This window comes from Pseudomonas mohnii (genome assembly GCF_900105115.1).
In the GTDB taxonomy this organism is placed as follows: domain Bacteria; phylum Pseudomonadota; class Gammaproteobacteria; order Pseudomonadales; family Pseudomonadaceae; genus Aquipseudomonas; species Aquipseudomonas mohnii.
The window spans coordinates 3,046,545-3,161,239 of the sequence record NZ_FNRV01000001.1 but is presented as its reverse complement, the minus strand read 5'-3'; the positions used below and the strand labels follow the sequence as shown (position 1 = coordinate 3,161,239).

At 60.1% G+C, this 114,695-nt stretch carries 97 protein-coding genes, 1 tRNA gene and 5 pseudogenes (2 of these 103 cut by a window edge); 52 read left to right on the top strand and 51 right to left on the bottom strand.

Translation table 11 applies throughout. The features are described 5' to 3' along the window. The 9 genes in view from bcsC to bcsE are tightly spaced (at most 38 nt apart) and all read right to left on the bottom strand, a layout consistent with a single transcriptional unit that may run on beyond the window. Positions 1-3,445 carry the 5' portion of a cellulose synthase complex outer membrane protein BcsC gene (bcsC, locus tag BLV61_RS14575; protein ID WP_341865086.1) on the bottom strand. 107 nt of this gene lie to the left of the window's left edge, so the window shows 3,445 of its 3,552 coding nt (coding positions 1-3,445); it begins with the start codon at positions 3,443-3,445; its stop codon lies off the left edge, out of view. A 38-nt stretch (positions 3,446-3,483) separates the two neighbouring features. After that, positions 3,484-4,617 (bottom strand): cellulose synthase complex periplasmic endoglucanase BcsZ, encoded by a 1,134-nt coding sequence (gene bcsZ / locus BLV61_RS14570; protein WP_090466017.1) that lies wholly within the window; start codon positions 4,615-4,617, stop codon positions 3,484-3,486. After that, entirely contained in the window at positions 4,607-6,913 is a 2,307-nt protein-coding gene (bcsB, locus tag BLV61_RS14565; protein WP_090466014.1) for a cellulose biosynthesis cyclic di-GMP-binding regulatory protein BcsB, read from the bottom strand. Before bcsB ends, bcsZ begins: the two co-directional genes overlap by 11 nt. Next, positions 6,910-9,504, bottom strand: a complete 2,595-nt coding sequence (bcsA, locus tag BLV61_RS14560) for a UDP-forming cellulose synthase catalytic subunit (protein WP_090466010.1) — start codon at positions 9,502-9,504, stop codon at positions 6,910-6,912. Before bcsA ends, bcsB begins: the two co-directional genes overlap by 4 nt. Further along, positions 9,501-10,220: a cellulose biosynthesis protein BcsQ gene (gene bcsQ, locus BLV61_RS14555; protein ID WP_047535984.1), complete on the bottom strand. Its 720-nt coding sequence runs from the start codon at positions 10,218-10,220 to the stop codon at positions 9,501-9,503. The genes bcsA and bcsQ overlap by 4 nt, the downstream gene beginning before the upstream one ends. Further along, a complete protein-coding gene (gene bcsR, locus BLV61_RS14550; protein WP_090466007.1) occupies positions 10,217-10,471 on the bottom strand; it encodes a cellulose biosynthesis protein BcsR in 255 nt (84 codons plus the stop codon). Before bcsR ends, bcsQ begins: the two co-directional genes overlap by 4 nt. Next, entirely contained in the window at positions 10,441-12,084 is a 1,644-nt protein-coding gene (gene bcsG / locus BLV61_RS14545; RefSeq protein ID WP_047535989.1) for a cellulose biosynthesis protein BcsG, read from the bottom strand. Before bcsG ends, bcsR begins: the two co-directional genes overlap by 31 nt. Further along, entirely contained in the window at positions 12,077-12,271 is a 195-nt protein-coding gene (gene bcsF / locus BLV61_RS14540) for a cellulose biosynthesis protein BcsF (RefSeq protein WP_047535991.1), read from the bottom strand. The genes bcsG and bcsF overlap by 8 nt, the downstream gene beginning before the upstream one ends. Then, positions 12,268-13,767, bottom strand: a complete 1,500-nt coding sequence (gene bcsE, locus BLV61_RS14535; RefSeq protein ID WP_244159888.1) for a cellulose biosynthesis protein BcsE — start codon at positions 13,765-13,767, stop codon at positions 12,268-12,270. Before bcsE ends, bcsF begins: the two co-directional genes overlap by 4 nt. Before the next feature lie 424 nt (positions 13,768-14,191). On the opposite strand from bcsE, the pseudogene BLV61_RS30925 reads away from it, so the two are divergent. Beyond that, positions 14,192-14,284: pseudogene (locus tag BLV61_RS30925) on the top strand (ABC transporter permease); the annotation flags it as partial. Between the two features lie 43 nt (positions 14,285-14,327). Here the strand turns inward: BLV61_RS30925 and BLV61_RS14530 are convergent. Then, on the bottom strand, positions 14,328-14,684 hold the full coding sequence (locus tag BLV61_RS14530; protein WP_047535994.1) for a helix-turn-helix domain-containing protein: 357 nt from the start codon (positions 14,682-14,684) through the stop codon (positions 14,328-14,330). 206 nt (positions 14,685-14,890) lie between these two features. Here BLV61_RS14530 and BLV61_RS14525 point away from each other — a divergent pair, with 206 nt between their 5' ends. The 7 genes and pseudogenes from BLV61_RS14525 to BLV61_RS14495 all read left to right on the top strand — a co-directional run. After that, complete coding sequence (locus BLV61_RS14525) at positions 14,891-16,519, top strand: methyl-accepting chemotaxis protein (RefSeq protein WP_090466000.1); 1,629 nt, start codon at positions 14,891-14,893, stop codon at positions 16,517-16,519. A gap of 95 nt (positions 16,520-16,614) precedes the next feature. Beyond that, the gene (locus tag BLV61_RS14520; protein WP_047535998.1) at positions 16,615-19,164 is read left to right on the top strand and encodes an EAL domain-containing protein; all 2,550 of its coding nucleotides are present in this window, start codon (positions 16,615-16,617) and stop codon (positions 19,162-19,164) included. Between the two features lie 73 nt (positions 19,165-19,237). Further along, positions 19,238-20,158, top strand: a complete 921-nt coding sequence (locus BLV61_RS14515) for a LysR family transcriptional regulator (RefSeq protein WP_090465997.1) — start codon at positions 19,238-19,240, stop codon at positions 20,156-20,158. 125 nt (positions 20,159-20,283) lie between these two features. Continuing rightward, a pseudogene (locus BLV61_RS14510) lies at positions 20,284-21,819 on the top strand (MFS transporter). Positions 21,820-21,845: 26 nt separating this feature from the next. After that, on the top strand, positions 21,846-22,910 hold the full coding sequence (locus BLV61_RS14505; protein WP_047536006.1) for an HlyD family secretion protein: 1,065 nt from the start codon (positions 21,846-21,848) through the stop codon (positions 22,908-22,910). After that, positions 22,907-24,469 (top strand): efflux transporter outer membrane subunit, encoded by a 1,563-nt coding sequence (locus BLV61_RS14500; RefSeq protein ID WP_090465994.1) that lies wholly within the window; start codon positions 22,907-22,909, stop codon positions 24,467-24,469. Before BLV61_RS14505 ends, BLV61_RS14500 begins: the two co-directional genes overlap by 4 nt. 140 nt (positions 24,470-24,609) lie before the next feature. Next, positions 24,610-25,008: pseudogene (locus BLV61_RS14495) on the top strand (ABC transporter permease); the annotation flags it as partial. Positions 25,009-25,077: 69 nt separating this feature from the next. Here the strand turns inward: BLV61_RS14495 and BLV61_RS14490 are convergent. Next, positions 25,078-26,094 carry an RHS repeat-associated core domain-containing protein gene (locus BLV61_RS14490; RefSeq protein ID WP_090465991.1) on the bottom strand — a complete coding sequence of 339 codons (1,017 nt, stop codon included), beginning with the start codon at positions 26,092-26,094 and terminating at the stop codon, positions 25,078-25,080. An 87-nt stretch (positions 26,095-26,181) separates the two neighbouring features. Then, positions 26,182-27,171, bottom strand: a complete 990-nt coding sequence (locus BLV61_RS31435) for an RHS repeat-associated core domain-containing protein (RefSeq protein WP_090465988.1) — start codon at positions 27,169-27,171, stop codon at positions 26,182-26,184. A gap of 378 nt (positions 27,172-27,549) precedes the next feature. Here BLV61_RS31435 and BLV61_RS14480 point away from each other — a divergent pair, with 378 nt between their 5' ends. Then, the gene (locus tag BLV61_RS14480) at positions 27,550-29,046 is read left to right on the top strand and encodes a glycosyltransferase family 39 protein (protein WP_090465985.1); all 1,497 of its coding nucleotides are present in this window, start codon (positions 27,550-27,552) and stop codon (positions 29,044-29,046) included. A gap of 6 nt (positions 29,047-29,052) precedes the next feature. Here the strand turns inward: BLV61_RS14480 and BLV61_RS14475 are convergent, their stop codons facing one another. Together BLV61_RS14475 and BLV61_RS14470 are read right to left on the bottom strand one after the other, a co-directional pair. Further along, the gene (locus BLV61_RS14475; RefSeq protein WP_047536013.1) at positions 29,053-29,811 is read right to left on the bottom strand and encodes a slipin family protein; all 759 of its coding nucleotides are present in this window, start codon (positions 29,809-29,811) and stop codon (positions 29,053-29,055) included. Between the two features lie 2 nt (positions 29,812-29,813). Further along, entirely contained in the window at positions 29,814-30,347 is a 534-nt protein-coding gene (locus BLV61_RS14470) for an NfeD family protein (protein ID WP_208604210.1), read from the bottom strand. A 196-nt stretch (positions 30,348-30,543) separates the two neighbouring features. On the opposite strand from BLV61_RS14470, the gene BLV61_RS14465 reads away from it, so the two are divergent. Continuing rightward, the gene (locus BLV61_RS14465) at positions 30,544-31,005 is read left to right on the top strand and encodes an aminoacyl-tRNA deacylase (RefSeq protein WP_047536019.1); all 462 of its coding nucleotides are present in this window, start codon (positions 30,544-30,546) and stop codon (positions 31,003-31,005) included. Between the two features lie 159 nt (positions 31,006-31,164). Beyond that, a complete protein-coding gene (locus tag BLV61_RS14460) occupies positions 31,165-31,410 on the top strand; it encodes a DUF2789 domain-containing protein (protein ID WP_047536022.1) in 246 nt (81 codons plus the stop codon). Between the two features lie 4 nt (positions 31,411-31,414). Here the strand turns inward: BLV61_RS14460 and BLV61_RS14455 are convergent. Both BLV61_RS14455 and BLV61_RS14450 read right to left on the bottom strand, forming a co-directional pair. Continuing rightward, positions 31,415-31,696, bottom strand: a pseudogene (locus BLV61_RS14455) (type II toxin-antitoxin system RelE/ParE family toxin). Next, a complete protein-coding gene (locus tag BLV61_RS14450) occupies positions 31,693-31,971 on the bottom strand; it encodes a hypothetical protein (protein WP_047536028.1) in 279 nt (92 codons plus the stop codon). Before BLV61_RS14450 ends, BLV61_RS14455 begins: the two are co-directional and overlap by 4 nt. Before the next feature lie 197 nt (positions 31,972-32,168). Here BLV61_RS14450 and BLV61_RS14445 point away from each other — a divergent pair, with 197 nt between their 5' ends. The 9 genes from BLV61_RS14445 to BLV61_RS14405 all read left to right on the top strand — a co-directional run bounded on the left by BLV61_RS14445 (position 32,169) and on the right by BLV61_RS14405 (position 40,861). Then, on the top strand, positions 32,169-32,597 hold the full coding sequence (locus BLV61_RS14445) for a MarR family winged helix-turn-helix transcriptional regulator (RefSeq protein WP_090465979.1): 429 nt from the start codon (positions 32,169-32,171) through the stop codon (positions 32,595-32,597). Continuing rightward, positions 32,594-34,666 carry an FUSC family protein gene (locus tag BLV61_RS14440; RefSeq protein ID WP_090465977.1) on the top strand — a complete coding sequence of 691 codons (2,073 nt, stop codon included), beginning with the start codon at positions 32,594-32,596 and terminating at the stop codon, positions 34,664-34,666. The genes BLV61_RS14445 and BLV61_RS14440 overlap by 4 nt, the downstream gene beginning before the upstream one ends. Next, a complete protein-coding gene (locus BLV61_RS14435; RefSeq protein WP_047536034.1) occupies positions 34,663-34,872 on the top strand; it encodes a DUF1656 domain-containing protein in 210 nt (69 codons plus the stop codon). The genes BLV61_RS14440 and BLV61_RS14435 overlap by 4 nt, the downstream gene beginning before the upstream one ends. After that, complete coding sequence (locus tag BLV61_RS14430; RefSeq protein ID WP_047536037.1) at positions 34,869-35,756, top strand: efflux RND transporter periplasmic adaptor subunit; 888 nt, start codon at positions 34,869-34,871, stop codon at positions 35,754-35,756. Before BLV61_RS14435 ends, BLV61_RS14430 begins: the two co-directional genes overlap by 4 nt. After that, positions 35,753-37,201 carry an efflux transporter outer membrane subunit gene (locus BLV61_RS14425; RefSeq protein ID WP_090465974.1) on the top strand — a complete coding sequence of 483 codons (1,449 nt, stop codon included), beginning with the start codon at positions 35,753-35,755 and terminating at the stop codon, positions 37,199-37,201. The genes BLV61_RS14430 and BLV61_RS14425 overlap by 4 nt, the downstream gene beginning before the upstream one ends. Positions 37,202-37,291: 90 nt before the next feature. After that, positions 37,292-37,927, top strand: coding sequence for an NADH:ubiquinone oxidoreductase subunit N (locus BLV61_RS14420; RefSeq protein ID WP_090465971.1), 636 nt, complete (start codon positions 37,292-37,294; stop codon positions 37,925-37,927). A gap of 259 nt (positions 37,928-38,186) precedes the next feature. Then, positions 38,187-39,692, top strand: a complete 1,506-nt coding sequence (locus BLV61_RS14415) for a YdgA family protein (protein ID WP_090465961.1) — start codon at positions 38,187-38,189, stop codon at positions 39,690-39,692. Positions 39,693-39,951: 259 nt separating this feature from the next. After that, positions 39,952-40,533, top strand: coding sequence for a YbhB/YbcL family Raf kinase inhibitor-like protein (locus BLV61_RS14410; RefSeq protein WP_090465957.1), 582 nt, complete (start codon positions 39,952-39,954; stop codon positions 40,531-40,533). 58 nt (positions 40,534-40,591) lie between these two features. Then, a complete protein-coding gene (locus BLV61_RS14405) occupies positions 40,592-40,861 on the top strand; it encodes a hypothetical protein (protein ID WP_244159879.1) in 270 nt (89 codons plus the stop codon). 82 nt (positions 40,862-40,943) lie between these two features. Here BLV61_RS14405 and BLV61_RS14400 read toward each other — a convergent pair. Further along, a tRNA-Arg gene (locus tag BLV61_RS14400) sits at positions 40,944-41,020 on the bottom strand. Between the two features lie 350 nt (positions 41,021-41,370). Between BLV61_RS14400 and gabD the strand changes: the two genes are divergently transcribed. The 3 genes from gabD to BLV61_RS14380 all read left to right on the top strand — a co-directional run bounded on the left by gabD (position 41,371) and on the right by BLV61_RS14380 (position 45,641). Then, a complete protein-coding gene (gene gabD, locus BLV61_RS14390; RefSeq protein WP_047536058.1) occupies positions 41,371-42,813 on the top strand; it encodes an NADP-dependent succinate-semialdehyde dehydrogenase in 1,443 nt (480 codons plus the stop codon). 197 nt (positions 42,814-43,010) lie between these two features. Then, positions 43,011-44,291 carry a 4-aminobutyrate--2-oxoglutarate transaminase gene (gabT, locus tag BLV61_RS14385; protein ID WP_047536061.1) on the top strand — a complete coding sequence of 427 codons (1,281 nt, stop codon included), beginning with the start codon at positions 43,011-43,013 and terminating at the stop codon, positions 44,289-44,291. A gap of 135 nt (positions 44,292-44,426) precedes the next feature. Then, on the top strand, positions 44,427-45,641 hold the full coding sequence (locus tag BLV61_RS14380; protein WP_090465949.1) for a response regulator: 1,215 nt from the start codon (positions 44,427-44,429) through the stop codon (positions 45,639-45,641). 51 nt (positions 45,642-45,692) lie between these two features. Here BLV61_RS14380 and BLV61_RS14375 read toward each other — a convergent pair whose 3' ends face one another. Both BLV61_RS14375 and desA read right to left on the bottom strand, forming a co-directional pair. After that, positions 45,693-46,682, bottom strand: coding sequence for a GGDEF domain-containing protein (locus BLV61_RS14375; RefSeq protein ID WP_090465946.1), 990 nt, complete (start codon positions 46,680-46,682; stop codon positions 45,693-45,695). 219 nt (positions 46,683-46,901) lie between these two features. Further along, positions 46,902-48,086 carry a delta-9 fatty acid desaturase DesA gene (gene desA, locus BLV61_RS14370; RefSeq protein WP_047536069.1) on the bottom strand — a complete coding sequence of 395 codons (1,185 nt, stop codon included), beginning with the start codon at positions 48,084-48,086 and terminating at the stop codon, positions 46,902-46,904. A 145-nt stretch (positions 48,087-48,231) separates the two neighbouring features. On the opposite strand from desA, the gene dibA reads away from it, so the two are divergent. From dibA to BLV61_RS14340, 6 genes are all read left to right on the top strand, one after another. After that, positions 48,232-50,151, top strand: a complete 1,920-nt coding sequence (dibA, locus tag BLV61_RS14365) for a phosphodiesterase DibA (RefSeq protein WP_090465941.1) — start codon at positions 48,232-48,234, stop codon at positions 50,149-50,151. Between the two features lie 285 nt (positions 50,152-50,436). Next, entirely contained in the window at positions 50,437-50,619 is a 183-nt protein-coding gene (gene oscA / locus BLV61_RS14360) for a sulfur starvation response protein OscA (RefSeq protein WP_028943833.1), read from the top strand. 141 nt (positions 50,620-50,760) lie between these two features. After that, entirely contained in the window at positions 50,761-51,774 is a 1,014-nt protein-coding gene (locus BLV61_RS14355) for a sulfate ABC transporter substrate-binding protein (RefSeq protein WP_090465938.1), read from the top strand. Between the two features lie 155 nt (positions 51,775-51,929). Further along, positions 51,930-52,748, top strand: coding sequence for a sulfate ABC transporter permease subunit CysT (gene cysT, locus BLV61_RS14350; protein WP_047536080.1), 819 nt, complete (start codon positions 51,930-51,932; stop codon positions 52,746-52,748). Between the two features lie 12 nt (positions 52,749-52,760). Beyond that, positions 52,761-53,630 carry a sulfate ABC transporter permease subunit CysW gene (gene cysW / locus BLV61_RS14345; RefSeq protein ID WP_047536084.1) on the top strand — a complete coding sequence of 290 codons (870 nt, stop codon included), beginning with the start codon at positions 52,761-52,763 and terminating at the stop codon, positions 53,628-53,630. Between the two features lie 3 nt (positions 53,631-53,633). After that, the gene (locus BLV61_RS14340) at positions 53,634-54,623 is read left to right on the top strand and encodes a sulfate/molybdate ABC transporter ATP-binding protein (protein ID WP_047536087.1); all 990 of its coding nucleotides are present in this window, start codon (positions 53,634-53,636) and stop codon (positions 54,621-54,623) included. 90 nt (positions 54,624-54,713) lie between these two features. Here BLV61_RS14340 and BLV61_RS14335 read toward each other — a convergent pair whose 3' ends face one another. Then, positions 54,714-55,232, bottom strand: coding sequence for an Mpo1 family 2-hydroxy fatty acid dioxygenase (locus BLV61_RS14335; protein ID WP_090465934.1), 519 nt, complete (start codon positions 55,230-55,232; stop codon positions 54,714-54,716). 84 nt (positions 55,233-55,316) lie between these two features. Between BLV61_RS14335 and BLV61_RS14330 the strand changes: the two genes are divergently transcribed. Next, a complete protein-coding gene (locus tag BLV61_RS14330; RefSeq protein WP_090465933.1) occupies positions 55,317-56,003 on the top strand; it encodes a Crp/Fnr family transcriptional regulator in 687 nt (228 codons plus the stop codon). A gap of 57 nt (positions 56,004-56,060) precedes the next feature. Then, positions 56,061-56,426 (top strand): response regulator, encoded by a 366-nt coding sequence (locus tag BLV61_RS14325; protein ID WP_047536094.1) that lies wholly within the window; start codon positions 56,061-56,063, stop codon positions 56,424-56,426. Between the two features lie 143 nt (positions 56,427-56,569). On the opposite strand, the gene BLV61_RS14320 is transcribed toward BLV61_RS14325, so the two are convergent. Then, positions 56,570-57,574 carry an AraC family transcriptional regulator gene (locus BLV61_RS14320; protein ID WP_090465930.1) on the bottom strand — a complete coding sequence of 335 codons (1,005 nt, stop codon included), beginning with the start codon at positions 57,572-57,574 and terminating at the stop codon, positions 56,570-56,572. 100 nt (positions 57,575-57,674) lie between these two features. Here BLV61_RS14320 and BLV61_RS14315 point away from each other — a divergent pair, with 100 nt between their 5' ends. Then, the gene (locus tag BLV61_RS14315) at positions 57,675-58,748 is read left to right on the top strand and encodes a fatty acid desaturase (protein WP_090465926.1); all 1,074 of its coding nucleotides are present in this window, start codon (positions 57,675-57,677) and stop codon (positions 58,746-58,748) included. Positions 58,749-58,865: 117 nt separating this feature from the next. On the opposite strand, the gene BLV61_RS14310 is transcribed toward BLV61_RS14315, so the two are convergent. Genes BLV61_RS14310 through BLV61_RS14300 form a run of 3 tightly spaced genes read right to left on the bottom strand, consistent with a single transcriptional unit; the run spans position 58,866 to position 62,901 of the window. Beyond that, positions 58,866-60,476, bottom strand: coding sequence for an arylsulfatase (locus BLV61_RS14310; protein ID WP_047536102.1), 1,611 nt, complete (start codon positions 60,474-60,476; stop codon positions 58,866-58,868). A 14-nt stretch (positions 60,477-60,490) separates the two neighbouring features. Then, on the bottom strand, positions 60,491-61,306 hold the full coding sequence (locus tag BLV61_RS14305) for an ABC transporter ATP-binding protein (RefSeq protein ID WP_090465922.1): 816 nt from the start codon (positions 61,304-61,306) through the stop codon (positions 60,491-60,493). Further along, a complete protein-coding gene (locus BLV61_RS14300) occupies positions 61,303-62,901 on the bottom strand; it encodes an ABC transporter permease (protein ID WP_090465918.1) in 1,599 nt (532 codons plus the stop codon). Before BLV61_RS14300 ends, BLV61_RS14305 begins: the two co-directional genes overlap by 4 nt. Positions 62,902-63,238: 337 nt before the next feature. On the opposite strand from BLV61_RS14300, the gene BLV61_RS14295 reads away from it, so the two are divergent. Continuing rightward, positions 63,239-64,252, top strand: coding sequence for an ABC transporter substrate-binding protein (locus BLV61_RS14295; RefSeq protein WP_047536111.1), 1,014 nt, complete (start codon positions 63,239-63,241; stop codon positions 64,250-64,252). 120 nt (positions 64,253-64,372) lie between these two features. Here the strand turns inward: BLV61_RS14295 and BLV61_RS14290 are convergent, their stop codons facing one another. Then, positions 64,373-65,293, bottom strand: a complete 921-nt coding sequence (locus BLV61_RS14290) for a LysR family transcriptional regulator (protein ID WP_047536114.1) — start codon at positions 65,291-65,293, stop codon at positions 64,373-64,375. 183 nt (positions 65,294-65,476) lie between these two features. On the opposite strand from BLV61_RS14290, the gene BLV61_RS14285 reads away from it, so the two are divergent. After that, on the top strand, positions 65,477-66,397 hold the full coding sequence (locus BLV61_RS14285) for a TauD/TfdA dioxygenase family protein (RefSeq protein WP_090465915.1): 921 nt from the start codon (positions 65,477-65,479) through the stop codon (positions 66,395-66,397). 106 nt (positions 66,398-66,503) lie between these two features. Here the strand turns inward: BLV61_RS14285 and BLV61_RS14280 are convergent, their stop codons facing one another. Together BLV61_RS14280 and BLV61_RS14275 are read right to left on the bottom strand one after the other, a co-directional pair. Continuing rightward, entirely contained in the window at positions 66,504-68,120 is a 1,617-nt protein-coding gene (locus tag BLV61_RS14280; protein WP_090465912.1) for a sulfatase-like hydrolase/transferase, read from the bottom strand. A gap of 204 nt (positions 68,121-68,324) precedes the next feature. Next, on the bottom strand, positions 68,325-69,269 hold the full coding sequence (locus tag BLV61_RS14275; protein WP_090465909.1) for a LysR family transcriptional regulator: 945 nt from the start codon (positions 69,267-69,269) through the stop codon (positions 68,325-68,327). A gap of 166 nt (positions 69,270-69,435) precedes the next feature. On the opposite strand from BLV61_RS14275, the gene BLV61_RS14270 reads away from it, so the two are divergent. From BLV61_RS14270 to BLV61_RS14225, 9 genes and pseudogenes are all read left to right on the top strand, one after another. Then, positions 69,436-71,808 (top strand): TonB-dependent receptor, encoded by a 2,373-nt coding sequence (locus BLV61_RS14270; RefSeq protein WP_090465905.1) that lies wholly within the window; start codon positions 69,436-69,438, stop codon positions 71,806-71,808. A 259-nt stretch (positions 71,809-72,067) separates the two neighbouring features. Further along, the gene (locus BLV61_RS14265; protein WP_090465901.1) at positions 72,068-72,880 is read left to right on the top strand and encodes an energy transducer TonB; all 813 of its coding nucleotides are present in this window, start codon (positions 72,068-72,070) and stop codon (positions 72,878-72,880) included. A 44-nt stretch (positions 72,881-72,924) separates the two neighbouring features. Continuing rightward, positions 72,925-73,650 (top strand): MotA/TolQ/ExbB proton channel family protein, encoded by a 726-nt coding sequence (locus BLV61_RS14260; RefSeq protein WP_090465898.1) that lies wholly within the window; start codon positions 72,925-72,927, stop codon positions 73,648-73,650. A 1-nt stretch (position 73,651) separates the two neighbouring features. Next, complete coding sequence (locus BLV61_RS14255; RefSeq protein WP_047536143.1) at positions 73,652-74,053, top strand: ExbD/TolR family protein; 402 nt, start codon at positions 73,652-73,654, stop codon at positions 74,051-74,053. 195 nt (positions 74,054-74,248) lie between these two features. Then, positions 74,249-74,830, top strand: coding sequence for an alpha/beta hydrolase (locus BLV61_RS14250; RefSeq protein ID WP_047536146.1), 582 nt, complete (start codon positions 74,249-74,251; stop codon positions 74,828-74,830). A 65-nt stretch (positions 74,831-74,895) separates the two neighbouring features. After that, on the top strand, positions 74,896-75,825 hold the full coding sequence (locus BLV61_RS14245; RefSeq protein WP_047536148.1) for a sigma 54-interacting transcriptional regulator: 930 nt from the start codon (positions 74,896-74,898) through the stop codon (positions 75,823-75,825). Between the two features lie 273 nt (positions 75,826-76,098). Further along, entirely contained in the window at positions 76,099-76,881 is a 783-nt protein-coding gene (locus BLV61_RS14240; RefSeq protein WP_090465895.1) for a MetQ/NlpA family ABC transporter substrate-binding protein, read from the top strand. A 429-nt stretch (positions 76,882-77,310) separates the two neighbouring features. Further along, positions 77,311-78,453 (top strand): RHS repeat-associated core domain-containing protein, encoded by a 1,143-nt coding sequence (locus BLV61_RS14230; protein WP_090465889.1) that lies wholly within the window; start codon positions 77,311-77,313, stop codon positions 78,451-78,453. Between the two features lie 121 nt (positions 78,454-78,574). After that, positions 78,575-78,786: pseudogene (locus BLV61_RS14225) on the top strand (efflux RND transporter periplasmic adaptor subunit); the annotation flags it as partial. 169 nt (positions 78,787-78,955) lie between these two features. Here BLV61_RS14225 and BLV61_RS14220 read toward each other — a convergent pair. The 13 genes from BLV61_RS14220 to BLV61_RS14155 all read right to left on the bottom strand — a co-directional run bounded on the left by BLV61_RS14220 (position 78,956) and on the right by BLV61_RS14155 (position 92,261). After that, complete coding sequence (locus BLV61_RS14220; protein ID WP_090469903.1) at positions 78,956-79,585, bottom strand: class I SAM-dependent methyltransferase; 630 nt, start codon at positions 79,583-79,585, stop codon at positions 78,956-78,958. Positions 79,586-79,729: 144 nt separating this feature from the next. After that, complete coding sequence (locus tag BLV61_RS14215; RefSeq protein ID WP_047536160.1) at positions 79,730-80,086, bottom strand: DUF6124 family protein; 357 nt, start codon at positions 80,084-80,086, stop codon at positions 79,730-79,732. Positions 80,087-80,587: 501 nt separating this feature from the next. Further along, on the bottom strand, positions 80,588-81,232 hold the full coding sequence (locus tag BLV61_RS14205; RefSeq protein ID WP_090465887.1) for a methionine ABC transporter permease: 645 nt from the start codon (positions 81,230-81,232) through the stop codon (positions 80,588-80,590). Next, the gene (locus tag BLV61_RS14200) at positions 81,222-82,355 is read right to left on the bottom strand and encodes a methionine ABC transporter ATP-binding protein (RefSeq protein WP_090465884.1); all 1,134 of its coding nucleotides are present in this window, start codon (positions 82,353-82,355) and stop codon (positions 81,222-81,224) included. The genes BLV61_RS14205 and BLV61_RS14200 overlap by 11 nt, the downstream gene beginning before the upstream one ends. Before the next feature lie 2 nt (positions 82,356-82,357). Next, on the bottom strand, positions 82,358-83,167 hold the full coding sequence (locus BLV61_RS14195) for a MetQ/NlpA family ABC transporter substrate-binding protein (protein WP_047536168.1): 810 nt from the start codon (positions 83,165-83,167) through the stop codon (positions 82,358-82,360). Between the two features lie 118 nt (positions 83,168-83,285). Beyond that, the gene (locus BLV61_RS14190) at positions 83,286-84,638 is read right to left on the bottom strand and encodes an LLM class flavin-dependent oxidoreductase (RefSeq protein WP_090465881.1); all 1,353 of its coding nucleotides are present in this window, start codon (positions 84,636-84,638) and stop codon (positions 83,286-83,288) included. After that, positions 84,638-85,843, bottom strand: coding sequence for an SfnB family sulfur acquisition oxidoreductase (locus BLV61_RS14185; protein WP_090465878.1), 1,206 nt, complete (start codon positions 85,841-85,843; stop codon positions 84,638-84,640). Before BLV61_RS14185 ends, BLV61_RS14190 begins: the two co-directional genes overlap by 1 nt. Before the next feature lie 23 nt (positions 85,844-85,866). Continuing rightward, complete coding sequence (locus BLV61_RS14180) at positions 85,867-87,108, bottom strand: SfnB family sulfur acquisition oxidoreductase (protein WP_090465875.1); 1,242 nt, start codon at positions 87,106-87,108, stop codon at positions 85,867-85,869. Between the two features lie 367 nt (positions 87,109-87,475). Beyond that, positions 87,476-88,240 (bottom strand): hypothetical protein, encoded by a 765-nt coding sequence (locus BLV61_RS14175; protein WP_090465870.1) that lies wholly within the window; start codon positions 88,238-88,240, stop codon positions 87,476-87,478. A 482-nt stretch (positions 88,241-88,722) separates the two neighbouring features. Continuing rightward, on the bottom strand, positions 88,723-89,478 hold the full coding sequence (gene tcyN / locus BLV61_RS14170) for an L-cystine ABC transporter ATP-binding protein TcyN (protein WP_047536178.1): 756 nt from the start codon (positions 89,476-89,478) through the stop codon (positions 88,723-88,725). 4 nt (positions 89,479-89,482) lie between these two features. Next, entirely contained in the window at positions 89,483-90,148 is a 666-nt protein-coding gene (tcyL, locus tag BLV61_RS14165) for a cystine ABC transporter permease (RefSeq protein ID WP_047536181.1), read from the bottom strand. Beyond that, a complete protein-coding gene (gene tcyJ / locus BLV61_RS14160) occupies positions 90,148-90,942 on the bottom strand; it encodes a cystine ABC transporter substrate-binding protein (RefSeq protein ID WP_047536184.1) in 795 nt (264 codons plus the stop codon). Before tcyJ ends, tcyL begins: the two co-directional genes overlap by 1 nt. Positions 90,943-91,232: 290 nt before the next feature. Then, positions 91,233-92,261 (bottom strand): D-cysteine desulfhydrase, encoded by a 1,029-nt coding sequence (locus BLV61_RS14155; protein WP_047536186.1) that lies wholly within the window; start codon positions 92,259-92,261, stop codon positions 91,233-91,235. Between the two features lie 197 nt (positions 92,262-92,458). Between BLV61_RS14155 and epsC the strand changes: the two genes are divergently transcribed. Both epsC and betT read left to right on the top strand, forming a co-directional pair. Next, entirely contained in the window at positions 92,459-93,385 is a 927-nt protein-coding gene (gene epsC / locus BLV61_RS14150) for a serine O-acetyltransferase EpsC (protein ID WP_090465867.1), read from the top strand. A gap of 388 nt (positions 93,386-93,773) precedes the next feature. Next, positions 93,774-95,729 (top strand): choline transporter BetT, encoded by a 1,956-nt coding sequence (gene betT, locus BLV61_RS14145; protein WP_167361840.1) that lies wholly within the window; start codon positions 93,774-93,776, stop codon positions 95,727-95,729. Positions 95,730-95,737: 8 nt separating this feature from the next. Here betT and BLV61_RS14140 read toward each other — a convergent pair whose 3' ends face one another. After that, positions 95,738-95,998 carry a hypothetical protein gene (locus tag BLV61_RS14140; protein WP_090465864.1) on the bottom strand — a complete coding sequence of 87 codons (261 nt, stop codon included), beginning with the start codon at positions 95,996-95,998 and terminating at the stop codon, positions 95,738-95,740. An 86-nt stretch (positions 95,999-96,084) separates the two neighbouring features. After that, on the bottom strand, positions 96,085-96,825 hold the full coding sequence (locus BLV61_RS14135; RefSeq protein ID WP_090465861.1) for an SDR family oxidoreductase: 741 nt from the start codon (positions 96,823-96,825) through the stop codon (positions 96,085-96,087). A 122-nt stretch (positions 96,826-96,947) separates the two neighbouring features. Here BLV61_RS14135 and BLV61_RS14130 point away from each other — a divergent pair, with 122 nt between their 5' ends. Beyond that, positions 96,948-97,838, top strand: a complete 891-nt coding sequence (locus BLV61_RS14130) for a LysR family transcriptional regulator (protein WP_090465858.1) — start codon at positions 96,948-96,950, stop codon at positions 97,836-97,838. A gap of 168 nt (positions 97,839-98,006) precedes the next feature. Then, on the top strand, positions 98,007-99,044 hold the full coding sequence (gene mgrA, locus BLV61_RS14125) for an L-glyceraldehyde 3-phosphate reductase (protein WP_090465855.1): 1,038 nt from the start codon (positions 98,007-98,009) through the stop codon (positions 99,042-99,044). A gap of 59 nt (positions 99,045-99,103) precedes the next feature. Here the strand turns inward: mgrA and tauD are convergent, their stop codons facing one another. From tauD to BLV61_RS14090, 7 genes are all read right to left on the bottom strand, one after another. Then, complete coding sequence (gene tauD, locus BLV61_RS14120; RefSeq protein WP_090465851.1) at positions 99,104-99,946, bottom strand: taurine dioxygenase; 843 nt, start codon at positions 99,944-99,946, stop codon at positions 99,104-99,106. A gap of 79 nt (positions 99,947-100,025) precedes the next feature. Beyond that, positions 100,026-100,859, bottom strand: a complete 834-nt coding sequence (gene tauC, locus BLV61_RS14115; protein ID WP_090465848.1) for a taurine ABC transporter permease TauC — start codon at positions 100,857-100,859, stop codon at positions 100,026-100,028. Continuing rightward, complete coding sequence (tauB, locus tag BLV61_RS14110) at positions 100,856-101,650, bottom strand: taurine ABC transporter ATP-binding subunit (RefSeq protein ID WP_090465846.1); 795 nt, start codon at positions 101,648-101,650, stop codon at positions 100,856-100,858. The genes tauC and tauB overlap by 4 nt, the downstream gene beginning before the upstream one ends. Before the next feature lie 16 nt (positions 101,651-101,666). Then, positions 101,667-102,644, bottom strand: a complete 978-nt coding sequence (tauA, locus tag BLV61_RS14105) for a taurine ABC transporter substrate-binding protein (RefSeq protein WP_090465841.1) — start codon at positions 102,642-102,644, stop codon at positions 101,667-101,669. 247 nt (positions 102,645-102,891) lie between these two features. Then, a complete protein-coding gene (gshA, locus tag BLV61_RS14100) occupies positions 102,892-104,475 on the bottom strand; it encodes a glutamate--cysteine ligase (protein ID WP_090465838.1) in 1,584 nt (527 codons plus the stop codon). A 211-nt stretch (positions 104,476-104,686) separates the two neighbouring features. Beyond that, entirely contained in the window at positions 104,687-105,070 is a 384-nt protein-coding gene (locus BLV61_RS14095; protein ID WP_052193636.1) for a PaaI family thioesterase, read from the bottom strand. Continuing rightward, entirely contained in the window at positions 105,070-107,394 is a 2,325-nt protein-coding gene (locus BLV61_RS14090) for a Tex family protein (RefSeq protein WP_090465834.1), read from the bottom strand. Before BLV61_RS14090 ends, BLV61_RS14095 begins: the two co-directional genes overlap by 1 nt. A 361-nt stretch (positions 107,395-107,755) precedes the next feature. Between BLV61_RS14090 and ompR the strand changes: the two genes are divergently transcribed. Together ompR and BLV61_RS14080 are read left to right on the top strand one after the other, a co-directional pair. Continuing rightward, positions 107,756-108,496 carry an osmolarity response regulator transcription factor OmpR gene (ompR, locus tag BLV61_RS14085; RefSeq protein WP_047536233.1) on the top strand — a complete coding sequence of 247 codons (741 nt, stop codon included), beginning with the start codon at positions 107,756-107,758 and terminating at the stop codon, positions 108,494-108,496. A 115-nt stretch (positions 108,497-108,611) separates the two neighbouring features. Next, a complete protein-coding gene (locus BLV61_RS14080) occupies positions 108,612-109,925 on the top strand; it encodes an ATP-binding protein (protein WP_047536235.1) in 1,314 nt (437 codons plus the stop codon). 125 nt (positions 109,926-110,050) lie between these two features. On the opposite strand, the gene rimK is transcribed toward BLV61_RS14080, so the two are convergent. Both rimK and rimB read right to left on the bottom strand, forming a co-directional pair. Further along, positions 110,051-110,956, bottom strand: coding sequence for a 30S ribosomal protein S6--L-glutamate ligase (gene rimK, locus BLV61_RS14075; RefSeq protein ID WP_034148478.1), 906 nt, complete (start codon positions 110,954-110,956; stop codon positions 110,051-110,053). Then, on the bottom strand, positions 110,953-111,432 hold the full coding sequence (gene rimB / locus BLV61_RS14070) for a retropepsin-like aspartic endopeptidase RimB (protein WP_047536237.1): 480 nt from the start codon (positions 111,430-111,432) through the stop codon (positions 110,953-110,955). The genes rimK and rimB overlap by 4 nt, the downstream gene beginning before the upstream one ends. A 215-nt stretch (positions 111,433-111,647) precedes the next feature. Here rimB and BLV61_RS14065 point away from each other — a divergent pair, with 215 nt between their 5' ends. The 3 genes from BLV61_RS14065 to BLV61_RS14050 all read left to right on the top strand — a co-directional run. Then, positions 111,648-112,052 (top strand): RNA-binding S4 domain-containing protein, encoded by a 405-nt coding sequence (locus BLV61_RS14065; RefSeq protein ID WP_047536239.1) that lies wholly within the window; start codon positions 111,648-111,650, stop codon positions 112,050-112,052. Positions 112,053-112,262: 210 nt separating this feature from the next. Further along, on the top strand, positions 112,263-113,165 hold the full coding sequence (gene hslO, locus BLV61_RS14060) for an Hsp33 family molecular chaperone HslO (protein ID WP_047536240.1): 903 nt from the start codon (positions 112,263-112,265) through the stop codon (positions 113,163-113,165). A gap of 179 nt (positions 113,166-113,344) precedes the next feature. Then, positions 113,345-114,695, top strand: the 5' portion of a protein-coding gene (locus tag BLV61_RS14050) for a phosphoenolpyruvate carboxykinase (protein WP_090465831.1). Its footprint extends 191 nt past the window's final position; 1,351 of the gene's 1,542 nt are visible here — the first part of the coding sequence; its start codon is at positions 113,345-113,347; the stop codon falls past the right edge of the window.

The window sequence follows — 114,695 nt, the reverse complement described above, 5'->3', positions numbered from 1 at the left end:
AGCCTTCGCTGTGTTGCAAGGAGATCCCCGAGCCCAAGACCATGTGATCGGTCAGGCGGCGTTCGACCAAACCTTGCACACGGATACTCACGCCGCTGCTGCTGCTTCCGGCCTTGGTCATGGTCGTGTCTGGATCGATTTCCAATCCAGCGGCGGCGGCCTGGCTGAATACCTTGCCCGCCGGACCGTCCAGTGGATACAAATCGCTTCCATCGGTTTTTGAGATGGACCAGCCCACCGAACTTTCCAGCAGAGTCGACCAGTTGGCATTACGCCAGGCATAGCTGAAGGGTATGCCGATGGAGTAATACTGTTGTGGACTGTAATAGCCGCCCTGACCCAGGGTGTACTCGCTCAAGTCTTTGTCGTAACCCCAATACATAAGGGTCAAACCCGTACGCATGCGCTCGTCGGCACGGTCGACCAGTCGGTAATAGTATCCGGTCATGGCTGAAAGACGCTGATTGTCGACCACGTTCTTGCCGCGCAGCCAATGGCTGCCGAAACTGGCCCAAACACCGTCAACACCCCCTTCATCATGGCTCAGACTCAAGGTCACACCATTGCTGGTCACGCCACCCCAGCGCGTACCGGTCACCGGATCGACGGCTCCGGCGTAGGACACCACCGAGTTGCTCATGGGCCGGCGCGAGGCGGTCAACGTCCAGCCAATGGACCTCCAGTCACTGCTGTACGCGACACCACCCAGCCAGTTGCCCACTTCGAAACCTTGCGGCGAATGGCCAAGATCGAGCGCCCATTGATCGTTTTTCCAGCCCGCAGCGAGGCTTGGCCCGCTGGTGCTGAGTGAAGTGCTGGGGCAGCCATTGGGCACCGGCGTACCCGTCGCCTTAACCCGGTACTGCACGGCGCAGGTGCCGAACTGTTCCCGGTGTAAACCATCGGCGTCGGTGTCGAAGGCGCTGGCGTCAAGGTCCACCTGTTCAGCCTGGACGAATCCCTTCCCTTGGGCGAACGGCGAATCGATACGCAAAATGGTTATCTGCGTCGTCAGGTCGGAGATGCCCGGTGCAGTGTTGTCGGTGCGCCAAGCGAAGTCATGGTAAAGATTGACGGTCGGGTTCTGCTGTTTGTAAAGCTCGTCGACATCACTGCGCAGGCTTCGCGCCAGCCACTCATCGCTGTCCTTGGCGCGACTGGCCTCGGTCATGGCTATGTTGTCGCGGGGGCTGGCTTGGGCAGGTGAAATCAAACCTGCTGCTGCCATGCTGCGGGCGTAATTATCCAGTGCCTGTTGCGGCTGATCCTTGGCCATCAGACGCGCCGCATCGCGGTAGATCAGCGGATCGGTCTGTGGTGTTTTCAGCAGATTGGCGAACATCGCGGCGGCTTTGTCCTTTTCACCCACCGCGGACCAGGCGTTGGATAGACGTCGTTGCCAGGGCGCAGGTGCCGACGGCGGCACGACGATTTTTTCCAGGCCGGCACGCGCTTGCTGGATGTGCCCGGTGGCAATCTGCGTTTCGATCAAGCCCAACTGCGCCTCGTCATTTTGCGGCTGGAGCTTGAGCACTTTGCGGTAGTAACGTTCGGCTTCGGCGTAGTCTTCACGCTGTGCCGCCCAGTCGGCGAGGGTGCCAAGATCATCCACGGTCGGGTCACGCAACAATAATGCAATGGCCTGAGGCTCATGCCCGGCGTTGCGTAGCTGCTCGACCTGAGCCATCAACATCCGACGTTTGATCCGGGTTTCCAGTTCACGCATGTTATCGGTCCATGCGGCGGCCGGGATTTGCCTGAGGGTGGCCAGCACTTCGCTGTCGCGGCTCTCGTTGGCCAGGTACAGACCGTGGGCGTAACGAGCCTCAGGATTGCGGCTTTGGAGCGCCAGTAATTCACTGAACGCTTTATCAGCCTCTCGCGGTTGCCCCATGGCAATCTCGGCGGCGGCCAGGCGATAGGTCGTCCAGGGATTGTCAGGCTCCAGCACGCGGATTTTCTTCAGCAGGGACGCCAACTGAGCCCAGTCCGAATGCTGACTGGCGAGGTCAGCTTGCAAATTCAGCCGCTCAAGTTCAATGCTCCGACGCAGGCTGGAAAACTCACGCTGGTCGCTGGCGGGCAAGGTGTTGAGGAAGGCTTCGGCCCGCTCGTTTGACTGGCCACGATACAGTCGGACCAGAGCACGCACGACGCTGCCATTGCCCGGTTCGATCTTGCGCGCCTGTAACAGTAACGCTTCGGCTTCGATTTCATTGGACTCGGCCATAGCCACATTGGCGAGGCCGATCAATGGGTCGGCGGAATCAGCCTTGAGGCTTCGCGATTGTTGATACGCGCTACGCGCCGCCGCATAGTCCTTGCGTTGCAGGGCGTCGTCGCCTTTCTGCAGGATCATCCAGTTGCGCGTGACAGTCTGTAGATCCTGCCATTTGCTGATGTAATCGGTGTCCTGCTCCTTGCTCAGCGCCGTGGAGAACGCCTCGTGTGCCGCCGGATATTTGCTTTGGCGCATCAACGCGATACCCAGTGCGCCATAAAGGCTTGAGTCTTGCGGATACGCCTTCAAGGCACGGCGTAACAGTCCTTCGGCTGCCGCCGCCTTGGCCGCAGCGTCTGGGGCGTTGTCTTGCTCAAGCAAGCTCTTGGCTTTGACGCCGGCCTGCCAGGCAGGATCGGCCAACAAGCCTTGTTGCTGCGCCAGCTGCTTCTTGGCGTCTTTAGCGAACGATGAGTCCGGGTAATAGTGAATGAATGCCTGCCATGCCTGCGCCGTTTGCGGGCCAACCGGCAATTTGATCAGGTAGTTGTATTCCCGTTCGGCCGCATTGGCGCTGGCCTTGGGATCAGCTGCCAATTGATGCAACACGGCCAGGGCATCGTCGTTGCGACCCTCGGCGAACAATAGCCCGACGAGCATCTGTCGTACGGCGGTATTGCCTGGGTATTCCCGGTCCAGCGCCTGCACATGACCGATCACGGCCGCACGCTCGCCGCTGATGCGGCTGCGTGCGCTCCAGTATTCAAGCGCCGATGCGAGGTCCGGCGGCTCCTTTGCGAACAGCTGCTCAAAGGCCTGGCTGGCTTCTTCGAAGCGCCCGGCAGCCGCCAATAGCCGAGCCTGCTGCAGCTGGCGCAGACCGTCCTGGCTCTGCAGTTTGATCAGTGCTTGAGCCTGGCGCAGTTGCGCGGAGTCCGGGGCCAGCTGGCGCAGGCGAGCCAATCGCTGCTCGATCCAGGCGCTGTTCGGCGTTTGAGACTTGTCAGCCAACGCCTGGCGTATTTCGCCCACCAGAACCTGAAGATTGTCCGGGGCAATCAATTTCAACCGCGCCAAAGAGTCGCGAACCAAGTCTTCGCGCTGCAACGCATCACCGATACGCATCTGTTGAAGCAGCCATTGCTGTTGCTCTTGTTGCGTAACAGGAGCCGTCGCTGCCAGCGCGGCACCGCTCAAACAGGGCAGCAACAGTGTGCAGCGCAAGATTAAAACCTTAAGTGCGCTGGTTCGGGGGGCGCTGTTCACTGCGTGCATGTACTCGTCCAGTTCGGTTGAAGTCGCCCATCCTTGTCGAACCGATAGCGCTGTTCGTCCCAGCCCTGGCCAAACATCAGCAGCGACTGGTTGTAATAGGCATCGGCCAATGGCGGCGATTGGCGCAGGCGTTCACGCTGGGCAGACAGTGCTGCCGCCGACGATGCATCGGTGGCCAACAACGGTAAAAGTGCCGCCGAAAACCCGACCGGCCCGGAGCCCTTGTTCTTGCCGGAGCCGGAGTCGACGTGTTCTGGCACATACCCCAGGCGGGCAGTGGCCTCAAGCATGGGTTTGAAGTGATCGAGCAAGTCGGTGCGCCCGGGGGCATCGGCCGCTAACATGCCGAGCCACAGATAGACACGAATCGCGTCGTAGCTACCCTGTGCGCCTTTCCCATCGACTGAAACAACTTTTCCGGCCTGCCACACCAACCAGTCCGGTGCGAAGCCCTTGGGGGCGCCTTCGATCAACAGGCGCCGGGAGTTTTGCGCCACTTCGGCCCAAACCGGTGCAATGAGCGCGAATCGGGACAACAATTGTGGCGGCAGATAGCTGGGGTTCAGGCGCCAGCCCTTGCTGGATTCGAAACCGACGTCCCCTGGCAGCAACATAAGGCCAAGCCCCGGCAGCTTGCGCAGGGTTTGTGCGGCGCTTCGCCACAGCATGTGATTACCCAACGTCAGATAATCAGGCCTGCGCCACAGGCGACCGGCTTCCAGCAAGCTGTAGGCAATCCACAGATCAGCGTCGCTGGCGTTGTTGTTGTCGAGCACGCCCCATCGACCGTCCTTGTTGAGTCCCCATTCCCAGGCAGGAAGATGACGGCTGAGATCGCCGTCCGCCAGGTTGTTGCGGGTCCAGGTCAACAGCCGGTCAAAGCTTTCCCCATCGTTGGCCACCAACGCAAAAAACAGCCCGTAGCTCTGCCCTTCAGACGTGGTGATTTGCTGCGCAGAGGACGTGTCTATAACCCGCCCATCAGCGCTGATCATGTGCTGCTTGAAGTTTTCCCAGGCCGGCCAAACACATTGGCTCGCACCCTGCGCGGGCCATGCCAGGATGGGGAGAACCGCCGCAAGAAGTCGCGACCGGGCATTTCTCACCGACTTACTCTTCATAAGCCAGACGACGACGAGCGGCCCATTTCAGGATACGCCAGGTCATGAATGCGCTGAGCAGTACGCCAGACACCGCGAGAAATGCGATCAGGATCGGGTGCTCGGACAACTTGAACCAGAGCATCAGCCACCAGGGCAGACTGCCGACGTAATAGTGGTCGCCGACCATCTGGCCCTGAACGCCACTGCTACGGATCAACACCACCGAGCCCGCGACCGCGTCCATCTTGCCGCTGTCATTGAGCGTCTCGCGCAATAACTGGAAGCCCGCATCTTCATTGGCCAACAGGGCCACAATGCTGCGTTGTTCGTGGGACGGTGACTGCATGCCGACGATTGCAGCAATCGGGCCTTTGGCTGAGACCTCGACGCGACTGGCAACAGGACTGCCTGCGTTAGTGGTTTGCGACGAACCCGGTCCCTGGTGGTTTGCTTTCAGCAGCCAGTCCCGGGAGCGGTCCAGCAAAACATTCATGTCCTGGTTATCGCGAAGGTCAGGAGGGAGAGAACCGAGGATCAGCACGTCTGCATCGCGCTTCGACGCCTCTTCCCAGTTATCGCTCAACGTCAGATTGATCGCGGGCAGGCCCGAGCGTGCCGAAATTCCGGCGATTGCTTCCAGGTACGTGCTCAACTGCACAGCGCTGGACTGCGGCGGCACCATCACCACGGTTTCGGAAAGATCCGCCATGCGGCTGAAGGGGAAGCCACTGCGGGCAAACGCTGCCAGATCAGGCATGGCGATGTAATGGTGATAACCCGACAAATCGATCGTCGACTGATCGTCGATGACCGCTTGAGTGTCCACCGGTAACGAGGTCTGGCAACGATCACGCTGGGAACTGCTGGTCGTCGTGGCGAAGCTGAAATTGAACCGCAGGTTGTTGCGGTCGCCGATTTTCAGTGCCGGGACCGACAGTTTTTCATTGATGTTCGCTGACTCGCTGGATAACACGGCAAGGCGCAACTCTTCGAGCCGGTCCTTACTGCTGGCCACTAACGGCAGGCTGGTGATGAACTGATTATTGAGGCTGATGTTCAGACGCGAACCGTCATTGGACGCTGGTGGCGTATAGCGGTATTTCGTTTGCAGCGGAATGCCCTGGTTGCGCCACACAAACAGATCCGGCGGCAGGTTAATGTCCAGGCTGATAGGCAATGGCTGCAGGCCGCTGGCCCGCAATTGTTCGGGGTACTTGATCAGCTCGGCAAAACGAACGGCCCGGTCGGTACGCATCCAGTTCGGAGCGTCATAGGGTTGGCGTGGCTGGATCTGCTGCACCTTGTCGATAACAACCCGATCACCCCGAAACAGATCGCCACCCAGCACCAGCGCTTGCGCGGCCACGGCCAGGTCGGCCTCGTCACGGCCCAGCACCAGCAACACTTTGCCGTAGCGGTCGTTCGGGTTGTCGATCATCTGCACCACCGGCGCCTCGACCGGCGGGAACTGCTTCAGGTCACTCAGGAATGCGGGACGGTGAGTGTTGGTGGCAAATACGATGGACGCGGTTATCGGCTTGGCGGGTGTCGCTGCGGGCAGTTGATCGAACAACACCGGGAGTTTCGTGCCGCGCCACGCGGCCTGGCTGCCGAAGTACGAGGCAAGAATGCCTGCCGCACGTTGCTCGCCAAGCGTCGGCGAAGCCGCGAATACCATATTCAGGACAGGCTTGTCATAGTCGCGAGCATCGAAAAATGGCATCGGAAAATAAGCCAGATCGTTCTGGACGATCAACGCCTGCTCTTTCAGGGAAACCAGGCTGGCCCGGCTGATGTTGACCCACAGCGCGCTATTGGAAGGCTCTTCGCAAATGTCGGTGTAATGGCCGACAAACTCCAGCCTCACCCGGTTGAAGTCGCTGATCAGGCGCGGATCGAGATCGACTTGGCGGACGGTCTTTTTCCCCAATTGCTCCTTGTCGATGGTGATGACGCTCATCAACTCGTCATTGAGGTAGACCCGCAGATGCGACAGCGTTGGCAGCAGTCCCGGTGAGGGTGTGTATTCAAGCTGCAGCTTCGCATCGCTGGCGATGCGGTCGCGACGCATGGTGAATTCAAACTGATCGGTGTTATGCGTGCCCAGCAACAGACTGTCCGTCAATCGCCCCAGCTCTTCGAAACTACGCGAAACGTCCCAGCCAGGCACGTTGCTCACAGCAGCCGAATCTGACGCTGGCGTCGTAACCGGTGGCTGCACCTTGGCGGTTTGCTCCTTGATGGGCTGCGCCTGGGCACAACTCATTGCCAGCGACAGCAGGCTTACCAGCGTGAAATTGAAATAGCGACTCATGGGGCGCATACCGATCGAGATGTAGAAGAAAAGGGGGCGGCTTTGGCGAAGCGCGGTACATAGCTGATCAGCCAAGCGAGCAGACGCATGACCGGGCGGGCCAGGGACCGTGTCCAGGCAGGCAAATATTGATACAGGCGGTAGTAGCCACTGGCACCCAGACGCAGGACGTCGATGAAACTATGCAGCGGCCGGTCTGGTTCGAAGTTTTCGTTCCAGTTCAACCAGGCATCGGCACGGGAAAACGTGCATTGCACGTAATCGATTTTCTGTTGCGACGACAGCTCGTTCAGGGCGATGGCAATGAAGTTCTTGTGACTGCGGCTGATGATGCCGGAGAACAGAAACTCGCGTTCGCCGCGCTGCATCATCAGGAAAACCCGCTCACCGATTGGCAGGGAAAGCTCAACGTCCAGCTCGACGCCGGTACCACTTTCGGAGTAATCCACCAGCATGCAGGGATAGAATCGCCCGTTTTGCAGACGCACCGCCGCCGGCAATTTGGCCTGCACACGATGGGACTTGCGCACCTGGTGAACCTCTGCGGCAACGGCCACCGCAGCGCCCACGATCAGCAAGTTGTAAATGACCCACAGACTGCTGACCAGCGTGGTCCCGATTTCAGTGGCCGGCCCGTAAATCAGACGCCATACCGCAAAACCCAGGCCAACGATATTCAGCAGCGCCAACACCAGATACGGCTTGGCGATCCCCCAATCGAACTGGTCCTCAGCCATCAAGCCGCCTTTGGCGGTCACGTTGAACTTGCCTTTCTTGGGGTTAAACAGCGCAACGGTGGTCGGCCGAGCGATGTACCAGGCGAGCACGGTTTCATAGACCTCTCCCCAGAACGTCAAACGGTATTCTCCCTGCATGCGTGAGTTGGTCAGGCTCGCATGAACCATGTGCGGGATCACATACAGAATGATCATCAAGGCCGGCGCATAGATGATGTAGGCGTGCAACAGCAGGAACGCCAAAGGCGCGGTCAGGAACACCAGGCGCGGCAGGCCCGCGAGGAAGTGCAGCATGGCGTTGGCGTAGCAAATGCGTTGAAAGAACGTCAGGCCTTTGCCCAGCAACGGGTTGTCCGTGCGGAAAATCTGCGCCATGCCCCGAGCCCAGCGAATCCGCTGACCGATATGTGCGGACAGACTTTCAGTGGCCAGCCCCGCCGCCTGGGGAATGCGCACATAAGCCGAGTTCCAGCCCTTTCGGTGCAGGCGCAGTGCGGTATGGGCATCTTCGGTAACGGTTTCCACGGCAAAGCCACCGATGTCATCGAGCGCCGAACGTCGGAGCACGGCACAGGAGCCACAGAAAAATGCGGCGTTCCACATGTCGTTGCCGTCCTGTACCAGGCCGTAAAACAGCTCGCCTTCATTGGGCTGGTGCCGAAAGGTATCGAGGTTGCGCTCGAAAGGGTCTGGCGACAGGAAGTGATGCGGCGTCTGCACCAACGCCAGCTTGGGGTCGCGCAGGAACCAGCCCACCGTAAGTTGCAGGAATGAACGCACTGGCACGTGATCGCAGTCGAAAATGGCCACCAGCTCTCCATCGAGCTGCTTCAAGGCTTGATTGAGGTTGCCCGCTTTGGCATGCCTGTTGTCGCTACGAGTGATGTAATTCACCCCGGCCTGTTCAGCGAACAAGCGGAATTCTTCGCGGTTGCCATCGTCGAGTATCGAAATACGCAGCTTTTCGCGGGGCCAGTCGATACCGAGGGCGGCATACACGGTGCCGCGTACGATGGACAGGTCTTCGTTGTACGTCGCGATCAACAGATCGACCGTAGGCCATAGCTCTGTATCACGAGGCAGTTGTGCCGGTGGGCGGTTTAACGGCCAGCAGGTCTGTATGTAACCGAACACCAGTACCAGCCAGGAGTACGTTTCGGCAATCAGCAACAACACGCCGCAGGCCAGATCCAGCGGACTGTCCCAGTTCAGGGTCGCGGTGTAGCGCCACCACAGGTAACGACAAGAGACGATGAGCGACAGCATGATCAGCAGCAGCGTCGGAAACCGGCCCGGCACGCGACGGATCACCATGGCGACCACCCACAGCAAAATCACGAAAACCGATTGCGATAAGTAGTTGAAGGGCTCGGTGATGCACACCACCAAGAGGATCAACGCGACCGCGGCGCAGCTGTAATTCAGCCAATGTTGCTGGCGAGGACGAAGGTTGCGCCACCACTGGGCGCCATCCTGTACGGCTTTGCTCTCCCTGGCGTGCTCCGGCAGGCCACTGAGAAAAACACCGATACGACTCCAGAGGCGGTGGTTGGAATCGCCAACGCGATGCATCCATTGCGGTGCAGCACGCCGCCGGGCTTGCGGCCAGGGACGGAACACCAGTAACCACAGGCTTTGCAGGGCAATGCGCAAAGGGTCACCGACACTTGGGACTTTGCTGGCCAGGTGCGGATACCAGCGCTGGCGCTGCTCGATCAGACGCTGCCAGTCCGGCGACTCCAGGCGCAGGAACAGCCAGGCCAACGCGGTGCACGACGCCAGCAGCAAAGCCGTCAACGGGTGGCAGTCGTAGCGCCGGCGCAGGTACAGGTAAGGAAACCAATGCGTGATCATGTCATCTCTCGGCGTCTTGCCAGACACCAGGTCGCCAGGCTCAGCGCATCTAGCGCAGCAAGGCTTTCCGGTGCGTATCGCCCCACTGGCTGCTTGAACGCGAGCGCTTCACGCATGGCTTCATCTGCATGCACGGTCAGGGGCAAGAGACGAGCTGCATAGAATTTACGCCAGATGAGTAACAGATCGCGTTGCAGCTGGCTGCCCGGATCAAAGCGGTTCACCAGTACGGGATTGCTGCCCGCCTGCTGCAACAGCAGCACATGGCAGGCGGCATCGGCCTCGGCTATCTGGATCGGGAGCAGGCAGGGGCCGATGGTGCCGTGCCCTGGCAAGCGTTGCGGTATGTCGAATAGCAGCCAGTCAAAGTGGGCCGCCAGACTCGCCTGGCGCCGGGACCAGATCTGCGGGTCATGGATCAGTTGCTGCTCAATGCTCATGGACTCATCGGCACTCAGGCGACCATAAGGCAAAAGCTGCAGGGTCGGCGTCAGGCTCCAGGCCTGCTTGTGCCATTGCTGACCATCGAGCATCGCCCGCGCCCAACCCGACTCTCCGCTATCCAGCAGATTGAAATGCAGTCGCAGCAGGTTTTCCGGGCACATGTCGATCATCAGTACCCGCTCACCGAGGCTTTCCAGGGCATAACCGAGTGCGGCTACCAACGAAGTGGTACCGACGCCTCCACGTACCCCGCAGATACTCAGTGCTGTCACTTAAGCGCTCCGACCTTGCCCGGTTGTACGGGCTGGGCAACCGGTGATGGCGGCTGATTGCCAGTGATCGCGAAATCAGCCAGCAACGGCCAGCGCTTGAGCGCGCGGCTTAATTCCAGCAATGCCGAGACATCGACGTATTCCAGGCTCGGCAAGTGCAGCTCGGCTTTAAGCCGGGCAATATCATCGGCTCGCTCGTAGCGCGAGAGCGTTTGGTTCTTTACTTGAGATTTTGCGGGTAAGGAAGCCAAGCTCCATTCTCCTTGATCCGAACGTAAGGCTTGCCCGCGTAGTCGAGGACAACGGTACCAGCGTTTTCCGAGACCACCGGGGTTTGCGGCAGATCGGCCAGCAATGCCTGCCAGTCCGGGCCCAGGCCATCGCCTTGGGGAGGCGCGGCGTACAGGCGCGAGATAATTTCCGACAGCGCCAGATAACTGCTCGGTGCGGTGACGAGAATCGGCTCCGATCGCGTGTTCTTGCCCATGCCGACTAACTTGATGCCGACCGGCACGTGGGTAATCGACGAGCTCGGGATTTCCCGCATTCCGGATATCTGCATGCGGTCACCGTGCAAGGCCGCACCATGCTCAGGCACGATCACCACCGCCACCCGGCGTCCGCTTTTCTCCAGGTCTTTAAGGAAAGTGCTCAGGTCATCGATCAATGCTTGGGCGCGGGGCTTGTACTCGGCGCTTTTCGTGCCGCCATCGAGGGTCAGGCTGCGGTTGCCGTCATGCAGCGTCGTGGTGTTATAGAAGAGCGCCACCCTGGAATCACTCTGCCCCTCTCGGTGCTGCCACCATTTGTTCAGTACGTCACGATCACGCCAGATTGACGAACCATCGAAACCCACCAGGGCACGTTGCAGACTGGAGACACTGACTTCCGGCGCTGGCAATGAGCCTTGGGCACGCACTTCGTCGATAAAACCTTCGAACTGGCCGGTGTGGTTGAGCATGACTTCGCTGTTGAAGCCCAGCTTGCGCAGGTCATCCATCAACAGGCATTGCTCGGGTGCCACGTCATAAAGCTTGCTGTGCGGCTGCTGGCCGCAACTGGCGCGCAGCAGCCGAATGGCGGCCGGCCCGCTGTAGGAAGTGGCCGAGTTGAAGTTCTCGAACACAATGTCCATCTGCTGCAGCAAGCTGTTGTTACGCAAACCTACAGCGTCCAGATCATCCCAGGCCATTGAACATATATTGATGAGCAGCAGATCGAATGGCTGAGCAGCCGACTGTGACGGCTGGAATACAACCTGCCGGCCGGCCTCGGTGTTGTAGAAATTTTGCAAATAAGTGTCGAGTGTCGCGTTGTCCGGCTCGGCGCTGACAATCGGTGCGCCACCGGTACTCGGCGCTTGCGTAGTGCTCTGCTGTACCGGCGCATGCATTGCCATCAACCCTGCTCCGCCCAGCCAGGCGAAACCGGCCAGGGTCAAGGTGGTCAGGCGCAGCCACTGACGCACGAAGAAATATGCCACCACCAACAGCAGCAATGCGCCGCACAGGTTCGGGTCAATGAAACGGCCGGCCAGGTCGAGCAGATAATCGCCGCTGAAATTCAGCACGCCTGGCTGGTCCAGTAACCTGCTGAAGGGTGGCAGCCAGGTGTCCTGATAGAACAACGCTACAGCGGGGGGTATGGCAATCAACGTGCGCAGCAGCGCCAGGTATCGATTGCGCAGCGGCACCAGCAATACAGCGGCGAAGACCAGGTTCGGCAGGATCTGCAGGTTCAGGTAGCCGCCCCAGAACATCGCCAGCTTAATCAGAAAATACAGGTTCCACAGCCCCAGGCCCGGCCAGGTCCAGTCGCTTTGTACGGCTGTCTTGTCCACTTCGAATCGCTCGGGACTATTCATGTGCGTCACGCTCAACGGGCGACACGGACTTGCGCCGACGCACCCCGCGCGGCTGCAGATAACGCGGTGACAAATACTGCTGAAGCAAGCGATTGAAGCGTTGCAAAAGACTGCGTAGCGCCAGCATAAACGCGACGGTCATCAGGCAGCTTGCCGCGATAACCTGGAGCAGTTGGGCGTAATTCATGGGCACGGCTCCGACAACGGCAGCGTAATGCGTTGCGGCGCGTAACCGCTCTGGGTGATGGCGTGAGTCAAATCAGTGGTGACCTGTCCGGTGGCCAGGCGTGATGCTTCAGGCATCTTGGGAGCATCGACAAAATCCTGACGCGGCAACGCGTCCACGCCGGACAGTACCTTGCACTCGCTGAAAATGTCCCTCCATGGCAGGCGGCAGATATTGCCCAGTGCCGGCTCCAGTCCGTCGCCACGGCAAGCGAACAGAAACAGATAAAACATTCCGTCGAGTGAGCAGGCGACATCGCCGAAGCGGCGCAAGGTGATCTGACTCAAGTATTGGTCGATGTTCAGGTCGCCTCTGGGGCGCAACCGCAGCAATTGATGAGCAAGCTCGCCCGAAGTGCCACCGTAGACCTCATCCAGCAGGTCGATAAATTCACGTGGTGGCAACAATCCGCGTCGCGCCGGAGGACGCAGTCGTGCAAACAGTGACTGGATATCGGCGGTCTGACGATAACGCCAGATCTGTCCCTGGGCGCTTTCCACCATACTAAGGAAGTTCGCCAGTGTGGTTTTGGCGGGCACGATCAGGTTAGCCCCGCAAGTCAGCAATAGACGCTCGTCGCGGTAGCGCAGGCAAGACTCCATTTCCCGCACGATGATCTTCAGCGCGGCACCACATTGCTCGCGTAATCCGTGTAATTGCCGAGCCAGCGGTTCCACATCCTGGTTGCTTTCCAGCGTCACGATCACGCAGGCGGCGCGCGCGCGGGCAGCCTGCTGCAGGAGATCGGCGCGATGTTCAAAAAGGCGCCATTGCTCAGACAACGGGGCCGATCCCTCAAGGGCGGATCGCTGGGTCAGGTAGATACGCTGGTCGTCGGTACGGATTTTCGAGGGGCTGGATAGCTGCGAATCGCTCAAGGAAAAACCGCTGTCGGTCACTTCCAGGTCAAATGTTTGCGCGGCGCAAACACCTAAGTCACTGTGCCAAAAGTTCAGTTGGTAGTGAATTGCACCATCTTGGCGATACAGTTGCGCCAAACCGGAAAGTTGTTCGTTAAGACGAGACAAGCATTCATGCAATAAGGGCGCTTGACCGCTGCAAAGAACTAAAAGTGTGCAGTTAATACTTAACAACCATTGTCGGGTATTTTCACACCAATGCTGTAACTGTTGAGTGCCGAGATTATCCAGATAGTCCGAATTGACCATCAACAGCAGATAACTGCCGCGTGCGATCTTGATTCGTTTCAAGTCCGAGGTCAGGGTCGTGAAGGCTTTGCGAGCAGAGGCATCGTGAGGCATGGAAAACATGCGCAGCGCAGATGGGCCGCTGTCTGCAGCCAAGGTCTTGACGATTGTCTGGGGGTCGGTGCCGCTGCATATCAGCGTGGCGATATGTTCTTCGGATAAGGCTGATAGAAACTGTTGAGCAAGAATTTCCGCATCGCTCGTACGGTCCAGGGCGATCCAATATAACCCGCCCTTGCGAAGCAACATCTCCTCATCCTGTAGATGCCGGATGGCTAACGTGACATGACCCACAGCCTTCTACTCCAATCATCCGAAATGCACGAAAAACACTCAACTCGAGTGGTTAAGTATCGGGAAAATTTGACGGCTGCTAACGAAGAGACAAAGAGTATCCAGGCATCGCTGTTGGTGGCGATGCTCGTCTTAATAAGATCATGAAAAAACGCTCATCAATCAACTAAGCCAGAGAAATCTACCACCGTGCCATGCACATATAGCCGTTTTGAAGCGGGCGAATAATGTGATATCAAACTGACGGTGTCAATATTTCGTAACAGACTGCTTGAGTTTCAGATGGGAGGTGATGCTAAGTCATTTTATTGGCGCCTTTAAACGGTTGGTGAAAATGGGTGGCTGGCGGCAAGCGACATCCATGAGCCAATTGCCATAGGCGGTGGTGATTCTGATCGGGTCACGGGTGGAGAGCCTGGTGTTTGATTCGCTTGAGCGTGTGACAGAGAAGCGGTGGGGGGTGCAGCGGTGAAGTCACAACCTCGGGCGAGGTTTTGTCATCAGTCGGGGGGCAATCACAGCTGTTGAACGGACCCTCTGGCTTTCAAAACTTTGACGATTTCAGCCACGAAATTGACAACCATCACTCGCTCACCGACCGGCAAGCTTGCAATCAGCTCATTGATGTTCTGGGAGTGGCTATGGGCGTCCGTGGCATTTGTGCGCACCAGATCGCTGAGCGAGCAATCAAGCACCTCGGACATTTGCTGCAGTCGTTGCAGGGTCAGTGAGATCACGCCATTTTCCATCCGGCTGACGGTCTCCTTTTCCACGCCTATGGCTTCGGCGATTTGGGCTTGAGTCAGACCCTTCGCCTTGCGGCGCGCGGCGATAGCGGCACCCACTTGGCCTGCGACTTTACGTTCCTTCATGTTCTTAACCTCTTGCGTCAACACCCTCGTCGTTATGCGACATTTTCCGGCGTTACTACGTTCAAGCGAATGATGTTATAAGACTAAGGTATTGATGGATTACGTCATTGTTTGTTTGATTCAGGTCAAAATCGGCCGATAGCATGGGAGTAATCTAATCGTCGGCTTTGGCCGGTTACTGCTGATGCAACTGGGAACTGTCCAAGATGCTGACTCATTTGAAGATCCGAACAGGAATGTTCTGGGTGCTTGCGCTTTTCGTCTGTGCACTGCTGATTTCGTCGTTGACGAGCTGGCGCAGTGCATCGAGTAGTGATGAACAGATCCAGACTTTGAATGAGGTGGGGGTGACCCAGAACAGCCGGGTTCACCTGGCTTATCTGCGCCTGTTGCGTGCACGGGTCGGGATGGCGGGCGCTTTCCTTGAAGCGCGCATGGGCGACACGGTCAAAGCCCAAACCAGCCTGCAACGGTCTACGATCCTGTTCAAGGAGGCCATTGATTTCTTCGAAGCGTTTGCGGCGCAAGAAAAAAGCAGCGGTTCGACCCTTCAGAGCGATGAGTTGCAGCAGGCTTTCGCAGCCTATCGCAGCACGCTGGAGGAGCAGACGCAGGCGCTGAATGAAGGAACAGAAGCTCGCTACGTTGAAGTCAATCTCAAGGCGAGAGCGGCCAACGACCGGTTTGACCAGGCTCTGCAAGGCTTCGAACAACAGCTCGACACTCAGATCGCTTCGATCATGGTCCAGGCACATTCACGCTACAACCTGGCCCAGGTTCAAGCGTTGATTCTGTTGATGATTGCCGCCTTGCTGGTGGCCGGTTGCTGGTGGTTTATCGCCAGCCGCTTGTTGCGTCCACTGCGCGAAGCCGGGGAGCATTTCGATGAAATCGCCTCCGGGGATCTGCGTCGTTCGATCACTGTGCAATCGAGCAACGAAATCGGTCAGTTGTTCTCGGGCTTGCAGAAAATGCAGGTCAGCCAGCGCCAGACCATTGAGCAGATCAGTCAATACGCCCATCAATTGGCCAGCTCCGCCGAGCAGTTGAGACAGGTGACGGTGGAAAGTAATCACGGCCTGCAACAACAACACAATGAGCTTGAGCAAGCGGCCACCGCCGTGACTGAAATGACTGCCGCGGTGGAAGAGGTTGCGAGAAACGCGGTGTCCACGTCAGAGGCTTCCAACGCCACCAACGAGTTGGCGGGCCAGAGTCGGCGCCAAGTGCAGGCGACCGTCGAGGAGGTGGACGCCATGAGTCGGGAGATCAGCACCAGTTCCGCGCTGGTCCAGGATCTGGCCACTCAGACTCGTGACATCGGCAAGGTGCTGGAGGTCATTCGCAGTATTTCCGACCAGACCAATCTGCTGGCGCTCAACGCGGCCATTGAAGCTGCGCGGGCCGGTGAAGCGGGGCGTGGATTTGCCGTGGTGGCAGACGAGGTTCGAACGCTGGCTTATCGCACCCAGGAGTCGACCCGGGAAATCGAACAGATGATTGCCGGAATCCAGACCGGCACGCACCAGGCGGTTGATGCCATGGGCACCAGCACGTTGAGAGCCACCAGCACGTTGCAGGCGACGGAAGCGGCGGGCAAGGCGCTGGAAGAGATTTTTGTTGCTGTCCACCAAATCACCGAGCGTAATCTGGTCATTGCCAGCGCGACTGAAGAGCAGGCCAAAGTCGCCCATGAAGTGGATCGCAATCTGTTGAATATTCGTGAGTTGTCTACACGTGCGGCCGACGGTGCGCATCAGACGAGTTCAGCCAGTGGCGAATTGTCCCGTCTGGCCTCCGAGCTGAGTGCGATGGTCCGCCACTTCAAGACCTGATGCCTGGGGGAATGGAAAAGCAGGCCGCGTCGAGCATTGTTAGTACAGCGAATTTAGCCTGGAATGTTAAATCGTAGTTAGCGGATCACTGCCATATGTCGGATGTTCAGGAATTTTCGCAGGTCTTTACCCAGGCACTTGAGCAAAGTATCGATAGCGTTGTGGTTATCGACAGCCAGAATCGGGTCATTGTGTTCAACGATGCCGCTGAAAGCCTATGGGGCTATACCCGCGATCAAGTCATGGGCAAGAACGTCAACTTCTTGGTGCCACAACTGATCCAGGCTAGTCACGATAGTTACATCGAAGCCAATCGTCGCAGCGGTATCAACAAAATTGTCGGCACCAGCCGTGACGTGCTGATCGAGCGCCAGGACGGCGACTACCGCTGGGGGGCCATGTCCATCTCCAGAGTCAGCGCTTCAGGGCAACAGTTTTATGCCGCGATCATCAGGGACATTACCCGACATCATAAGGAACACGAACGCCTGCAACTGTTGTCGCTCGTCGTCGACACTTCGGAAAATGCCATCATCATCACCGATGCCCAATGGCGCATTGTGTATACCAACGGTGGGTTTTCCCGCATGTTCGGGCACGCCACCGATGAGGTCTACGGACAACCACTCGACAGCGTGATTGCGCCGGACTTCGATCAGCAAGTCAAAGTCGCCATGCAAGAGCAGGTGATGTCGGGGGAGATTTATCATTCGCAGGCGGTCGCCTACCCCCTTGAAGGCCGCCGGGTGTGGTGCAATGTCACGATTTACCCGGTCTGTGATGCGCAGGGTCATTTGATCAATACCGTCAGCGTAATGATTGACGTGACCCACTCTCGGATGCCGGAGATTTTGCGCAATAAAATGCTCGAAGCCATGGTGCGGGAGGAGTCCATAGAGTCCTTGATGGCCCTTGTTTGTAAAGAGGTCCAAAGGATCGCGCCCGAGGTGGTTGCCTCGATCTTGAGCGTGGATGACGACGGATTGCTGCGCACCCTGGCGTCTCCTGATCTGCCAGAAAGCTACAGTGCGGCGCTGGATGCAGTGGCTATCGGGTCTGGGGTAGGTTCTTGCGGCGCGGCAGCGTTCAGCGGCCAAGCGGTGATGGTCCGCGATATTGCCTCTCATCCGTTCTGGGTCGGTTTTCGCGACCTCGCATTGCCTCTCGGGCTCAGGGCTTGCTGGTCGACGCCTATAAAGTCCAGTTCAGGCAGGGTTTTGGGTACCTTTGCGTTCTACTATCGCTCGCCCCGCGAGCCGTCACTGCTGCATGAGCATTTGGTCAATGCCAGTATTTACCTGTGTGCACTGGCGCTTGAGCGCGAGCAGTCCCGCGCTCACATCCAACAGCTGGCGTTTTATGACGACTTGACCGGTTTGCCAAATCGCAATCAGCTTCATGTCCGTGCCAATCAAGCCATTGCCGATGCCTCCCGCAACGGCACGTCGCTCACGGTCCTCTTTATCGATCTGGATCGCTTCAAGCAGGTCAATGATTCATTGGGGCATCCTGCGGGTGACGAGTTTCTTCGAGTGATCGCCCGGCGCCTGACCAAGTATCGTCGCAAAGTCGACATCGTCAGCAGGTTGTCGGGGGATGAGTTTGTCGTCGTGTTGCCCCAGTGCGCATTGAGTCAGGCACAGGTGGTGATCGAGTACTTGAGAGAAGAACTGAGCGCACCCTGCCAGATTTCGGGCGTGACGCTCAAACCGTCGGCCAGTATCGGTGTCAGCCTTTTTCCCGACGATGGCCGCTCCATGGAAACCCTGCTGCATCGCGCCGACATGGCCATGTATCAGGCAAAGACAAGTGGGCGGGGTTGTGTCAGCTTCTTCAGTCAAGGCCTGGACCAGTTGGCGCGCGGGCGATTGAGGCTTGAAACGGCGTTGCGCGAAGCCATTGATCAGCAACTGTTGCATCTGGTCTACCAACCCCAGATCAATCTGCAAGACAACGAACTTTATGGGGTAGAAGCGCTGGCGCGTTGGAAACATCCGCAGCTAGGCGACATCTCACCCGGGTGCTTTATACCGTTGGCCGAAGAGTGTGGGCTGATTGTTGAGTTCGGGCAGTGGGCACTGCGTGAAGCTTGCGGTCAATTGGCTGCCTGGCGGCGCGAAGGGCTGTGCGTGCCAGCCATTTCGGTCAATCTGTCGCCGACCAATTTTCATAATCGCCAATTGCCCGACATTCTGACCCGAATCCTTTCCGAACAGCGGTTGACGGTTAACGACCTGACGCTGGAAATAACCGAAAACGTCTTGATGGACAGCAATCCAGACACCTTGACCACGATCAACGAGGTCCATGCCCTGGGAATACGCTTGGCCATGGATGATTTCGGTACAGGTTATTCGAGCCTCAGTTACCTGCGTCGCATACCGCTCCAGGAGCTCAAGCTCGACCGTAGCTTCGTGCACGATCTGGAGAATGACACCACCAGCCAGGCGCTGAGCGAAGCGGTGATTCGCATTGGCGAGAGCCTCAAGCTGAGCGTGGTCGCCGAAGGTATCGAAACCTTGGGCCAGCAGCGCATTCTGAAGGAACAAGGTTATGAGGTCGCCCAGGGTTATCTGATTTCCAGGCCACTCTCGGCTCGTGGATTGGGGCTGTGGCTGGAAGATCGTTCGTATTGTGAGGCGTGATGAACGGCGCCGTCTGGTAGAGAACTGCTAGCATTGTGTTTGAGTCAGTTCTGACCAGACATGAGTGCTTGCCATGCAACTACCCGACATGAACCTGCTGGTCGCCCTTGACGCCCTGCTCGACGAGGGCAGTGTGGTCGGCGCGGCGCGGCGGATGAACCTCAGTCCCGCGGCCATGAGCCGCACATTGACCCGCGTGCGTGAAGCCATGGGCGACCCGATCCTGGTGCGCGCCGGTCGTGGTCTGGTGCCGACACCCAAGGCGCTGGAATTGCGCGGGCAGGTGCGTGACGTGGTGGACCAGGCGGCGTTGCTGTTTCGCTCGGCCGATGGGGTGGACCTGGGCTCTTTGCGGCGGCGTTTCAACATTCGCGCCAACGACTTCTTCGTGGGCGTTTACGGTGGCCGGTTATTCGACACGCTGGATCGTCAGGCACCCCACTGCGAATTGCGTTTCGTCCCCGAGGGCGATGGCGACGATGAAGCGCTGCGTGAAGGACGCATCGATCTGAACGTCAGCAATACCCGGCCGCTAACCCCGGAAGTGAAGGTGCAGAACCTGTTCTCCACTCACTTTGTCGGGTTGGTGCGTGAGGATCATCCGTTGTTCGACGCGGAAATCACCCCCGAGCGTTACGCCGGGTTCTCTCACATCAGCATGTCCCGTCGGGGGATCGCCCGCGGGCCTATCGACGCGGCGCTCAATGCCCTGGGGCTGGAACGGCGGGTGGCCGTGATTGCGCCGAGTTTTCATGCGGCGATGTTTGCGCTGCCGGATTCGGATCTCATTTTGCCCGTGCCCAAGGAAGCCTTGTTAAGCGTGCAGCGCCTGGGCTTGAAGCTGCGCTCGTTCACCTTGCCGATCCCGCTACCGACCTTGATGCTGACCCAGGCCTGGCATCCGCGATTCGACAAGGACCCGGCTCACCGCTGGCTGCGTGAAACCCTGAAAACCTGCTGCGAAGAAACGTGGCAGGCCGCAAACCAGGCCTGAGACGAGCCCGCTCCGCCCAGACGCATTGCTGCATAAAACGCACTTATAAGCTGCCAATAAGTCAATTTTCGTCAGGTCATGCGCTTCATAGAATGCTCCGCAGGTTAATTCCGGAGCTCGCAGTAATGACATCCCTCACGGCCACGGCACCTCTCGCTGCGACCCAACCCGCAATTGCCACGCCGCCAGTTTTCGGCCTGCGAATCATCATCGGCCTGGTGGGCGTGTTGCTGGCGGTGCTGGTGTCGGGCCTGAACGAGATGGTGACCAAGGTGGCCCTGGCGGATATTCGCGGTGCCTTGGCCATAGGCTACGACGAGGGCACCTGGCTGGTCGCCAGTTATGCCGCGACCTCGGTGGCCGCGGCGGCCTTCGCGCCGTGGTGCGCGGTCACGTACTCGCTGCGTCGCTTCACCCTCTGCGCCATTGGCGCGTTTACTCTGCTGGGCGTGCTCTGCCCACTGGCGCCGAACTACGAAAGCCTGCTGATCCTGCGCACCTTGCAAGGCCTGGCTGGTGGTGCATTGCCACCGATGTTGATGACCGTCGCGCTGCGATTTTTGCCCCCCAACGTCAAGCTGTATGGTCTGGCCGGTTATGCACTGACGGCGACCTTCGGCCCGGGGCTGGGTACACCGCTGGCCGGGCTCTGGACCGAGTATGTCGGCTGGCAATGGACCTTCTGGCAGGTCGTCGTGCCCTGCCTGATTGCCATGGCAGCCGTGGCCTATGGCATTCCCCAGGACCCGCTGCGGCTGGAGCGTTTCAAACAGTTCAACTGGCGTGGTTTGCTGCTGGGGTTTGCGGCGATCTGCATGCTGGTGGTCGGTATCCTGCAGGGCAATCGCCTGGACTGGTTCGAGTCGAACCTGATCAGCGGACTGCTCATGGGTGGGGCGCTGCTGTTGGTGGCGTTTCTGATCAACGAATGGTCGCAGCCGATTCCGTTTTTCAAGATGCAGATGCTCGGCATCCGCAACCTCTCATTCGCCCTGATGACCCTGGCGGGGGTGCTGGTCGTGCTGCTGGCGGTGATCATTATTCCTTCCAGCTACCTGGCTCAAGTCCAGGGTTATCGCCCGGTGCAGACGGCGCCGGTCACCTTGGTTGCGGCACTGCCGCAGTTGATCGCGCTGCCGTTGGTGGCGGCATTGTGCAACCTGCGCTGGGTCGATTGTCGCTGGGTGTTGGGGATCGGCCTGAGCATGCTGATGCTGTCCTGCCTCGGGGGCTCACAGCTGACGTCGGCGTGGATTCGCGACGATTTCTATGCGCTGTAATGGCTGCAAATCTTCGGTCAGCCGATGGCGGTGCTGCCGCTGCTGATGCTGGCGACCGGCAGTATCAATCCGATGGACGGACCGTTCGCGTCGTCCTGGTTCAACACCGTGAAAGGGCTGTCGGCGGTGATTGCCACCGGCGTGTTGGAAACCTTGACCACCGCGCGTCTGCACTTTCACTCGACGATGCTGGTGGATCACCTGGGCAATTCACCCCTGGTCGACGCTGACAGCGCAGGCCTTGCGCACCGGTTGCACGAGCAGGCCGTGGTGTTGACCGCCGCGGATCTGTACCTGTGCATGGCCGGTATCGCCGTGGCGCTGATCCTGCTGATTTTCTTGTTACCGACTCGGGTCTTTCCGCCACGGGCGGTGACTTGAACGCCTCACTGAAACAGAAGGTTTTTATGACGAATCAATCAAAGCAAAAAGTGGCCATGGGCGTTGCCGTTGTGATCGCGGTGGGCGTGCTGGTGTATCTGCTGGCGCCGGGGGCATTCGGCCAGCGCACACAACAAAGCACCAATGATGCGTTTGTCTCGGCGGACTACACCCTGGTGGTGCCGCGGGTGGCCGGGTTCATCAAGGAGGTGCTGGTCGAAGACAACCAGCAGGTCAAGGCCGGCCAGTTGCTGGCGCTGATCGATGACCGCGATCTGCGGGCCGCCGCCGAAGCGGCGTCCGCCGAAACCCTCGTGGCCCAGGCGCAATTGCAGAATGCCCGGGCGACCCTTGAACGCCAGGCTTCGATGATTGCTCAGGCACAGGCGACAGTCGTGTCGGCCAAGGCGGAAATGGCCTTCGCCGAACATGAACTGAACCGCTACGACCACCTCGCCGGCGTCGGCGCCGGCACGGTGCAGAACGCTCAACAAGCGCGCACCCGCATCGATCAGGCCAGCGCACGATTGGCCAACGTCACGGCAGTGCTGGCGGCGGAACGCAAGCAAGTGGACATCCTCACGGCGCAGCGCGACGCCGCCGAGGGTGGCCTGAAACGGGCGCAGGCGAAGTTGGAAATCGCCAGTTATGAGCTGTCTTACACACGCATCGTCGCGCCGCAGGACGGCATGGTCGGTGAGCGGGCGGTGCGGGTCGGTGCCTATGTCACGCCAGGCAGCAAACTGCTCGCGGTGGTGCCGCTGGCGCAGGCCTACGTGATGGCGAACTTTCAGGAAACCCAATTGACCCATGTGCATCCGGGGCAGGACGTGCAGGTACGTGTCGATACCTTTGACGGTGCGACGCTGAACGGGCGTGTCGAGAGCATCGCACCGGCCACCGGCGTGACCTTTGCCTCGGTGAAACCGGATAACGCGACCGGCAACTTCACCAAGGTCGTGCAGCGGATTCCGGTGAAGATCGTGCTGGAACCGGGTCAGCCACTGGCCGAACGATTGCGCGTGGGGATGTCGGTGGAAGCGAGGATCGATACGGCTGGCGTCGGTGACCATGGGGTTGCGCAACGATGAACTTCAGCAACTATTCATCCTTGTGGCAGGGGCGCTTGCTCCCGCGGGGCCGTGAAGCGTCCCCAAAATCGGCGAGTGCACGCAAGCGACCTCGCCTCAGGTTTTGCATGCAGTCGCTGGCCATTGGGTTAAGTCTTACTTCGTTGAGTGCCTGCACCGTCGGCCCGGACTTCCAAAGGCCCCAGGCCCTGCCCATCACCGAATGGTCAAAACCATCGAAGGCCGCCCCCAGCCAAGCCATTACCGAAACCCTGGGCGAGCGCTGGTGGGAAGTCTTCAACGATCCGGAGCTTTCGGCCCTGACCCAGCGTGCCCTGACCGACAACCTCGATCTGAAACTCGCCAGCAGCCGCTTGCAGCAAAGTCGTGCCGTGCGTCAGGTGATCACCGCCGACCGCTATCCCACCACCGCCGCCACGGCCAGCTATTCCCGTGAGCGCAACAGTGGCAATGGCCTGAGCGATCCGTCGGGGCACAACGGCCATTCGGCGTTCAACCTGTGGAATGCGGGTTTTTCCGCTGCTTGGGAGTTGGACTTGTGGGGGCGAGTGCGCCGCGAAACCGAAGCCGCCGACGCGACCCTGGAAGTCGCCGAAAACGACCGTCGCGCGGTGTTGTTGTCGGTACTCGCTGAAACCGCCCAGGACTACATTCAGCTGCGTGGCGTGCAAAACACCCGCGCGGTCACCGAGCAGAACCTTGAAGTCGCACGCAACAGTTTGAAACTGTCGCAGCTACGGCTGGCCGACGGTGTCGCGACGGATCTGGATGTCGCCGAAGCCGCCGCCCAAGTCGCGGCCATCGAATCGCGACTGCCCGCCCTGGCGCAACGTCAGACGCAACTGATCAACGCGCTGAGCCTGTTGATGGGCGAGCCGCCGCAGGCACTCATCGCCGAGTTATCCACAGATGCGCCGGTGCCGCAGACCCCACCTCAGATCGCCATCGGCTTGCCGTCGCAACTGGCCGAACGGCGTCCGGACATTCGCCAGGCCGAAGCGCGTTTGCATGCCGCTACCGCGAGCATTGGGGTGGCCAAGGGCGATTTTTATCCGCGCATCACCCTGTCGGGCAACGTCGGCTCGCAAGCCCTGCAGTTGAGCGATTTCGGTTCATGGGGCTCGCGCGCGTTCGGAATCGGCCCGCAATTGAGCCTGCCGCTGTTCGACGGTGGACGCTTGCGCGGCGTGCTGGATCTGCGCGAAGCCCAGCAACAGGAGGCCGCCATCGCCTATCAGCAAACGGTATTGCGCGCCTGGCATGAAATCGACGATCAACTGAGCGCCTATAACGCCAGTCAACTGCGCCGCGACAGCCTGGCCGAAGCCGTGCGTCAGAACCGGATCGCCCTGCGCACGGCGCAACAGCAGTACGTGCAAGGGGTCGTGGACTTCGTCAACGTGCTCACTGTACAGGGCGCCTTGCTGGCCACTCAGGAGCAGTGGGTGGAAAGTTCGACCGGTGTGTCGCTGGCAATGGTCGGGTTGTACAAAGCGCTGGGCGGGGGGTGGGAGTCGGTGTATCCGCTGGCCGTGGCGGCTGACATTGGCCTAAAGTGAGGGGAACGTTTCGGCAGCGCATGGCTTTGGCACGCTGGTCAATGGTGATGCGCCAAGGATCGACCTCGACCACCTCAGTCAATTGCCCAGGGGAACCGGTCGTGTATGGTTGATCAGCACGGCGGATCAACCCGACGAATTTGGTGCATTCGGTGCTCTGGGCCTTGGCGCTGAAAACCTACGCCGGGTTTCTCGGTGTGTCGGAAACCCTGCGCATGGCCGGGCGCAACTATGGCCTCAAGGGCATGCGCTTCGTGCTGTTCATCCTGATTCTGGCCGCACTGCCGTCGATCCTCGCCGGGCTGAAAATCGGCTGGGCGTTTGCCTGGCGTACGCTGATCGCCGCCGAACTGGTGTTTGGTGCCACCAGCGGCAAGGGCGGGTTGGACTGGTACATCTTTCAGAATCGCAATGAGCTGTACACCGACATGGTGTTTGCCGGCTTGGCGGTGGTGATTCTGATTGGACTGCTGATGGAGAACCTGGTGTTTGATTCGCTGGAAAGGGTGACGGTGAGGCGGTGGGGGATGGTGCGGTGAGACCATATCCACTTTCGCACGTACAGTCGAAGCGCTGCATAGATGGGTATCTGCAGCACCGCAGCAGTATTAAAGTATCCGACATCTGATGTTGGCGGCTCGATGTTGAATCATTTCCCGTTGCATAGCATTTAGCTCTGCAAACTGCTGCAAAAGCGGATCAATTTCCCTCACTAAAGGTGTCGGTGGGTGCGCCCTAGCAGGTATTTGGTAGGGGGCAGCCGCTGCCAAATTGTCCATACGGCCTACAGCCATTCTGTTTACCACATAGGTTCGAGGCTGCTGAGATGCCGCAAAAGTATCATTGTCCCAGAACCTCATCCCGGATGTTGCCTCCTGATACGTCGGGGGAGGCTCCGGTCTAGTCGGTCTTTCAGAAAAGCTTCCGCTCCTGCGATGCGCTCTCGGCGAATGAGATTGCTGCGCAGAAGGGCTCACTCTCCAAGACGTACCTTGGCCGGGAACTGGGCGCTCCCATCCTTTTACGCCTTGTGGTGCAAGATCACCGCCTGGCGACGGTGTGGGATTTCTAGGGCCAGGGGCTCCCATGATATAGCCGCCTATCACAGACACAGCGTCAGACTGGCGACTCGGATTCGAGGGTTCCACTGAACGGGAGCTTCGGCTAAGAATCGAGATGGCTTTTTGTCTTGCGCTTGCCTTGGCGTTGGCAATGGCCAGTTGTTGGGGCGTTCGGTATCTAATGTTCTCCCGAACAAAAAGCTTGAAGACATCCCCAATATGCCCCGTCGGATCCACCCGATTCACCGGATCCCCCACGCAATACATATACGCATTCAACCCACCCCCACCAAACGGACTCCAGCTGTCCGGGCTATGAAAGCGCATCAATCGCGTGTTGTAGGCGCGATAGCCGTTGCCTAGCAAGTACCAGCCGAGCCGGGCTTCGCGCAATTGGCCGTTGAACCCCAGCGCCGATGCGACTTCCTGCTGCGCTGACTGCTCGCCATAGGCGGAATAACCGATGTTGTTGATCGTGCCTTCGACGCTTTCGCCAATGATCGATTGGCTGCTGTTGGTCGCCAGCAGTATCACGCGTTGTTTCACATCGTTGGCTCTGGTCATCCAGAGAGCTCCACAGGGTTGAAGAGAATGCAGGCCATTCGAGCTTGTGACTGCATTCTCGTGTCGGTGGTGTGCGATGTAACGTCATTACACACCTTGCTCACGTCGTATCGCTGCTATACGCGCTCGTATTTGCTGAGCGTCTTGTGGATCTATCGCATTTCTGCGTGTACGGGGTTGCTGTTCCAGCGTGGCCGGAGGGTCTGTTCGATGCGCAGGATTCTGCCAGTAGTTAGGGCGAGGTGGAGCATCTGTGCCCAAAAGTTGCAGGTGTTCGATCCGTGGCTCCTTTGGGCCGGGGCCTGAATAAATCGTTCTAGGCTTATAAAAAGACGCAATGCTATGGCGAGAAGGTTGTGAGGTGGACGAAAAGCTTCCGCCCCCGCGACTCGCTCCCAGCGAATGAGATTGCTGCGCAGTAGGACTCACTCTCCAAGACGTACCTTGGGCGGGAACTGGGCGCTCCCATCCTTTTACGCGTTGTGGCGCGAGATCAACGCCTGGCGAAGGAGTGGGATTTCTAGCGCCAGGGGCTCCCATGATATAGCCGCCTATCACAGACACAGCGTCAGACTGGCGACTCGGATTCGAGGGTTCCACTGAACGGGAGCTTCGGCTAAGAATCGAGATGGCTTTTTGTCTTGCGCTTGCCTTGGCGTTGGCAATGGCCAGTTGTTGGGGCGTTCGGTATCTAATGTTCTCCCGAGCAAAAAGCTTGATGACATCCCAAATATGCCCCGTCGGATCCACCCGATTCACCGGATCCCCCACGCAATACATATACGCATTCAACCCACCCCCACCAAACGGACTCCAGCTGTCCGGGCTATGAAAGCGCATCAATCGCGTGTTGTAGGCGCGGTAGCCGTTGCCCAGCAAATACCAGCCGAGTTTGGCTTCGCGCAATTGACCGTTGAACCCCAGTGCCGATGCGACTTCCTGCTGCGCTGACTGCTCGCCATAGGCGGAATAACCGATGGTGTTGACCTTGCCTTCGACGCTTTCGCCAATGATCGATTGGCTGCTGTTGGTCGCCAGCAGTATCACGCGTTGTTTCACATCGTTGGCTCTGGTCATCCAGCGAACTCCGCGGGGCCGAAGAGAATGCAGGCCATCAGTTCTACTCGCCCGGCTCACAATTGAGAACTATCAGAACTGTTAGGTCTTTGCGGCTGACTCCCTGCTTGGCTGGAGCAAACCCGGTATCGACAGCCTGATCGAAGCCGTTCGTCAGAATCAGATCGCCCTGCAGATGGTGGAACAGCGGTACGTGGAAGGGAGGGCAGGTGGCGCCGGTGTATCCGCTGGCAGTGGCGACTGACATTAGCCTAAAGTGAGCGGAACGTTTCGGTAGTGCAGGTGAAAAGAGTGGTAGTGGAGGCGCAAAGAAAAGAGCGGTTGGCCAGATCCCGGCCAGTGCCCGCGAACTTGGCTGTGTCCGACTCAAGGCAGCGAATGCTTTGGTATGGCGGCGGGTTGCTTATTCTGGTGCTGGCCGTCATGACCCGGTTATACGGCCTGACCGCTGCCGCAATTTGGGGCGATGAAGGTTCCAGCCTGTTGATGAGTCGGTACACCCTGGATGGTATCTGGGCTCATGCGGCCCATGACGTCCATCCACCGATGTACTTCATGATGCTGCACGGCTGGATCGGGTTGTTTGGCGATGGCATTTCTTCGATACGCAGTTTGAGTGCGCTGCCGGGTGTCGCGTCGGTCATGCTGGGTATGTGGCTGGTCCGGCTGATCGCCAATCCGCGGGCGGCATTACTGGCCGGGTTGATGCTGGCGCTGTTGCCTACGGCGGTGCGCTACAGCCAGGAAGTGCGGATGTATTCGTGGCTGGGGTTGTGGTTGCTCGGCGCTACCATCGCACTGGTGTATTGGGTCAAACAGCCTCGCCACACCCATGCACTGGTGATCTACGCGCTACTGATGGCCACCGCGTTCTACACCCACTATTTCACTGCGCTCTGTGTGCTCGTCCATTGGGCGTACTTGCTGGTGTTGCGCCTGCAGCCGGACCCACCCTTGAAACACATCACTCGCCCGGCCTGGTGGCTGAGCAACGTGGCCATTGTGGTGCTGTTTGCTCCCTGGATCCCTGGCCTGGTCGATCTGACCCGGCACATGGGTGAGCTCAAGGCCAATGGCGATGTGGGTTGGGAATTGCCGGTCACGCTCAGTTCCCTGCCGTCGATGGTGTGGGACTTTCTGATCCAGGACGATGGGGATAAGTTGCCCCGGCTCTTGTTCGTTGCGCTGCCCATCCTATTGCTAGCCGTGATCGTGCTGACGGTTCTGCGTGATCGCAGCCCCTTTCGCTGGAGTGCATTGCTGGCACTCTACACCCTGCTGCCGTTGTTGCTGGTTTACGGGGTTTCGTTTATTTCACCCGTGTTTATCGAGCGCTACCTGAATGCCTATGCGATGGGCCTGCCGCTGATCATGGCACTGGCCATCGACCGCTTGCTGAGCGGCTTTCGGGTATTGGCGCTGGGGTTGTTGGTGCTGTTTGTCGGCACCGAGCTGGTCGGGCTGAAAAACAATGCCACCGTGGATGTGAATGACCAGATCAATGTGATGGTCGATTTCGTCAATCAGCACTACGTGGCGGGCGACCGAATCGTCATCAGTGACATGCTCTGGTACATGAGTTACGTCTATTACAACCGCACCGACACGGATCCGCTGCTGTACACCCCGCCCTTGGCCAACGGGGCATCCAGCCGTCCGAACGATTATGGCTTTGGCACGCTGGTCAATGGTGATGCGCCAAGGATCTACCTCGACCATCTGAGTCAATTGCCCAAGGCAACGGGGCGCGTTTGGTTGATCAGCACGGCGGATCAACCCGACGAATTTGCCCCGCTGCCCGGCGGTTGGCAGAAAGTCGCCGAAACCGCTGCGGGTAACACTCGGGCACGTTTGTTCGTCATGGGGGCTGAGTGACGGCGCTCAAGGTTTCGACGACAAGTCCGCCATGCCCTTGAGCAGTTCGATCGGCAGTGGGAAGACGATGGTCGAACTCTTGTCGCCGGCGATCGAGCTGAGCGTCTGCATGTAACGCAACTGCATGGCCCCGGGCTGGCGACCGAGCATTTCGGCGGCCTGCATGAGTTTTTCCGAGGCCTGCAGTTCGCCTTCGGCGTGGATCACCTTGGCCCGCCGCTCACGCTCCGCTTCAGCCTGTTTGGCAATGGCGCGAATCATCGATTCGTTGAGGTCCACGTGCTTGATCTCGACATTGGCCACCTTGATGCCCCATGCATCGGTCTGGGCGTCGAGCACTTGCTGGATATCGATGTTCAGCCGTTCGCGCTCAGCCAGCAGCTCATCGAGTTCGTGTTTGCCCAGCACCGCGCGCAAGGTGGTTTGCGCCAGCTGACTGGTGGCCATCAGGAAGTCCTCGACCTGGATAATCGCCTTCTGTGGATCGAGTACGCGGAAGTACAGCACGGCGTTGACCTTGACCGAGACGTTATCGCGGGTGATCACGTCTTGCGCCGGGACGTCGAGCACCACGGTGCGCAAGTCGACGCGAACCATTTGCTGAACCACCGGAATCAACAGAATCAGGCCCGGGCCCTTGACCTGCCAAAAGCGTCCGAGCTGGAACACCACCCCGCGTTCGTATTCACGCAGGATGCGGAAGGTCGAACCTGCCAGCGCGATCAGCAGTAACAGCAGCGCGACAAAACCCACTTGCAGGCCCATGACTATTCTCCCGCTGGCACCGCGTCAGTCGCGGCCACTTTCAGCATTAATCCCTTGCGCGACACCACGCGTACTTTCTGCCCGATCTGCAGGGGTTTGGCGCTCGACACTTGCCAGTATTCGCCCTGCAAATGCACCCAGCCGTGGCAGGCATCGTCGGCCAGCAATGACGTGACGGGGGTGATGCTGCCGACCAGCACGGCATCGCCGCTGACGGTATGGCGCGGGCGGGTCTTCAGGGCGCGGATCAGCAGGAACGCCAGCAGCAAAGCACTGATCAAGCCCAAAACGATCATTAACGGAGCAGGGAGTTCGGCATTGGTCAGGATCAGCGCGCCGATCACGAACATCACGATTCCGCCCAGGCCAATCACGCCGTAATTGGGCAGGGCCGCCTCGGCGATCAGGAACGCGAGGCCGAAGGTGATCAACCAGATTCCGGCGGGACTGGTCGCCGGTAGCCCGACAGTGTCTGCGGCGAAGGCTGACGCGCTCAACGCCATTAGCAGTGCAGCGGTACAACAGCGCGTATTCACGTCACCCTCCGGGAGCGTCGTGGACGGTTCTGTATACAGTTTAGTTGACCGTTCGGTTGTATGAATTTTGTTCAGGTGTCGACGTGTCCAATGGGCGGATTTCCCACCGGTTTGGCCCGGCGGGCCTAGACTTTCACTACGTGGAAAAGCGTCAACCATCGTCCGTCAGACGTTGTTGCGGACACCGAGGTGCATCATGCGTATGGCAAGAACCGTGCAGCGAAGCCTGGAAAAGGCTCAATGCGAATATGACATCGTCACCCACCCTCACTCGGCCAGTAGCCTGGAAACGGCGCGAGTCGCGGGCATTCCAGCCGAGCGGGTGGCCAAGTCAGTCATCCTCGACGACCACCATGGTCATTATCTGATGGCCGTGTTGCCCGCCAGTCGCCACCTGGACCTGAGCAAAGTGCGCAGCAGCGGCGAATGGCAAGTCTCGCGCGAAAGCAATCTGCCGCACCTGTTCGATGATTGCGAGCGCGGCGCCGTACCGGCCCTGGGTGAGGCCTATGGGCTGGACGTGGTCATCGACCCACTGCTGACCCGGCAAAAGGACATTTATCTGGAAGCCGGCAACCACATCAACCTGCTGCACATGGACATGCCACAGTTCCTGAAAATGGTGCCGCATGCCGAGGTGCGGGAGTTGAGTCATTGAGATTCGCGACGCCAGTACCGCCGCCATCGCGGGCAAGCCTCGCTCCCACAGTGATTGAGTTGAGCCGCAGATTTGTGATCAACACTGAACCTGTGGGAGCGGGCTTGCCCGCGATTGACCGCGCAGCGGTCCCTTCATTGATTCACAGGAGCTCCAGACATGGAAAACCCGACCCACAGCCTCCCATCGCTGTTCAAACAACTCGGCCTGCCCGACGACGCCGAAAGCATCGATAAATTCATTTCCACCCATTCACCGCTCAAACCGGAGCTGCACCTGGCGGATGCGTTCTTCTGGACCCAGAGCCAGGCGGATTTTCTGCGCGACGATATTCTGGAGGATGCCGATTGGGCGGAGGTGGTTGATCAGCTGGATGTGATGTTGAGGAAGGGGCGGGGGGTATAGACGTTCAATTCTCTGGCGGCCACTGACGGGACGTATGAACCAGAGCAAGTATCCAGATTGCGTTCACTGCCTGTTCATAAACAATTCGATAACTCTGATGGGGAATCAGCTCGCGAGTGCCGGCAATGATTCCGGCAGGGCCACTGTCAGGGTGTTGCGCAAGCCTGGATATCGCATCGCTGAAGCGATTGTCCATGTCGATGGCCGCTTTCGGGTTGATGGCATACAGGTAGTCCCAAATATCTGCACGATCCTGTGCGGCTTCTCACGTCCAGATTATCCTCATTGTTCTGTGGCTGCCTTCCCACGCCTGGCGGCGAACTCTGCTTCCACTTCCTCATTCGTCAGGCCGTTGCCGCTGTGCATTGAGGTGCGGGCGATGTCCACTTTGCGTTGCAGGAAGGCCTCGTATTCACGAGATTCTCGTTGCGTTTGGACAAACTGGCGCATCATTTCCCGGACGATTTGTGAGGCAGGGCGGTGAGCGGCTTCTGCTTCGGCCATGAATTGTTCGCGCAAATCTGATTCGAGTTTCATTGTAAAAACGGCTTGTTTTGACATGGTGAGTGTTCCTGGATCGGGTACCAATAAAGTATATACATCATCAGTACTCTGTCAGGTCCATCGCATTCTGCTTGCGACGGGTGGAAACCAATTTGTTTCAAAACTTGACGGAAAAACCTCTCCAATGCCATATTGATAGTTAGCAAACTAACAGTGTGTTTTCTCCCGTGCCGAATAATCTCGACGCTCTGCAGATGAACATCAGCAGCTCCATGGTGGTGGCCGCCAGGCATTGGCGGAAAATCTGCCAGAGCACGCTGCTCAATTACGGAATTTCCGAAGCCTGTGCCGTGCCGTTGTTGATGATCGGACGGTTGGGCGAGGGGGTGCGTCAGGTGACGGTGGCGCAGGCGGCGGGGATGGAGAGTCCTTCCCTGGTGCGGTTGCTCGATCAGTTGTGTCACGCCGGGTACGTCTGTCGCACCGAGGATGCGCAGGATCGCCGCGCCAAATGCCTGAGCCTCACCGACAGCGGTCGGACACTGGTGCAAGCCGTCGAAGTTGAGCTGGTGCGCTTGCGCAGTGAGGTGCTCGAAGGCATCGATGCGCTCGACCTCGAAGCCACCTTGCGTGTATTGAAGGCCTTCGAGTCGGCCGGACAAGCACCGGTGCTCTACCCTTGAGCGGCTTTTTTACCGGCGTGCCCCCGGCGCGGGACTGGTTCTTCGGTGTGCGCACGTTCGCCGCCTCGATGATTGCGCTCTACATCGCCTTGCTCATGCAAATGCCGCGGCCTTACTGGGCGATGGCCACGGTGTATATCGTTTCCAGCCCGTTTGTCGGCCCGACCAGTTCCAAGGCGCTGTACCGCGCAGTGGGCACCTTCCTCGGTGCTGCCGCGGCGGTGTTTTTCGTGCCGATGTTTGTCCAGAGCCCCTATGTGCTGGTGCTGGTGGTGGCACTGTGGACCGGGATTCTGCTGTTTCTGTCCCTGCACCTGCGCACCGCCAACAACTACGCGTTGATGCTCGCCGGTTACACCTTGCCGCTGATCGCGTTGCCGGTGATGAATAACCCGTTGTCGGTGTGGGACGTCGCCGAGGCACGCACGGAGGAGATCTTCCTCGGCATCGCCGTTGCGGCGGTCGTCGGCGCGATGTTCTGGCCTCGGCGGCTGGCCCCGGTGTTCAACGATTCGGTGAGCAAGTGGTTCGCCGATGCCTCGACCTATAGCCTGCAATTCCTCGGTCGCCATGTGCAACCGGCCGAAGCCAGTGCGTTGCGTGCGTCGATGGTGGCGACCTTCAATAGCCTGGAGCTGATGATCGGTCAGTTGCCCCACGAAGGCGCGCGGCCGCAAACGGTGCGCAACACCAAGGAACTGCGCGGAAGGATGATCCACCTGCTGACCGTGGTCGATGCCCTGGACGATGCGCTTTGCGCCCTGGAACGGCGCACGCCCGAACTTGTGGATAAGTTCGCGCCACTCCTCGACGCCGCCAGCGAATGGCTGCAACACAAGGACGCGGATGTCGATCGCTGGCAGGCGCTCAAAGACCAGGTCGAAGCCCTTCAACCCAATGTCGAAGCGCTGGAGGACCGCAAGCAGCTGTTGTTCTCCAACGCGCTGTACCGCCTCGGCGAATGGATCGATCTGTGGCAGGACTGCCGCAGTCTGCAAATCGCCATCCAATGCGAAAACCAAGACAGTTGGCACGCGGTGTATCGGCATTGGCGGCTCGGCCGACTGTCGCCATTTCTGGATCGCGGCCTGATGCTTTATTCAGCGGCGTCCACCGTCACGGCGATCATCGTTGCATCGGTGCTGTGGATTCTGCTGGGCTGGACCGACGGGGGCTCCGCCGTGATTCTGGCGGCCGTGGCGTGCAGCTTCTTCGCCTCGATGGACGACCCTGCACCACAGATTTACCGGTTCTTTTTCTGGACGGCGATGTCGGTGTTGTTCGCCAGTCTTTACCTGTTTCTGGTGCTGCCCAACCTGCACGATTTCCCGATGCTGGTGCTGGCGTTCGCCGTGCCGTTCATCATCGTCGGCACCTTGACCGTCAAGCCGCAGTTTTACCTGGGCATGTTGCTGACACTGGTCAACACCTCGTCCTTCATTAGCATTCAGGGGGCGTACGACGCGGACTTCCTCAGCTTTGCCAACGCCAACCTGGCCGGCCCCGTGGGCTTGCTGTTTGCGTTTGTCTGGACCCTGATCGCCCGGCCATTCGGCGCCGAACTGGCGGCCAAGCGTCTGACCCGATTCAGTTGGCGTGACATTGTCGGCCTGTCCGAGCCGGCCAGTCTGGCCGAGCACCGGCATCTTGGCGTGCAAATGCTTGACCGCCTGATGCAGCATTTGCCGCGTCTGGCCTTGACCGGGCAGGACACCGGGATCGCCCTGCGGGAAGCCCGCGTGGCGCTGAATATGCTCGATCTTCTCGCCTACGCGCCGCGTATTGACGGGGTGCCGAACGCGCTGTTGCGCCAAGTGGTGGCCGAGGTCGGCGAATACTTCAAGGCGTGCCTCAAGGCTGGCAGGCGCTTGCCCGCACCGAGCCCGCTGCTGATGACCATGGACCGAGCCCGTCGAGCGCTTGGCGGCGCGGGCGATGACGAGACCCGCCTGCAACTGTTGCACGCCTTGAGTGGCTTGCGCCTGGCGTTGTTGCCTGGCATCGAATTTGTCGGTTCCGCCGAGCTTGAAGAACCGCTTCCCCATGGCATCGATGGAGCGCCTTTATGATTGGTGACCTGGATCTCAGCGGGGTATTCCTGCCCACACTGCTGGTGCTGATGGGCATTACCTATGTGTTGTTCCTGTTGGTGCACGGGGTGCTCACGCGTCTGCACTTTTATCGTCTGGTCTGGCACCGGGCATTGTTTAACGTGGCTCTCTACGCCTTGCTGCTTGGCGTCGTGGACTCACTCAGTCGATACCTGATGACATGAAAAAGCCTTTATTGACCATCGGCCGCGTGGCCCTGACCCTGTTGATCGTGAGCTTCGCCGTGGTCGTGGTCTGGCGGATGGTGCTGTATTACATGTTTGCCCCCTGGACCCGCGACGGTCACATCCGTGCCGACATTGTGCAGATCGCCCCGGACGTTTCCGGGCTGATCCAGCAGGTGGACGTGCGCGACAACCAGCCGGTCAAGCGCGGTCAGGTGCTGTTCAGCATCGATCAGGACCGATTCAAGCTGGCCCTGCGCCAGGCGAAAGCCGCGGTCGCCGACCGTGAAGAAACCCTGGCCCAGGCCCAGCGCGAAGCCAAGCGCAACAAAGGCCTGGGCAATCTGGTGCCCGCCGAACAGCTGGAAGAAAGCCAGTCGAAGGTAGCCCGTGCCCAAGTGGCGTTGATGGAAGCCCAGGTGGCGGTGGACAGTGCTCAGCTCAACCTCGACCGCTCGGTGATTCGCAGCCCGGTGGACGGTTATGTCAACGACCGCGCACCGCGTGCCCAGGAATTCGTCAGTGCCGGGCGGCCGGTGCTGTCTATCGTCGACAGCAATTCGTTTCACATCGACGGCTATTTTGAAGAAACCAAGCTGGACGGCATCCATATCGGCCAGAGCGTCGACATCCGGGTGATTGGTGACCGCGCGCGCCTGCGTGGCCATGTGGTCAGCATCGTCGCCGGTATCGAAGACCGCGACCGCACCAGCGGCAACAACCTGTTGCCCAACGTCAACCCGGCGTTCAGCTGGGTACGCCTGGCCCAGCGGATTCCCGTGCGGATTGCTTTCGATGACGTACCGGCGGATTTCCGCATGATCGCCGGGCGCACCGCGACTGTGTCGATCATCGACGACCAGGTCCGGGAGCCTGCGCAATGAGCAAAGCCACGGGTTTGGCGGTTGCCGGATTAGGCTTGTTGCTGTCGGCGTGTCAGGTGGTCGGGCCGGACTATCACCTGCCGGACGAAGCGGCCATCCACCGTGAAGACTTGCAGGGCGAACTGGCGGTGGAAGGCAAGCCCGTGGTCTCGGCGCCGGTGCCTGCCGATTGGTGGCGCCTGTATCGGGACCCGCGTCTCGATCAACTGGTGCAGCAAGCCATGGCATCCAACACCGATCTGCGCGTGGCGGCGGCCAGTCTGTTGCGCGCTCGTGCGCAAGTCGACGAGGCCGAGGCGGCCGGTGGCTGGAGCGGCGGCGTGAAAATGGGCGCCGAGCGTTTGCAGGAGTCCGGCCAAGCCTTCCTGTTGCCGGAAAAGGTGCCGGTGGCCAACATCGGCGATATCGGTATTTCCGCGTCGTACCAGTTCGACCTGTTCGGTACGTTGCAGCGCGGCATCGAAGCGGCCAAGGCCAACGCCGATGCCACCCAGGCCGCCGCCGACACCGCGCGCATCACCCTGGTGGCCGATGTCGTGCGGGCCTACACCCAGGTCTGCGCGGCCAACGAAGAGCGGGAGATCGCCCAGCATTCCCTTGATCTGCAATCCCAGAGCACCACGCTGATCCAGCGCTTGCGCGACGCCGGACGTGGCGACGAGACCCAGGTCACGCGCTCGCAAACCCAATTCAAGTCGTTGCGTGCCGACATGCCCCGTTATGAGGCGGCGCGTCAGGCCGGGTTGTTCCGTTTGTCGATGCTGCTGGCCAAGCCTGTGGATCAATTGCCGGCCGGCACTGCGACTTGCGCTGAACTGCCGAAAATCGCGCAGTTGGTGCCTGTGGGCGATGGTGCCGCATTGCTCAAGCGTCGTCCCGACGTGCGGCAGGCCGAGCGCCGACTGGCGGCCGCGACGGCCGGTATCGGCATCGCTACGGGCGAGCTGTACCCGAAAATCAGCATCGGCGCGACCATCGGTACCGTCGGCATCCTGGGTGATCTCGGCGACCCATCCACCAACCGTTGGGGGTTCGGGCCGTCGCTGACCTGGACCGTACCGTCCAACGGCACCCGCGCCCGCATCCGTGAAGCCGAAGCCACGACCCAGGGTGTGTTGGCACACTTTGACGGCGTTGTGCTCAACGCCATTCGCGAAACCCAGACCGCCCTGGCCCAGTACTCCGCGCTGCTGCAACGCCGTGATGCCCTGGCGGATGCCGAGCAATCGGCGAAACTGGCGGCCGACCAGACGCACCGCTTCTTCCAGGCCGGCCGCGAGTCGTTCCTGGCGGACCTGCAAGCGACCCGCACTTACACCGACGTCACGGCGCAACTGGCCACGGCGAACACGCAAGTTGCCATGAGCCAGATCGATTTGTTCCTCGCCCTGGGCGGAGGGTGGGAAAGCGGACGAACGCAAGCGTCGAACTCCGGCAAACCCTGAGGCCGTTGCTATGCTTTGAAGTGTTGGAGGGGCGCTGGAGTCAGGCGCCCTTGCTTCGCAAAGCTCGCGCAGGTCATGGGGAAACCAATAATGAAAAACCCTTATGCTCTCGGCTTCTGGTGCGCCGTCGTAGCGTTAGTGCTGCTTTCGGCCACCTATTTCTACGGCGTCATGCTGACCCACCAGATCGACAAGGCTCTGGTGTTCCTCGACAGCGCCACGGCGCTGATTGCCGTGATGTCCATCGCGGTGGTGGCCTGGGCCTCGGTCCAGAACCAGCGAATCAAAAAAAGACAACTCGAACAAGGCAAGACCCTGGTGCTGATCTGGGACACCAAGGTCGCGCTGCGTCGTGTCGAAACGGTGTTCGACCGTTATTTCTGGGGCAGTTACTGGCAGCCAGGGCGCACGTTCCAGGAGGTCATGGGCGAACTCACCGGCACACCGCTGGAAAAGAGCCTGGAAACCCTGAAAAAACAATGCCTGGCGCTCGACAAGCAAGTGGCCGACGACGGCTGGCACTGGCTCAACAATGCGCGGGAACTGGCCGATGTCGCCGCCGCCATGGCCCGCGAACGCTATCAGCTGGATTTCTGCGACCCGCAGGGGGAAGTGACGGGCGGGGCGGTGATCAATCGCGACTTTGAAGTGCTGGTGTACACCTGGACCGCGCGGCTTAAAACCTTTGATCATCAGCTCGATGAGATCGAGGTTCAGTATTCCTGATGCTGCGTTGGCAGGTCTGACGCCTTCGCTGGCTAGCCAGCTACTACGGGGAATGTGCGCAACCTGTGGGAGCTGGCTTGCCAGCGAAGACAATCGCTCATACATGCGCCATAGACACTCTTTCACCTTTAATCCTTGGGCCGTCCACCGCGCCTGATGCTAATCTGCATCCCACTTTCAGCGCTGTCGCGACCGCAACCCGTCATGGGTTCAGGGAAGACGACTACACCTTCAACAACGGACATTGAACGGGTCATTCATGAATAAATCAGCAGGCGTGTTACTGGGAATTGTCGTGGCCATCGGTGCAATCAGCGCCGGCGGTGCCTGGTACACCGGCACCAAAATCGAAAGCGTGCTGAACACTTCCCTGGCTGACGCCAACCAGCAACTGCAAGCGGCGCTGGTCGGTCATAAAGGCACGGCATCGCTGGAACTGGTGTCGCTGGAGCGCCATGTGTTCAGCAGTACCGCGCACTATCGCCTCAAGGGCGAAGGTGAAATGTTCGGCGAGGAGCCGGTTGAGCTGCTGTTTGTCGATCACATCGAACACGGTCCGCTGCCGTTCTCGCGCCTGGTGTCGCTGAAGTGGCTGCCGGTCATGGCCACCAGTCATTACGAACTGGAAAAGACGCCGCTCACTGAAAAATGGTTTGCCGCCGCCAAGGATGTCTCCCCGCTCAAAGGCGTGGTCAATATCGGCTACGACAACTCCACCAACGGCACGCTGGAAATGCTGCCGCTGGAAACCGCGCTGGATGACAAGTCCAGCTTGAAGTTTTCCGGCCTGAAACTCGATGTTTCGGCCAGCGCCCAGGCGCAGAAGGTCAAGGCCGACGGCTACATGGACAGTCTGAAGCTGACCACCGTTTCCGAAGATCAGGCACCGGTGCAGGTCGAATTGAACGGCCTGACTCTGGCCAGCAACCTGAGCAAAAGTACCTACGGCTACTACACCGGCGAAAACACCGTTGTGCTGACCAACAGCCAAACCACGTTCGGTGCCAAACAGTCCGTGCTGGGCTTCAAGAATTTCGAGATGAAGAACCAGACCGAGGAATCGGGCACCAGCGCATCCGGGCGTGCCGACTACAAGGTGGGTGAAGTGTCCTTGAACGGCAAGGCGTTCGGTTCGGCACAGTTGGCGATGAGCCTGAAGAACCTCGACATACCGGCGACGATGTCGCTGATGCAGATTTACCAGAGCAAACTGCAGCCGTACGAGCAACTTGCCGCCGAGGCAGCCGAGGCGGGTCAACCGGTGCCGGAACTGAAGCTGACCGAAGCCGAAGAGGCGCAACTGAAAACCGGTCTGGAGCAATTGCTGGCGGCCGGCCCGCAGGTGGCCCTGGAAAACCTCTCGTTCAAAACCACCAACGGCGAAAGCCGCGCCAACCTGGTGCTGGACCTGACCAAGCCGCAATCGATCGAATTGCCGACCGACCAACTGATCAGGCAGTTGATTGCGCTGCTGGACATCAATTTGCAAGTGTCCAAGCCAATGCTCGTTGACGTGTTCACCGTGCAATCGCAAATCGACGGCCAGACCGACGCCAAGCTGATCGCCGATCAGGCCACCGCCACCGCCGACATGTTTGGCAGCATGGCCGTCGGCTCGCAGCTGGCGAAACTGGACGGAAACAACATCGTCAGCAAACTGCATTACGCCAACAATCAGGTCGAGTTCAACGGCCAGAAAATGACAGTCGAAGAATTTGTCGGCTTCGTCATGAGCAAATTTGCTGGCGCAGGCGAGGTTCAATAAAACCGCCACCCTCCAGACAACGCCCGGCCTCTGCGCAATGCAGGCGCCGGGCGTTTTGCTGTTCGGCGGTTGAAATGCGGTCGACCTATCCTCGTCACCGTCTTCAGTAACGGGTGTAGGACGGTTCTGAGGCGCGGTGCTTCGTTGAAAAAAACGGCGCAATTGTTGAAGGTTGCGCCAAATCCTGGTGCCACCAAATGAAAGCTCCAGCTATAGTTTGCACGCCGACGACGGCCCCACCCGCACAAGGTACTCCGGCATGACCCGATTGACCTCTCTGAACCCTTGGCTAGCGGCCATAGCGGTCGCCCTTTGCGTGCAATTGCCGGCGCATGCGGCGCAGGCGGCACAAGCGACCCAGGAGCGTTTCACCCTGAACATCCCAGGCGTGTCGGATGACCGGTTGTTCACTTCTGCCGCTGCCAGCGATGCGCCGGGCTGCGGCGGGCATAATGTTTCACCGGCGCTGAGCTGGAGCGCCGGCCCGGCCGGAACGCTCAGTTACGCCATCGTCATGCACGACCCTGACGGCCAGAAAGGACAGGGTGTCGATCACTGGGTGCATTACGGCATCAAAGCCAGCACCCACCAGATCGCGTCCGGTGTCGGCGCAAAGTCCACACTTGAAGGCGTGTCCGGCATCAACAGCAAAGGCACCGCCGGTTACGTCGGCCCCTGCCCGCCGGCTGGCGACAGTGCGCACCATTACATCATCCAGATCTACGCCCTGGACCTCGCACCGGATGCGTTGCCGGCAGGCCTGACCCGTGCGCAGCTGCTGGAACGAATCAACGGTCATGTGCTGAAAAACAGCAGCGTGGTCCGGCGTTACCACCGCTGAAGCCTGATCACTTCAGCGGCTTTGCAGAAAAAACTGAAGTGCGCGGCCTTCCGGGGATTTGGCATCCCTCCCCGAAAGCGCGCACTATCAGCCTGTAGTCGATGCGTTGGAGGATGCCGTGACAAAAAAAATCGACCGCATCGCCCAAATGCTCAACTGCCCGGAAAAGGGTGAGGAACTACGGCGAGCGATTACCGAAAGTCGTAAGGATTTTCTGCTGAATCAGCCGGACGAAGACATCGTTGAAGACGACGTGCTCGAAGATGAAGGCTTCGAGGATGACGAGGACGATGATGAATACGACGAGTTTGATTGGACGACGGAATGAAAAAAACCGCTCAGGCGGTTTTTTTGTGCGCCCACAAAAAAGCCCCAGACCTTACGGCCTGAGGCTTTCTCGTTTCTATAGATGGTGCACCAGGCGGGATTCGAACCCACGACCCCTGCCTTCGGAGGGCAGTACTCTATCCAGCTGAGCTACTGGTGCAGCGCGGGCGCCATGATACTCATATGCACTGCGGGCGTCCATGCTGCTGAATCGCCTGCGTTTTTCCAAAGCGTAACCTGCCTTTGTTACGTTGATCAGAAAATCACAGCAAAAAAGACGTTTTCGTTCTTTTTTTCGAACGCCCTATTGTCCTTTAACCCCTTTGATCCTAGGATTCGTTTGAGATTTCAAACGCTCTTGTCTGGGTGCTGAACCGCACGAATTCAATACGTGCGCTATTTATGTGCTTCAGCCCGGTGAATGATTTCCCTGACGGCAGCCTACTGAGGCGCCTTTCTACAATCATAATTTGCTCCGCGTATCGCGCGGTGCTGTTAAGGAAAGCCGACATGCAGCTTAAAGACACCCAGTTGTTCCGCCAGCAAGCCTTCATCGATGGCGCTTGGGTTGATGCGGACAATGGTCAGACGATCAAGGTCAACAACCCGGCAACGGGCGAAATTCTGGGTACTGTGCCGAAAATGGGCGCTGCCGAAACCCGCCGTGCAATCGAAGCTGCTGACAAAGCGCTGCCGGCCTGGCGTGCACTGACCGCCAAAGAGCGTGCGAACAAGCTGCGTCGCTGGTTCGAACTGATCATCGAGAACCAGGACGACCTGGCTCGCCTGATGACCCTGGAACAAGGCAAGCCACTGGCCGAAGCCAAGGGCGAAATCGTTTACGCCGCTTCCTTTATCGAGTGGTTCGCCGAAGAAGCCAAGCGCATCTACGGTGATGTGATTCCGGGCCACCAGCCAGACAAGCGCCTGATCGTGATCAAGCAGCCAATCGGCGTGACCGCTGCCATCACCCCGTGGAACTTCCCGGCCGCAATGATCACCCGTAAAGCCGGCCCGGCCCTGGCCGCCGGTTGCACTATGGTGCTCAAGCCTGCTTCGCAAACGCCGTTCTCCGCGTTCGCCCTGGCTGAATTGGCCCAGCGTGCCGGCATCCCTGCTGGTGTGTTCAGCGTGGTTTCCGGCAGCGCCGGCGACATCGGCACCGAGCTGACCAGCAACCCGATCGTGCGCAAACTGTCCTTCACCGGTTCGACCGAAATCGGTCGTCAACTGATGGCCGAATGCGCCAAGGACATCAAGAAAGTGTCCCTGGAACTGGGCGGCAACGCACCGTTCATCGTGTTCGACGACGCGGACCTGGATAAGGCCGTCGAAGGCGCGATCATTTCCAAGTACCGCAACAACGGTCAGACCTGCGTCTGCGCCAACCGCCTGTACATCCAGGATTCGGTCTACGACGCCTTCGCCGAGAAGCTGAAAGTGGCCGTGGCCAAGCTGAAGATCGGCAACGGTCTGGAAGCAGGCACCACCACTGGCCCGCTGATCGATGAAAAAGCCGTGGCCAAGGTGCAAGAGCACATCGCTGACGCCGTTGCCAAAGGCGCTACCGTGCTGTCCGGCGGCAAGTCTATCGAAGGCAACTTCTTCGAGCCGACCATCCTGACCAACGTGCCGAACAACGCGGCCGTGGCCAAGGAAGAAACCTTCGGTCCATTGGCGCCGCTGTTCCGTTTCAAAGACGAAGCCGACGTGATCGCGATGTCCAACGACACCGAGTTCGGTCTGGCCTCGTACTTCTATGCGCGTGACCTGGGTCGTGTGTTCCGTGTGGCTGAAGCCCTGGAATACGGCATGGTCGGCGTCAACACCGGGCTGATCTCCAACGAAGTCGCGCCATTCGGCGGTATCAAGGCCTCGGGCCTGGGCCGTGAAGGCTCCAAGTACGGCATCGAAGATTACCTGGAAATCAAATACCTCTGCCTGGGCATCTAAGCTCGAGGGCATAAGCCCGGCAAGGCATTGCTTCAAACGCAAAGGGCACGAGAGCGCTGTTCCTTTGCGTGCTTCAAACGGAATTTTCTCTGTGGCGGGGAAAGCTGTGGCAGTCGATCATCGCATGCTGCCGAAGTTGCCTCCTCGCTGCCTAATCCTTGAACCACGCCGACCGATGAGCGGCGAATGAGGAATGTATGAGCAAGACTAACGCTTCTTTGATGGCCCGCCGTACCGCTGCTGTTCCACGTGGCGTAGGCCAGATTCACCCGATCTTCGCCGAGTCCGCGAAGAACGCTACCGTGACCGACGTTGAAGGTCGCGAGTTCATCGACTTCGCCGGCGGTATCGCTGTGCTGAACACCGGTCACGTGCACCCGAAAGTCATCGCCGCCGTGACCGAGCAACTGAACAAGCTGACCCACACCTGCTTCCAGGTACTGGCCTACGAGCCGTACGTGGAAGTGTGCGAAAAAATCAACGCCAAGGTGCCAGGTGATTTCGCCAAGAAAACCCTGCTGGTCACCACCGGTTCCGAAGCCGTGGAAAACGCCGTGAAAATCGCTCGTGCCGCCACTGGCCGTGCCGGCGTGATCGCCTTCACCGGCGCCTACCACGGTCGCACCATGATGACCCTGGGCCTGACCGGTAAAGTCGTGCCTTACTCGGCCGGCATGGGTCTGATGCCAGGCGGTATCTTCCGCGCGCTGTACCCGAACGAACTGCATGGCGTGAGCATCGACGATTCGATCGCTTCCATCGAGCGCATCTTCAAGAACGACGCCGAGCCGAAAGACATCGCCGCGATCATCATCGAGCCTGTACAGGGTGAAGGTGGTTTCTACGTCGCGCCGAAAGAATTCATGAAGCGTCTGCGTGCCCTGTGCGACCAGCACGGCATCCTGATGATCGCTGACGAAGTACAGACCGGCGCGGGCCGTACCGGTACGTTCTTCGCCATGGAACAGATGGGCGTTGCTGCCGACCTGACCACTTTCGCCAAATCCATCGCTGGCGGCTTCCCGCTGGCCGGTGTGTGCGGCAAGGCCGAATACATGGACGCTATCGCTCCAGGCGGCCTGGGCGGCACCTACGCCGGTAGCCCGATCGCTTGCGCCGCGGCCCTGGCCGTGATGGAAGTGTTCGAAGAAGAGCACCTGCTGGACCGCTGCAAGTCCGTCGGCGAGCGTCTGGTCACTGGCCTCAAAGCCATCCAGGCCAAATACCCGTCGGTGATCGGTGAAGTCCGTGCCCTGGGCGCAATGATCGCTGTCGAGCTGTTCGAAAACGGCGACAGCCACAAGCCGAACGCTGCCGCTGTGGCATCCGTTGTGGCCAAGGCTCGCGACAAAGGCCTGATCCTGCTGTCCTGCGGCACCTACGGCAACGTTCTGCGCGTCCTGGTACCGCTGACTGCTCCGGACGAACAACTGGACAAAGGTCTGGCGATCATCGAAGAATGCTTCGCTGAGCTCTGATCGCCAAGTGTGACTTGATCGACAAAAAACCCGCTTCGGCGGGTTTTTTTATATCTGCCAGAACAGATACCACGTATTGATACTATTCGAAGGAGCGGCATTGGATAAGGTTCGAGCATTGTCAGGGAGCGCTGTATGACAGCTGTCATTTTACCCGCGGTTCCGAGAGTACTGATCGCTGAGGCCGACCCTTGGTCCCGTGATCTGCTCAAGGAAGTGTTGTTGAACGTTCGCTGTGACGCACGACTGGATCTGTGCGCCGACGGCCAGCAGGCGTTGGAGTTGCTGGCGGCCTACCCTTACGATCTGGTGATCGTCGACTGGGAATTGCCCGGTGTCGATGGCCTGAATGTGTTGCGCAGTGTTCGCCAGCGCAAACGCAACCCACCGTTGCCCTTCATCCTGATGAGCAGTCGCAACGACAGCGCCAGCGTACGCGAGGTCTTGCCGCTGGCGCCTGCCGCCTACCTGACCAAACCGTTGAACATGGAAAGCCTGACTCAGCGCTTGCACGGATTGCTGCTCGATGGGGGGGAAGAGGTGTCGTGCGAAGTGCCGGCGCTGGCGCCGGGCATGACCCTGTCTGTATTCCTGGAGCGTCGTCGTGAACTGTCCGAGGGCGCGCCGCTGATGACCGACGTGCAGTTGGCGGTCAAGCGTAGCCTCAATCCTGACGGTCTGGACTTGACGGCGCTGGAAGACGAGATCCGCACAGACCCGCAGGTCACGGCGGTTCTGATCGCCGCCGCCAACAGCGCGGCCCAGCATCACGGCGCACCTGTACAAACCCTGTCGCAGGCGCTGCACCGACTGGGTACCGGGCAAAGCATGAACCTGATTCTCGGCCTGGCCCTCAAGCGCAGTGCACGGCTCAGTGATCCGTCTCTGTCGGACTACGCCGAGCGCTATTGGGACTTGTCGCTGCACACCGCCGAATACGCGCGAACGCTGGCGCGCTTGCTCGATCTGGATCAGGCGCGATGCTATTGCGCGGGCATGTTGCATCGGCTCGGCGATCTGGCGTTGTTGCGTTGTTTGCAGGAATGGAAGCAGGCCGGTGGCGAGCTGGACGAGCAAGAGGCGGTTGGCGAGGCGTTGGCCGAATTCAGCGCGGCCTACGGTTCGGCGTTGCGTACCCGCTGGCGATTGCCGCTGGAGCTACGAGAGCTGATTGCGGCGACCTACCAGCTCGGTGGCGGGGTCTACTCCCGTGAAGCGCTGGTGATGAACATGGCGGCGCAGCTGGCGCGCTTGAGCGAGCATGAGGGGCTTGAGGACCTGGCCAAGAGCCGTACGGCGCGCCTGCTCAAGATCGGTTTGCCGGAGTTGGTGCGCCTGCGCAAAAAATAAGGCTTCACCCAAACCCTGCAGGAGCTGGCAAGGCCGTTCCTGGAAGGGCATTCAGGCCGTCACTATCCGGTTCTTGCCCTCACGCTTGGCCTGATACATCGCTGCGTCCGCGCGGGCAAACAGGCTATCCACATTTTCGTCCCCGGCGACAAGGCTGGTCAGCCCCTGACTGACGGTGATGCCAAACGTCTGGCCGTCATGCTTGAAGCTCAAACGCTGGATCTCCCTCTGCAGTCGTTCAGCCACTTGCAGAGCCATGTCCGGCGTGCAGCCCGGGAACACCGCCGCGAACTCCTCACCACCAATGCGCCCGAACAGATCGCCACGGCGCAACGCCGCTCGACCGCTCTCGGCGATACGCTGCAGGACGTTATCGCCTTCCTGGTGACCATAAGTGTCGTTGATGATTTTGAAGTCATCGATGTCCAGCATCAGGAAGGACAACGGCGTCTCTTGTTGACGTGCCATTTCGAATTCCTGATGAGCGCCTTCGAAGAAGTGGCGACGATTGCTGCTCTGGGTCAGGGCGTCGGTGGTGGCCAGGCGTTGCAGCTCGGTTTCCATTTGCTTCTTGTCGGTGATGTCTTCAGCGATGCCAACGATGATGACCGGCTGCCCTGGCTCGGCCTGGCGGTTCATGAAGCATTTGTCGCTGAGCCAGCGCACTTGGCCGTCGGCGGCAATGATCCGGTATTCGCGGTCTTCGATCGCGCCTTTTTCCAGCACATCCGCCAGGCTGCGCTCGGCATATTCCAGATCGTCGGGGTAGATGCTGTCCCGCCACTGGTTGTAGTCGGACAGCAGCAGGTCGGCGGAGCGCCCGAAAATCCGCTCATAGGCCGGGCTGACATACAGCACCTGGCGGGTTTCCCAGTTGAATGCCCAGAGCACGGCATTGACACTCACCAGCAGGGTGCTGAACAGCTGTTCGCGTTCGCTCAGTCGCGCCACTTCACCTTGGGCATGCATCAGCGCCAGCAGGGTTTGCGCGGCCTCGGGCCATTGCGAAGGGGATGGGTCTTCTTGGTTTTTAATGACCATGGGTACACATCTCAAAGGGCGTGCGCCGCTTTGGATTCGAAAGCGGCCACAACGAAGCCCGCCTGGGTGGCGAAGTGTCTTTGAGAGGGACGATTTGAAGCGAAGTTCCCACATTTTTGTGGCGAGGGAGCTTGCTCCCGCTGGGCGGTATTGGCGACGCTTTTTATTCGATTAAAACGCGTCGCCGATTTTGCGTCTGCTGCGCAGCCGCCGCCACCGTCAGGCAGCGGTCGGGCGCAGGGAGTAGGTTTTGAGTTGGCCGGCGAAGTCACGCAGGGATTGAATCCCGCTGGCTTCGGCTTCGTGTACCCAATCCTTGATGGCGGCCAGCATGTCGTGACCATTGGAGCTGGTCTTGACCCAGATCTGCTGCAAGGCCAGGCGTTTTTCGTAAATGACCTTCAGCGCCTGGCTGTGCTCGAGCATGTTCTGGATGCGGACATGGTGTTTGTCGTCCAGCAGGCTGGTTTCGCGCGAAAGCAAGCGCTTGGCGCGGTGGAACTGGTGGCGGACCGAGTGATCGACCTTTTCCAGCTCTTGCTTGACCAGCGGCCCGATCACCAATTTGCGGTACTGGGCCATGATCTGGAAGCGGTTGTTGAGGATCGCCATGGCGGTGTCCATGTCCAGGTGGCCTTTACCTTCGACACGATGGGCAATCGGCGCGACCCGCTGGACCTTGGCCAGACGCAGGAAGCTGAACACTTGAATCCAGGCCCAGCCCAGATCGAACTCCCACTTCTTCACCGACAGTTTTGCCGAGTTGGGGTAGGTGTGATGGTTGTTATGCAGTTCTTCACCGCCGATCAGGATGCCCCAGGGCACCAGATTGGTCGCCGCGTCACGGCATTCGAAGTTGCGGTAGCCGATGGCATGGCCCAGGCCATTGACCACGCCGGCGGCCCATACGGGGATCCACATCATCTGAACGGCCCAGATGGTGATGCCGATGGTGCCGAACAGCAGCAGGTCGATGACGGCCATGATCGCCACGCCCAGCAGCGGGAAGGGGGTATAGAGATTGCGCTCGATCCAGTCTTCGGGGCAGTTCTTGCCGTAGATGCGCAGGGTCTCGGGGTTTTCCGCTTCGGCGCGGTACAACTCGGCGCCTTTGCGCAGAACGGTGGACAGACCCTTGATGACCGGGCTGTGCGGGTCATCGACGGTTTCGCATTTAGCGTGATGCTTGCGATGGATAGCGGTCCACTCGCGGGTGTTCTGCGCCGTGGTCAACCACAGCCAGAAACGGAAAAAATGTTTCAGGCCGGCATTCAGCTCAAGCGAGCGATGGGCTGAGTAACGGTGCAGATAGACCGTGACGCCGACGATTGTCACGTGGGTCATCAGCAGGGTGACTGCCACCAATGACCAGGGCGACAAGCCGAGAAAACCTTCGTACCACATAGGCTATAGGGCCCTCGATAAAGAAAAAACAGCCGTTGCATTATCACTAAGCCCACGGAGAAAACCAGTCGCCCTTTCGGATATGAGTGGCTGGATGTGACTTTGGCCTATAATCCCGGTTTTTTGCAGGGATATGGAAAGCCTAATGTCTGCCAGCTATCGCTATGCCGTGCGTGCAGCGCTGCTTTACCTCTTGCTTTCTATGATCTGGCTGCAGTTCAGTAGCCATTTATTGAACAGCTTCTTCGATAATTCTGCCGAGCTTTCGCGATGGCAACTGATCAACGGTTATGCTTGGGTGGTGATCAGTGCCGGGTTTATCTTCATTGCCCGGGCGCGATTGCTTCGTTGTCTCGGCATCGGCGCCAAATTGCGTGAGCGCAGCGAAGACCGGGAGCGATTGCGTCAAGCCGCCGCTGTATTCGATTGCACCCGCGAAGGGGTATTGGTCACCAATCACGATGGATTGATTGTCCATGTGAACCGGGCTTTCATCCAAATCACCGGTTATCAGAGTGAGGAAGTGCTGGGGCAAAGGCCCAGCCTGTTCAAGTCCGGGCGCCACCCGGCCGCTTTCTATCAGGCGATGTTCGCGACACTCCAGAGCAAAGGCGAGTGGAGCGGGGAAATCTGGAACCGTCGCAAAAGCGGCGAAATCTATCCGCAATGGCAGACGATTCGTCTCATTCATGATGATCATGGGCGGCTAAGCCATTTCGTGGCCGTGTTTTCCGACATCAGCGCGATCAAGAACTCCGAACACGAACTGATTCGCCTGGCGCACCACGATCCATTGACCGATCTGCCCAACCGCTTGCTGTTCACCGATCGCGCCCAGCAGGCGTTGACTTCGGCGCAGGCTCAAAAGCGCGGCTGTGCGCTGCTGATGGTCGATCTGGATCACTTCAAGATGATCAACGACAGCCTCGGGCACACCATCGGCGATCACATGCTCAAAGCGGTGGCGGAGCGTCTTGCGGCGATGTTCGGGCCGGGCATTACGCTGGCACGGCTGGGGGGCGATGAGTTTGCGGTGCTGGCCGAGAGCTGTCCGCAATTGGTCCAGGCTGCGGCGCTGGCGCAGCGGATCATCGATGGCCTCAAAGAGCCGTTCCTTATCGACGAGCATCAGCTGTTCATCAACACCAGCATCGGTATCAGCCTGTTTCCCGGCGATGCCTTGAGCGCTGAGCAATTGTTGCGCAACGCCGACTCGGCGCTGTTCAAGGCCAAGAGCGCCGGCCGCAATGGCTATGCCCTCTACACCGAAGAGCTGACCGCCCACGCGCAACAACGGGTCGAGCTTGCATTCGAGCTGCGCCGCGCGCTGGAGCAGCAGCAATTGCGGGTTTACTACCAGCCGATCCATGACATGCCAACCAGCCGTATGATCGGTGTCGAGGCGCTGGTGCGTTGGGAGCATCCGGAGCGCGGATTAGTGTCGCCGGCAGAGTTCATTCCCGTCGCCGAGCGCACTGGGCTGATTGCCGAAATCGACGCCTGGGTCATGCGCCAAGCGTGTCAGCAAATGTGCCAGTGGCAACAGGCTGGCGTGGCCTTGTCGTTCGTCGCGGTGAATGTCTCATCGCGCCTGTTCGCCCGCCGTGAGCTGTATCAGCAAGTGGCTCAGGTGTTGCGTGACACCGGACTGGACCCGGCCTATCTGGAACTGGAGGTCACTGAGAGCGCGGTGATGGAAGACCCGGAGGTCGCGCTTGAGCAAATGCACCGATTGCGCGAATTGGGGGTGCGCCTGGCCATCGATGACTTCGGCACCGGTTATTCGTCGCTGCTGCGGCTCAAGCGCCTGCCGGTGCAGAAGCTCAAGATCGATCAGGGTTTTGTCGCCGGGCTGCCGGGGGACGAAGACGACGGAGCCATTGTGCGGGTGATCATTGCCCTGGCGCACAGCATGGGAATGCAGGTGCAGGCCGAGGGGATCGAGCAGGTCGAACAGGCGGCGCTCCTGCTTGAGCTTGGCAGCCATCTGGGCCAGGGGTATTGGTTCGGGCGGCCGGTGCCTCCTGGGCAACTGAATTGGGCGCATGCACCGGCAATCGGTTAAGCGTCTGTTGCGCAAAACCTGTAGGAGCGAGCTTGCTCGCGAGGGTGGCAGGAACGCCGCGTTCATCTAGGCAGTCCTGGTTTTCATTCGCGTCCATCGCGAGCAAGCGTGCTCCTACAGAATTCCCTCCCCCTGCAAACCCTTGCCCCATCAAATAATTTCTTTTGGTTATATAAACATTCTTAAATAGTCTTTTTAAGAATATCTGCGCCTCTCTACTATTGGTCTCACGCCGCAAGCAGTGCCGCCACTGCCAGGCAACCTCTCAGTCGAAGGAGCAGCACCATGAGCGCATCTCTACGTAGCGTTGACGGCCAGGACGAAGCAACCATCCTGCGTGAAATCCAGAGCGCCCTGCGCGATCTGCGTTTTGGCGCAGTGGAAATCACCGTCCACAACGCCCAGGTGGTTCAGATCGAACGCAAAGAAAAATTCCGCCTGCAGAACCCGGGAAACAAACCGGGCTGAAGCGAAAAATCAAAAGATCACAGCCTGCGGCAGTTCTTGTGGGGGATTGTGTGGGAGCTGCCGCAGGCTGCGATCTTTGAGCAAGCATCCGATTCCAGATCATAAAAAAGCCAATACCCAAGAATTCCAGGAGCTTTCACCATGTCGTCGATTCGTCAGTTCGCTTTGGCCGCCCTGGCCAGTGCCCTTTTTGCGGGTTCTGCGGTTGCCAAGGATTACGAGTTGCTCAACGTGTCGTACGACCCGACCCGTGAGCTGTATCAGGACTACAACGCCGAGTTCATCAAGTTCTGGCAGAAGGACCATGCTGGCGACAGCGTGAAGATCCAGCAGTCCCACGGTGGTTCGGGCAAGCAGGGTCGGGCGGTGATCGACGGTCTGCGTGCCGACGTCGTCACCCTGGCCCTGGCCGGTGATATCGATGAAATCGCCAAGCTTGGCAAGACACTGCCCGTCGACTGGCAAAAACGCCTGCCGGAGGCGAGCACGCCTTACACCTCGACCATCGTGTTCCTGGTGCGCAAGGGCAACCCTAAAGGCATCAAGGACTGGGGCGACCTGATCAAGAACGACGTATCGGTAATCACGCCGAACCCGAAAACCTCCGGCGGTGCACGCTGGAACTTCCTCGCTGCCTGGGCCTACGGCCTGAAAGCCAACGGCGGCGACGAAGCCAAAGCCAAGGAATACGTGCAAACTTTGTTCAAGCACGTGCCTGTGCTGGACACCGGTGCTCGCGGTTCGACCATCACCTTCGTCAACAACGGTCAGGGTGACGTGTTGCTGGCCTGGGAAAACGAAGCCTTCCTGGCGCTGAAAGAAGATGGCGGCGCCGACAAATTCGACATCGTCGTGCCTTCACTGTCGATCCTCGCCGAGCCTCCGGTGGCCGTCGTCGACAAGAACGCCGAGAAAAAGGGCAACGAGCAGATCGCCGAAGCCTATCTCAAGCACCTGTACAGCCCGGCTGGTCAGGAAATCGCGGCGAAAAACTTCTATCGTCCACGGGACAAGGATGTCGCCGCCAAGTACGCCAATCAGTTCCCGAAACTGGAGCTGGTCACCATCGATAAAGACTTCGGCGGCTGGAAAACCGCGCAACCGAAATTCTTCAACGACGGTGGCGTGTTCGACCAGATTTACCAGGCGCAGTAATCTGACTGACAACGAGCCTGATGTCTGGGCACGAAACATGTGAGGGCGAGCTCGCTCGCGAAGGCGGTGGATCAGGCGATTTGGATGTTGACTGATATGGCCTCTTCGCGAGCAGGCTCGCTCCCACATTGATGCGTTTTTAACCAAGGACTTTTATGTCGCGTCGTATCTCCCCCGTCATACCCGGCTTCGGGCTGACGCTGGGCTACACCTTGGTGTACCTCAGCCTGATTGTGCTCATACCACTGGCGGCGATGTTCGTGCATGCCGCTCAACTCACCTGGGATCAGTTCTGGGCAATCATCTCGGCACCACGGGTGCTGTCGGCGTTGAAGCTCAGCTTCGGCACCGCGCTGTACGCCGCGATTATCAACGGCATCATCGGCACGCTGCTGGCCTGGGTGCTGGTGCGCTATACCTTCCCCGGGCGCAAAGTCATCGATGCAATGATCGACTTGCCGTTTGCATTGCCCACGGCCGTGGCCGGTATTGCGTTGACCGCGTTGTACACCCCCACCGGTCTGGTGGGTCAGTTCGCAGCGGATCTGGGGTTCAAGATCGCCTACACCCCCCTCGGCATCACCCTTGCCCTCACTTTTGTGACACTTCCATTCGTAGTACGTACCGTACAACCTGTACTGGCTGATATTCCTCGTGAAGTGGAAGAAGCGGCGGCATGCCTGGGAGCAAAACCGTTGCAGGTTTTCCGCCATATCCTGGTGCCGGCATTGTTGCCAGCCTGGCTCACCGGTTTTGCCCTGGCCTTTGCCCGTGGGGTCGGCGAGTACGGTTCGGTGATTTTCATCGCCGGGAACATGCCGATGAAAACCGAGATCCTGCCGCTGCTGATCATGGTCAAGCTCGACCAGTACGATTACACCGGCGCTACCTCCATTGGCGTATTGATGCTGGTGGTTTCCTTCGTCCTGTTGCTGCTGATCAACCTGTTGCAGCGACGCATCGAAACCCCATAAGGAGGCGCACACATGTCCCAATCGTCCATTGCTGCCGCTTCCTCGAACGCAGCCCGTCGTGGCAGTGCGACTTCGCGGCGAATCTTGATCGGCCTTGGCTGGCTGGTTTTTACGCTGTTCCTGCTACTGCCGCTGTTCATCGTGGTGTCCCAGGGCCTGAAGAATGGCCTGGGTGCGTTCTTCACCGCGATTTTTGAACCGGACGCGCTGTCCGCGCTGAAACTCACGGTGATCGCCGTGCTGATTTCGGTGCCGCTGAACCTGGTGTTCGGTGTGAGCGCGGCCTGGTGCGTGAGCAAGTACTCGTTCCGTGGCAAGAGCATGCTGGTCACGCTGATCGACCTGCCGTTCTCGGTGTCGCCGGTGATCGCCGGTCTGGTCTACGTACTGATGTTCGGCGCCCAAGGGCTGTTCGGCCCCTGGTTGCAGGATCACGACATCCAGATTGTCTTCGCCTTGCCGGGCATCGTGCTGGCGACGATTTTCGTCACCGTGCCGTTCGTGGCGCGCGAGCTGATCCCGCTGATGCAGGAGCAGGGCACCCAGGAAGAAGAGGCCGCACGTTTGCTCGGGGCCAATGGCTGGCAGATGTTCTGGCACGTCACGGTGCCCAACATCAAATGGGGCCTGATCTACGGCGTGGTGTTGTGTACTGCGCGGGCCATGGGTGAATTCGGTGCGGTGTCGGTGGTTTCCGGGCACATTCGCGGGGTGACCAACACTTTGCCGCTGCACGTCGAGATCCTCTACAACGAATACAACCACGTGGCCGCGTTCGCCGTGGCGAGCCTGTTGCTGATCCTGGCGCTCTTCATCCTGCTGCTCAAGCAGTGGAGCGAAAACCGTATTAACCGCCTGCGCGCCAGCGCCGCGGAGGAATAACTCATGTCGATCGAAGTGCGTAACGTCAGCAAGAATTTCAATGCGTTCAAGGCGCTGGACAACATCAGCCTGGACATCCACAGCGGTGAGCTGGTGGCGCTGCTCGGCCCGTCTGGCTGTGGCAAGACCACGCTGCTGCGGATCATCGCCGGGCTGGAAACCCCGGACCAGGGCAACATTGTGTTCCACGGCGAAGACGTTTCCGGTCATGACGTGCGTGATCGCAACGTCGGTTTCGTGTTCCAGCACTACGCCTTGTTCCGCCACATGACGGTGTTCGACAACGTCGCGTTCGGCCTACGCATGAAGCCCAAGAACCAGCGCCCGAGCGAAAGCCAGATTGCGACCAAGGTCCACGAACTGTTGAACATGGTGCAGCTGGATTGGCTGGCGGATCGCTACCCGGAACAACTGTCCGGTGGCCAGCGCCAGCGGATCGCCCTGGCCCGTGCCCTGGCGGTAGAGCCAAAAGTACTGCTGCTCGACGAACCGTTCGGCGCCCTTGACGCCAAGGTCCGCAAAGAGCTGCGCCGCTGGCTGGCGCGCCTGCACGAAGACATCAACCTGACCTCGGTGTTCGTGACCCACGACCAGGAAGAAGCAATGGAAGTCGCCGACCGCATCGTGGTGATGAACAAAGGCGTGATCGAGCAGATCGGCTCACCGGGCGACGTTTACGAAAACCCGGCCAGCGATTTCGTTTATCACTTCCTCGGCGATTCGAACCGTCTGCATCTGGGCGAAGACAATCACGTGCTGTTCCGTCCGCATGAAGTGTCGCTGTCACGGCATGAACTGGAAGATCACCATGCCGCCGAGGTGCGCGATATCCGTCCATTGGGCGCGACGACGCGGGTGACGTTGAAGGTTGAGGGGCAGAGCGATCTGATCGAAGCCGAAGTGGTGAAGGACCACGACAGCCTGATTGGGCTGGCGAAGGGCGAGACGTTGTTCTTCAAGCCGAAGGTCTGGCAGAAAGTCGCCAACCTCTGAAGCAAAAGCATCGCCAGCAGGCTGGCTCCCACTCTGGATCTGTGATCGACACAAATCCCTTGTGGGAGCCAGCCTGCTGGCGATTGCGGCCTAGACAGCCGCACGCTTCGGATTGACCCGCACACCCCCCGCCCGCACTTCGATCTGCTCTTTCAGCTCATGGCGCATCCCCAGCAGGAATGCCAGTTCCGCCACCACAAACAACGGCCCGACAATCAACCCCGTGACGTCATCGACGAACGCCGGTTTGCGCCCTTCGTAGTGATGGCCAACAAACTGAATCGCCCAACCCACTACAAACATTCCGACGCCGGTGGCGAGCCAGACCCCTGTGCTTTGCTGCGCCAGCGCATGCCCGGCCCAGGCACACAGCCCCAGCAATACCGTCATCAGCACACCAAGGCGCAATTCCAGCCGCAGGTAAAACCACGCCGAAAGCAGTGACACCAGCACCGCCGGAGAAAGCCAGCCCCCGGCCCATTGCGGACGAGACAGCAGCACCGCCACCGCCACCACAATCAGCGGAATGCCTATGAAGTGGGTGGCGATGTTGCGCGGGTCACGGTGGTAAGTGGCGTATTGACTGAGATGGTCAACGAGGCTTTTCATTGTTATTCCTCCTGTAGGGTGATTGATCTTGCCCCGGGGCCATTTCTCACTCTGTCAGCCAAGCGACAATCTCTAGGAGTTTTCATGGATATGCAGGTCTGGCGTCCACGCTTGATGCACGGTCAGTGGTTCAGCCATCTGCCTGTTACCTTGCAGGATAGTCTGCTGGCCGCCGCCAGGGTTCGGCGCCTGTCGCCGGGCCAGCGCTTGTTCAAGCGTGGTGATCCGCCCTGTGGTCTGTACGCGGTGCTCGAAGGTGCCGTGCGCATTGGCGCGGTCAGCGAGCAAGGCAAGGAAGCGTTGCTCAGTCTGGTGGAGGCGCCGCACTGGTTCGGCGAGATCTGTCTGTTCGATGGCCAGGCGCGCACCCACGATGCGTATGGCCTGGGCAACTGCACCCTGTTGCACATCCCGCAAACGGCGCTGCTGACATTGCTCGACGAACAACCGGAGTACTGGCGGCAACTGGCCTTGCTCATGAGTCAGAAACTGCGCCTGACCTTCATCCACCTCGAACAGCTGAGCCTGATGCCCGCCCCGACACGGCTGGCCCATCGCTTGCTGATGATCGCCCACGGCTATGGCGAGATCGACCCGCCGCGCCGGCTCCTGCAACTGCCCCAGGAGCAACTGGCTTCCATGTTGTCGTTGTCGCGCCAAACCACCAATCAAATGCTCAAGGATCTGCAGGGGCAGGGGATTGTGAGTCTGGGCTACGGCGAGATCGAAATCCTCGATATCGAACGGTTGCGGGCGTTGGCGATCTTTTAAAGGTGGGCTTTATCCCCGAACACGCTTAGCCTGTGAGGACGACAATTGAGGTGTGCCATGCGTGTGCTGTTAGTGGAAGACGAACCGGAGACCGCCAAACACCTGGCCAATGGCTTGAGCGAGGCCAGTTATGCGGTGGATGTGGCGGTCAACGGGATGGATGGCCGGCGCTTCATCGAGTCCGGCGAATACGAACTGATCATCCTCGACGTCATGCTGCCGGGGCTCAATGGCTGGCAGTTGCTGCAGCAGATCCGCAAGCTCGGTGAAACGCCGGTGCTGCTCCTCACCACCAGGGATGGCATCGAGGATCGCCTGCGCGGGTTGGAGCTGCATGAAGATGACTACCTGCTCAAGCCGTTCGCGGTGAGTGAGCTGGTGGCGCGGGTGCGCAAGTTGTTGCGGCGCGGTCAGGGGCGGTAGTGGTTTCTGTGTTGCCTGAACAATAGCATTCGCTGGCAAGCCAGCTCCTACAGTGGCTTGTGTGAATCCTGAATGGCTGGTCAGCCGAAAACCCTGTGGGAGCTGGCTTGCCAGCGAAGAGGCCGGTATGTCCGGTGAAAAACCTACCGCAACCCATCCCGAAACTGCCCCGGTGTCATCCCGGTCCAGCGCTTGAATGCGCGGCTGAAACTGCTGGTATCGGCAAACCCCAGTAAATAACTGATCTCGCTCAGTGAAACCTGGGGATCACGCAGGTGCACCAGCGCCAGATTCTCGCGGCTTTCATTGAGCAGCGTGTCGAACCGACAACCTTCATCCGCCAGATGCCGTTGCAGGCTGCGCAAGCTCAGGTGCAGGGCCTTGGCGATGTGCTCGGCGCTGGGTTCACCTTCCGGCAATTGCTCTTCTATGGCATCGCGGACCTTGCGCTCCCAGGTCAACGGCTTGAGTTGCGCCAGGGTGCGTTTGAGCACGGTTTCATTGTGTTCGGCCAGCTCCGGGTTGGCGTCGTCCAGGTGACTGTCGAAGTCAACCAGGGCGAATTCCAGTCGGTCTTCGTCGGCGCCGAAGTGCACGGGCGAGCGGAAGACTTTGTGCCATTGATGCGAGTCTTCAGGTTCCGGCCGACGTAGGTAAACCGCCAGCGGGGCATAGTCGCGGCCCAGGCGATTGCGACAGGTACGCACGTAAATCGCCATGAACGCATCGATGGCCTCGTAGGCCGGGGCCGGATTACCTGTAGGAATTTTCAGGCGGAAGCGGTAGCGATCCTCGGTGCGTGTCAGTTCCAGTTCCAGGGCGTCACTGACCACCTGGTGATAGCGCACGATGCGCTCGAACACTTCGCGCAAACTGCCGCTGGCCACCAGCGCATAACCGAGCGCGTGAAAGGTGGTGGGGCTGACGAAGCGTGAGACGCGCAGGCCAATCGCCGAGTCGCCGCTGGCCTGCACCGCCAGCTCCCACAGTCGCGTGGTGCCGGACAACGGGTATCGGGCGTTCGGGTCGTCCATCAACTGCGGATCGAGCCCGGCCTGGTGGCACAGGGTGGTGCTGTCGAGGCCCAAGGCGTCGAGTTGCTTGCGCAGGGCGCGGGTCCAGCTGGCGAGGGAGGTCGGTTCAGTCATGCTGATTGGCGCTTCCGGTCAACAGGTTGGCGTTCACGGCTACCGCGTTGTGCAGGATCACAAGGCAGCATGCGAACATCAATAACCAGAGGATGGAAGCATGCACGGTACTTCTGCAAGTCCCCAGCGACTGAATGCAGCGCAGCGATCAGCGCATATTCGTGAAGTGGTGCTGGCCAAGGGCGTCGAGCTGCGTCAGCGCTACCCGATACTCAAGCATCAGGACGCACTGGGCGCGGGTATCCTGGCCTTCGCACTGGCGGGGATGGTCGGCTGCGCAGCGCTCTACATCAGCGGGCACATGGCCTGGTGGGCGTGCCTGCTGCTCAATGCGTTCTTCGCCTCGTTGACCCACGAACTTGAGCATGACCTGATCCATAGCATGTACTTCCGCAAGCAGCGGGTGCCGCACAACCTGATGATGGGCCTGGTCTGGCTGGCGCGACCCAGCACCATCAATCCATGGATTCGCCGTCACCTGCACCTCAACCATCACAAGGTTTCCGGCTCCGAGACCGACATGGAAGAACGCGCCATCACCAACGGCGAGCCTTGGGGTTTGGCGCGGTTGCTGATGGTCGGCGACAACGTCATGTCGGCGTTTATTCGCATGCTGCGAGCCAAGACCTGGGCTCACAAGTTCAGCATCATCAAACGCACGCTGAAGGTCTATGCGCCGCTGGCGCTGGTGCATTGGGGGGCGTGGTACGTGTTTCTCGGCTTCCACGCCGCGAACGGCATCGCGCACCTGCTAGGCGCCCCGATTGAATGGTCCGCGACCACGCTGTCGGTGATGAACGTGATCGACATCGCGGCGGTGGTGATCATCGGCCCGAACGTGCTGCGCACGTTCTGCCTGCACTTCATCAGCTCGAACATGCACTACTACGGCGACATCGAGCCCGGGAACGTGATGCAGCAATGCCAGGTACTGAACGCCTGGTGGCTGTGGCCGTTGCAGGCGTTCTGCTTCAACTTCGGCAGCAGTCACGGCATCCATCACTTTGCGGTGAAGGAACCCTTCTACATTCGCCAGCTGACCGTGCCCGTGGGGCATAAGGTGATGCGGGAAATGGGTGTGCGCTTCAATGATTTCGGCACGTTTGCGCGGGCGAACCGGTTTGTGCGCAAGGACGAAGTTCAGGGTGAAACCGTAGAGGGTGCGCGCGCCTGATGGCCTCATCGCTGGCAAGCCAGCTCCCACAGTGATTTGTGCTGAATGTAAATTTTGCATTCACCGCAAAAACCTGTGGGAGCTGGCTCGCTAGCGATATCGGTCTTCCAGCCAACATCAATCCGGCTGAAACGGCGACTCACTCAAAATCACCCCAGTCTCATCCACATACTTCTGCCAATGCTCAATCAGCAGGTTGAGCTTGTCAGGCTGGCTCAACGCCAGATCATGAATTTCCCCCGGATCACTCCCCAGGTCATACAGCTGCCAGGTCGCCGGCCCGACCGGTCCCGGGATGAACACCGCTTTCCATTGCCCCTGACGAATCGCCCGCCGTCCAAACAACTCCCAACCGGTAACGGTGTGCTCGTCATGCACCTGCGCCGTTTCGCCGGACAGAAAACCCAGCCACGACTTTCCGCGCAGCGCTGCCACGGGCTTGCCGCGCCACTGCTTGCCCGGATGGCGCACACCGGCCAGGTCGAGAATGGTCGGCGTGATGTCCATTACCGTGCCAAAGCCGTGGCTGATCTGCCCCTTGAGCGGCAGTTGCGGGTAGTGCACCAGCGCCGGCACGCGAATCCCGCCCTCGGTGGTGAACGCCTTGAACAGCCGCGAAGGCGCGGTGGCCACTTGCGCCCAGCTCGGCCCGTACCAGACGTAGGAGTTGGCGCGGCCGATGTTGTCGAGGCTGTTGTCGTAGTGCTGATTAAGGTACGTCATCAACTGCGGACCGAATTTCGGGAAGGCTTCCAGCAGTGCACCCTCGGCGCCGTTATCGGACATGAACAGGATGAAGGTGTTATCCAGCTGCCCTTGCTGGCGCAGGTAGTCGACGACGCGCCCGATGTTCCAGTCCATGCGCTCGACCATCGCCGCGTAGACCTCCATCGCCCGCGCGGAAATCTGCCGTTGCTCATCGCTCAGGGCATCCCATTGCGTATTGAGCTCGATCAGCGGATGCGGCTCCACATCGGCTTCGATCAGCCCCAGGGCCTTGAGTTTTTCCAGCCGTTCAAGGCGCAGTACTTCAGGGCCCGCGTCATAGCGTCCACGGTATTTCTCGACCACGTCGGCCGGTGCCTGCAACGGCCAGTGCGGTGCGGAAAAGGGCAAGTAAGCGAAGAACGGCCGAGTCTGGTCGCGCTCCTTGAGGTACTGCAGCAACTTGTCGCCGAAGGCATCGGAGGAATAAAAATCCTTCGGCAATTGATCAATGAATTGATCGTCTTCGATGTACAGCGCGGGCGTGGATTTCAGCAGTCCGGGCGTCTGCTCATCGTAGGTCGGCTCAAAGCCGTAATGGTTGGCGGCCCCGGGCAACAGCGAAAATGAGCGCTCGAATCCCCGGGCATGGGGGGCGAGTTCCGCCGTCAGGCCCAGGTGCCATTTGCCGCTCATCAACGTCTGGTAACCCGCCTCGCGCAGCAGCTCGGGCAGGGCGACGACGCGGTCGTTCAAATGACCTTCATAACCGGGTTTGCCGATCAGGTCCGGGGTCAGCGCTTCGGCCATGGTGCCAATGCCGGCGATGTGGTGGTCGGTACCGGTCAACAGCATCGAGCGGGTCGGCGAGCAGGTGGGTGCGGTGTGAAAATCGGTCAGGCGCAGGCCGTTGTTGGCCAGGGCATCGAGGTTCGGCGTGGCGATCTCGCCGCCGAAGGCACCGATATCGGAAAAGCCCAGGTCATCGGCCAGAATCACCAGAAAGTTGGGACGTTGCGGCATCAAGAATCTCCTGTTCAGCAGGCAATGAAGGACAGCGGCAGATCGCGCACCTGCACCGGTACGGGTGGTTGGTAGTGGCCGTCGCTGGTGAGTTCGTGCAGCAGCTCTTCGCGCAGTTGGTGGAAGTCGAAACTGCTGCGTTGGCGTGGATGGGGCAGGGCGATGTCGACCACGCGCTTGATCCGCCCGGGACGCGGCTCCATCACCACCACGCGGTCGGCGAGGAAGATCGCTTCCTCGACATCGTGGGTGACCAGAATCGTGGTGATCCTGGCCCGTGCGCGAATCGCCAGCAGTTCGTCCTGCATCTGTTGGCGGGTCAGGGCATCAAGGGCGCCGAAGGGTTCGTCGAGCAACAGAATCCGAGGGCTGGCCACCAAGCCGCGGGCGATGGCCACCCGTTGCGCCATGCCGCCGGACAACTGATGAGGGTAGGCGCGGGTGAAATCGCTCAGGCCTACCAGGTCAATGAAATCACGGACGCGCTTTTGCTTTTGTTCAAGGCTCAAAGGCTCGTTGACCAGGCCCAGCCCGATGTTGTCGGCCACCGTCAGCCAAGGGAACAAACGGTGCTCCTGAAAGACAATGCCGCGTTCGCCGCCGATGCCGGTGACCGCTTTGCCATCGACGCTGATCTGCCCGCGAAACTGCGTATCGAGGCCCACCAGCAAGCGCAACAAGGTGGATTTGCCACAGCCGCTGGAACCGACGATGGCGACGAATTCACCCTCGGCAATGTCCAGGTTGAATTCGCGTATGGCCTCCAGTTCGAAGCCGTCGACGTCGAAGGATTTGCCGACATGGTTGAAGCTGACGATGGGTGCGTTCATGCGTGTCTCCAGCGGGTAGCGCGGATTTCCAGGCGTTGGCCAATGAGGTTGAGCAGGGCGCCGGTCAGGCCGACCAGCAACATGCCGGCCATGATCAGGTCCATGCGCAGCAGCTGTTGGGCGCCGATCATCTGGCTGCCGATACCGCCGTTGGACGGCATGAAATATTCGGCACCGATGGTGCCAAGCCAGGCATAGATCAGGCTCAGCCTGAGCCCGGCGAAAATCCCTGGCGCGGCGCCAGGCAGCACCAGGCGAGTCAGGCGCTGGCGCAGGTTCAAGCGCAGTACTTGAGCGGCCTCGTTCAGTTGCGGCGAGAGGTTGGCGACGCTGCGCTGGGTGGCGATGAACAACGGGAAGAACGCGGCGAGGGCAACGAATACCCACTTGGCCAGTTCACCCAGACCAAACCATGCCGTGAGCAACGGCACCCAGGCGAAAATCGCGATTTGACGGATGGCGGCGAGGGTCGGGCCCAGAACCCGTTCACTGGTACGCGACAGACCGAGCAACAGGCCCAGCGCAAAACCGAGGCCGCCGCCCAGCAACAAACCACCGACGGTGCGCACCAGGCTCAAGGCCATGCCGCTGATCAAGGTACCGTCGAGCAAGCCGTTCCAGGTGGTGGTCAGCACCGCCAGCGGGCTGACCAGAATGTTGGCGTCGACCCATTGCTCAACGGTCGCCCATTGCCACACCAACAGCAGCGTCAACGGTAGCAACCAGGGTTGCAGGCGTTGCCAGCCCTGATACTTGGGGCCCCGGCGGATCTCGGCCGTGGCGGGGTGCGGCCAGTGCACCAGTTTTTTGTCCAGCAAGCCGATGCCGCGATCCATGGCCACGCCGATCACACCAATCACCACAATGCACACGAACACGATGTCGAGCATGAACAACTGCCGCGCCCAGACCATCAGGTAGCCAATGCCTTCGCTGGAGGCCAGCAGTTCGACGGCCAACAGTGAAGTCCAGCCAGCAGCCAGTGCAAGGCGCACGCCCGCCATGAAGGCTGGCAATGCAGCGGGAAGCACCAGTCGGCGGATCAGCAGCCGTGACGGCAGGCGCAACACTGCCGCCGCTTCACGCAGTTTCGGTTGTGCATCGCGCACGCCAACCAGTGTGTGCAGGGTCACTGGCACCACGATGGCCTTGATCAGCACCACCAGTTTCAAGACTTCGCCGATGCCGAAAAACACCATGAACAGTGGAATCCAGGCCAGGGTCGGGACTTGCGCTAGCCCGGTGAACGTCGGGAATACCAGTCGCTCGAGGGTGCGGCTCAAGCCCAGCGCGGCGCCCAATATCCCACCCGCCGTGATGCCCGCGAGCAGCCCCCAGAACAGGCGTTGCAGGCTGATCCACAAATGGCTCCACAACTCGCCCTGGGACAGCTCTACCGCGCTGTTCCAGACCAGCGACGGCGCCGGCAGGATCTGTTCGCTCATCCATTGGTTGCGGCTGGCCAGCCACCACAGCGCAAACAGGCTCACGGGCAGCAGCCAGGGTAAAAGACGCAGGCTCAAGGTTGGCCAATGCCGCCGACCACCAAGGGGTGGCGCCGTCAGCGGCAGGCTGAGCAGGGAAACACGGGCCATGGGCGACCTCCGTTGTCGGGTTGCAATACGGCCTGCCTTTTGTGGGAGCGAGCAAGCCCGCTCCCACAGCGTTCAGTGAGTATGCAAAATTGATCTATAAAAAATCGAATCAATGCTATTGAGAGATAAGCGAGACCATTTAAGGCCTCCCGCTAATGCGCATCCAATGCATTCGAAGAATATTTTCGATGCTGGTTATGCATATCGAGCCAGGAGGCCCGCAGGGCTTGATTTAGACCTAAAAGGTATAAAAATGTGAATTTATAGTATTTAAGTGCTGGTTCAGATTCAGCCTACTTTCTGCTCCTCAACGCCGTTGTCACCAGGAGCCGCACCCATGAACATTCCCTTCAAACGTGTCATCAGCCTGTTCGCCGTACCGGCGCTGGCGGGCCTGCTGGCGTTTACCGCTCAGGCTGCCGAACTCAAGGAAATCCGCATCGCCGTGCCCGACCTCAGCGCTGGCACCCAGCACAGTGGTGGCGGCGTGGTGGACGTGCTGCGCGATCAACAGATCTACGAAAAAGCCTTCGCCGATCAGGGCATCAAGATCCAGTGGAATTTCTTCAAGGGCGCAGGTCCGGTGATCAACGAAGCGTTCGCCAACGGCCAGGTTGATCTGGCCTACCTCGGCGACCTGGCGGCGATCATCGGCAAGTCCAATGGCCTGGACACGCGGGTGCTGAGCGCCTCGGCACGCGGGGTCAAACATTACCTCGGCGTGGTGCCGGGCTCGGGAATCAAGACCCTGCAAGACCTCAAGGGCAAGCGCGTGGCGATCTTTCGCGGCACCGCCAGCCAGTTATCGTTCGATGCGGCGCTGGCCAGCCAGGGCTTGAGCGAGAAGGATCTGAAGATCATCAATCTGGACTTCAACAGTGCGGTCGCGGCGCTGGCCGCCAAGCAGATCGACGCCTCGTGGGGTAGCTCCGGCTTGACTGCATTGCAAGCCAAAGGCCTGGCCGAGTTGCCGCTGAGTACCAAGGACCTGGGGGGCGCGGGAAGTATCCAGAGTGTGCTGGTGGGCAACGGCAAGTTTGTCGACGAACACCCGGAGGTGGTGGCGAAATTGCTCAAGGCACAGCAGCAAGCGGTGCAATGGCTGACCCAGGACAGCAACAAGGAAGCCTACATCCAGTTGGTGTCGGGGCTGGCGAGTTATCCACCGGTGATCCTGACTCAGGATCTGAAGGACCAGAAACTGAGCGAGGTTTTCCCTTCGACGCTGGACCCGGTGTTCCTGGGTAAATTGCAGGATGCGGTGGACCTGGCTTCGCAGCAGAAGTTGATTCGCAAGTCGTTCAAGGTCAGTGATTGGGTGGCGCCTGAGTTGGCTGCGGCGAAGCTCTGAATCGTCGTCTGATCTGACGTCATCGCTGGCAAGCCAGCTCCCACAGTGGGACGGTGCTGGAGGCAATGGATGCGATCAACACCAAACCCTGTGGGAGCTGGCTTGCCAGCGATGGGGCCGTCAAACCGCGACGGCGACTTCCTGTCTGTCCACCGCCACCAAGGTCTCGATCATCTCCCGCGCCGCCGGTGACAACCGGAACCCGGTGCGGCTGACGATCCCGCACCGGGCATTCATGCTCTCGATGTTCTGCGGCAGATTGCGCCAGTGCAGCAGCGCCAGCGAACCCTGGGCAATGTCCTCGACGAACGCTTCCTCGGTGCCCACGCCAATGGCGTTCGATTGCAGGACGATTTTCACCAGCGCCGGGAAATGCTCGGTCTCGATGGTCGAAGCAAAATCCATCCGCCCACTGAGGTTCGCCAGCAGTTTGCGAATGCCTGGCGGGATGCGCGTGGTGGCCAGCGGGTAGTCGAACATGTCGTTGGTCGACAGGCTTTCCTTAGCCAGCAACGGATGCCCGGGGCGGCAGAAAAACACCCCGCGCTTGGGCGTCAGGGCCTGGGTCTGGAAGTTCGGGTCGGATTCGAAATGGCGGATATCGGCGATGAAGAATTCGATCTCCTCGCGGCTCAGGGCACGGCTGAGGTTTTCCCAGTTATCCACCTGGAAGCAGGTGCGCACTTTCGGGTGGGCATTGATGAATTGCGCCACGGCATCCGGCACCAGTTTCACGGCGGGCGCCGGGCCGCAACCGAAGTGCAGTTCGCCGGCGTCGAGCTTGGTCATCTGCGTCACTTCGGCGCTCAGCAGTGCCGCGCCCTGCACCAGGGTCCGGGCGTGCTGCAGCACCACCTGGCCTTCGGGCGTGGGGCGCAAATCCTTGTTGCCACGGTCCACCAGCACGCAGCCGAACTCCTGCTCCAGCCCTTGAATACTGCGGCTGAACGCCGGTTGGGTGATGCCCATGGCATCTGCCGCGCGGACGAAACTGCGGTGTTCGTTAAGGGCGATGAAGTAGCGTAACTGGCGAAGATCCATATGCTTTCCCGGCATCCTAAAAATAGCTCGAAGGCATTTGCGACGAGGGTTGGTTGAGGTTTTAAATGCAAGCTCTTATTCCGTCAACGAAGCATATGAATATCTATTAGATCTAAATTGAATATAGATAGAGCATTGTTTCGCTGTCACTCAACCGTCAGCAGTCCGATCGAGGGTCTACCCATGAGCAATGCCGCTTTAGCTGTAAAACCCGCTGTTCACGCGCTTGAAATCCATCCGGTGGCCGGCCGCATCGGCGCCGAGATCCGTGGCGTGCACCTCTCCGGTGAGCTCGATGCCGCCACCATCGAAGCGATCCAGCAGGCGCTGGTGCAGTACAAAGTGATCTTCTTCCGCGAGCAGACCCACCTCGACGACCAGAGTCAGGAAGCCTTCGCCCATCTGCTGGGCGAACCGGTGGCGCACCCGACGGTGCCGGTGCGCGACGGTACCCGTTTCCTGCTCGAACTGGATGGTGCCCAGGGCCAGCGCGCCAATTCCTGGCACACTGATGTGACCTTCGTCGACGCTTACCCGAAAGCCTCGATCCTGCGCTCGGTGGTGGCACCGGCCTTCGGCGGCGACACCGTATGGGCCAACACCGCCACCGCCTACAACGAACTGTCACCCGAGCTGCGCGAGCTGGCGGATAAACTCGTGGCCGTGCACAGCAACGAGTACGACTACGCCGGCACCAAGCCTGACGTGTCGGAGGAGAAGCTGGAGCGCTACCGCAAGATCTTCACCTCGACCATTTACGAGACCGAGCACCCGGTGGTGCGCGTGCACCCGATCAGCGGCGAGAAAAGCTTGCTGCTGGGGCATTTCGTCAAGCGCATCAAGGGCTATTCCCAGGCGGATTCGGCGCACCTGTTCGGCCTGTTGCAAAGCCATGTCATCCGCCAGGAAAACACCGTGCGCTGGCGCTGGAAGGCCGGTGATGTGGCGATCTGGGATAACCGCTCCACCCAGCATTACGCGGTGGACGACTATGGCACCCAGGACCGTGTGGTGCGTCGTGTGACGCTCAAGGGCGAAGTGGCGATCGGGGTTTCGGGGCAACGCAGTCAGACGGTGAAGGGGCCGGATATCGGCGGCGTCTGATCTGACGCCTTCGCTGGCAAGCCAGCTCCCACAATGAATGGTGTTGAACACAATGGACGTGAACGACACCAAACCCTGTGGGAGCTGGCTTGCCAGCAATGCTTTTTCACCAAACGCCGATCTGAACCAATTTTTCGCTTTCGGGCTCGCCATAACGAAACCGCTGCCCACGCAAATCAATCTCCTGATGACTGATCGTTGTCCGCCGTTTCAAACCACGTACCCACTCGAACAAGTACCCCGCATGCTCCTCGCGAACCGAGGCGTACGTCGGGTCCGCACCCAGATCCCGCAACTCCTGCGGATCATTGAGCAGGTCGAACAGCTGCGGCCGGAAGCCGTCATACGCCAGGTATTTCCAGCGCTCGCTGCGCACCATGGTCATGCGGCAGCGGTCGATCGGTTGAGACAATCGCTCCCGTGCCGGCGCCTGAAACGCGTAGTCGTATTCACTGATCGCAAAGTGGCGCCAGTCGGTTTGCGCGCCATGCAGCAAGGGAATCAGCGAGCGTCCTTCAAGTCGATGCTCGGCGCTCGGCAACCCCAAAGCCTGAAGAAATGTCGGCAGTGCGTCGATGGTTTCCACCAGCCTGTCGTCCACCGATCCACGGGTGATGTCCGCGGCCGGGCGTGGGTCGCGAACGATCAGCGGAATGCCCACCGCCGGCTCCAGCAGAAACTCTTTTTCCCCCAGGTAATGGTCGCCAAGGAAGTCGCCGTGATCGCTGGTAAATACGATCAGGGTGTCATCCCAACGCCCGCTGCTCTGCAGAAAATCAAACAGCCGCCCAAGTTGATCGTCGACCTGTTTGATCAGGCCCATGTACGTCGGGACCACGTTCAAGCGCACTTCATCCCTGGAAAAATTCAGGCTCTCTTCGTGCTGGCGAAACGCGTTGTACACCGGGTGATCGCTGGCCTCGCTCGCCGACGCACGCACCGGCTCGATCACCTGTTCTGCGCCATACAGCGCGTTATACGGCGCCGGGGCGATGTAGGGCCAGTGGGGCTTGATGTACGACAGGTGCAGGCACCACGGCCGCTCGCCTTGCTCGGCGATGAAGTCCAAGGCGCGGTCGGTGGTGTAGACGGTTTCCGAATGCTGCTCCGGCACGCGCGCGGGCAAATGGGCGTTGCGCATTTTCCAGCCGCTGAGGATCTCACCCTGTTCGCCTTCGGCGGCATTGGCCCAGTCGTGCCACGGGTTGCGGCCTTCGAAACCGAGGTCACGCAGGTAGTGGGTGTAGGGCGCGGATTCGCGCTTGTCATCGAACAACGGGTCGTCGGGGAAGATCCCGTCATGGCGGAAAAACGGTTCGAAACCGACTTCGTTCAGCGCTGCCGCCTGATCGCCCAGCGGGTCGATGGCCAGTCGCTGCAAGGCATCGAGATTAGGTGTGGCGTGGGTCTTGCCGACCAGCGCGGTGCGTATGCCATGGGGCCGCAGGTAATCACCGAGGGTCAGCTCTTCAAGGGGTAGCGGCACGGCGTTCCAGGCGACCTGATGACTGCTGACATAGCGCCCGGTGTAGGCCGACATTCGCGACGGCCCGCAGATCGTACCTTGGGTATAGGCACGACTGAAACGCACGCCGGCGTCGGCCAGGCGATCGATGTTGGGCGTGTGCAGATGCGGGTGGCCGTAGCACGACAGGTAATCGCGCCGCAGTTGATCGCACATGATGTACAGCACGTTGCGCACGGGGTTTTGAGTGTCAGGCATGAAGGTTCACCGATCTAAAAGGCAGGTGAGGTTTTTCGCTGTTGCAGAGGGGTTGAGGCAAGTGCATTTGGGGAATGGTTTTTATGCAGGGGGTGCATCACCAGCCGAGCCGACGCCATCGCTGGCAAGCCAGCTCCCACCAGGCTCCATGGTGGACATAGCATTGATCCCTGTGGGAGCTGGCTTGCCAGCGAAGGGGCCCGATCAGACGGCCAGTTGCTCCAGCGAACACACCTCTTCATCCTGCGCATCAATCTCCTTGATCTGCGCAATCATCGCCTCGGCCAACGGCGATAACCGATACCCCGCGCGACTGACAATTCCGTAGCGGGTGTAGAGCTCTTCCAGGTCATCGGCCAGCCCTTCGATCTTCAAGCGCACCAACTCGCCATTGGCGTTGTGCAGTGCATCTGAATACTCGCCGATGATCCCAATCGCATCCGAACGCATCACCACGCCGAGCAGGCTGTAGCTGTTTTCGCATTCCACGTTGGGCGTGAAGTCCGGCCGGCCACTCAAGTCGACGATGACTTTGCGCAGGTTGGGCGGGCGGATGGTCACCGCCATCGGGTAGCTCATCAACTCGGCGGCGCTGACACTTTCGCGAGTGGCCAGTGGATGCCCGGCGCGGCAGCAGAAGTGCCATTTGCGCGGGCGCAGGCGCTGGGACAGATAGTCCGGGTCGGCTTCGAATTGCCGGGTGTCGGCGACGAAGAATTCGAACTCTTCACTCAGCAGGCGCTTGCTCAGGCTCTGCCAGTCATCCACCTGAAATTGCACCCGTGCCTTGGGGTAGCGGCCGATAAAGCTGCCGATTGCCCGAGGCACCAGGCCTGCTGCGGGCGCCGGACCACAACCGAAGCGCAACTCGCCGGCCTCCAGACCATTGAACTGGCTGATCTCGTTGGCCATCTGCTGCGCGCCGCTGACCAGTCGCCGCGCATGTTCGAGCAACACCTGGCCCTGTTTGGTCGGCGCCAGGTCCTTGCGCCCACGGTCCACCAACTGACAACCGACGCTGTGTTCCAGCGCCTGAATGCTGCGGCTGAAGGCCGATTGCGACAGGTTCACCGCCATCGCACCCGCGACGAAGCTGCGCTGGTCGGCGAGGGCGATGAAGTGACGGAGCTGGCGCAAATCGATATGCATTTTTCACATTAAAAATATCGGGGAAATGCATTGGATATGCATTAGGTCGACTCCTTATAAAGGCAATCTCTTATGCAGTAAATCTTTGTAAAAACATAAATAAATAACTTTAAAGAATATGCACTGCTGAAAAGTCTTTGTGTGTTTTTTGACCAGGAGCCGCTAAATGAGTCCGTTGAACCTCGCTTCACCCCTTACGCCCCGACGGCTCAAACGCCTGCCCCTGGCCCTGCTGCTGGCGGGAAGCGCCAGTTGGACCCAGGCACAAGCCGCCGATGCCAGCACGCCCGAAACGGTTCCCGCAGCCACCGTTGCAGGCCAGGCCAAAGCCGATGGCGCGCAGCTGGAAACCGTGACGGTCACCACCCGCCGTCGCGAGGAAAGCTCGCAGGATGTACCGACACCGATGAGCGTGGTCAGCGGCCAAGTGCTGGAAAGCCAGCGGGTCTATCGCATCCAGGATTTGCAGCAACTGGTGCCCAGCGTCAACGTCGCTTACATGCATGCGCGCCAGTCCAGCGTGTCGATCCGTGGCCTGGGCAACAACCCGGCCAGCGATGGCTTGGAAGGCAGCGTCGGGCTGTACATCGATAACGTCTACCTCGGGCGGCCGGGCATGGCGGTGTTCGACCTGATGGACATCGAGCAGCTCGAAGTGCTGCGCGGCCCGCAAGGTACTTTGTTCGGCAAGAACACCACGGCTGGCGTGATCAACATCAGCACGCGCGCGCCGACCTTCACCCCGGAGCGCAGCATCGAAAGTTCGGTGGGCGAGGACGGTTATTTCCAGACCAAGGGCACCATTTCTGGCCCGTTGAATGACCAACTCGCCGGGCGCTTTTCCGCCTATCGCACCCGCAGCGATGGCGACATCAAAAACGAATACGACGGCCACGACCTGAACGGTGGCTCGCGCGAAGGCTTCCGTGGGCAATTGCTGTTCAAGCCCAACGAGTCGTTCAACCTGCGCTGGATCGGCGACTACAACGAAGAGGATTCCAGCGCCGGCACCCGCGTGTTGTACAACACCGGGCCGACCATCAACGGCGTCAACCTTTACCAGGCCAGGGCCAATACGGCGGGGGCCACGCTGGTCGATGGCACGCACCGCAAGGTCAATTTGAACAACGATCAGCACGTCACCGTGCATCAGGGCGGCACCTCGGTCGAGGCGAACTGGACGCTGCCGAGCGACTTCACCCTGACCTCCATCAGCTCCTACCGCTGGTGGAATTTCACCCCGCGTAACGACGACGGCCTGAACGTCTCGGCGACCTACAACGCCGGGGTTTCGGTGGAAGACAAACAGTACTCCCAGGAATTTCGCCTGGCCTCGCCCACTGGCGGGTTCTTCGATTACGTGCTCGGCGCCTATTACTTCGGCAACAGCCTGGACAACAAATCCTTCGCTTATTACGGACCGCAAGCCGACATCTGGAACGGCACGCCAGCGGGTGCGCTGGCCAACGTCGACAGCGTTGGCAGAGGCCACATCAAGACCGACAGCTTCGCACTGTTTGCCCAGGGCACCTGGCACCTCACCGAACGCCTGGATTTCACCGCTGGTGTGCGGGGGACCTATGAAGAGAAAAACGCCTGGGTCAACCGCGATGCACCCGTGGGTGGTGCGGCGGTCACCGGTGCGGCGGCGACGGTCAGGCGCGGTCGCGCCGGGGTTTACGACTCCGGTGATTTGAATCAGTACAGCTCCAGTCCTTCGGGGCTGCTCAACCTCAGCTACCACTTCACTGATAACCTGCTCGGCTACGCGACCGTGTCCCACGGCGAGAAATCCGGTGGTGTGAACCTGGCCGTCGGCACGGCACCGGTCGCTGGCGCCGACTCGCTGCTAATTGGCACCGAGCGCGCCAACAACGCCGAACTCGGTTTCAAAAGCACGCTGTGGGACCGCCGCCTGCAGCTCAACGCCAACGTCTTCTGGACCCAGGTCAACGGCTATCAGACCAACGCCTACGACGACGTCAACCGCGTGCAATACCTGACCAACGCCGGCTCGGTGCGTTCGCGCGGCGTGGAATTCGACAGCACGCTGATCCCGTTGCGCGGCCTGACACTGAACTTCAACGGTTCCTACAACGACGTCAGCTACCTCTCGTACAAAGATGCGCCATGCCCGCCGGAAGTCAGCCTGGCGCCGGGTGCTCCAGCGTCTTGCGACCTCACCGGCCACCAGGTGGTTGGCGCGTCGAAATGGATCGGCAACGCCAATGGCGAATACAAATGGAACCTGAGTAACGGCTTCGAAGAGTACGTCACCGCCAGCTACGCCTTCCGTTCCAAAGCGGTGGGTACGGTGGAGGATTCCGACTTCGGCCAGATCCCGAGTTACGCCGTGGTCAACCTGTCGACCGGCCTGCGCGGCGACTTCAAGCAAGGGCAGTGGGACGTCTCGCTGTGGCTGAAAAACGCCTTCGACAAAACCTACTACACGACCCTGTGGACCGCTGCCAACGGCGGTTATGAAGGGCTGCTCGGCACGCCGCGGACGTTGGGCGTGACCGGTCGATATGACTTCTGACGGCGAAAAACCATGCCTCTGAGGAATATTTTCCATGCCGCGAAAGCATGCCTTTTCGACCCCACAGCCAGAGCCCTTGCAGGCCAAGGCTTGCAGCGGTTCAGGTGTTTTTTATATGCGATTTTGATCTGACTTTAATGTCAAAGATTACTTTAAGAGATAAGCGTCTGGCTCAATGATTCACCCACCGCTACATCGTTCGGGGGAGCTTGGCTCGGCGTATCGGGTTATTCGCAAAGAGACCACAGGGAGTCAATCAATGGGCAATGTCCAGACCGTCGCCAGCGCACACGAGGTGCTTTGGCACCAGGCGCCAGGTGGCGAGTTGGTCGACCTCGGACGGGGGCATCGCGTGCCCTTGGGCCAGTTGCGTTTGCAACGTGCGCCCAAGGGCATTCTGAGCCGGCGCGAGGCGATCCTGCTCGGTGTGCTGGCATTGCTGGTACACGGTGCGCTGATCTACTGGGTCAATCAGCAGCCAGCCAAAGTGTTGCCGATCGTCCCGCCGGAGATCCCGCCAATGACCATCGAGTTTTCGCGTCCGGCGCCGCCCGTGGTCGAACCGCCGCCACCCGTCCCGCCACCGCCACCAGTGGTCGAGCCGCCACCGCCAGTGGTGGATGAACTGGCGGCCAAACCGGCGCCACCCAAACCGATTCCAAAACCCAAGCCAGTGGCAAAACCGATCCCGAAACCGGCGCCCAAAGCGGTTGAACAACCGCCGGCACCGCCAAAGCCAGCGGCTCCGGTCGCGGCGCCCGCGCCACCTGCACCACCGGTGCCCGCACCTGTGACGCCAGCCTCGGCCAATGCCGCGTACCTGAAAAATCCGGCGCCGGAATACCCGTCGCTGGCCCAGCGTCGCGGTTGGGAAGGCACGGTGTTGCTGCGGGTGCATGTACTGGCCAACGGCAAGCCCGGCGAGATCCAGGTTCAGAAAAGCAGCGGCCGCGAGGCCCTCGATGAGGCAGCCCTGAGCGCCGTGAAACGTTGGAGTTTCGTGCCGGCCAAGCAGGGTGATATCGCCCAGGATGGCTGGGTCAGCGTGCCCATCGATTTCAAGATTCATTAAACCGAAACCTATTTCGCGCGAAACGTTTACACAAGGAATCCATCATGACGTTATTGGCATCTCCACTTGAATCCATCGAAAGCGCGGTGATCTGGCTGTTGGTGGTTTTTTCCGTCGCCACTTGGGGCCTGGCGTTGCTCAAGGGTGTGCAGTTCGGCCGGCTTAAAGCCCAGGACCGCAGGTTTCACAATCGGTTTTGGGCGGCGTCGAGTCTGGACTCGGCGGCAGAGTTAGCCGAGACGCAACCGGGCGCTGCGGCGCGGGTGGCGCAGGCGGGTTACGCGGCGATTCAGGTGGGCGAGGCGCCACAGGCGACGGACTTGAGCCAGGCGATCAATCATCAGGATCGCCTTGAGCGGGCCTTGCGTCAGCAGATCGTGCGTGAGCGCCGGTCGCTGGAGACCGGGCTGGCAGTGGTTGCGAGTATTGGCAGTACGTCGCCGTTCATTGGGTTGTTCGGCACCGTGTGGGGAATTATGGAAGCGTTGAAAGGCATCAGCGCGGCGGGTTCGGCAAGCCTGGAGACGGTGGCCGGACCCATTGGTGCGGCGCTGGTCGCCACTGGTGTGGGGATCGCGGTCGCGGTGCCGGCAGTGCTGGTTTACAACTACTTTTTGCGGCGTCTGAAGTTGACGGCGGCGGACCTGGACGACTTTGCCCATGACTTCTACAGCCTGGCGCAGAAGAGTGCGTTCCGCGTACTGATTCACCCGACGGCGCACAAAGTGGCTGCCCGGGGTAACTCGCAAAAAGTGAAGGAGGCCTCCTGATATGGCCTTCTCCACGCAAGACAGTGATGAGGTGCTGAGCGAGATCAACGTGACACCGCTGGTGGACGTGATGCTGGTGCTGCTGGTGGTGTTCATCGTCACCGCGCCGCTGCTGACCAACGCGATTCCGATCAACCTGCCCAAGACCGAAGCCGTGGCGCCGGTGGAGCAGAAGGACCCGCTGGTGGTGAGCATCGACGGTGCCGGCAAGCTGTTTATCAACAAGGATGAAATCCAGCCGGATTTGCTGGAGTTCCAGCTTCAGGCAGCCAAGGCCAAGGACCCGGAAGTGCGGGTGCAGTTGCAGGCCGATGACGGGGTCAATTACGGCGAGGTGGCGCGGGCCATGGCGTCCATTGAGCGGGCAGGCATCACCAAGTTGTCGGTGATCACCGCGCGCTGACAGATTCACGATTTTCCGGGGCCGTCTCCTTGGCAGGGTGCGGCCCCTTTTTTATTCCGCAAAAACACACAAGTCCCTGTGGGAGCGCTTTCATATTCGATATAGGTCTTAATAAATAGCTTCTTATTCCTTAACGAATATAAATCCCGTCCCTATACTCGATCAGGAACAGACACGCAGCAGGAGAGCTCCCCCATGCGCAACGAATCCATTCGCTATCTGATTGTGCCGGGCTGGCAAGGATCGCCAGAAGATCATTGGCAAAGCCACTGGCAGAACAGCCTGCCGAATAGCGCACGGGTGGAGCAGGCCGACTGGCTGACGCCGCGTCGTGAAGACTGGGTCGCGGCGCTGGCCGAGGCAATTGCCGCCGACAGCACCCCGGTGATCCTGATCGCCCACAGCCTGGGTTGCATCACCGTCGCGCATTGGGCAGCGACCGCGCCCGTGCAGTTTCTGCGGCAGGTTCGCGGCGCCTTGCTGGTCGCGCCGGCGGATGTCGAGCGCCCCGCTTGCGCGCCGGCCCTGCGTAATTTCGCGCCGATTCCTGGCGATCTTCTGCCGTTTCCCAGCCAGGTCGTCAGCTCCGACAACGACGCCGCCGTCAGTGCGCCTCGGGCGCTGGAGCTGGCGCGCAACTGGGGCGCTGAAGCGGGGATTTTGGCGGGTGCCGGGCACATCAATGTGAAGTCGGGTCACCAGCGGTGGGAGCAGGGGTTTGCCTATCTCTACCGTCTGCAAAACCGCATGGAACATCACGCCCTGCGTCGCGCCTGAGCCTTTATCTTTTTCTTTTTTAAATAGCGCCCCCGTCTCCCGGCGGTTTTGGGCGGGAGTCTGCCATGAGCTTTGAAACCTTCGGTCAGCCGCTGCTGACCTTTCCCGATGCTGAAAAAAGTCCCCTGAGCATCCGCGCCAAAGCGTTGGTGTTCGTCGATCCGCGTTCCCGGCAATTGCGCCAGGATCTCGAACAACTGGCGCCGCGTTCGATCTCGGTGCTGATCCGAGGCGAAACCGGCAGCGGCAAGGAATTGCTGGCGCGGCACATCCATCGCGCCAGCGATCGCGGCGGATTGTTTGTTTCGGTCAACTGCGGCGCCATCAGCCCGACCTACGCTGACGCCGAATTGTTCGGCTACGCCGCAGGCAGTTACAGCGGCTCGGCCAGCAGTCGCGCCGGCTGGTTCGGCTCGGCCAATGGCGGCACCCTGTACCTGGACGAAATTGGCGATCTGCCGCTGCCGATTCAGATCAAATTGCTCGCTGCCCTGGAAAACCACGAAGTGACCCGTGTCGGTGCTCACCAGCCGAGCCCGGTGGACGTGCGCCTGGTGGCCGCCACCAGCATCGATTTGGCCCAGGCGGTCGCCGCCGGCAAATTCCATGAACGGCTCTATCACTACCTCAGCGAAGGCCAGCTCGAACTGCCGGCCTTGCGCGAGCGGGTGGGCGATATTCTGTCGCTGGCCGAATACTTCCTCGGCATCTACAGCCAACGCCTGGAGCTGCCCGTGCCGCTGATCAGCGAGGCCGCGCAAGCGGTGCTGGAACGCCATTCCTGGCCCGGCAATACCCGAGAGCTGGAAAACGTCATCCACTTTGCGCTGCTGGTGAGTACCGGCGACGAAATTTTGCCCGAGCATCTGAATTTGCCGGAGGTGCCGGCGTCGTTGCAGCAGATCGAGCTGCAACTCAAGCAGATTCTCGCCGAGGGTTCGGCCACCGAAAAAGACGCTCTGAAACAAATACTTAAGCAAGCCGGCCTCCTGTAGGAGCGAGCCTGCTCGCGATGAACCTGAGAGCGCCGCGGGGGTGTCAGGTGCCCAACATTATCGTTGACGACCATCGCGAGCCGGCTCGCTCCTACAAGGGAAGGTGCGGGCTAGAGCTGTATGAACAAAATGGAATATCAAAGTGAATAAAAGATATTGTTCTGGAATAAAAAATATCGGTATTGTCCGCTTCACGCCAGCGATAGCACTTCGCTGGCACTTAACTATCTAGCCGTCGCCACAAGCGACTGTGATTGTCGATAAGGACACTGCATGAAAAAGGTTCTGTTGTTCACCGCATTGGCGGCTGCCCTGACTGCTGGCCTGGCCCAGGCGGGTGAGAAACTGGTGGTCGCGGCGACCCCGGTTCCACACGCCGAGATTCTGGAACTGATCAAGCCCACCCTCGCCAAAGAAGGCGTGGACCTGGAAATCAAAGTCTTCACCGACTACGTTCAGCCGAACGTGCAGGTCGACCAGAAGCGTCTGGACGCCAACTACTTCCAGACCCTGCCGTACCTGAAGAGCTTCAACGAAGGTAAAGGGACGCACCTGGTAACCGTGATCGGCGTTCACGTCGAACCCTTCGGTGGCTACTCGAAGAAAGTCAAAACCCTGGCTGAGCTGAAGGACGGCGCCACCATTGCCATCCCGAACGAAGGCAGCAACAGCGGCCGCGCCCTGATCCTGCTGCAGAAGGCAGGTCTGATCGAGTTGAAAGACCCGAAAAACGCCCTGGCGACCCCGAAAGACATCGCCAAGAACCCGCACAACTTCAAGTTCAAGGAGCTTGAGTCGGCGATGCTGCCGCGCGTGCTGGATCAGGTCGACCTGGACATGATCAACACCAACTACGCGCTGGAAGCGGGCCTGAACCCGGCTAAAGACGCACTGGTGATCGAAGGCTCCGATTCGCCTTACGTGAACTTCCTGGTGGCTCGTCCGGACAACAAGGACAGCGTGGCCATCCAGAAACTGGCCAAAGCCCTGACCAGCCCTGAAGTGAAAGCGTTCATCGAGAAGAAGTACAACGGCGCGGTACTGCCGGCGTTCTGATCGACGCAGTAAACCCCTTCTAGGTTTGAAAACGCCGACGGCTGATACAGCGTCGGCGTTTTTTGCCTGCGCACATTTCATGTGGGAACGAGCCCAGGATCCCTCAGGCTGCTCTGGCCTTCAAAGCCCTGCGCAACGCCACCAATAATTTCACGATGTCCTGGGGATTCATCGGCTTGAGCACTTTTGCGTCTGCCATTTTCTCTTCCTTGTGAGTAGTGGGCCGGGGAGTCTGGCCAATAGTGGTCCGTCCTTGGAGGGGCAATTTGAAAAAAAGATCCTTCCTACGGTGAAAGGGAAAATAGACGTCTTCCGTTACCTCGGCAAACTCCCTCAATGCGCCTGTTGGCCATGCACGACTATCAGTTCTGATAGGTATTTTTGAGCTGTCTCGTTAGGGCACACTGATGTCTTTACGAGGTTCAAATCATGAACACGTTTAAAAAAAGCGGGTATCGGTATGACGCGCTGGATCTGCTGGTCGGGATCGAACCTGCCGAGGCCCACGCGCTACAACGATTTTACTGCCGAGGACAGCTGGCTACCGTACTTCAGGGTGCGTCCAGTCAGCATGTTTTCCAGTACGACAAACAACTGCTGGCGCTGCAATCGCGCCAGGGTGATGCCTTCAGCAGCGATCTGCTGGCCATTGATCAGCAGCGTTCTGTGTTGCAGGTGGCAGGGCCGGACGGGCCTGTGCGCCAGGCTTATGCACCCTACGGCCCTCGTCGGGTAGACAGTGGTCCAGGCAGCCTTCTGGGGTTTACCGGCGAAGCGGTCGACCCGGTCACCGGGCATTATTTGCTGGGTAATGGGCACCGCGCGTTCAACCCGGTGTTGATGCGCTTCAACAGCCCGGACAACTTGAGCCCGTTTGGTCGGGGTGGGTTGAATCCTTATGCGTATTGCCTGGGGGATCCGGTGAATTTCACTGATCCGACAGGGCAGATTGCCAGGCTTGTCACCAGCCTGTTCAGCGTGGTTAACGCGCGCATTGTCATGTCCCCTGCCGTCCCCTACAAACTGGCAAAAGATGCCGTGCAATGGGGTGCGGTAGGGCAGTTGCCATTCATGCCAACACTGGGTGCTGTCGGCTCGACCGTAGCCGGGATCATGACGATGGTGTCGGCGGTGACCGCGGTGGGCAGTGCGGTCGCGGGCATCACCGGGGATTCTGAGGCTGCAAAAACCCTGGGGTACATTGCGTTGGGCCTGGCCGGGCTGACGGTTGCCGCAAGGTTGGGATCAGGCTGGGCTGCGAAAGATTCCCGCACCGTTCCCATGTTGAAGAAATTTGTCGATAACAAGGGGCGGGTAGAGGTCCCCAATACGAGAGCTTTAGCCTCTGCGCCGCTTCGATCTCCAGACCCTTTTGCGGGGGCAAACGCTCCTCCCCTGACCGGTGATTCTGCCAATCCGACAACGTTCTATTATCCGGATCGGAACCGAACTATTAATTTCTTGAATGAACAAATCGACAGACAAGCTCGGATTGCCCGAGAAGGACTGGTTCGTCGTCACTCTGACGTAACAACAACGATCAACAATATCCGCCGCCGTCCTTCCGCGTAGCCCCGCGACTCGCAGGGAGAACGCTAAGGCCCAGACTTTTTTTGACTTTCCCGGGCGCAGCTTTGTAACGCTGTTCTAAGCTGACAGACGAATTGCGCCCGTGAAACGCAAAGGAGTCTGCATGGCTGGTCCCGGAATGAAATGGCGCTGGGCTTGAGCCTGTTGGCCTTGCTAAGTGCCTGTAGCGACAAAACACCGGTGGAGAAAGAGCGGCCACGGGTGTTCGTACAGGAGGTCAAGCCGGCGCATTACGCCGCCAGCGTCACCCTGACCGGCGATGTGCAGGCGCGGGTGCAGACCGAGTTATCGTTCCGCGTCGGCGGCAAAGTCATCATCAGCGCCGGCCTGGAGGGTGGCGAAAAAGTGGTGATTGCCGGCGGCCAGTTGCTGCAATAAGGCGAGCGCTACGCGCTCATCGCCAGCAGGCTGGCTCCCACAGGGTATTGGGTCGTTAGCAGAACCCATGTGGGAGCCAGCCTGCTGGCGATGGCGTCGGCACTGACTACTCAGGCTTACGCCAGACACTCGCCAACCAGGGCTGTTGCTCCCGTGGCAGCCCTGCCGGCCGGTAGTAATGCTCCAGCTCCACGAACCCTGCTTCGGTCAGCAATTGCTGCCACGCCTGAAGGTCGTGATAGGCGCCATAGCGAGGGCCGTTCCAGCCTTCCTGGTTCTCGCCACGGGGGTTGGAGCTGAACAGCACGCCGCCGGGTTTCAGCGTTTCGCGCAATTGCTTTAACACCCGTGGCAATTCCTGGCGCGGGATGTGAAACAGCACGGCGTTGGCGAAGATCCCGTCGAAGCGTTCGGCCGGCAGATCGAGTTTTAAAAAGTCCTGCTGCCAGACCTCGCAACCGCTGTCCTCGCGCGCCATCTGCGCAAACTTTTCTGAACCGTCGAGGCCGACCGCCTTGTGCCCCATGCGGGTGAACGTCTGCAAATCACGGCCCGGCCCACAGCCAAAGTCCAGAATGTCGAACGGTGCCTCGCCCTGGATATGCCGCATCAACGCGTCGATGTTCTGGCTGACATCGTGATCACGGGTGCCTTCACGAAAACCTTCGGCCACCGAGTTGTAATGGCCCAGGGTGGTGGCGGTGATTTGCTGGAGGTCGTCGGGGGTCTGTTTCATGGTGGGCTGCATAGGTAATTGGAATGGGTCGAATATACGCCATCAGGTAGGGGGCTGCTGCGCAGCCCATCGCGAGCAGGCTCGCTCCCACATTTGGATTGCGTTTCCCTGTGGGAGCCTGCTCGCGATGGCGGTTTTAATGGCTCAACCGTGTTTCATCCCCAAACACTCAATCGATCGATCGACCATCGCCTTGGCGATCTCCAGCAAATGCCAGACCGAGAACACCATGGCCCGGTCGGCGCCCTTGAGGTGGTCGCCGCACTGATAGGCGGTCACAGAGGCGCAGCGCAGCAGATCGGCGACGTAGAGCTGGGTGTCTTCGAAGCTCACGTCTTTGCTGACGTTGTAGAAACGCAGTTCGTCGGGCGGTGAGGGTTGATCGCCGGTGAGGTAGAAATCGATGGCGCGATAGAGCGCCGAGCGGTCTCTGAGCAGGTCATCGGTGATGGCTTCGTTGGAGGGTGTTTCGGGAGGTGGATCGGGAACAGATCTGTCCATGAGTGTTGCTCCTATTGCTTCATGGGAACCGTCACTTCTCGCCTACTAAACGATTGGGTGGCGGCTGTACGCAGGTTAGTAGGCCGGTCAATAGGAAAACCGTGCATCCGAAGATGCCCCGCGCACAGCCACCATATTCTGCATGCGGCAACAAGTGCCGAACATGAGCATGGAATCGCAATGCGCCTATTGTTCCGGGCTACTAAACCCGGTCACTGATGAGCAGTGACGGGCCGAGACTAGTCACCCAAATTGGCAGGCGCAAGCGAGCGGAATAATCTAGGAAATGTCCTGCAAAGGAAAGGGAACAGGGCTGTAGGAGGCCTGTTATTCCTGTAGGAAAAATCTCATTTTTGTAGGAGCGAGCCTGCTCGCGATGGACGTAAACGATAACGAGGGCTGCCTGGATGAACGCGGCGCTCTTGCGCTCATCGCGAGCAGGCTCGCTCCTACAAAGGGCCCCTTTAGTGTGTGTTGAGGCCGAGCGCCAGCCGGGCTCCTTCAGCGTTTGTTGAGACCGCGCGCCAAGCGATCCCCGCCCAGCTGAATCACCGCCACCAAAGCCACCAGCAACACAATCACCGTCAGCATGATCTGGCTGTCGAAGCGCTGATACCCGTATCGATAGGCGATGTCCCCCAAGCCGCCCGCGCCAATCGCGCCGGCCATGGCCGAGGAGTTGATCATGGTCACCAGCGTAATGGTGAAGCCCCCGACGATGCCCGGCAGTGCCTCGGGCAACAGCACGTGCCAAACGATGTGCCCGCGCCGGCAGCCCATGGCTTGCGCCGCTTCGATCAAGCCGTGATCGACCTCGCGCAGGCTGACTTCGGCGATGCGCGCGAAGAACGGCGTCGCGGCAATGGTCAACGGCACCACGGCCGCCCACACGCCGTAGGTGGTGCCGACGATCAAGCGGGTGAACGGGATCAACGCGACCATCAAAATCAAAAACGGAATCGAGCGGAACAGGTTCACGAACGCGCCCAGCGCACGGTTGATGGCCGGCGCCTCGTAGATGCCGCCCTTGGAGCTGGTGACCAGGATCACCGCCAGCGGAATGCCCGCCAGCAGGGCGATCAAGGACGACACGCCGACCATCAGGAACGTGTCGATGAAGCCTTGCAGCAATCGATCAAACCACATAACCCAATACCTCAACCTGTTGCGCCCATTGGCTCGCACGCTGGCGCAATGCTTCGGCGCCGAAGGCCGAGCCGGTCACGGCCAGCAGCAGTTGGCCGAGGGCATGGCCCTGAATCCGTTCCACGCCACCCTGCAACAAGCGCACACGACCGCCGAGGGCAGCGAACAGGGCGGCGATGTCGGGTTCGTCCTGGGCCGTGCCGGTGAATTGCAGACGCAGAACGACCGCGTCATCCGAGCTCTGCGGTTGCGCCTGCAAACGGCTTTGCAGTTCTGTGGGCAGCGCATGTTGCAACGGCGCGAGCAAGGTCTTGCTGACCTCGTGCTGCGGGTTGCCGAACACTTCCCACACCGGGCCCTGCTCAACGATGCGCCCGTGTTCGAGCACGACCACGCGATCACAAATCTCGCGGATCACCGCCATTTCGTGGGTGATCAAAATGATGGTCAGGCCCAGGCGCTGATTGATCTCGCGCAGCAGGCCGAGGATCGATTGGGTGGTCTCCGGGTCGAGCGCCGAGGTGGCCTCGTCGCAGAGCAGAATGGCCGGGTCGTGCACCAGGGCGCGGGCGATGCCGACGCGCTGTTTCTGGCCGCCGGACAGTTGCGCCGGGTACGCCTTGTGTTTGGCTTGCAGGCCGACCAGTTCCAGGAGTTCGCGGACCTTTTGATCGCGTTGTTCCTTGGGCACCCCGGCAACTTTCAACGGCAGCTCGACGTTCTGCCAAACAGTCTTGGCCGACATCAGGTTGAAGTGCTGGAAGATCATGCCGATGCGCCGACGCAGGGCCACCAGGCGGCCTTCATCGAACTCGCCGATGTCCACTTGATCGATCAACACGCGCCCCGACGTCGGTTGTTCGAGGCGGTTGATGGTGCGGATCAGCGACGACTTGCCGGCGCCGCTGCGGCCGATGATGCCGAACACTTCACCGCGCTGGATCGCCAGGTCGATGCCTTGCAGGGCGGCCACCGGGCCTTGCTTGCCTTCATAGGTTTTGCCCAGGCCGACAAAGCGCACGTGGGCACGATTGAGCTCCGGGTGCAGCTCGGTCTGTTGTGCCTGTTCGTGTAGAGGGCGGGGCTCTGGAATCTGCAGTCGCCGTTGGGTCGCTGCCGTCATGCTCAGCTCTCCCAACCGGCTTGGTAGAGCTTGCCGTGAGCTTTATCCAGGGCGGCGCGCACGGCCGGCGAGTGCTGGTAAATGTCGACGAACTTGATCAGGCGCGGATCGGTTTTGCTTTTCGGCTGGATCACGAACTGGATGACGTATTCCTTGTGATCGAGGCCGTCGAACAGCAGGGCAGAGCCGGCATCAAAGGTCTTCGCCAGGCGAATGTAGGCCGGGTAGCCCTGGACCAGATCGGCGTCGTCATAGGCGCGCACCAGTTGCACGGCTTCGACTTGCAGGATCTTGATTTTCTTCGGGTTGGCGATGATGTCTTCTTCGGTGGCCTTGTAGCCGACGCCCGGCTTGAGGGTGATCAAACCGGCCTTGGCCAGCAGCTGCAAGCCACGACCGCTGTTGATCGGGTCGTTGGCGATGGCCACGCTGGCGCCTTCGGGCAGCTCATCGAAGCTTTTGTATTTTTTCGAGTACAGGCCGACGTTGTTGATGATCCCCGGCGCGAAAGGCACCAGGTCAAAACCGGAGGCGGCCTTGGCGTTTTCCAGGAACGGGATGTGCTGGAAGTAGTTCACGTCGATGTCGCCGGCGGCGAGGCTGACGTTGGGGGCGATCCAGTCGGTGAATTCCACCAGCTCGACTTTCAGGCCTTGTTTGCCGGCTTCTTCCACGGCGGCTTCCAGGGGAATGGCGAAGGCGGCGGTGGTGCCGATTTTCAGCGGTGCGTCGGCGGCGAATACCGCGGAGCTGAACAGGCCGAGGGCCAGGGCCAGTGCTTTGACTGGGTTAGAGAGGTGGTTCTTGGTCATGATGGTTTTTCCAGTCAGTGCATGAATTTGGGGTGTTTGGTCGGGCCTCATCGCCAGCAGGCTGGCTCCCACAGGGGAATGCATGGCAACTGTGGGAGCTAGCCTGCTAGCGATGCTTTTAATGCCGGTACGAAGACCCGGTGTGCTGCTCAGGCAAATGCGCCTCACCGTGAAACAGCTTTTCGCGCAGGCTGCCGTTGTCGTAGGCGGTCTTGTACGAGCCTCGGCGTTGCAGCTCGGGGATCACCAGATCGATGAAGTCCACGTAGCTTTCCGGCGTGACGATCCGCGTCAGGTTGAAGCCGTCCAGCCCCGTTTCGGCGATCCACGATTCCAGCTCATCGGCCACTTGCTGCGGTGAACCGACCACGGTGATGTAGCGGCCGCCGAGGGCGTGTTGTTCGAGTAATTTGCGTCGGGTCCAGTCGTTGTTTTGCAGGTTTTTGGTGGCCGACTGGATCGCGTTGCTTTTCACGTACTGGATCGGTTCGTCGATGGCGTACTCGGAAAAATCGATCCCGGTGGACGCGGAAAAATGCGCCACGCCCGCTTCGGCGCTGGCGTAGCTCAGGTACTCGGCGTGCTTCTTCCAGGCCAGTTCTTCGGTTTCGCCGACAATCACGTTCAGCCCCATGAACACCTTGATGTCCTCAGGGTTGCGCCCGGCTTCGACGGCGCTGGCGCGGACTTTGTCCACCTGCACTTTGGTCGACGGTTTGTTCTGGCCGCTGATGAACACGCACTCGGCATGGCGCCCGGCGAACAGCAAACCGCGATCGGAACTGCCGGCCTGGAACAGTACCGGCGTGCGTTGCGGCGACGGCTCGCAGAGGTGGTAACCCTCGACCTGATAGAATTCGCCCTTGTGCTCGACCTTGTGCACTTTCTCGGGCTGCGCGTAGATGCGTTGTTGCGGATCGTTGAGCACTGCGCCGTTTTCCCAACTGCCTTCCCAGAGTTTGTAGAGCACCTCCAGGTATTCGTCGGCCTGGTCGTAGCGGCGGTCATGTTCGACCTGTTCGCTCAGGCCCATGGCCTTGGCGGCGCTGTCGAGGTAGCCGGTGACGATGTTCCAGCCCACCCGGCCACGGCTCAGGTGATCCAGTGTCGACATGCGTCGGGCGAACAGGTACGGCGGTTCGTAGGTGAGGTTGGCGGTGAGGCCGAAGCCGAGGTTTCTGGTCACGGCGGCCATGGCCGAGACCAGCAGCAACGGGTCGTTGACCGGCAACTGGATCGACTCTTTCAGCGTGACGTCCACTGACTGCTGGTAGACGTCGTAGACGCCGACGATGTCGGCGATGAACAAGCCGTCGAAGAGCCCGCGTTCCAGCAACTGCGCCAGTTCGGTCCAGTATTCGATGGTTTTGTATTGGGTCGAGGTGTCCCGCGGATGGGTCCACAAACCGTGGTTGATGTGCCCGATGCAATTCATGTTGAACGCGTTGAGCAGGATCTTTTTCTTGGCCATCAGATGGTCCCCCGTAGCGGCGGGTTTTCATCGTTGAGGTAGTAGTTGCCGACGGCGTGGTACTTCCAGCGCACCGGGTCGTGCAGGGTGTGCACGCGCGCGTTGCGCCAGTGGCGATCCAGGCCGTGTTCGGCCAGGGTTGCCTGGCTGCCGGCCAGTTCGAACAGGGTGCTGCCGGCGGCCAGGGAAATTTCGGTGCTGAGGGCGCGGGCTTCGGCGACGGCAATCGACGCGGCGGCCACGGTCTCGGCGTGGGTGTTGGCCTGGGCTTGGTCGAGAAATTCACCGGCACGTTCCAGCAGGGCTTCGGCGGCGTGCAGGCGAATGCTCAAGTGGCCGAAGCTTTTGATCGTCAGCGGGTCATCGGTGGCTTTTTCGTGGGTGGCGTCGATCCACGGCCGGGTTTTGGTGCGCACGAAGTGCAGCGCATCTTCATAGGCCGCGCGGGCGATGCCAGTGTCGATGGCGGCGTGGAGAATCTGCGCCAGTGGGCCGACCGGTGTCGGGCGCTCGAAAGCGCTCTGGAACGGGATCACGTCTTCGGCGGCGACAAACACGTCTTCGAACACCACCGAGCCGCTGCCGGTGGTGCGCTGGCCGAAGCCGCTCCAGTCGTCGATCACGGTCAGGCCTTTGCTGTTGCGCGGGACGAACGCCAGTTGTTGCACGCCGTTTTCATCCACAACGGACGTCGGAATGCGTTGGGCGTAGATGGCCCCGGTGGCGTAGAACTTGCGGCCATTGATGCGATAGCCGTCGCGCTCTCCCTGTAAATCAGGGGTCAGGCGGGTGACGCGGTCGTGGGCGGTTTTGGTGCCCAGTTCGGCGAGGGCATTGCCGAAGCGCTGGCCGGCCAGCACTTCGGCGTACAGGCGTTTTTTCTGCTCGGGGCTGCCGTTCACGCGCAGCACTTCGAGGGCGTAGAAATGGTTCTGCGGGATCTGCCCCAGCGAGCTGTCCGCTTGGGCGATCAGGGCGATGACTTTGGCCAGGGTGACGTTGGAAACCCCGGCGCCGCCATACTCTTTCGGCACGCTGATGCCCCACAGGCCCGAGCGGGAAAACACTTCCAGTTCCGGGTGTGGCAAACGGCGTTCACGGTCACGCAGGGCGCTGTCGCGTTTGAAATCTTCGGCCAGGTCACTGGCGACAATCAGGGCTTGCTCATCGCTGGTGATGACCGCGACGTGTTGAGAAAGGGTCATGTGTTTCTCCAGATGTCTGGTCGTTAAATCCAGGAATGGCGAGCGGGCAAGGTGCCGTTCAGGTGGTAGCTGCCAACGGCGTGGTATTTCCAGCGCACCGGGTCGTGCAGGGTGTGCACCCGGGCGTTGCGCCAGTGGCGGTCGAGGTTGAACTCGGCGAGGGTGGCGCGGCTGCCGGCCAGCTCGAACAGCTTTTCGCTGGCCTGCAGCGAAATTTCGGTGGTCAGCACTTTGGCTTCGGCCACGGCGATCGAGGCGCGGGCGGCGGACTCGGCGGTGAGCGGCGCGGCGCTGACCTGATCGAGCACCTGCCCGGCCTTGCGCAACAGGGCTTCGGCGGCGTGCAGTTCGATTTTCAGTTTGCCGATGTCGGCGATCACGTACAGGTCATCGCTGGCCCGTTCGACCTGGGCGTCGATCCATGGCCGGGCACGGGTTTTCACGAACTCGATGGCGTCGTCGATGGCGCCACGGGCGATACCGGCGTCGATGGCGGCTTGAATCAGCTGCGAGACGGCGCCCTGGGTATTGGGCTTTTCATTGATCTTCCAGTTGTCTACCACCTGCTCGGCATCGACCCGCACGTTGTTGAGCAAAATGGTGCCGCTGGCGGTGGTGCGCTGGCCGAAACCGGACCAGTCGTCGACGATACGCAAGCCCGGTGTGCCGCGAGGCACGAAGGCCAGTACTTGCTTGCCGTCGTCATTGAGCGCCTTGACCGCGACCCAATGTGCGAACAGCGCGCCCGTGGAGTAAAACTTCTGCCCGTTTAGGACATAACCATCGCCGTCGGCGGTGATGCGCGCCTTGAGTTCAAGGGTGTTTTTGCTGCCGCGTTCAGGGCCGGCATTGCCGATGCGCGAGCCATTGAGCACGCTTTTGAAGATCTGTTTTTTCTGCGCTTCGGTGGCGCTGCCGAGCACCAGGTTGAGGATGCCGAACTGGTTCTGCGGAATCTGTCCGAGGGCCGGGTCTGCCGCGGAAATGATCGCGAACACCTCGGCTATTGTGACGAACGAAACCTGCGGGCCACCGTAATCGCGCGGGATGGCAATGCTGCCCAGGCCGCTGCGGGTGAACTGTTCGATTTCCGACCATGGCAGCTTGCGCTGCTGGTCGCGTTTGGCGGCCTGCAGGCGGGCGACTTGCGCCAACGCGTGGGCGGCCTCGATGGCTTGTGCGTCGTTGTGCAACACCTGCGCGGGCAACAAACGGGGGGCGACGTCCAGATCACTCTGGACAATTGCATCTGCCAGACTGGACATCAGCGCCACTCCTTGGCTGCACGCAATGCCCTGGCGATCTGCACTGGGGTGATTGTGTTCCGGACCATACCTACCTCGCATCTCATGGAAACGCCGCGGTGTGCGGCGAACGAAAACAAGAATGTCCGGTGGTCCGGTGTATATACCCTAAGCGTTTATAAATAAGTTTTGAACTAACTTTTAGGAATATATATAGAAGTGTGTCATCACGCACTGTTCATGGGGCAACAGTTGTTTCTGGGGCAACAGTACAAGGCTGAATTTGGCTTTTTCCAGGCGCAAGGCTTGCCCGCGATAGCGCCCGCCAGATCGCTATCGCGGGCAAGCCTTGCTTCTACAGAAAAGCGCCGCGCAAGGAGCAAATTTCTCATCGCCTGCGGTGTTCGGCGGCTTTGAGGGGGGCTTTCTTCGGGACTTTGAGGTAAGGGTTGGCGCAACCAATCTTCAGCGTTCGCGCTGGCGCCCAGCGCGAGCTGTTGCCCACGCGGTCGAGGATGCAGTACGTCACTTCCAGGCGCAGGTCTTCGCCGGCTTCGAGGATGATCGCCGGCGGCACCCAGACCTGGATCGGTTGACCCACGTCGCTGGCTTTCAGCCGGGGCAGGTCCATGCGTACATCGCCCCAGCGCAGGGTGATTTCGTCGTCGACCGCCATGTTCATGTACGGCTCGATGGTGAGCGGCACACCCCGTTTGACCTGGCTCGGATTGACCCCCTGACGGCGAATCGTCTCGGGAATGCTCACCGGTGCCAGGCTCTGTATTTCGTCGCCATACAAGGCGCAGGGCTGGCCACCGGGGCAGTCGAGTTTGATCTGCACGTGGCGGGTGGCCGACATGACCGGACTTCGGCCCACCTGCATGACCCGGTAGTGGATGCCCGAACTGCCATTGGCGATGAAGCTCTCGGGCACGCGCAGCTGAACGGGGTGGCCGATATCGGCGGATGTCAGCACCCGGGAAGTGACGTAGCAGTGATTCCAGAACAGTTCGATCAGGTCGCCTTCGTCCATTGCGGTGTAGGGCGGCACCTGGATCAGCAGATGCGCGGCCGAGGTGATGTTGATGCCGGTCTTGTGGGATTGCGCCAGGGTCGGTGCCGCCAGCTCGGTTGTGTTCGAGGTAGTTGCCATTTAAGTCTCCTTGAAGTCTTGCAGCGAAGTCCATTTCTTAAAAAACGGGAAAGTGAATTTCGAACAGCAAAACTGTTCATTACTTTTGAGTTGAAATAATGAGTGAGCGTGATGAGTGACGCCGGTGGGAGACTAGATACGAGTTCGCTTGAATAAGTGTCAATAGAGTTAGTTGGTTAAATACAAAATCATCTGTTATTCAGAAAGTTCCTACGCAGTGCAGTTAATAAACGCTATTGGTGCGTCGAAATTGACTATGAAGGCCAGAGGTCACGCGGCTTCGGGCCAAGGGAATGAGGTGGTTGGTGGCATGGTCGTTCTTGGGCTACAGACGTATTGAGTCTGTTTCGGGATATATATATGTACCCCGCGCGCTGACAAAAAGCGGTCTATTGTTTGTGCAGTTTATTTGTGTGTGAATGAGGTGCTGATTGAGGGGTGCAACTTCCTTCCTTGGAAGTTGGCGATTGTTGCGAGGGTTTTTAGTTGTGTGAGTTGTTCAGAAACTTGCTGAGAAATTGTTTCGTGCGTTCTTCTTTAGGGTGGGCAAACAGCGCCTTTGCTTCGCCTTGTTCGACGATCACGCCCTTGTCGAAAAACACCACGCGATTGGCCACGTCGCGGGCGAAGCCCATTTCGTGGGTGACGATGACCATGGTGCGTTTTTCCTCGGCCAGGCTGCGAATGGTCGAGAGCACTTCGCCTACCAGCTCCGGGTCGAGCGCCGAGGTTGGTTCGTCGAACAGGATCACTTCAGGTTCCATCGCCAGCGCACGGGCAATGGCCACGCGTTGTTGCTGACCGCCCGAAAGGCGGCGCGGATAAGCGTCTTCCTTGCCCGCCAGGCCGACCCTGGCCAACAGCTTTTTACCCAGGGCAACGGCGTCGGCGTGCGGGACCTTCTTGACGATGATCGGGCCTTCGATGACGTTTTCCAGGGCGGTGCGATGGGGGAACAGGTTGAAGTTCTGGAACACGAAGCCCACGTGCTGGCGCAAGCGGCGCACCAGGCTCTGCTGCTGGTTCAACGGGCGGCTGGTATCGATCTCGATGTCGCCGACCTTGATCCGGCCGCTGGTGGGTTCTTCCAGGAAGTTCAGGCAACGCAGGAACGTGGTCTTGCCCGAGCCGCTCGGCCCGATGATCGCCACGACCTCACCTTCCTTCACTTGCAGATCGATGCCGTTGAGCACGACTTGACCCTTGAACTGCTTTGTCAGTTTTTCCACGACAATCATGGGGTCAGGACTCCTGGTCGTGCCGATTGACCCGGGCTTCCAGCTGGTTCTGCAGGTGCGACAGCACCGTGGCCAGAATCCAGTAGATCAGCGCGGCGGCCAGATACATGGTGAACACTTCGAAGGTACGGGCGGTAATCAGCTGCGCCTGACGGAACAGCTCCGGCACCTGAATGGTGGCTGCCAGGGCGGTGTCCTTGACCAGTGAAATGAAGCTGTTGCCCAGCGGCGGCAATGCGGTGCGCATCGCCTGCGGCAGGATGGCCCGGCGCAGGGTCTGCGCACGGGTCATGCCGATACTGGCAGCCGCTTCCCACTGGCCGCGCTCGATGGAACTGATCGCGGCGCGCAGGATTTCACAGGCGTAGGCGGCCATGTTCAGCGAGAAGCCGATCATGGCCGCCGGCAGCGGATCGAGTTCCATGCCCAATTGCGGCAAGCCGTAATAGATCACGAACAGTTGCACCAGCAACGGCGTGCCGCGAAAGAACGACACGTAGATGCGGGCGAGCCAGCTCACCAGTTTGAAGCGCGACAGGCGCATCAGTGCCAGGCCGAAGCCCATCACCAGGCCGAAGAACATCCCGCCCAGGCTCAAGATGACCGTGTAGTAGGCCCCCTTGAGCAGGAAGGGCAGGGAGTCCAGTGCGAGTTGAAAAGCTTCTTCCATTATTGAGTGACGTCAGCGCTGAAGTATTTTTCCGAAAGCTTTTTCAGCGTACCGTCGGCGCGCAGCTTGTCGATGGCTTTGTTCACGGCGGCCAACAGCTCAGGCTCGCCTTTGCGCAGGGCAATGCCGGCTTCCTGGCGCGAGAAGGCTTCGCCGGCGGCAGAAGTGTCCTTGGCTTTCTTGGCGTATTCCAGCGCGGCGAGGCGGTCGATCAGGATGGCGTCGATACGGCCGACACGCAGGTCCTGGAACTTGGTCGGGTCATCTTCGTAGGTACGGACGTCAGCCTTGGGCACATTCTCTTTCACCCACGCTTCGTAGTTGGTGCCCAGGCCTACGCCGACTTTCTTGCCGGCCAGGTCGGCGGCGGTCTTGATGGTGTCCTTGTTCTTGGTCAGGGTCAGCGCCTGAATCCCGGAAACGGTGTAAGGCTCGGAGAAGTCATACTTCTTCTTGCGCTCTTCGGAGATGGTCACCTGGTTGATCACGGCGTCCAGACGCTTGGATTCCAGCGCCGCGAGGATGCCGTCCCATTTGGTCGGTTGCAGTTTGACCTTGACGCCCAGCTCTTTGGCCAGGGCTTCGGAGAACTCGACTTCGAAGCCGGTCAATTTGCCGTCGGCGTCGACGAAACTGAACGGCGGGTAAGTGCCTTCCAGACCGACGTTGATCACGCCAGCGTCCTTGATTTTTTGCAGTTGCTCACCGGCAACCGCTTGTCCCAGCAGGCCGACGCCCAGCGCCAGGCCCAGCGAACCCACCAGCAGATTTCGACGTAGTACGGAAAAATTCATGACAAGCCCCTATGGTTTCTTATGGAAGACGCTTCAGGAAAGTTGGCGAATTCGGGATTTGAGCGACTGCGATATCCTGCCCTAAAGCAGCGTATGCGTCTTGCTGCAAATTCGCCTGGGGTATGACTATATGATGGCGTTATTAGATTAGAAAATAATCAATAATATTTTTGTTATTCCATAAAGGAATAATAGGTGGGCTACTGTTATTCGATTGGGATAGCCGTTCAACCGTAATGGGGGGGCGCTTCGCACCCCCCACCGTCCCGACAAGGTCCCTCGCCTCAGGGTCAGTCAGTCAGAAATGCTGTGTAGGCAAACAACGCCGGCGCCCCACCGGTGTGCAGGAAGATGATCGGGCCTTCGTCGAAGCGTTGACGACCGATGCCATCCAGTAACCCGGCCATGGCTTTGCCGGTGTAGACCGGGTCGAGCAGCAGGCCTTCCTGACTCGCCATCAGCTTCACCGCCGCCAGTGTCCCGGCATTCGGTTCGCCGTAACGCGGCGCGAAATACTCGTCCCACAACTCGACCTTGAAGCTCTTCGGCAGGCTCACGCCCAGCAACTCGGCGGTGCGCTCGGCCAGGCCCTGTACCTTCGGCCGCTGGTCCTCATCGCTGCGGGAGACCGTAACGCCAATTACTGGCAAATCCGGCAGTGCTTCACTCAGGGCCAATGCCAGGCCGCTGTGGGTCCCGGCGCTGCCCGAGGCCAGGACCACGGCGGCGAAATTCAGGCCGGTGTCCTTGATCTGTTCCGCCAGTTCCAACCCGGCACGCACATAACCCAGGGCACCCAGCGCATTGGAGCCGCCAATCGGCACCAGGTACGGTTTTTTGCCATTGCTGCGCAAGCGAGCGGCCAGGGCGTGCAATTGCTCGTCGGCATTGTCGAGGTTTTCCACCTGTTCGACCTTGGCATCGAACAGGTCCAGCAACAGCCGATTGCCATTGCCGAGGTAGTTGGCGTCGTCGGTGCCGAGGGGATTTTCCAACAGCGCTACACAGCCCAGGCCCAGTTTGGCGGCAATGGCGGCGGTCTGGCGCACATGGTTGGACTGAATCGCGCCTGCGGTGATCAAGGTGTCGGCACCTTGCGCCAGGGCATCGGCGGCCAGGTACTCGAGTTTGCGCAGCTTGTTGCCGCCCATGGCCAGGGGTGTCAGGTCATCGCGTTTGACATAGACGTCGCGCCCTAGCCAGGTCGACAGGCGTTCGAGTTTTTCCAGGGCGGTGGGCTGACCGAGCAGGTCGAGACGGTTAAAGCGAGCAAGCTGTTGTTTGATCGGCTCTTGATTGAACGGCTCTTGATTGAACATGGTTCCGTACTGGCGGTGGGAGATGTGTGGACTATAGGCACGCCTATTTGAAGGGGCAACCGCCAACCGCCGATCGCTTATAGCCAACGGTGCTTAACACAGCACAATTGGTTCTTAATTTGGCTTGCAGACCTTGCCGTAAAGTAATTGCCGGTGACGCGGCCAGACTGTCCGGCCGCCCGTGAGGAGTTTTTACCGTGAGTGAGCGTTCCAGCCATTGGCAATTGCAGAGCATCGTCAGCCAGCTGCGCACGGCCCGTGACCAGTGGCGCGCGCAAAACGGCCGTGCCAGCACCGAGCAGGGAGGGCGCGAGTTGCCGTCCCGCGCCGCCATGGCGGAGATTCTCGAAGCCCTGTGCGGCGCGCTGTTTCCGATGCGCCTGGGGCCAGTGGACCTGCGCGAGGAAAGTGAAGACTTCTACGTCGGCCATACCCTCGACGTCGCCTTGAACGCCTTGCTGGCTCAGGCACGGCTCGAATTGCGCTATGCCGCGCGCCACAGTACCCAGGTCGACACCGAGGTCGAGGCCAGGACCCTCCAGATCATCCAGGACTTCGCCCTCGCGTTGCCGGGGTTGCGCAGCCTGCTGGACACCGACGTTCTGGCCGCCTATCACGGTGACCCGGCGGCGCGCAGCGTCGATGAAGTATTGCTGTGCTATCCGGGGATTCTGGCGGTGATTCACCATCGCCTGGCCCACCATTTGTATCGCGCCGGGTTGCCGTTGCTGGCGCGGATCAGTGCGGAAATCGCCCACTCGGCCACCGGTATCGACATACACCCCGGCGCGCAGATCGGTCGCAGTTTCTTCATCGACCACGGGACAGGCGTGGTGATCGGCGAGACGGCCATCATTGGCGAGCGCGTACGGATTTATCAGGCCGTGACCCTGGGCGCCAAGCGCTTCCCGGCGGACGAAGACGGTCAATTGCAGAAGGGTCAGCCGCGTCACCCGATTGTCGAGGATGACGTGGTGATCTACGCCGGCGCGACGATTCTGGGGCGGATCACCATCGGCAAGGGTTCGACCATTGGCGGCAACGTCTGGCTGACCCGCAGCGTGCCGGCGGGCAGCAACGTGACTCAGGCGAATCTGCAGCATGACGATGGGGCGCAGAAGTAATTCCAGAAAGCCTGGCTGACTGACAGGCCCTCATCGCGAGCAGGCTGGCTCCCACAGGATTCTCGGGTGTTCACTGAAGATCCACTGTAGGGGCGAGCTTGCTCGCGATTGGATTTCATGCCAAATCGAGCTGACGGCGTTGATTTAATCCTGCCTCATACCCTTCCTTGAACGGGCACAGGAAAACGACCGCCGAGCCCTGCGATTAGTCCTTAGCACCCTATCCATGTTTAAATTGAACGTTCATTCAAGTTAAACCGGTGGTTCGCCGCCCGCTCACAACAGGAGGCTTGCCTTTGCTGAGTCCGATTTCTACAGCCACGTTTTACCCCGTCGAGGTGCACCGTTCATGAGTGCATCGTCCCTTCCTCCAAGCGGCCTGGTCCGCATGAATCCGCCGGTGTTTTACTTCGCGGCGAGTTTCATTCTGTTGTTCGGCGTCGTGGTCATCGCCCTGCCCGAACAGGCCGGTGCCTGGTTGCTGGCGGCGCAAAACTGGGCGGCCAACACGGTCGGCTGGTACTACATGCTGGCGATGACGCTGTATCTGGTCTTCGTGGTGGTCACCGCCTTGTCCGGCTACGGCAAGATCAAGCTCGGTGCCGACCACGACGAGCCCGAGTTCAGCTACCTGTCCTGGGCGGGCATGTTGTTCGCCGCCGGCATCAGCATCACCCTGTTTTTCTTCTGTGTGTCCGAACCGCTGACCCACATGCTGCAGCCACCCCAGGGCGAGGCCGGCACGGCGGACGCGGCGCGTCAGGCGATGCAGATTTTGTTCCTGCACTGGGGTCTGCACGGCTGGGGAGTGTTCGCTTTCGTGGGCATGGCGCTGGCCTATTTCGCCTACCGCCATAACCTGCCGCTGGCCCTGCGTTCGGCGCTGTATCCGCTGATTGGCAAGCGCATCAACGGGCCGATCGGCTACGCGGTGGATGGCTTCGGCATCATCGCCACGGTGTTCGGTCTCGGTGCGGACATGGGCTTTGGGGTACTGCACCTCAACTCGGGCCTGGACTACCTGTTCGGCATCGCCCACACCCAGTGGATTCAGGTCGGCCTGATCACGCTGATGATGGGGGCGGCGATCATCGTTGCCGTCTCCGGCGTCGACAAGGGCGTGCGGGTCATGTCCGACATCAACATGCTGCTGGCCTGCGCGTTGCTGCTGTTCGTGTTGTTCGCCGGCCCGACGCAGCATCTGCTCAATACCTTGATCCAGAATATCGGCGACTACCTCGGCGCCTTGCCGATGAAGAGTTTCGACCTGTATGCCTACGACAAACCCAGCGACTGGCTCGGCGGCTGGACGGTGTTCTATTGGGCCTGGTGGATTGCGTGGTCGCCGTTCGTGGGCTTGTTCATCGCGCGGATTTCCCGTGGCCGCACCATCCGCGAATTCGTCTTCGGCGTACTGCTGATCCCGCTCGGTTTCACCCTGGCGTGGATGTCGATCTTCGGCAACAGCGCCATCGATCAAGTGCTCAACCACGGCATGAGTGCGCTGGGCATGTCAGCCATCGATAACCCGTCGATGACCCTTTACCTGCTGCTGGAAACCTACCCGTGGAGCAAGACCGTGATTGCGGTCACGGTGTTCATCAGCTTCGTGTTCTTCGTCACCTCGGCCGACTCCGGCACGGTGGTGTTGTCGACGCTGTCCGCCAAGGGCGGCAACCCGGATGAAGACGGGCCGAAATGGCTGCGGGTGTTCTGGGGCGCGATGACCGCGCTGGTGACCAGTGCGCTGCTGTTCTCCGGCAGCATCGATGCGCTGAAGTCGGCGGTGGTGCTGACTTCGCTGCCGTTCTCGCTGATTTTGCTGTTGATGATGTGGGGGCTGCACAAAGCGTTTTATCTCGAATCGCAAAAGCAGATCGCACAGTTGCATTCCCTGGCGCCGGTGTCCGGCTCGCGGCGTGGCGGTTGGCGTCAGCGCTTGAGCCAGGCGGTGCATTTCCCGTCGCGGGACGAGGTCTATCGCTTCCTCGATTCGACGGTGCGCCCGGCCATTGAAGAAGTCTCGGCGGTGTTCGTCGAAAAGGGCCTGAAGGTCGTCACGCAGCCGGACCCGGCCAATGACAACGTCAGCCTGGAAATCGGTCACGGTGACGAGCATCCGTTTATCTATCAGGTGCAGATGCGTGGCTACTTCACGCCGTCATTTGCCCGTGGCGGCATGGGCTCCAAGGAGCTCAACAACCGTCGTTATTACCGGGCCGAAGTGCATTTGAGCGAGGGCAGTCAGAACTACGATCTGGTGGGCTACACCAAGGAGCAGATCATCAACGACATCCTTGATCAGTACGAGCGGCACATGCAATTCCTGCATCTGGTGCGTTGATCGCAGGCTCAGGTTTCGGTGGTCAGCACCATGAACAACACCAGCGCCGCCACCGGGACGCTGAACACCACGGTGCCGACCACCACTTCGGTGCTCAATGGCTGGCCGGCGTGAACCATGCCGACCGCGGAATTGATCAGTGTGAGCGCCAGCCACAGCGCGACAAAGCCGTAGGCCAGGGTCTGGCGGGTGAAGCCGATTTTCTCGCCGATGAACAGCATCAGCGCCAGGAGGATCAGGCCGAAGGTGATGATGATGGTGGTGTGCATCGGGTATTTCCTCCAGTGGTGTGCTGCTTTTGAGGCCGCCTTCGCTGGCTTGCCAGCGAAGGCGTCTAGCCTGCCTCCACAGCAGCTTAAACCAACCCACCATTGACCCGCAGTATCTGCCCATTGACCCAGGACGAATCCGGCCCGGCCAGAAACGACACCACTCGGGCAATATCTTCCGGCTGGCCCAGGCGCTCCAGTGGCGCCATTTTGGCGAAGGTCTGGATCTGCTCTTCGCTCTTGCCGTGCAGGAACAGGTCAGTCGCCACCGGGCCCGGTGCCACCGCATTGACGGTGATGTTGCGACCGCGCATTTCCTTGGCGAACACTTGGGTCAGGGATTCCACCGCCGCTTTGCTGGCGATGTACACGGCGTAACCCGGCAGGTTCAGGCCGACGGTGCTGCTGGAGAAGTTGATGATCCGCCCGCCGTCGTTCAGGCGCGTGGCCGCCTCACGCAGGGTGTTGAAGGTGCCGCGCGCGTGGATGTTGAAGGTCTGCTCGAACAGTTCATCACTGTGTTGCGCCAACGGCATGACCTTGAGAATGCCGGCGTTGTTGACCAGTACATCAACCTTGCCCAGCTGTGTTTCGGCCTCATCGAACATCCGGCGCACGTCCTCGGCGTTGGCCACATCCGCCTTGATCGCGATGGCCTGATGGCCGGCCTGACGCAATTCCACCACCCGTTTTGACGCTTCGGTGGCGCTGTTGGCGTAGTTGATGACGACGGCAAAACCTACGCCGGCCAGCTGTTTGGCGATGACCGCGCCGATGCCGCGGGAGGCGCCGGTCACGATGGCAACTTTCGAAGTCTGGGTAGTCATGGCGAGGGTTCCTGTTGATGGGGGAGTGGCGCCAATTTCACATGTTTACTCAGGCCGATAAATGCACGAGAGTTGCCTTGACTGTTCAATAATCGCCAACAATCGAGCGTCAGGAGTTCAGCGTGGATCAAGTCAAAGCGATGAAGGTGTTCGTGCGAATCTATGAGCGCAGCAGCTTCACCCTGGCGGCGGATGACCTGAACCTGCCGCGCGCGACCCTGACCCACACGCTGAACCAATTCGAAGCCTGGCTGGGAACGCGGTTGCTGGAGCGCAGTACGCGCAAGGTGCGGCCGACGCTGGATGGCGAGGCCTACTACCCGCGTTGCGTGCAGTTGCTGGCGGAGCTGGAAGAGGCTGAGCTGGCGTTTCGCGGCGTGGCGCCCAAAGGCCGCTTGCGGGTCGACCTGCACGGCACTTTGGCCAGGCACTTCGTGATCCCGGCCCTGCCGCCATTCATGGCGCTATACCCGGACATCGAACTGTCGATCAGCGAGGCCGACCGTTTTGTCGACCTGATCGCCGAAGGCGTCGACTGCGTGCTGCGCGCCGGCACGTTGAGCGACTCGACCCTGATCGGCAAACGCGTCGCCAGCCTGCGCCAGATCACCTGCGCCAGCCCGGCCTACCTGCGCCAATACGGCGAACCGCACAGTCTCGATGACCTGAAAAACCACAGGGCGGTGAACTACGTTTCCCGCACCACCGCCAAGTTGTTCCCGTTCGAATTCATGGTCGATGGCGAGCTCAAGGAAGTGGCCATCGAGGGCGGCATTTCGGTGTTTGGCGCAGAAATCTACGCCGCCTCGGCGATTGCGGGGCTGGGGCTTATCCAGTGCCCGCACTACCGGATGGAAACGCAAATCGCCCAGGGCCTGGTGAAGGAAGTCCTCACCGAGACACCACCGCCGCCGATGCCGGTGTCAGTGCTTTATCCCCACAACCGCCACCTGTCGCCACGGGTTCGTGTGTTTGTGGATTGGTTGGGGGAGGTGTTTGCGGGGGCGAGGTAACGATCAAAAGATCGTCGCCTGCGGTCGGCGTCACAATGCTCATGATGAAATATGTGAAACGTTTCAGCTATTCACCGAATCCGGGGTTTATTGGCGTTTGTCTGGGCGTATGCTGGGCAACTGGCGAAGCAGTCGATACCAGATTCAAGACAGACAAGAGAGGATTCGATGACTTACACCGCTGCCGAAAACCGCTATGACTCCATTCCTTACCGCCGCGTGGGCCGCAGCGGGCTGGTGCTGCCGGCGCTGTCCCTGGGCCTGTGGCACAACTTCGGCGACAGCACGCCGATCGCTACCCAGCGTGCGTTGTTGCGCACCGCGTTCGACCTGGGCATCAACCATTTCGACCTGGCCAACAACTATGGCCCGCCCTACGGTAGCGCCGAGATCAACTTCGGGCGTTTGCTGCGTGAAGACTTCAAGCAATACCGCGATGAGCTGATCATCTCCAGCAAGGCCGGTTGGGACATGTGGCCGGGGCCTTACGGCCAGGGCGGCGGTTCGCGCAAGTACGTGCTGGCCAGCCTCGACCAGAGCCTGCAGCGCCTGGGTGTGGACTACGTGGACATTTTCTACTCGCACCGTTTCGACCCGGACACCCCGCTGGAAGAAACCGCCAGCGCACTGGCCACCGCGGTGCAACAGGGCAAGGCGCTGTACATCGGTATTTCGTCCTATTCCGGGGTGAAGACCCGCGAAATGGCGGCGCTGCTCAAAGAGTGGAAAGTCCCGCTGCTGATCCATCAGCCAGCGTACAACCTGCTCAATCGCTGGGTGGAAAAAGACCTGCTTGATACCACCGACGAGCTCGGCACGGGTGTGATTGCTTTCACACCTCTGGCTCAGGGTTTGCTGACCGACAAGTACCTCAACGGCGTACCGGCGGATGCGCGGGTCAACCGTCCGGGCGGTGGTTCGTTGCAGGCCTCGCACCTGTCCGAGGCGAACATTGCCCATGTGCGTGCGCTCAACGAGATCGCCAAGCGTCGCGGTCAAAGTCTGGCGCAACTGGCCCTGGCCTGGACCCTGCGCGACCCGCGCGTGACCTCGGCGCTGATCGGTGCGAGCCGGCCGGAGCAGATTATCGAGAACGTCGGGGCCTTGAAGAACTTGAGTTTCAGTGAGCAGGAACTGGCAGAGATCGACCGGTTTGCCCAGGAGGGCGGGATCAATTTGTGGGAGAAGCCTTCGACGGCTGAGTAAGTGTTCGGGCGCCAGGTTTTTCGGCGCCTGTCCGTTAACATCAGTGAAAAAATCAGGGCTCACCTAAAAAACGGCACATCCCCCAACACCGTCGCGCGCTGCATCACCCGCCGCGCCGGCCGGTAATCGTCCACCGCGTAATGTTGTGTCACGCGGTTATCCCAGAACGCGATGTCGTCTTTCTGCCAGCGCCAGCGAATGGTGAATTCCGGCCGGGTGGCGTGGGCGAACAGGAACTTCAAAATCGCCTCGCTTTCGGTTTCCGACAGCTCGTTAATCTTCGACGTGAAGCCTTCATTGACGAACAGCGAGCGGCGTCCGCTCACCGGGTGGGTGCGGATCACCGGATGCGACAGCGGCGGATTCTTGCGTCGTGCTTCTTCCCACTGCACCAGCGCCTGCGGTGTGTTGCCATAGCGTTCCATCGGGAACGAACGGGTGAAGTCGTGGGTGGCGGTCAGCCCTTCGAGCAAGGTTTTCATCGGCACGGACAAGGCCTCGTACGCCGCGATCCCGCTCGCCCACAGGGTGTCGCCGCCGAACTCCGGCAACAGCTTGGCGCTGAGCACCGCGCCCATCGCCGGGGTGGGCAGGAAGGTCACGTCGGTGTGCCAGATCGCGTTATCCCGAACGTCGGTGACGGCGGTGTCGAGGATCAGCACTTCCGGTTGTTCCGGCACGTTCGGGTAGATCGGGTGAATGTGCAGGTCACCGAAATAGGCCGCGAAACGCGCTTGCTGCTGTGGCGTGATCGGTTGGTCGCGGAAGAACAGCACCTGATGCTTGAGCAGCGCTTGCTCGATGGCGTCACGCTGTTCCAGGTTCAGCGGCTGGCTGATGTCGACGCCGCTGATCTGCGCGCCGAGGGCGGAGCTTAAGGGGACGATGCTCAGGTGGCTCATGAGGGTTCTCTTCAATTCTGAGTGTTGACTCCTGTGGAGCGAGCAAGCTCGCTCCCACAGGTTTTTCACAGGACAATTTTTAGTGAGCCTGGCCGTGCCATGGCACGAGTTTGCGTTGCAGGGCGCGCAGGCCCATCTCCATGGCAAAGGCAATCAGCGCGATCACCAGAATCCCCAGGACCACCACATCGGTGACCAGGAACTGCGCGGCCGATTGCACCATGAAGCCCAGGCCACTGGTGGCAGCGATCAATTCGGCGGCGACCAGTGTCGACCAGCCCACACCCAGGCCAATGCGCACGCCGGTCAAAATGTCCGGCAACGCGCTCGGCAGAATCACATGGCGAATCAACTGCGCGCGGGTCGCGCCCAACGACTGCGCGGCGCGCAATTTCGCCGGGTCGACAGTTCGCACGCCAGTGGCGGTGGCGATGGCGATCGGGGCGAAAATGGCCAGGTAGATCAGCAGCACTTTCGACAGCTCGCCGATGCCGCACCAGATCACGATCAGCGGCAGATAGGCCAGCGGTGGAATCGGGCGGTAGAACTCGATCAGCGGATCGAGAACGCCGCGAGCGATGCGGTTGTGGCCGATGGCGATGCCAACGGGTACGGCGGTCAGCACCGCGAAGCCCAGGCCCAGGCCGATTCGGCTGAGGCTCGCGCCCAGGTGCTGCCACAAGGTTGAATCCATGTAGCCGCTGGTGGCCAGCAACCAGCCTTTTTGCAGCACGGCGGACGGTGGCGGCAGGAACAGCGGTTCAATCAAACCGGTCGCCGTCACGCCCCACCAGATGACCACCAGGGCGATCAACGTCAGCACGCTGATCCAGCGGGTGCTCAAACTGCGGCGAACCGGAATCACCGAAGCGCCAGGTTTCACCGCTACGGCCGGGATTTCATAGCTGCTCATGCGCGCTCCTGCCGCTGGGCGGCGCTGCGTTGGGAGAAGACTCTGTCGAGCACGTGTTCGCGGGTTTCGATGAAGCGCGGGTCGGATTTGATCGCCCGAGCCGACTCGCCGGCCGCGTAACGCTGACCGAAGTCCAGGCTCAGGCGCTCGACGATTTGCCCCGGATTGGGCGCCAGCAGAATCAGGTCGGTGGCGAGGAACACCGCTTCCTCGATGTCATGGGTAATCAGGAACACCGGTTTGGCCGTGCGCCGCCAGACTTGCAGCAGCAGTTCCTGCATCTGCTCGCGGGTGAACGCATCGAGCGCGCCGAAGGGTTCGTCCATCAATAGAACGCGTGGGTCGGCAGCGAGGGCGCGGGCCAGGCCGACGCGCTGCTTCTGCCCACCGGACAGTTGCCAGATGCGACGGTTTTCAAAGCCGGAAAGGTCCACCAGCGCCAGCATTTCCCGGGCGCGGATTTCGCGTTTTTCCCGAGAGATGCCGGCCAGTTCCAGGCCGAAGCCGACGTTGGCCAGCACGTCCTGCCAAGGCAGCAGGGCGTCGTCCTGGAACACCACGCCGCGTTCGGCGCTCGGGCCTTTGACCGGCACGCCATCGAGGGTGATGCGCCCGGCGCTGGGTTCGACGAAACCGGCAATCAGGTTCAACAGCGAAGTCTTGCCACTGCCGGACGGGCCGAGGGCGACCAGCAATTGCTGGGGCCCCAGGGTCAGGGAAATATCCGACAGCACCGGTTCCGGGCTGCCTGGGTACTGTGCGCTGATGCGCTCCAGCTGTAGCAAGGCCATGGCGATGAACTCCCGATCAGTTAGTAATGAACTTGGCGCTGACGTACGGCGCGTAGTCCGGCAGTACAGCCTCGACCTTGCCTTGTTCCTTGAGGAACGCGGCGGTGTCGGTGATGGCCTTGGTGGTCGGCGCGCCGAGGGTGATGACCTGATCAGCCGCCAGCGGATAAACGTTGCCTTGCAGCAGCAGCGGAATATCGCTGGCCTTGGCGCCAGACAGTTTTACAAGCTTGTCGACATTGCTCTGATTGGCCAGCCAGGCTTTCGGGTCTTTGCGGTAGTCGGCGTAGGCATCGAGGGTCACTTTGGCGAACGCGGTGACGATTTCCGGGTGCTTCTCGGCGAAGTCTTTACGCACGATCCAGGCATCGAAGGTCGGCGCGCCGAACTTGGCCAGTTCGCCGGAGGTGATCAGCACTTTGCCGTTTTCCTTGGCGACGCCCAGGGCCGGGTCCCATACGTAGGTGGCATCGATGTCACCGCGTTTCCATGCGGCGATGATGGCGGGCGGAGCAAGGTTGAGGACGGTTACTTTCGACGGATCGATGTTCCAGTGCTTCAGCGCGGCCAGTAGGCTGTAGTGGCCGGTGGAAACGAATGGCACGGCAATTTTTTTGCCGATCAGGTCTTGTGGGGTCTTGATCCCGGAACCGTCACGGGCCACCAGCGCTTCGGCGGCGCCGATCTGGGTGGCGATGAGGAAGGTTTCCACCGGGACTTTGCGGGTAATGGCCGCCGTCAGGGGGCTGGAGCCGAGGTAGCCGATCTGCACGTCGCCGGAGGCGATGGCGGCGATGACGTCGGCACCGTTATCGAATTTGCGCCAGCTGATGTCGGCCTTGGTGGCTTTTTCATAGGCGCCGTCGGCCTGGGCGACTTTCGCCGGGTCAACGGTGGTCTGGTAGGCGACAGTCACGTCAGCCGCCTGGGCAAAGAAACTCGCTGCGGCCAGAGAGGCGGCCGCCAGCAGGCGAAGAGGGAAATGCAGTTTCATCGAGAAGCTCCTTGTCAGGCGACCGAGAGTCGGCGTGAAAGGAGACTAAATGATATAAGAATCCAAAAATAAATAACTTTTTCGAATTAGCTTATTAGCGGAAAAACCTAAGCGTGTCCGCTGCGTGCTCAATCGCGAGCGGGCTCGCTGCCACAGTACTCACAGGTGTGTGCACAGTTGTGGCAACACTGAAAGTCCACTGTGGGAGCGAGCCTGCTCGCGATAAGGTCCGAAGGACCTTCTGATGTTAGTTGCTGATCGCCAGGATGCTCGCCTGATACGACCCGACAAACACGTCGAAATCGCCAACTTCGTTCTGTTCCAGCTCCGCCTGTTGAGCCAGCGACGTACGCGCCAGTTCTTCAAACCGGGCCTGTTCTTCAGCCGGCAATGGTTCGCTGCGGAAAAACTCCGCGTGCGCGCGGCTCTGGCGCAGGGAGAACTGGACAAAGCTTTCCTTGTGCTCGGCCATGGCCGCCAGGACCTGGGCCGATGGCGTCAGGGACGGGTCCCGAACCTTGACCAACTGCGCATCCAGCGCCTTGCTGTGGGCATCGCCGCCGTGGCTCTGATCGAGCATCGCCGCCAGTGGCGCGATGTTTTCCAGCAATTGTGCGGCCCACTCTTTCAGGTCAACGGGGTGACCGTCGCGTTGCAGTTGCAGGCCCGGACGGCGACCTTCCTTGACCACGCTGAGGAAGTTCGAGGTCGCATTGCCGCAACTGGTGTTGGTCAGCAGCGGGCTGTCGTTCAGGGCGCAGTACAGCAGGAAAGCGTCGAGGAAACGCGATTCGGTGAGATCGATGCCCGTCGGCAGGAACGGGTTGATGTCCAGGCAGCGAACTTCAACGTACTGGATGCCGCGGGCCATCAGCGCCTGGATCGGCCGTTCGCCGGTGTAGGTCACGCGTTTGGGGCGGATGTTGGAGTAGTACTCGTTTTCGATCTGCAGGATGTTGGTGTTGAGTTGAACCCACTCACCGTCCTTGTGGGTACCGACTTCGACGTACGGCGCATAGGGCGTGGCCACCGCTTTGCGCAGGCTGTCGATGTAGCTGCTCAGGTCGTTGTAGCACGGCGTCAGGCCGGCCTGGGCGTTGCTCTGGTAACCCAGGTCACTCATGCGCAGGCTGGTGGCATAAGGCAGGTACAGGGTGTCCGGATCCAGCTGTTCCAACTGATGCGAGCGACCGCGCAGAAAGCCGGCGTCCAATGCCGGCGATGCGCCGAACAGGTACATCAGCAGCCAGCTGTAGCGGCGGAAGTTGCGGATCAGGGCGATGTAGGCCGACGACTGATAGTCGCGGTCGGTGCCGACGAAACCTTCGGCCTGCTTGAGCAGGGGCCAGAGTTTCTCCGGCAGGGAAAAGTTGTAGTGAATCCCGGCAATGCACTGCATGGTCTTGCCGTAACGCAGGGCCAGGCCCTTGCGGTAGACGTATTTGAGCTGACCGATGTTGGACGTGCCGTAATAGGCGATCGGGATATCTTCCTCGGCCGGCAGCGGGCACGGCATCGATGGACTCCACAGGTACTCGTTGCCGAGCTTGCTGTAGGCAAAGCGATGAATCTTGTCCAGGCTCGCCAGCGTGTCCGCCGGGTCGGGCAGGGCCGGGGTGATGAACTCCAGCAGCGATTCGGAATAATCGGTGGTGATCTGTTCGTTGGTCAGCGCGGAACCCAATGCTTCCGGGTGCGGCGTTTGCGCCAGGCGACCTTCATCGGTCACGCGCAGGCATTCACGTTCGATGCCGTGAAGACACTGTTCGAGCAGAGAGAGGTTAGCGCGCTCGCCGAGCAGGGCCAGGCGGCGGTTGAGAAGTTCGCTCAAGTTGGATTCCTTCACGCGTCAGTCGCCCCAATATGGGGGTGGGCAAGACGGTCTACAAGGGTGAAGTTAAAACTGGCGTTTTCGCCTGGTTTTTGGAGCCGCTCAGGCCATATGCCGGTCAGTCAATAACCGCACAATTCCTGTGGGAGCGAGCGTGCTCGCTCCCACAGGTTTCATTGCGCCGAAATTAACTCAAATCGATGATCCGTAGCTACAGGACTGCGAACGTGCCTTGTGCTTTTGCGACGAGTTTGTCGCCTTGCATCACATCGGCCTCGACCACCAGCGTGCGCCGGCCCGGGTGGATCACCCGCGCCGTGCACATCACCTCACCGTCAGCGACGGCGCGGATGTAGTTGATCTTGCATTCGATGGTCGCGCTCTGCTGGTCAAAGCCGTGGGTGCTGGAACAGGCCAGCCCCATGGCAATGTCCACCAGACTGAACAAGGCCCCACCGTGCAGCTTGCCACCGCGATTGCGTAACTGTGGTTCCAGCGCCAGGGCGACTTGCGCCACCCCGGTTTCCAGGCTGTGCAAGCGACAGCCCAGCAGCTTGAAAAACGCGCTTTCGGTCAGCCCGGCCGGGATGTCCATCAGCGTTTCTTCAATTGCTTGGCGTTGGCGAACAGCGAAGCCATGGCGTTGTTGGCCGGAGCCGCCGCCGTGGTTTCCTTGCGTGGCGCGGTGTTCTGGGATTGGCGCGGGGCCGATCCCGGACGTGCACCACGGGCACCGTCGATTTTCTCGCCCGGGGTGTCGCTCATGCGCATCGACAGGCCCACGCGTTTACGCGGGATGTCGACTTCCATGACCTTCACTTTCACCACATCACCGGCTTTCACCGCTTCCCGCGGATCTTTGATGAACTTCTCCGATAGTGCGGAGATATGCACCAAACCGTCCTGATGCACGCCGATGTCGACGAATGCGCCGAAGTTGGTCACGTTGGTCACCACGCCTTCGAGGATCATGCCCAGTTGCAAGTCCTTGAGGTCTTCGACGCCTTCCTGGAACTCGGCGGTCTTGAACTCCGGACGTGGATCGCGCCCCGGTTTTTCCAGCTCCTGGAGAATGTCGGTCACGGTCGGCAGGCCGAAGGTTTCGTCGGTGTATTTCTTTGGATCGAGGCGCTTGAGGAACGCGGCATCGCCAATCAGCGAGCGAATGTCGCGGTCGGTTTCAGCCGCGATACGCTGCACCAGCGGATAGGCTTCCGGGTGCACGGCGGACGAATCCAGCGGGTTCTCGCCGTTCATGACGCGCAGGAAGCCAGCGGCCTGTTCGAAGGTTTTTTCGCCCAGGCGCGCGACTTTCTTCAGCGCGGCGCGGGTTTTGAACGCGCCGTGCTCGTCGCGGTGGCTGACGATGTTCTGCGCCAGGGTCGCGTTGAGGCCGGAAATGCGCGCCAGCAGCGCCACGGAAGCGGTGTTCACGTCCACGCCCACGGCGTTCACGCAGTCCTCGACCACCGCATCCAGGCCGCGCGCCAGTTTCAGCTGCGACACGTCGTGCTGGTACTGACCGACACCGATGGATTTCGGATCGATCTTCACCAGCTCGGCCAGCGGGTCTTGCAGGCGGCGGGCAATCGACACGGCGCCACGGATCGACACGTCCAGGTCCGGGAATTCCTTGGACGCCAGTTCCGACGCCGAGTAAACCGATGCACCGGCTTCAGAGACCATGACTTTGGTCATCTTCATGGCCGGGTATTTTTTGATCAGCTCAGCGGCCAGCTTGTCGGTTTCACGGCTGGCGGTGCCGTTGCCGATGGCGATCAGGTCCACGGAGTGCTTGGCGCACAGGGCGGCAAGAATCGCGATGGTCTGGTCCCACTTGTTGTGCGGCACGTGCGGGTAGACCGTGGCGTGATCCAGCAGCTTGCCGGTGGAATCGACCACGGCGACCTTGCAACCGGTGCGCAGGCCCGGGTCGAGGCCCAGGGTGGCGCGCGGGCCGGCCGGGGCCGACAGCAGCAGGTCGTGCAGGTTGTGGGCGAACACGTTGATCGCCTCGGTTTCAGCGCTATCGCGCAGTTCGCCCAGCAGGTCGGTTTCCAGGTGGGTGTAGAGCTTGACCTTCCAGGTCCAGCGCACCACTTCGCCCAGCCATTTGTCGGCGGCGCGGTTCTGGTTCTGGATGCCGACGTGCTGGCCGATCATGCCTTCGCACGGATGCATGGTGCCCGGCAACTCGTCGCCGACTTTCAGCGCGGAGCTGAGGATGCCTTCGTTGCGACCACGGAAAATCGCCAGCGCGCGGTGCGATGGCATGCTTTTGAGCGGTTCGTCGTGTTCGAAGTAGTCGCGGAACTTGGCGCCTTCCTCTTCCTTGCCGGCGATCACGCGGGCACTGAGGGTGGCTTCCTGCTTGAGGTAATTGCGCAGCTTGTCCAGCAGGCCGGCGTCCTCGGCGAAGCGCTCCATCAGGATGTATTTGGCGCCTTCGAGGGCCGCCTTCACATCGGCCACGCCTTTTTCGGCATCGACGAAGCGGGCGGCTTCGGCATCCGGTGTTAGTGTCGGGTCGTTGAACAGGCCGTCGGCCAGGTCGCCGAGGCCGGCTTCGAGGGCGATTTGGCCCTTGGTGCGGCGCTTCTGCTTGTACGGCAGGTACAAGTCTTCGAGGCGGGTCTTGGTGTCGGCGAGCTTGATGTCACGCTCGAGTTGCGGGGTCAGCTTGCCTTGCTCCTGGATGCTGGCAAGGATGCTGATGCGCCGTTCGTCGAGTTCTCGCAGGTAGCGCAGACGCTCTTCCAGATGACGCAGCTGGATGTCATCGAGGCTGCCGGTCACTTCTTTCCGGTAACGGGCGATGAAGGGAACCGTAGAGCCTTCATCGAGTAGCGCGACGGCCGCTTCGACCTGTTGTGGGCGTACGCCGAGTTCCTCGGCGATGCGGCTGTTGATGCTGTCCATAAAACCACCTGACAAATTGTGAAAGCAGGCTCGCAGGCGCAGAAATAGGGGCTTGGCGAGTCTGGTTGAGCGGCCTGGCCTGCGCCGCTACCTGAGTCAACAGGCACTCCGTTGACCCGTGAAATCGAACAAATACTGCCAACGCTACGAAAATAAATAGCGCCTGTCTGTAGTACCGGTCCGATGTTGCCTGACACAAATGGCCGCGCATTATAACCAGCGTTCTGCCGTTAGGGGGCATCACGGGGTACAGGTGTAACGGCCGGTTTTCTGGCGGTAAAGGAAAAATCTGCTAACAATGCACACGGTGCGTATAACGGCAGCTACGCCATAATGCGCGCCGAGATCAAAGGAGCATCCAATGAGCAGCACTGCAAACATTGCTGAAGGTGAGAAAATTCTTATTGTTGACGACGATCCGGGCCTCAGCAGCCTGCTGGAGCGTTTTTTCGTCAGCAAGGGCTACCGCGCCCGTGCCGTCCCGAACACCGAGCAAATGGATCGCCTGCTGGCACGCGAAGTGTTCAACCTGGTCGTCCTCGACCTGATGCTGCCCGGCGAAGACGGCCTGACCGCCTGCCGCCGCCTGCGCGGCGCGAACAATCAGATTCCGATCATCATGCTGACCGCCAAGGGCGATGAGCTGAGCCGTATCAAGGGCCTGGAACTGGGCGCCGACGATTACCTGGCCAAGCCATTCAACCCGGACGAGCTGATGGCGCGCGTCAAGGCTGTGTTGCGTCGTCAATCGGCCCCGGTACCTGGCGCACCGGGCAGCGAAGATGAAAGCGTGACCTTCGGTGACTACGAACTGTCCCTGGCCACCCGCGAGCTCAAGCGTGGTGAAGAAGTGCACATGCTCACCACCGGTGAGTTTGCGGTACTCAAGGCCCTGGTGATGAATGCCCGTCAGCCGCTGACGCGCGACAAACTGATGAACCTGGCCCGTGGCCGCGAATGGGATGCCCTGGAGCGTTCCATCGACGTGCAGATCTCCCGTCTGCGCCGGATGATCGAGCCGGATCCATCCAAGCCGCGTTATATCCAGACGGTTTGGGGTGTAGGCTACGTGTTCGTTCCGGATGGCACCGCCACCAAGTGATCGGTGATTTGTAGGAGCGGGTCGTACGGGCGACGGATCAGATGATCCCGCCCGCAGACTCGCGATCCGCAATATGCGAGCATGGCTCGCTCCTGCAAGTATGTAGCGGTTATCCATGAAAACCCCGGTTTGGTTCCCCCAGAGCTTCTTCTCCCGCACCCTTTGGCTGGTGCTCATCGTCGTCCTGTTTTCCAAAGCGCTGACCCTGGTTTATCTGTTGATGAACGAAGACGTGCTGGTGGACCGTCAGTACAGTCACGGTGTCGCCCTGACACTGCGCGCCTATTGGGCCGCCGATGAAAATAACCGCGACAAGATCGCCGATGCCGTACCCCTGATACGGGTGGTAGGTGCCGGCGTGCCGGAAGGTGAGCAACATTGGCCCTACAGCGAGATCTACCAGCGGCAGATGCAGGCCGAACTGGGGGCGGACACCGAGGTGCGATTGCGCATGCATGCACCGCCGGCATTGTGGGTCCGGGCGCCAAGCCTGGGCGAAGGCTGGTTGAAAGTACCGCTGTACCCGCATCCGCTGCGCGGCCAGAAAATCTGGAACGTCCTGGGCTGGTTTCTCGCCATTGGCTTGCTGTCCACTGCTGCGGCGTGGATTTTTGTCAGCCAGCTCAATCAGCCTCTGAAGCGCCTGGTCTATGCCGCACGCCAACTCGGCCAGGGTCGCAGCGTGCGTCTGCCGATCAGCGATACACCCAGTGAAATGACCGAGGTGTATCGCGCCTTCAACCAGATGGCCGAAGATGTCGAGCAGGCCGGTCGCGAGCGCGAACTGATGCTGGCCGGGGTGTCCCACGACCTGCGTACGCCACTGACTCGTTTACGCTTGTCCCTGGAGCTGATGGGCGACCGCAGCGACCTGACCGACGACATGGTTCGCGACATCGAAGACATGGACGCGATTCTCGATCAATTCCTGGCGTTCATTCGCGATGGGCGCGATGAGTCGGTGGAAGAGGTGGACCTGAGTGACCTGGTCCGCGAAGTCGCCGCGCCGTACAACCAGACCGAGGAAAAAGTGCGCTTGCGTCTGGAGCCGATCCAGCCATTCCCGCTGCGTCGGGTGTCGATGAAACGACTGTTGAATAACCTGATTGGCAACGCGCTGCATCACGCCGGCAGCGGCGTGGAAGTGGCGGCATACGTATCCGGGGACACCGCCGCGCCTTATGTGGTGCTGAGCGTGATGGATCGTGGTGCTGGAATCGATCCTGCGGAACTGGAAGCGATCTTCAACCCGTTCACCCGTGGCGACCGTGCACGGGGCGGGAAGGGCACCGGTTTGGGGTTGGCGATCGTGAAGCGGATTGCTTCGATGCATGGTGGCAATGTTGAACTGCGCAACCGTTCCGGCGGAGGGCTGGAAGCGCGGGTGCGCTTGCCGCTGGGGTTGATGCTGCCGCGGGATGCGGTTTAAGCGCTGACTTCTTCGGTGGGGCTGATGGCCCCATCGCGAGGCTCGCTCCCACATTGGAATGCATTCCGCTGTGGGAGCGAGCCTGCTCGCGAAGGCGGCCTGCCAGCCGCCACAAGCCTCTAAGATCAGCCTTTCCCTTTGGTCCGCGTCATATTCGGCCCGCCATTCTTCTCCAGATGCTCAATGATGATCCCCGCCACGTTCTTGCCGGTGGTGGTCTCGATCCCTTCCAGGCCCGGCGATGAGTTCACTTCCATCACCAGCGGCCCGTGATTGGAGCGCAGGATATCCACACCCGCCACCGCCAGTCCCATGACCTTAGCCGCCCGTAACGCCGTCATGCGCTCCTCCGGGGTGATCTTGATGAGGCTGGCGCTGCCGCCGCGATGCAGGTTGGAGCGAAACTCACCCGGCTTGGCCTGGCGCTTCATGGCGGCAATCACCTTGTCGCCCACCACGAAGCAGCGAATGTCGGCGCCGCCGGCCTCCTTGATGTACTCCTGAACCATGATGTTTTGCTTGAGGCCCATGAACGCCTCGATCACTGATTCTGCCGCCGTGGCGGTTTCGCACAGCACCACGCCGATGCCCTGGGTACCTTCCAGTACCTTGATCACCAGCGGCGCGCCGTTGACCATCGCGATCAGGTCGGGAATATCGTCCGGCGAGTGGGCAAACCCGGTCACCGGCAAACCGATGCCCCGGCGCGACAGCAATTGCAGAGAACGCAGTTTGTCCCGCGAGCGGGCGATGGCCACCGATTCGTTAAGCGGAAAAACCCCCATCATTTCGAACTGGCGCAACACTGCGCAACCATAAAACGTGACCGACGCACCAATGCGAGGGATCACGGCATCGAAACCTTCCAGCGGTTTGCCGCGGTAGTGGATCTGCGGTTTGTGGCTGGCAATGTTCATGTAGGCGCGCAGGGTGTCGACTACCACCATTTCATGGCCGCGTTCGGTACCGGCTTCGACCAGGCGGCGGGTGGAATACAGACGCGGGTTCCGCGACAGCACAGCGATCTTCATGCAACACCTGTGGAGGAGGTAGATACCGGGAACACCGGCTTGTCTTGTACATATTTAATGCCCGGATTGACCACCAACTGGCCATCGATCAGGGCTTTGGAACCGAGTAACAGGCGATAACGCATGGATTTGCGACAAGCGAGCGTGAACTGGACTCGCCAGACCCGATCACCGAGCGCCAGGGTGGTGCTGATCACGTATCGCACCTGCGCGTGACCGTTAGAGCTTTTAATGGTTTTCATCGTCACCAGCGGCGCTTCGCAACGACGGTGACGCAATTGCACCACCGTGCCCAGGTGCGCCGTGAAGCGCACCCACTGCTCACCGTCGCGCTCGAAGGTCTCGATGTCGGTGGCATGCAGGCTGGAGGTGCTGGCGCCGGTGTCGATTTTTGCCCGAAGGCCCGCGACTCCCAAATCCGGGAGCGCCACCCACTCGCGCAGACCGACGACGGTCAAATGGTCAAATGTCTTCAAAGGTGCTCAACCGGTAGTAACCGCTGGGCCGCACGCGGCCCGATTCGCGGTATTCACGCAGAATAATGATTAAAAGGCGACAGATATCTACGGCCCGGATTTCCAGCCCTTCAGGGAGGTTCTGGAATGCCTGCATTGTAATCCGAGACGAGGTAATTCTTGGTACGACAGAAACGGTAGTACAGTTCACCAATATTTCAGTATGAGGAAATCCCATGGCACAAAAAAACGAAGAGGACGACAAAGTCCGCCTCGATAAATGGTTATGGGCCGCGCGTTTTTACAAGACGCGTGCCTTGGCCAAGGCAGCGATTGAAAGCGGCAAGGTGCATTGCCGGGGTGAGCGTTGCAAACCGGGCAAGGAACCGCGCATTGGCGATGAATTTGTGATTCGTACCGGTTTCGAGGAGCGCACCGTGGTGGTCCAGGCGCTGTCGATCGTGCGCCGTGGCGCGCCGGAGGCACAAACGCTGTACGCCGAAACCGAGGCCAGTATCGCCAAGCGCGAAAACGCGGCGGCGCAGCGCAAGGCGGGGGCTTTGGGGGTGAGTACTGATGGCAAGCCGAGCAAGAAACAACGGCGTGATCTGTTCAAGTTTCGTGGCAGCAGCAACGATTGATTGACCGAAGCCACCGATCACATCAATCAGGCCAAGACTTGTATTTGCGCCTGCGTGTAGCCATATGAGGTAATTGGCCTACCGTACATGAGCCATTGGTCGTAAAGCGCACAGCGCCCTCTAACCCAATACCAGGCTGCAATACGCTATAGCCAAGGCGTAACCTCGAACTCTGTCACCCTTTTTGTCACCACTTCAGATACCAGACTTATGACCGACTTACCGGATAACGACTTCACCCAACGCTTCATCTTCGATGACAGCGACACCCGTGGCGAGATGGTTTCGCTAGAGCTCAGCTACGCTGAAGTCTTGGCCAAACACGCCTATCCGGAGCCGGTCGCGCAACTGCTCGGCGAGCTGATGGCGGCTGCGGCGTTGCTGGTCGGCACATTGAAGTTCGATGGGTTGCTGATCCTTCAAGCCCGTTCCGAAGGTCCGATCCCGCTGCTGATGATCGAGTGCTCCAGTGAGCGCGACATTCGTGGCCTGGCACGTTACGAGGCGGACCGGATTGCCCCCGACGCTACCTTGGCCGACTTGATGCCGGACGGCTCGCTGACCCTGACCATTGACCCTAACCAGGGCCAGCGCTATCAGGGCGTCGTCGATCTGGATGGCGAAACGTTGTCCGACTGCTTCACCAACTACTTCGTCATGTCGCAGCAGATTGGCACCCGCATCAAGCTATGCGCCGATGGCCGCCACGCGCGTGGCCTGTTGCTGCAACAACTGCCCGCCGACCGTTTGAAGGACGAAGAAGAACGCGCCGCCAGCTGGCAGCACCTCACCGCGCTGGCCACCACCCTGACCGCCGATGAACTGCTGAGTCTGGACAACGAAACCGTGCTGCATCGCCTCTACCATGAAGAGCAGGTGCGTCTGTTCGATGTGCAGAGACTGCGCTTCCGTTGCAGCTGTTCGCGCGAACGTTCGGCCAATGCCCTGGTCAGTCTGGGTATGGAAGACGCGCAGAACCTGGTGATTGAACACGGTGGAAAAATCGAGATCGACTGCCAGTTCTGCAACCAGCAGTACCTGTTTGATGCCGCCGATGTCACTCAATTGTTTGCTGGAGCGGGCGTCGAGACGCCGTCAGATACCCGTCACTAAAACGGTTCAGCGCAGGTAAATTCACTGGTTTGTGCCGGAATAACGCCGTTACGACGGGAGGGCCCTACTATTTTTGGGCTTTTCTGGCATAATCCGGCCCACTTTTTTCGCGGTAGTAGTGCGCGACTTTCTACTACAAAACGTTTGGAGCACTCGGCCACTGGCCGACGGGGAACCTCATGACGCAAGCCAATAACGCCGTGTACACCGATCTGAGTGTTGATGATCTGGTTAAAGAAGCCCTCAACCGCGGTGAAGGCGAGCTTGCCGATACCGGCGCACTGGTTGTTCGTACCGGTCACCGTACCGGCCGTTCGCCAGTCGATCGTTTCATCGTTGATGAGCCGACCACCACAGACGCCATCGCCTGGGGCCCGATCAACCGCAAGTTCCCGGCCGACAAGTTCGACGCCCTGTGGGATCGCGTAGAGGCGTTCAACAACGCGCAAGAGCATTTCGTTTCCCACGTGCATGTAGGTGCGGCTTCCGACCACTACCTGGCCGTGAAGATGACCACCCAGACTGCCTGGCAGAACCTGTTCGGCCGCTGCCTGTTCATCAACCCGGCCCAGTACAACCCGGCTGGCCGTGATGAGTGGCAAGTGCTCAACGTTGCCAACTTCGAATGCGTTCCAGAGCGTGACGGCACCAACTCCGATGGTTGCGTGATCCTCAACTTCGCACAGAAGAAAGTGCTGATCGCTGGCATGCGCTACGCCGGTGAAATGAAGAAAGCCATGTTCTCGGTGCAGAACTTCCTGCTGCCGGCCGCCGACGTGCTGCCAATGCACTGCGCCGCCAACATCGGCGAAGAGGGCGACGTGACCCTGTTCTTCGGTCTGTCCGGCACCGGTAAAACCACCCTGTCCGCCGACGAAAGCCGTTACCTGATCGGTGACGACGAGCACGGTTGGGGCGAGGGCGTGGTGTTCAACATCGAAGGCGGTTGCTATGCCAAGTGCATCGACCTGTCCGAGAAGAACGAGCCGGTCATCTGGAAAGCCATCAAGCACGGCGCAGTGCTGGAAAACGTCGTCATCGATGACGCCAAGCACGCCGACTACGCCGATGTCAGCCTGACCCAGAACAGCCGCGCCGCTTACCCGCTGGAGCACGTTGCCAAGCGCTCCGAGAAAAACCTCGGTGGCGAGCCGAACGCTGTCATCTTCCTGACCTGCGACCTGACCGGCGTGCTGCCGCCAGTGTCGATCCTCAACGAAGAGCAAGCGGCCTACCACTTCCTGTCCGGCTACACCGCGCTGGTGGGTTCGACTGAAATGGGTTCGGGCAGCGGCATCAAGTCGACCTTCTCCACCTGCTTCGGCGCACCGTTCTTCCCGCGTCCGGCTGGCGAATACGCAGAACTGCTGATCAAGCGCATCCGCGGCTTCGGCTCCAAGGTTTACCTGGTCAACACCGGCTGGACCGGTGGCGGCTACGGCGTCGGCAAGCGCTTCAACATCCCGACCACCCGTGCGGTGATCGCAGCGATCCAGAGCGGCGCGCTGATCGGTACCGAGACCGAGCACC

What these genes read in the sequence shown, in the direction of transcription:
- BLV61_RS14340 (WP_047536087.1), top strand. Translation starts at nt 53,634, where the DNA reads ATGTCGATCGAAGTGCGTAACGTCAGCAAGAATTTCAATGCGTTCAAG.
- oscA (WP_028943833.1), top strand. Translation starts at nt 50,437, where the DNA reads ATGAGCGCATCTCTACGTAGCGTTGACGGCCAGGACGAAGCAACCATC.
- BLV61_RS14435 (WP_047536034.1), top strand. Translation starts at nt 34,663, where the DNA reads ATGATTGGTGACCTGGATCTCAGCGGGGTATTCCTGCCCACACTGCTG.
- cysT (WP_047536080.1), top strand. Translation starts at nt 51,930, where the DNA reads ATGTCGCGTCGTATCTCCCCCGTCATACCCGGCTTCGGGCTGACGCTG.
- BLV61_RS14230 (WP_090465889.1), top strand. Translation starts at nt 77,311, where the DNA reads ATGAACACGTTTAAAAAAAGCGGGTATCGGTATGACGCGCTGGATCTG.
- BLV61_RS14475 (WP_047536013.1), bottom strand. Translation starts at nt 29,811, where the DNA reads ATGGGCCTGCAAGTGGGTTTTGTCGCGCTGCTGTTACTGCTGATCGCG.
- bcsG (WP_047535989.1), bottom strand. Translation starts at nt 12,084, where the DNA reads ATGAATAGTCCCGAGCGATTCGAAGTGGACAAGACAGCCGTACAAAGC.
- BLV61_RS14305 (WP_090465922.1), bottom strand. Translation starts at nt 61,306, where the DNA reads ATGAACGCACCCATCGTCAGCTTCAACCATGTCGGCAAATCCTTCGAC.
- BLV61_RS14425 (WP_090465974.1), top strand. Translation starts at nt 35,753, where the DNA reads ATGAGCAAAGCCACGGGTTTGGCGGTTGCCGGATTAGGCTTGTTGCTG.
- bcsE (WP_244159888.1), bottom strand. Translation starts at nt 13,767, where the DNA reads ATGTTGCTTCGCAAGGGCGGGTTATATTGGATCGCCCTGGACCGTACG.
- BLV61_RS14500 (WP_090465994.1), top strand. Translation starts at nt 22,907, where the DNA reads ATGAACTTCAGCAACTATTCATCCTTGTGGCAGGGGCGCTTGCTCCCG.
- betT (WP_167361840.1), top strand. Translation starts at nt 93,774, where the DNA reads ATGAATCCGCCGGTGTTTTACTTCGCGGCGAGTTTCATTCTGTTGTTC.
- BLV61_RS14260 (WP_090465898.1), top strand. Translation starts at nt 72,925, where the DNA reads ATGACGTTATTGGCATCTCCACTTGAATCCATCGAAAGCGCGGTGATC.
- BLV61_RS14420 (WP_090465971.1), top strand. Translation starts at nt 37,292, where the DNA reads ATGAAAAACCCTTATGCTCTCGGCTTCTGGTGCGCCGTCGTAGCGTTA.
- BLV61_RS14065 (WP_047536239.1), top strand. Translation starts at nt 111,648, where the DNA reads ATGGCACAAAAAAACGAAGAGGACGACAAAGTCCGCCTCGATAAATGG.
- BLV61_RS14355 (WP_090465938.1), top strand. Translation starts at nt 50,761, where the DNA reads ATGTCGTCGATTCGTCAGTTCGCTTTGGCCGCCCTGGCCAGTGCCCTT.
- BLV61_RS14525 (WP_090466000.1), top strand. Translation starts at nt 14,891, where the DNA reads ATGCTGACTCATTTGAAGATCCGAACAGGAATGTTCTGGGTGCTTGCG.
- BLV61_RS14310 (WP_047536102.1), bottom strand. Translation starts at nt 60,476, where the DNA reads ATGCCGCAACGTCCCAACTTTCTGGTGATTCTGGCCGATGACCTGGGC.
- BLV61_RS14330 (WP_090465933.1), top strand. Translation starts at nt 55,317, where the DNA reads ATGGATATGCAGGTCTGGCGTCCACGCTTGATGCACGGTCAGTGGTTC.
- BLV61_RS14275 (WP_090465909.1), bottom strand. Translation starts at nt 69,269, where the DNA reads ATGCATATCGATTTGCGCCAGCTCCGTCACTTCATCGCCCTCGCCGAC.
- BLV61_RS14410 (WP_090465957.1), top strand. Translation starts at nt 39,952, where the DNA reads ATGACCCGATTGACCTCTCTGAACCCTTGGCTAGCGGCCATAGCGGTC.
- BLV61_RS14245 (WP_047536148.1), top strand. Translation starts at nt 74,896, where the DNA reads ATGAGCTTTGAAACCTTCGGTCAGCCGCTGCTGACCTTTCCCGATGCT.
- tauD (WP_090465851.1), bottom strand. Translation starts at nt 99,946, where the DNA reads ATGAGCCACCTGAGCATCGTCCCCTTAAGCTCCGCCCTCGGCGCGCAG.
- BLV61_RS14270 (WP_090465905.1), top strand. Translation starts at nt 69,436, where the DNA reads ATGAGTCCGTTGAACCTCGCTTCACCCCTTACGCCCCGACGGCTCAAA.
- desA (WP_047536069.1), bottom strand. Translation starts at nt 48,086, where the DNA reads ATGTGGTACGAAGGTTTTCTCGGCTTGTCGCCCTGGTCATTGGTGGCA.
- BLV61_RS14480 (WP_090465985.1), top strand. Translation starts at nt 27,550, where the DNA reads ATGCTTTGGTATGGCGGCGGGTTGCTTATTCTGGTGCTGGCCGTCATG.
- BLV61_RS14195 (WP_047536168.1), bottom strand. Translation starts at nt 83,167, where the DNA reads ATGACCAAGAACCACCTCTCTAACCCAGTCAAAGCACTGGCCCTGGCC.
- hslO (WP_047536240.1), top strand. Translation starts at nt 112,263, where the DNA reads ATGACCGACTTACCGGATAACGACTTCACCCAACGCTTCATCTTCGAT.
- BLV61_RS14375 (WP_090465946.1), bottom strand. Translation starts at nt 46,682, where the DNA reads ATGGTCATTAAAAACCAAGAAGACCCATCCCCTTCGCAATGGCCCGAG.
- BLV61_RS14320 (WP_090465930.1), bottom strand. Translation starts at nt 57,574, where the DNA reads ATGACTGAACCGACCTCCCTCGCCAGCTGGACCCGCGCCCTGCGCAAG.
- BLV61_RS14255 (WP_047536143.1), top strand. Translation starts at nt 73,652, where the DNA reads ATGGCCTTCTCCACGCAAGACAGTGATGAGGTGCTGAGCGAGATCAAC.
- gabD (WP_047536058.1), top strand. Translation starts at nt 41,371, where the DNA reads ATGCAGCTTAAAGACACCCAGTTGTTCCGCCAGCAAGCCTTCATCGAT.
- BLV61_RS14450 (WP_047536028.1), bottom strand. Translation starts at nt 31,971, where the DNA reads ATGTCAAAACAAGCCGTTTTTACAATGAAACTCGAATCAGATTTGCGC.
- BLV61_RS14465 (WP_047536019.1), top strand. Translation starts at nt 30,544, where the DNA reads ATGCGTATGGCAAGAACCGTGCAGCGAAGCCTGGAAAAGGCTCAATGC.
- BLV61_RS14285 (WP_090465915.1), top strand. Translation starts at nt 65,477, where the DNA reads ATGAGCAATGCCGCTTTAGCTGTAAAACCCGCTGTTCACGCGCTTGAA.
- rimK (WP_034148478.1), bottom strand. Translation starts at nt 110,956, where the DNA reads ATGAAGATCGCTGTGCTGTCGCGGAACCCGCGTCTGTATTCCACCCGC.
- BLV61_RS14180 (WP_090465875.1), bottom strand. Translation starts at nt 87,108, where the DNA reads ATGTCCAGTCTGGCAGATGCAATTGTCCAGAGTGATCTGGACGTCGCC.
- tauC (WP_090465848.1), bottom strand. Translation starts at nt 100,859, where the DNA reads ATGAGCAGCTATGAAATCCCGGCCGTAGCGGTGAAACCTGGCGCTTCG.
- BLV61_RS14335 (WP_090465934.1), bottom strand. Translation starts at nt 55,232, where the DNA reads ATGAAAAGCCTCGTTGACCATCTCAGTCAATACGCCACTTACCACCGT.
- BLV61_RS14190 (WP_090465881.1), bottom strand. Translation starts at nt 84,638, where the DNA reads ATGGCCAAGAAAAAGATCCTGCTCAACGCGTTCAACATGAATTGCATC.
- BLV61_RS14380 (WP_090465949.1), top strand. Translation starts at nt 44,427, where the DNA reads ATGACAGCTGTCATTTTACCCGCGGTTCCGAGAGTACTGATCGCTGAG.
- BLV61_RS14175 (WP_090465870.1), bottom strand. Translation starts at nt 88,240, where the DNA reads ATGGCAACTACCTCGAACACAACCGAGCTGGCGGCACCGACCCTGGCG.
- BLV61_RS14430 (WP_047536037.1), top strand. Translation starts at nt 34,869, where the DNA reads ATGAAAAAGCCTTTATTGACCATCGGCCGCGTGGCCCTGACCCTGTTG.
- BLV61_RS14250 (WP_047536146.1), top strand. Translation starts at nt 74,249, where the DNA reads ATGCGCAACGAATCCATTCGCTATCTGATTGTGCCGGGCTGGCAAGGA.
- BLV61_RS14135 (WP_090465861.1), bottom strand. Translation starts at nt 96,825, where the DNA reads ATGACTACCCAGACTTCGAAAGTTGCCATCGTGACCGGCGCCTCCCGC.
- BLV61_RS14140 (WP_090465864.1), bottom strand. Translation starts at nt 95,998, where the DNA reads ATGCACACCACCATCATCATCACCTTCGGCCTGATCCTCCTGGCGCTG.
- BLV61_RS14415 (WP_090465961.1), top strand. Translation starts at nt 38,187, where the DNA reads ATGAATAAATCAGCAGGCGTGTTACTGGGAATTGTCGTGGCCATCGGT.
- tauA (WP_090465841.1), bottom strand. Translation starts at nt 102,644, where the DNA reads ATGAAACTGCATTTCCCTCTTCGCCTGCTGGCGGCCGCCTCTCTGGCC.
- BLV61_RS14490 (WP_090465991.1), bottom strand. Translation starts at nt 26,094, where the DNA reads ATGACCAGAGCCAACGATGTGAAACAACGCGTGATACTGCTGGCGACC.
- BLV61_RS31435 (WP_090465988.1), bottom strand. Translation starts at nt 27,171, where the DNA reads ATGACCAGAGCCAACGATGTGAAACAACGCGTGATACTGCTGGCGACC.
- bcsZ (WP_090466017.1), bottom strand. Translation starts at nt 4,617, where the DNA reads ATGAAGAGTAAGTCGGTGAGAAATGCCCGGTCGCGACTTCTTGCGGCG.
- BLV61_RS14155 (WP_047536186.1), bottom strand. Translation starts at nt 92,261, where the DNA reads ATGTTCAATCAAGAGCCGTTCAATCAAGAGCCGATCAAACAACAGCTT.
- BLV61_RS14095 (WP_052193636.1), bottom strand. Translation starts at nt 105,070, where the DNA reads ATGGACATCCCGGCCGGGCTGACCGAAAGCGCGTTTTTCAAGCTGCTG.
- tcyN (WP_047536178.1), bottom strand. Translation starts at nt 89,478, where the DNA reads ATGATTGTCGTGGAAAAACTGACAAAGCAGTTCAAGGGTCAAGTCGTG.
- bcsF (WP_047535991.1), bottom strand. Translation starts at nt 12,271, where the DNA reads ATGAATTACGCCCAACTGCTCCAGGTTATCGCGGCAAGCTGCCTGATG.
- BLV61_RS14445 (WP_090465979.1), top strand. Translation starts at nt 32,169, where the DNA reads ATGAACATCAGCAGCTCCATGGTGGTGGCCGCCAGGCATTGGCGGAAA.
- BLV61_RS14220 (WP_090469903.1), bottom strand. Translation starts at nt 79,585, where the DNA reads ATGAAACAGACCCCCGACGACCTCCAGCAAATCACCGCCACCACCCTG.
- BLV61_RS14300 (WP_090465918.1), bottom strand. Translation starts at nt 62,901, where the DNA reads ATGGCCCGTGTTTCCCTGCTCAGCCTGCCGCTGACGGCGCCACCCCTT.
- BLV61_RS14215 (WP_047536160.1), bottom strand. Translation starts at nt 80,086, where the DNA reads ATGGACAGATCTGTTCCCGATCCACCTCCCGAAACACCCTCCAACGAA.
- tcyJ (WP_047536184.1), bottom strand. Translation starts at nt 90,942, where the DNA reads ATGAATTTTTCCGTACTACGTCGAAATCTGCTGGTGGGTTCGCTGGGC.
- BLV61_RS14505 (WP_047536006.1), top strand. Translation starts at nt 21,846, where the DNA reads ATGACGAATCAATCAAAGCAAAAAGTGGCCATGGGCGTTGCCGTTGTG.
- BLV61_RS14090 (WP_090465834.1), bottom strand. Translation starts at nt 107,394, where the DNA reads ATGGACAGCATCAACAGCCGCATCGCCGAGGAACTCGGCGTACGCCCA.
- BLV61_RS14265 (WP_090465901.1), top strand. Translation starts at nt 72,068, where the DNA reads ATGGGCAATGTCCAGACCGTCGCCAGCGCACACGAGGTGCTTTGGCAC.
- BLV61_RS14530 (WP_047535994.1), bottom strand. Translation starts at nt 14,684, where the DNA reads ATGAAGGAACGTAAAGTCGCAGGCCAAGTGGGTGCCGCTATCGCCGCG.
- tcyL (WP_047536181.1), bottom strand. Translation starts at nt 90,148, where the DNA reads ATGGAAGAAGCTTTTCAACTCGCACTGGACTCCCTGCCCTTCCTGCTC.
- BLV61_RS14080 (WP_047536235.1), top strand. Translation starts at nt 108,612, where the DNA reads ATGAAAACCCCGGTTTGGTTCCCCCAGAGCTTCTTCTCCCGCACCCTT.
- BLV61_RS14185 (WP_090465878.1), bottom strand. Translation starts at nt 85,843, where the DNA reads ATGACCCTTTCTCAACACGTCGCGGTCATCACCAGCGATGAGCAAGCC.
- BLV61_RS14515 (WP_090465997.1), top strand. Translation starts at nt 19,238, where the DNA reads ATGCAACTACCCGACATGAACCTGCTGGTCGCCCTTGACGCCCTGCTC.
- BLV61_RS14240 (WP_090465895.1), top strand. Translation starts at nt 76,099, where the DNA reads ATGAAAAAGGTTCTGTTGTTCACCGCATTGGCGGCTGCCCTGACTGCT.
- bcsB (WP_090466014.1), bottom strand. Translation starts at nt 6,913, where the DNA reads ATGAGTCGCTATTTCAATTTCACGCTGGTAAGCCTGCTGTCGCTGGCA.
- BLV61_RS14290 (WP_047536114.1), bottom strand. Translation starts at nt 65,293, where the DNA reads ATGGATCTTCGCCAGTTACGCTACTTCATCGCCCTTAACGAACACCGC.
- BLV61_RS14460 (WP_047536022.1), top strand. Translation starts at nt 31,165, where the DNA reads ATGGAAAACCCGACCCACAGCCTCCCATCGCTGTTCAAACAACTCGGC.
- BLV61_RS14315 (WP_090465926.1), top strand. Translation starts at nt 57,675, where the DNA reads ATGCACGGTACTTCTGCAAGTCCCCAGCGACTGAATGCAGCGCAGCGA.
- gabT (WP_047536061.1), top strand. Translation starts at nt 43,011, where the DNA reads ATGAGCAAGACTAACGCTTCTTTGATGGCCCGCCGTACCGCTGCTGTT.
- cysW (WP_047536084.1), top strand. Translation starts at nt 52,761, where the DNA reads ATGTCCCAATCGTCCATTGCTGCCGCTTCCTCGAACGCAGCCCGTCGT.
- BLV61_RS14325 (WP_047536094.1), top strand. Translation starts at nt 56,061, where the DNA reads ATGCGTGTGCTGTTAGTGGAAGACGAACCGGAGACCGCCAAACACCTG.
- ompR (WP_047536233.1), top strand. Translation starts at nt 107,756, where the DNA reads ATGAGCAGCACTGCAAACATTGCTGAAGGTGAGAAAATTCTTATTGTT.
- BLV61_RS14205 (WP_090465887.1), bottom strand. Translation starts at nt 81,232, where the DNA reads ATGTGGTTTGATCGATTGCTGCAAGGCTTCATCGACACGTTCCTGATG.
- BLV61_RS14200 (WP_090465884.1), bottom strand. Translation starts at nt 82,355, where the DNA reads ATGACGGCAGCGACCCAACGGCGACTGCAGATTCCAGAGCCCCGCCCT.
- tauB (WP_090465846.1), bottom strand. Translation starts at nt 101,650, where the DNA reads ATGGCCTTGCTACAGCTGGAGCGCATCAGCGCACAGTACCCAGGCAGC.
- bcsA (WP_090466010.1), bottom strand. Translation starts at nt 9,504, where the DNA reads ATGATCACGCATTGGTTTCCTTACCTGTACCTGCGCCGGCGCTACGAC.
- BLV61_RS14280 (WP_090465912.1), bottom strand. Translation starts at nt 68,120, where the DNA reads ATGCCTGACACTCAAAACCCCGTGCGCAACGTGCTGTACATCATGTGC.
- dibA (WP_090465941.1), top strand. Translation starts at nt 48,232, where the DNA reads ATGTCTGCCAGCTATCGCTATGCCGTGCGTGCAGCGCTGCTTTACCTC.
- BLV61_RS14295 (WP_047536111.1), top strand. Translation starts at nt 63,239, where the DNA reads ATGAACATTCCCTTCAAACGTGTCATCAGCCTGTTCGCCGTACCGGCG.
- BLV61_RS14520 (WP_047535998.1), top strand. Translation starts at nt 16,615, where the DNA reads ATGTCGGATGTTCAGGAATTTTCGCAGGTCTTTACCCAGGCACTTGAG.
- mgrA (WP_090465855.1), top strand. Translation starts at nt 98,007, where the DNA reads ATGACTTACACCGCTGCCGAAAACCGCTATGACTCCATTCCTTACCGC.